Raw genomic sequence first — 115,343 nt, 5'->3', positions numbered from 1 at the left:
CAAGCTCAGGATGAGGGCTACTGGGAGGCTTTGGGCGGAGAAACTTCATCAGCTTCACCCTCTCCCTGACCATCGGCTTCACCTTTTCCCTCATCCTGAGCTTGTCGAAGGACGAGGATAAAGGTGACGCGCCGACGTGTGTGCCAAGCGCCCTCGTGCTTCGACAAGCTCAGCATGAGGGCTACGGGGAGGCTTTGGGCCGGGAAACGCCTTCATCAGCTTCACCCTTCCCCTTCCCCTCACCCTCACCCTCACCCTCACCCTGAGCTTGTCGAAGGGCGAGGGAAAGGGTGACGCACCAACGTCAGTGCCGAGCACCCCCGATCCTTCGACAAGCTCAGGATGAGGGTGCTGCGCCGTTTTAGCGGCTCGTTTCAGCCCGGCTGGGTCATGGTCGAGGGATCGACGATCCGCTCATAATCCTCTTCCGACACGAGACCCGTCGCCAAGGCTTCTTCCTTCAACGTCGTGCCGTTCTTGTGCGCGGTCTTGGCGATCTTGGCGGCGTTGTCGTAGCCGATGGTGGGGGCCAGCGCGGTGACGAGCATCAGGGAGCGGTTCAGGGCCGCCTTGATGTTGTCTTCGCGCGCTTCGATGCCGGTGACGCAGTTTTCCGTGAAGGAAACGGCGGCGTCGGAGATGAGACGCACCGACTGAAGGAAGTTGTAGGCCATCACCGGGTTGAAGACGTTCAGCTCGAAATGGCCCTGGCTTCCGGCGAAGGTGAGCGCCGCGTGGTTGCCGAAGACTTGGACGCAGACCTGCGTCAGCGCTTCGCACTGCGTCGGGTTCACCTTGCCTGGCATGATGGAGGAGCCGGGCTCGTTTTCGGGCAGTTGCAACTCGCCAAGCCCCGAGCGCGGACCGGAGCCGAGGAAGCGGATATCGTTGGCGATCTTGAACAAGGACGCCGCGACCGTGTTGATCGCGCCGTGGCTGAACACCATGGCGTCATGGGCGGCGAGCGCCTCGAACTTGTTCGGCGCGGAGGTGAAGGCGAGCCCGGTGATCGCGGCGATCTTCTCGGCGACCTTCTCGGCGAAACCCACCGGCGCGTTGAGCCCGGTGCCGACCGCCGTCCCCCCTTGCGCGAGTTGCATCAGGGCGGGCAGGGTCTGCTCGATGCGGGCGATGCCGTTGGCGACCTGCGTGGTGTAGCCCGAAAACTCCTGGCCGAGGGTCAGGGGTGTGGCGTCCTGCGTATGGGTGCGGCCGATCTTGATGATGTGGTCGAACGCCTTCGCCTTCTCGTCCAGCGCCTTGTGCAAAACCTTCAGCGCCGGGACCAGCCGGTGCACCAGTTCCTCGGCGCAGGCGATGTGCATGGCTGTCGGATAGGTGTCGTTGGACGACTGGCTCATGTTGACGTGGTCGTTCGGGTGAACGGGCTTCTTGGAGCCCATCTCGCCGCCGAGCATCTCGATGGCCCGATTCGAGATCACCTCGTTGGCGTTCATGTTGGACTGAGTGCCCGAACCCGTCTGCCAGACCACGAGCGGGAAATGCTCGTTCAGCTTGCCGTCGATCACTTCCTGCGCGGCGGCGACCACTGCGTCGCCCACCGTCGGGTCGAGACGGCCGAGTTCCATGTTGGTTTCGGCGGCGGCGCGCTTCACGACGCCAAGCGCCCGGACGATCGGCAGCGGCTGCTTTTCCCAGCCGATCTTGAAATTGCCGAGGGAGCGTTGCGCCTGCGCGCCCCAATACTTGTCGCTTTCGACCTCGATGGGGCCGAAAGTATCGGTTTCGCGCCGCGTATCGGTCATGATCGTTCCTGCCCGGCTCGGGTTTCGTTTGAAGCCGCTTTGGCATGGAGGCGCAGGCCTTCGCAAGGCGCGAACGAAAACGGCCGCCCCTTTTCGGGACGGCCGTTCTGTCTCCCTGTCGGAGATCGGCAGTCGGGCTTAGTTAAGCTGATCCTTAACCGCCCCTTTGACCTTGCCGTAGTTCTTCTCGGTCTTGCCTTCGGCCTGATCGAGCTTGCCTTCGGCTTCGAGGCGCTCGTTGCCGACCAACTTGCCCGCAGCTTCCTTGATCTTGCCGCCGACTTCCTTGAGACCGCCGGAAGCCTGTTCTTTCTCGACTGCCATCGCCTTAACCTCACTCGTGTCTTCCGCGTCGTCTTCGAGCGGATATGGCAGGTGAACGTTGGCCGGCTCCGTTCGTTCCGGACCCGGCGAACCTTACGATTATTTCATGAGGCCGAAGACCTGCGTGGCGCACAGCGCGAGGATCAGGATGGAGACAACGCGCAGCAGCGTGGTTTCGGGGATGATCCGCACGAGATAGCCGGCGATCGGCGCGACCACGAGGCCGCCGATGATCAGGCCGCTCACCGCGACGAGATTCGACATGAGATCGGGCGCGTCTTCCCAATGCCCGGTGACAATCGCGAAGATGAACGACAGGGAAACGGTGAGCGCGATCAGGAACTCCGCCGTGTTGACGGTGCCGATGACGTAGCGCGGCTGCCCGCCCGCCCCCAGAAGGCCGGAGGTGACGATCGGTCCCCAACCGCCCCCGCCGATGGCATCCAGAAACCCGCCCGTCAGCGCCACCGGAGGCACCACGGCTGCGGGAACCCTTTTCCTCGGAACCCGCCGAAACGAGCGGAACATCAGGAAGGCGCCGATCAGGCCGAGATAGAAGGCCACGAAGGGCTTCAGCACGTCGCCGTCGATGCCGGTGAGAACATATGTGCCCAGAATGCCGCCAAGGACGCCGAAGGGCACCAGCCGCGCGAAAAGCTTCCAGTCGATGTTGCGGTTGACGATATGGCCGGTGCCGGACGCGGCGGTGGTGAAGACCTCCGCCGCGTGGACGGAGGCCGAGGCATGGGCCGGGGGAACGCCGAAGGCCATCAGAACGGTCGAGGAGATCACGCCATAGGCCATGCCGAGAGCGCCATCGACGAGTTGCGCCAGGGCGCCGACAAAGAAGAAGATCAGGAAATCCGACATGAAGCCCTCGGGACGGAACGCGCGCTAATTGCGTCGCGCGCAACCAATTGCCAGTCCGAGAGCCGAAATCGGCTCAATTCTGGATCGAGATCACCGAGCCGGCATCGACGCGGTAGTTCGCGCCGTTGACGAAGGACCCACGCTCGGACACCAGAAGCGCGATCACCGCCGCGACCTCTTCCGCCTTGCCGCGCCGCTTCAGCGTCAGACCCGGACGCTCTTCCTCGAGGAAGGTGCGGATCGCTTCGTCGAAGGAAACACCCATCTCCTTCGCCCGCTTCTTCATCATTTCGTCCGTCATCGGGGTTTCGATGAATGCCGGCGCGACGGTGTTGCAGAGGATGCCGTCCTCGGCCGACTTGTAGGACAGGTTCTTCACGAAAGCGGCGAGCGAGGCCTTGGCGGCATTATAGGTCGCCTCCTCCCAATAAGGCTGGACGGCGTTCTCGGAGGTGATGCAGACGAACCGGCCCCAGCCGTTCTTCTTCATATGCGGGAAGGTGGCGCGGGCGACATGGACTGCCGACAAAAAGTCGGTGCGCCAGGCGTCGAGATAATCTTGGTCGGTCATGGCGAGAGGATCGCCCTTGGCCCCGGTCACGCCGGCCGTATGAACGACGATGTCAATCCGGCCGAAGCGCTCGATGGCAACCTTGGCAAGGGCATCGACGGCGCTCTGATCGGTCACGTCGGCGGGAAAAGCGAAGGCCTGCGCCCCGAGCCTCACCACTTCCTCTTCCAGTTCGGCGACTTTGATGTCGGACAGAACGAGCTTCACGCCTTCATCGGCCAGGAGCTTGGCCGTCGCAAACCCCATGCCGAGGCTCGCGCCGGTGATGATCGCGACGCGATCTTTGATCCCGAGATCCATGTTCGCTCCCACTCTCGCGCTCGGTGCTTGGCGCTTGCGCGTGACAACGGACACGGCTGGCTTAGGTTTCTCCTCCCAATTCCCGCGACGACCGATCGATGCCCGACCACGACTTCAAGAGCCCTCGCCTTTTCGTGGACGCCGCGCTCGGGCCCGATGCGCCCGTGGAGGCCGATCCGGCCCAAGTGAACTATCTTCTCAACGTCATGCGTCTCGAAGGGGGAGCCAACGTGCTTCTCTTCAACGGGCGGGACGGCGAATGGCGCGCGCGGCTCGACCGGCAGAGCAAGAAGCGGCTTTTCCTCGTGCCGGAAACGCGCACCCGGCCGCAGCCGGCGACTCCGTCCTTGCGCTACCTTTTCGCGCCGCTGAAATCGGCCCGCCTCGATTACATGGTGCAAAAGGCCGTGGAGATGGGCGCGGGCGTGCTTCAGCCGGTCATCACGCAGCACGTCCAGGCCCCGCGCCTCAACGTCGATCGGATGCACGCCAACGCGGTGGAAGCGGCCGAGCAATGCGGCATCCTCAACGTCCCCGAATGCCGCGAGCCGATGAAGCTCGCCGACGCTCTGGAGACGATGCCACCCGGCCGACGCCTCGTCTTCTGCGACGAGCGCGAGGATGCGGCGAGCCCGATCGAAACCCTGCGGGAACTCGGCGGCGTGCCGGTCGACCTCCTGATCGGGCCGGAAGGCGGTTTCTCGTCGGAAGAAAGACAGCGCCTTCGCGGGCTGGATTTCGTGACGGCGATTTCCCTCGGACCGCGCATCCTGCGGGCCGACACGGCAGCCGTCGCGGCGCTCGCGGTGGTGCAGGCCGCGATCGGCGATTGGACGCCGGACACCGATTGAAGCGGGGACGGCATCGCGCCGCCTTGCGCGGCAAGGTGAAAAGCCGCAGACAGCATTCCCAAGAGATGAAACCTTGGCGGCGGAAGGCCGGTCGGGGAGAGGCATGGCGCGCGACACAACGGATCTGACACCGATCTCCTCCATGGACGATCTGGTGGACCACCTTCGGTCCGGGGAAAAGCCGGAAGCGGCTTTTCGAATCGGCACGGAACACGAGAAGTTCGGCTTCTACCGCGATACGCTCGCGCCGGTGCCCTACGAGGGCGAGCGCGGCATCGAGGCCGTTCTGAAGGGAATGCAGGCGCGTTCCGGCTGGGAGCCGATCCTCGACGAGGGCCGGTTGATCGGCCTTGCCGGCACCGCCGGCGGGGGCGCGATCTCGCTGGAGCCGGGCGGGCAGTTCGAGCTTTCGGGCGCGCCGTTGGAGACGATCTTCGAGACCTGCGCAGAATCGAACCGGCATCTGGCGGAAGTGAAGGCCGTCGCCTCGCCGCTCGGCGTGGAGTTCCTCGGGATCGGGTCGAGCCCGCTCTGGCGGCTGGACGACACGCCGCGGATGCCGAAGTCGCGCTACGACATCATGCGCCGCTATATGCCGAAAGTCGGCACGCGCGGCCTCGACATGATGTTCCGCACCTCCACGATCCAGGTCAATCTCGACTTCTCCACCGAAGCCGACATGGCCCGCAAGATGCGCGTCGGCATGCGCCTCCAGCCGGTCGCCTCCGCGCTTTTCGCCAATTCGCCTTTCACGGAAGGACAGCCGAACGGCATGGTGTCCTGGCGCTGCGGCGTGTGGGAGGATGTCGACAACCAGCGCTCCGGCCTTCTGCCTTTCGTGTTCGAGGAGGGCTTCGGCTATCGCGACTACGCGGAATGGGCGCTGGACGTGCCGATGTATTTCGTGATTCGCGACGGGCGCTATATCGACGCCACCGCCATCACCTTCCGCCAGTTCCTCGACGGCGCCTATGCCGACAGGCTCGGCGGCCAGCCCCCGTCCATGGGCGACTGGACCAACCATCTGTCGACCCTCTTCCCCGACGTGCGTCTAAAGCGTTTCATCGAGATGCGCGGGGCCGATGGCGGTCCGTGGCGGGAAATCTGCGCCCTGCCCGCCTTCTGGGTCGGCCTTCTCTACGACGCCGACACCTTGGCCGCGGTCGATTCGCTGACGAAGGACTGGACCTTCGAAGAGGTCTCGATCCTTCGCGCCGCCGTGCCGCGCACAGGCTTTGCGACGCCTTTCCGCGACGGCACGGTGCTGGATCTCGCCCGCGAGGCGGTGCGCCTGTCGCGCGAGGGCCTCGCCAAGCGGGCACGCCTCAACGAGGAAGGTTTCGACGAAACCGTGTTCCTCAGCCCGCTGGAAGAAGCGCTGGCGCGGGGCCGCACGCCGGCCGAGGAGCTCCTGCGCCTTCATTCCGAGCGCTGGAACGGCGAGATCGCCCCCCTCTTCCGCCATCTGGCCTATTGAAGCCCACCTCCCGAACCGTCATTCTCTCGGCCAAGTGACGGAACGGGAGCAGCGCATGGCGGATCACGACGACCGGTGGCGAGCGCCCGATCCGAACGCCCTCGCCGACCGTCTGGCGCAGGAAATGCGCCTCAGCCACGCGGACATGGAAAAGGCGAGAGCGGCGCTGGAGCCCGTTTTCGCGCTCGGTCTTCGCCAGGCGATGGAAAGCCCGGCGCGCTGGGCGCGGCTCGCCGAAGCCTTCACCGCGATGACGCCGCAAGGCGGGGCCCCCGCCCGAGGGCCCGCCGGCGAAAGTTTCCTCGACGCCATTCTCGGCTCCGGTCCCTTGCGGGAGGCCGTGTCCCGGCAGGCCTCGGTTCTCACCGGCATCTCGCAGGACGCGCTCGCGCGGATGATGCCGCAGCTTGCCGCCATCGGCATGGAAGCGATGATGCGCAACGCCTTCTCGACCTGGAGTCGCGGGCAGCCCGTGGGTCTTGCTTCCGGCGATTTCGGCGCGGCCACCGCCGAGATGATGCGGCGCGGCGCCAACGCGGTGGAAGCCATGACGCGCCCTTCCGATGCCGGCCGCCCGGCGCGCTTTGCCGCCGCGTCCACGCCCGCCGACTTCTTCGCCGACGCCTTCGGGCAGGCGTTCCAGGCGGGTCTCGGCCTTTGGTCGCGAAGCGCCCCCGCCCCGGTTCCGGCTCGTCACGATTCTGCTTCCGCTTTCGACCCCGTGGCTCCCTTCGCCGTGATGTTCGAGGCCTTCGCCAAGGGGATGCAGTCGGCCGCCGACACGATGCGGGTGCCCGAGCGTGCGGCTCCCCCGCCGCCTTCCCCCGCGCCGCGAAAGCCCGCACCGCAGCTCTTCGACGCCTTCATGCAGTCCGGGCAGAAGATGCGCGAGGACTACGCGCGCGAGATGACGGCGGTCTTCGATCGCTTCGCCGAGAAAGGCAAATCGGCCGAGTGACGATCGCACCCTGTCGAAATATGCCCCGGCTGTGCTATCTCGGCGGACGAAGGTTGTCGTGAGACAGCCGCCACCGGTGGATCGATGCTTCTTCTCAACGCGCTGATCGTCTTTCTTCTCGTTCTCCTGAACGGGTTCTTTGCGATGTCCGAACTGGCGCTGGTTTCCGCCAAGCGCTCGCGGCTCCAGCAACTGGCGGATGACGGAAGCAAAAGGGCCAAGAGCGCCCTGAAGCTCACCGAGGACCCGACCGCCTTTCTGTCCACCGTCCAGGTCGGCATCACGCTCGTCGGCATCATCGCCGGCGCCTACGGTGGCTCCGTGTTTTCCGGCCCGCTGGCCGAGCAGTTGCGGGATGTTCCGGGCGTCGGCACCTATGCCGACGCCGTGGCCTTCACGCTGGTCATCATCGTCATCACCTACCTGTCGCTGATCTTCGGCGAGTTGGTGCCCAAACGCTTCGCCCTGAAGCGCTCGGAAGCCATCGCCGTCTTCGTCGCGCCCTTCATGAGCGGCATCGCCAAGATCGGCGCGCCCATCGTCTGGCTGCTGTCGGTGTCCACGGTCGCCGTGTCCAAGCTCTTCGGTGCCTCCACCGAGGAAACGAACATGGTCACGGAAGAGGACGTGAAGGCCATGATCGCCGAGGGCACGCAAAGCGGCGTCTTCGAGGAAAAAGAGCGCGAGATGCTGGAAGGGGTGCTGCGCATCGCCGACCGCAACGTGCGCTCCATCATGGTGCCCCGCCCCGATGCCGACTGGCTGGCGGGCGGCGACGACGCCGACACGATCCTCGACGAGATCCGCAATGCCGGCCATTCGCGCTTCCCCGTGATGGGCGAGGATTCCGACGACATCATCGGCGTCGTGCAGGCCAAGGACCTTCTGGAGCAGGTTCGCCGCAACGGAACGGTGGATCTCGCCGCCGCCCTTCGCGAGCCGCTCTTCGTCAACGAGACGATGCCGATCCTGAAGCTTTTGGAACGCTTCCGGGCAGCCAATATCCACATGGCCATCGTTCTCGACGAGTACGGCTCCTTCGAAGGCATCGTCACGCCGACCGACATCCTGGCTGCCATCGGCGGCTCCCTGCCCGAGGGTGAGAACGAGGACTACGCCTTCGCCCAGCGCGCCGACGGCTCCTGGCTCATCGACGCCGGCATCCCGATCGATCAGGTGGAGCGCACGCTGGCGCCCTTGAAGCTGCCGCGCGAGCGCGACTACGAAACGCTGGCCGGCTTCATGCTGGACCGCTTCGGCCATATCCCCGATGTCGGCGAGATCGTGGAATGGGCGGACTGGAAGTTCGAGGTCGTGGATCTCGACGGCCGGCGCATCGACAAGATCCTGGCCTCGCGCGCTTCGGCGGCGACGGAGGACGAGGACGGCGGCACGGCTTTCTGAGGCTCCGCATCCCCCGAACGAAAACGGCCCGCCGAAGGTGGCGGGCCGCTCAGTTTCCAGTTCTGATATCGACAATCATTTTGCCCGGCGTCGCTCCGCCGCGCGCATGGCGAGCCGGAACGTCGGATCGTCCCGCCAATTGGCCGACAGGGCTTCCGACACATCGTCGCGCTTCAACCCGATATCGGTCAGGAGATAATCGGGCAGGTCGCCGACATGGCGGGCCGCACGATGGTTGCGGAACGAACGGGCCATGGCGGCCACGGCCGCGAAAGCCACATGCACGCTCGGCAGGCCATCGGACAGGCCGCCGGACAAGGTTCTCGGCAATATGGACATCGTGATCTCTCCTTGAGTTCTCGTTTCCGGACAAAGCTTCGCCCTTCGCCGGAAAGGGTCGCTTCCGGCGGCGTTCAGGCATCGGCTCGTTCCGATGCAAACGAGATAGGACCGATGGATTGATCAAGCCAACGAATGTTGCTTATACTGTCCATCAGGCTGAATGATGGATCGCTGCCATGGCCGCTCCTCTCGATCTCGACCAGGTCCGCACTTTTCTCGCCATCGTGGATACGGGCAGTTTCACCCGTGCCGCCGACGAGGTGTTCAAGACGCAGAGCGCCGTTTCCATGCAGATGCGGAAGCTGGAAGAACGGCTGGACACCGTGCTTTTCGAGCGCAACGGCCGCAGCGTGAAGCTCACGGAAGACGGCGACCGGCTGCTCGGTTACGCCCGCAAGCTTCTCAGCCTCAGCATCGAAACGCTGACGGCCTTCGACGAGGAATCGATCGAGGGCCATGTGCGCATCGGCCTGCCGGACGATTATGCCGAACGTCTTCTCCCCGAGATCATGGCGCGCTTCTCGCGCTCCAATCCGCGCGTCGAGTTGCAGATCGCCTGTGAGCCTTCGCAAAACCTCACCGATCATATCGAAAAAGGCCTCCTGGACGTCGCTCTCGTTTGTCCGAGCCGGATCGCCCATGCGGAAGTCGTCCGTCGCGAACCCCTGCACTTCGTCACCTCCGCCGCTCATTGCGTTCACGAGGAGAAGGTCCTTCCGCTGGCGATCGGGCGCGCCGACTGCACATGGCGCAAGCAAGGCATCGAAGCCTTGAAGGCAATCGACCGAGACCATCGGGTACTTTTCACCTCCTGGTCGGCGACGATCGTCGCGTCCGCCGTTCTGGCGGGTCTGGCCGTCAGCGTTCTGCCGGAATGCGCCCTGCGATCGGGAATGCGGGTTCTGACCGAAGCGGACGGCTTCCCGAAACTGGAGGACGCCGAGATCGGCATGATCCGCGGCCGTAATTCCGATCGCCCGGTGGTGGAAGCCTTGATCGCCCATATCCGCGACAGCTTGCAGAACATGAGCCCTGCCCCGGCCATCGAGGTGGCGGCCTATCAAACCGAGCAGGCGCGGCTCGCCCGCGTGGGCCGAGGGCGCAGCAACCTTCTGGCTGCCGGATGGTGAGCCGTTGAGCGCGCTTCCCGACCTTGCCGCGACCGAAACCAACGCGGCCGAATATACCGTTTCGGAGCTTTCCGGCGCGCTGAAGCGCACGGTGGAAAGCGCCTTCGACCACGTGCGCGTGCGCGGCGAGATTTCCGGCTATCGCGGGCCGCATTCCTCCGGCCACGCTTATTTCGCCTTGAAGGACGACCGCTCGCGCCTGGAAGCCGTGGTTTGGCGCACGGCCATGGCGAAGCTTCCCTTCAAGCCCGAGGAAGGGCTGGAGGTGATCGCCACCGGCAAGCTCACCACCTATCCCGGCTCCTCGAAGTACCAGATCGTCATCGAGCATCTGGAGCCCGCCGGCGCGGGCGCGCTGATGGCGCTTCTGGACGAGCGGCGGCGCAAGCTGGAGGCCGAGGGCCTGTTCGCGCCCGAGCGCAAGCGACCGCTGCCCTTCCTGCCGCGCGTCGTCGGCGTCGTGACCTCGCCGACCGGCGCGGTGATCCGCGACATCCGCCACCGCATCACCGACCGCTTCCCCCTGCATCTCCTCGTTTGGCCGGTGCGCGTCCAGGGCGAAACCTGCGGGGCCGAGGTCGCGGCGGCCATCGAGGGCTTCAACGCCCTTGAGGCGGGCGGCGCGATCCCCCGGCCCGATCTCCTGATCGTGGCGCGCGGCGGCGGCAGCCTCGAAGACCTTTGGGGCTTCAACGACGAGGCCGTGGTGCGGGCGGCGGCGGGCTCCGCGATCCCGCTGATCTCGGCCATCGGCCACGAAACCGACTGGACCTTGATCGACCACGCCGCCGACCGGCGCGCGCCAACGCCGACCGGCGCGGCGGAAATCGCGGTTCCGGTGCGGGCCGATCTCGATGCCGGCATTGCCGGCCTCAACGCGCGACTGTCCACCGGCATTTCGCGCCGTTTGGCCGATGGCGGGCGCTCCGTCGCCGGTCTGTCGCGCGCTCTGCCTTCCATCGACATGCTGCTCGCCATGCCGCGCCGCCGGCTCGACGACGCGTCGAGCCATCTCGGCCGCAGCCTTCAGGTGACGGTCGGCGAAAAGCGCCGCACTTTCGGCGAATCGGGCGCGCGCCTGTCGCCGGCTCGGCTCGACGGACTCGTGAAGGAAAAGCGCGGGGACCTCCGCCACGTCGAAACGCGCGGCCGGCATAGCCTCGACAACTTCCTCGCGCGCCGACGCCAGCGTTTCGAGCGCGTGGTCTCGGAACTGCGCCCCCATGCCATCGCGACGCGCAGCCAGGAAGGCCGCACAAAGCTGGAAGCCCTGGGAGCCCGTCTGGAACGCGCCTTCGGCTACACGCAGCAGCGGCGCACGGACGCGCTCGGCGCGGTGTCGCGCGTCGCCGCCAGCCTCGATCCCCGCCAGGTGCTGCAGCGCGGCTATGCGATCATCCGCGACCCGAACAACGCCGACACGCCGATCACCAGCGCGGCCAAGCTGAAATCCGGCACGATCTTCGAGGTCGAGCTCGCCGACGGCCGTCGCCGGGCCATCGCCACGAGGGCCTCCAAGACGGAACCTAAAGCGACGAAAACGAAGACCGCCGCGCCGGAAAAGCCGCCCAAGGAAGGCCAGGGCACGCTGTTCTGACCATGGCGAGCGATACGGATGCGGGAGCCGGGCGGGCGAAGCGGCGCAGGCCGATCTCGGCGGCCGAGATCGAAGCGGCGAAGACGCTGGATGGCGACTTCACGCGCGAGCGCCTGCGCGCCTGGGGCCTTTCATGGCCGCCGAAAGCCGGGTGGCGGCAAAGGCTCGTGCAAACGGGCGTGCCCTTCGCCTGCCCGCGTCCCGAAGGCTTCGACGCGCTGGAACGGGAAGCCGGCTTCCCGGCGACCAGCCCCCTCCTCGCTCCTGCCGGCCCCGGTGCATCGGTTCTGCCGGACGATGCGCTGCAGATCTTCACGGACGGCTCCTGCACGCCGGGCTTCTCGCCGGGAGGCTGGAGCTTCACGGTTTATCGGGAGGGCCGGGAAATCCATGCCTCGCTCGGCGGCGAGGCCGCCACCACCAACAACCGCATGGAACTGACGGCATTGCTTGGCGCGCTGTCCTGGCTGGGTGAGAAGGAGCCGGCAAGAATCTGGACGGACAGCCACTACGTTTATCGCGGGTTTCTGGAACGCCGCGAAGGCTGGCGACGGCAGAGCTGGACTCGAGGCCCGGAAGGCGGCACGGCCAATGCCGACCTTTGGCGGCAGTTCGACGCGCTTCTCCCATCCCGCATTGTGGAGATTCACTGGACCAAGGGACATGCCGGCACGCCCGGAAACGAGCGCGCCGACGCGCTCGCCGTTCTCGGCCGAGGCATCGCCGAGAAGAAGGCAGGCATGCGGCGGTGAGAACCTCCGCCGCTCAAAGATCGGCGCGGAGTGCCTAGAGCATCGTCCGAAATATCGAACGCAAATCTACCTTGTGCCTTCGGCCCAAATCCATCGGGTTTCGCCTGCGGCCGTAGCCCCGCTACGACCTTGTCGAACCCCTCGACCTTGGACCAAAAGCCCGGCGGCATACCCGCGTCCGATATCCCGGACGACGCTCTAGAGCGCGGCTGTCGGCTGGTTGAACAGGAGCCCGGCAAGGAGGCTCATATCCACCGGCTTCATCACCCGAGGCACGTTGTCGTAGGCCGCCGGAATGGCGCCCGCCTCGTAACCGGTGGCGAAGATGAAGGGTACGCTGCGCTGCCGCAGTCGGTCGGCGATGGGATAGGCTTTCTCGTCGCCGAGATTCACATCCAGGATCGCGCCGTCGAGCGCCTTCGTTTCGATGAGGCCGAGCGCTTCCTCGACGCTCGGCACGGGACCGACCGCGAATCCGCCGACGCGCGTCAGCTCGTTGCCGAGTTCCTGCGCCAGCATGTATTCGTCCTCGACCACGAGAATGGATCGGCCGGCGAAGCTTGGCTGCGCTGCCTTCGCAGCGTGAAAGTTATCCGCCCGCAAGGCCGTTCGCTGCGGCTCACCGATGGCGCTCCGCTTGGCTTCTTCCGACCATTTTCCCGGATCGTGTCGCACAGGCCTGCCCCTTGCCTTCGCAGGGAGACAATAAACGGGAGAAGCCGTGACACCCGCAAGAGTCGCCCCGTTAGCCGCCTCAACTCACGCAGCGTCGAATTAACGAAACGAACCGCTGGAATTCAAAGGGAAAAGCGGAAGCAAGAACGACCGCACAGCCATCACAGGGGCAGGAAGCTGCATCTCGAAAACGATAATGTGAAAAGAGATGGTACGGTTGAGTGGGTTCGAACCACCGACCTTCGGAGCCACAATCCGACGCTCTAACCAACTGAGCTACAACCGCATGCCGCCGAGGCGATCTGCCTTGGCGCGTCAAATAGATGGTTTTGCCTTGAGAGGCAAGGCCGATGCGGCAATGAACGCACCGGCCTTGGGCGACGATCACATTCCCTTGGCCGCTTCGCTCGCCCGCTGGAACGCTTCGCGGCCGGGTTTCAGCAAGTCCTGCGCGATCGACTGCGTCAGCGACTGCATTTCCTTGGCCTGATCGGTGGAGGTCTCGATCTGCTGGCGCACGTAGCGCGTTTGCAGCTCGATCACCTCGGCGAAGGACTTCGCCGCCATCAGGCGTTCCAGATGCGAGAAGCCGAGATCGGCGTTGCGCCGCATCGCGTCGATGGCGCGCTTCGACAGTTGCAGGGAATTGTTGTGGGCGCTTTCCATCGTGTTTTCCAGCGTCCGCGTGGCTTCCTCGGCCGCCGTCTTCATGCGCCCATAGGCCTCGCGCGACTGCTCCATGGAGCGCTGCGTCATGGTGCGGAAGGCCTCGTTCATCTTGGCGGGGTCCATGCCGATGGCGCTTTGCGCGTTGCGCATCGCCTCTTCCGAAGCGCGCCGCATTTCGTCCATCGGGTTGCCGTCGCCATTGCCAGTATCCGACATCTCATCTCTCCCAGATAGCCTGCGATCGCGGGGGTGTGACCCGCCCTCGAACTCACCGAAAGCAACGACCGCGAATCGCACTTCGTTGCACCCTGCGATTAACCTTTACTCAAGCATTTGCTTCCGCGACATCATAGTTTCTGGAACGGCCCTTTCTCTGCCGTTATTAAGCTTTCGTTAATTGCGGTGGCATGTTTCGAGTCGCTGTCCTTCGGCGGTATGGTGTGATGAGTTCTGCGCCCGGCGCGATCCTTCCCGAGCTTCTGGCGCTTGCGCAGGTCCGTGCGGCGCGGCGCGGATGCGCGAGCCTCGTTCTGAACGCTTCGCTGAGCGACGTCCTCTTCGCCGATCCGGCGGGGCGGGACCTTTTCGGCCTCAGCGCCGGCGCGGCCCTGCCGCCGCTTCTCACACGCCAGCTTCGCTCCGGCCTTCGCCGCGCCCTCGAAGGAACGAGTGTGCGCGTCCTTCTGCGCCTCGCCTCCGGGCCGAGCGCGCAGCCCGTATCGGCCGAGATGCTCGGCCTCCCCGCCGCCGGCGAGAAGGTGATTCTGCTCGTCACCGAAGCCGCCAGACGCGCCGCGCTTAACCTTGATCCTGCCACGCTTCTTGCCGATCTCGGCGAGGCCGAGGGCGCCGCGGGTCTTTTCGGTGCCGATGGCATGGTTGTCTCGGGCCGGGCCTTCCCGGACGGTCTTTCGGCGGACCAGAACCTGTCGCGAGCGGTCCAGTCCTTGCTGGCGGATGATACGAACCAGTCGGACATCATCGTGGGAAATGTCGCGATCCGCCTTCTCCGGGTCGAGGACGACCTCGTTCTGGCTCTCGCGTCGCAAGCCGCCAAAGCGCCCGAAGCCCCGGTCTCGGCCGGAATGAACATCGCCGCGATTGTCGGGCGCTGGCATGTGCGGCGCAGCGAAGGCGGCGAGGACGACGCGTCCGCGACGCAACCGCCGCTGCGCGCCATCTGGGGAGCGCCCACTTTTTCCGAGCCGCAAGCGCCTGTTCTCGCCGCCTCCCCCGTGCCCGAACATCAACCGGCCGTGCCTTCCGACGAGCCGCCGGCAACGGCGGACGACCAGCCCATCGACCGGCCGAGCGTCGTGACCCTGCCGGACATGCCGGAAGAAGAAGCCGGCGATCTGGATCTCCCTTTCGAGGCCGACGAAGAACAACCGGAAGAAGGCGACCTTCCGCCGCCGCCGCATGAATTGCCGCCGGAAAGCGCTCCCGCGTCAGTGGAAGGGCCGACGTCCGCTGGAGCGGACATCGCCGCCTCCCCCTTCGTGCCGCGTTTCGACCGGCCGCCGGCGCGCTTCGTTTGGCAGATCGACCGCAACGGAGCGTTCCGCTCTCTTTCGCCTGAATTTGCCGATGCGGTGGGTCCGCGATCCGCCGACGTGATCGGCCGCTCCTTCGCCGACGTCGCGGCCAGCTACGGCTTCGACGGGAGTGGCGAAATCCGCCGCCTCCTGGAGCGTCGCGACACGTGGTCGGGGCGCACCGTGTTCTGGCCCCTGGAAAACACCGACCGCCGCGTGCCGATCGACCTCGCGGCCCTGCCGACCTATGGCCGCGACCGCACCTTCGACGGCTTTCGCGGCTTCGGCATCGTGCGCGGCGCGGAAGCGCAGGAAGATCCCCGCGCGATCGGCATGAGCTTCGCCCGCGCGCCGGCCTCGCCCGCGCCGTCCGAGGTTGAAGCGCCTGCCGCAACGCCAACCGAGCCGGCCGCGCCGAATGCGTTGTTCCGCCGGATCGAGACCGATCTGCCGGCCGCGTCCTTCGGCCGTCGCCCGACGCCGCCAGCCGTATCGGCGCCCGCCGAGCCGAGCGAGGATGCGCAAGCGCCGAAAGTGATCCGCCTTGGCGAGCGCCGCCGGGCGCGCGAAGGCAGCCTGTCGGAAACCGAGGAAGCCGCGTTTCGCGCCATCGGCGCCAAGCTCGGCAAGCGATCCGAAGCAGAAACGCCGGGCGCGCTGCGCTTCGAGGAACCGGCAACCGCACCGACCGCCGAGGAGCCCGTTTCGGCCCCGCAAGCCCCGACCGACAGCGCCGTGCCCGCAGCCGACGATAGGGCGGACTCGACCCCGGATGAGAGGCAAGCGCTTCTCGACACGGGCGTGGAAGACGCGCCGCTTTCCGCTGAGACGGCGCAGGACGAAGCGCGCGAGGCTCTCGCGGCCCTCCCCTTGCCCATTCTCGTTCAGGCCCGCGACACGGTCGTCTTCGCCAACGAGCCCTTCTTCGCGCTTGTCGGCCACCGCGACATCGAGGCCCTGAACGAAGCTGGCGGGCTCGATACGCTGTTTGCCGATACGCCCGATGGCGCGGCCCCGGGCGAGATGGTTTTGTGCCGGGCGGACGGGAATACGGTGCCCGCCAAGGTGCGAATGCAGCGCATCCCCTTCGCCGGTCGCTCGTCGCTGTTGATGACCTTCGAGACGGTCGAGATGCCGGTGGCCGAATCGCCGGAACTCGACGATCTGCGCCGCGAGGTCGGCGAGTTGAAGACGGTTCTCGACATCGCGACGGACGGCGTCGTCCTCACCGACATGGACACCGCGGTGCGGGCCGTGAACGGTTCGGCGCAGGCCCTGTTCGGCTTGAGTGCCGAGGAGTTCCAGGGCCGCGCCCTGTCCAGCCTCTTCGCGCACGAATCGCAGCGCGCCGTTTCCGAATATGTGGAGACCTTGAAGAACACGGGGCTCGCCGGCGTCCTGAACGACGGGCGCGAGGTGATCGGCCGCGTGGCGCAGGGCGGCTTCATTCCGCTCTTCATCACCATCGGCCGCTTGTCGGACGATCGCGGCTGGTGCGTCGTGATCCGCGACATCGCCCATTGGAAGCGCAACGAGGAGGAACTCGTGAACGCGCGCCGGGCGGCGGAAGCGGCGAGCCTTCACAAGAGCCGGTTCCTCGCCAACATCACGCACGAGCTTCGTACGCCGCTGAACGCCATCATCGGCTTTGCCGACGTCATGGCGTCGGAATGCTTCGGCCCGATCGGCAACGAGCGCTACATCGAGTATCTCGGCGACATCAAGCGCTCGGGCCATCACGTCCTCGATCTCGTGAACGATCTTCTCGACATCGCCAAGATCGAGGCGGGCAAGCTGGAACTGACCTTCGAGTCGGTGTCCCTCAACGAGGTTCTCGCCGAGGTCGTGTCCGTGATGCAGCCGCAGGCGAACCGCGAGCGGGTGATCGTGCGCTCGAACCTGCCGCCTTCCGTGCCTCCGGTGGTCGCCGACCGCCGCACCATCCGGCAGATCGCACTGAACCTTCTGTCGAATTCGGTGCGTTTCACGCCGGCCGGAGGCCAGATCATCGCCTCCACCACCTATACGGCGGAAGGCGACGTGCTTCTTCGGGTGCGCGACAGCGGCATCGGCATGACGGAGCGCGAGATCGAGATCGCCCTGACGCCCTTCCAGCAGGTGCATCACAACTCCGAAGAGCGTGGCCAGGGAACGGGGCTCGGCCTGCCGCTAACCAAGGCCATGGCGGAAGCCAATCGCGCCAGTTTCGCGATTCGCTCCAAGCCTGGCGAAGGCACGCTTGTGGAGATCGCCTTTCCCTCGCAGCGCGTTCTGGCGGACTGATCTGGATCACGCGGAATAACGTTTAGGTGATCGCGCGGCTGGCTCGTAGCTGCCTGTTTCCGCAGCGGTATGGAAAAACATGAGCTTGGAAGGAATGTTTAAAACCACTCCAGATTGAGCATTCGCCGGGGCGGGCCGGATCGGGAAGTTCGGCCTTGTGCAATCCGGCTCGGTGCGGCGAAGGGAAGCACGTCGTCCCCTTCGTTCACCGGAGCGCCCGAGCCCATGCAGACCCTGCCTTTCGCCATCCGCGTTGCCGCCGCTGCGGCAACCCTGACAATCGCGAGCCTGCCAGCGGCCCATGCCGCGGACGTCAACATCTATTCCTCGCGCCAGCCCGCCCTGCTGCAGCCCTTGCTGGATGCCTTCAAAACGGAAACCGGCCTCACCGCCACCGCCGTCTTCATCGAGAAGGGCATGGAAGAGCGCATCAAGGCCGAAGGCGCGAACTCGCCCGCCGACCTCGTGATGACCATCGACATCGGCCGTCTCGACGCGGCCAAGCAGGCCGGCATCCTTCAGCCGGTGAAGAGCGACGTCCTGGAAAAGAACATCCCGGCCACCTTCCGCGATCCGGCCGGCGAATGGTTCGGCCTCACCTCGCGCGGCCGCGTCGCCTATGTCTCGGCCGAGCGGGTGAAGGATACGGCCCTCACTTACGAGGGCCTCGCCGATCCGAAATGGAAGGGCAAGCTCTGCATTCGCTCCGCCCAGCATCAATACAACGTCGCGCTCGTGGCCGCCTTCATCGCCCATCACGGCGAAGCGGACACCAGGAAGTGGCTGGAAGGCTTCCGCGACAACCTCGCCACCAAGCCGGAAGGCGGCGACCGCGACCAGGCCAAGGCCATCGCGGCGGGTGAATGCGATATCGGCCTCGGCAACACCTATTATGTCGGGCTGATGCAGACCAACGAGAAGGAACCGGCGCAGAAGGAATGGGCCAAAGCCATCCGCGTCGTGATGCCGACCTTCGAGAACGGCGGAACGCATGTGAACATTTCCGGCGTCGGTCTCGCCAAGAATTCGCCGAACAAGGCGAATGCGGTGAAGCTGATGGAATGGCTGTCGAGCGACGAAGCCCAGCGGATCTATGCCGACGCGAACTACGAATATCCGGTGGAGCCGGGCATCGCGGTTTCCGAAACGGTGAAGGCCTTCGGCACGCTGAAGCCCGACACGATCTCCTTGTCCGACATCGCCAAGAACCGGCCGGCCGCCGCCAAGCTGATCAACGAAGTCGAGTTCGACGCCGGTCCGCGAAGCTGATCGCCGCTCTTCTCGGCCGGCGCCAGGATATCGGCGTCGGCCGTTTTCTCGTTTTCTCCGTGGTGGCGGCCTTGGCGGCCGCCGTTCCGCTCGTCGCGCTCGTCGCCATCGCCTTCTCGGGCGGTGGCGATTCGCGTTGGGGTATCGTCGGCGATACGGCAGGGCGGACCGGCGGCACGACGCTCATCCTCATGCTCGGCGTCGCGGTCTCGACCGCCGCCATCGGCACGGTGACGGCCTGGCTGACGACGAGCTTCGACTTTCCCGGCCGGCGCGTCCTGTCTTCCGCGCTCGTCCTGCCGCTCGCCGTGCCGACCTATATCGCCGCATATTGCTTCACGGAGTTCCTGCATGCCACCGGGCCGGTGCAGACCGCGATCCGTGACCTCTTCGGCTTCCGCACGTCCCGCGAATACTGGTTTCCCGACATCCGCTCGCTCGGGGGCGCGATCGCGATCCTGTCGCTGGTGCTCTACCCATACGTCTTTCTCACCGTCCGGGCGCTCCTAGCGGTTCAGGGCCGCTCGATCCGCGAGGCCGCCGCGATCCTGGGCGCCGGCGAGTTCCAGTCCTTCTGGCGCGTGCTTGTGCCCCTCGCCCGCCCGGCGGTCGCCACCGGGGTCGCGCTGGTTCTCATGGAAACCGTCAACGATATCGGCGCGGTGGAAGCGCTCGGCGTTCGCACGACGACTTTCGCGATCTATTCCACCTGGCTGAACGGCAACGACCTGCAGGGCGCGACGCGGATCGCCATGGCGATGCTGGTCTTCGTGCTGCTTCTGGTCTTCGTGGAGCGCTTCGCTCGTCGCAAACAAGCCTTCGCCAGTTCGGGAAGCGACCGGCAGGGCGCAAGCCCGGTTCAATTGCGCGGGGCCAAGGCCGCCGGCGCAGCGCTTCTCTGCACCCTCCCCGTTCTGGGCGGCTTCGGCATCCCCTTCTATGTTCTGGCCGATTATTCCTCGCGCCGCCTTTCCCTTCTTCTGGAGCCGGCGCTTTGGGATGCGCTGCGCAACACGGTCATGGTGGCAGGGGCCGCGGGCGTCGTTGCGGTCATCATCGCTCTTTGCACGATCTTTGCCGTGCGGCTGACGGGGTCTGGTCCTTTGCGATTTCTGTCGCGCATGGCGAGCGTCGGCTATGCGATCCCCGGAACCGTGCTCGCCATCGGCCTCCTCGTGCCGCTCGCCGCCTTCGACAACGCGCTGGATGCCTGGATGCGGGCCAATCTCGGCACCTCCACCGGCCTTCTCCTGTCGGGTTCGGGCTTCGCGGTGGTTTATGCGGCGTCGGCGCGCTTTGCCGCCATGAGCCAGGGGGCCGTCGAGAACGGCTTCGCCAGCCTGCCGCCGAGCCTCGACATGGCGGCGCGCGGCTTCGGCTGTTCGGCGACGCGGATGCTGCGCGAGATCTTCCTGCCGCTTCTGCGCCCCGCCCTCGTCACGGCCTTTCTTCTCGTCTTCGTGGAAACCGCCAAGGAACTTTCGGCGACGATCCTCCTGCGCCCCTTCGGCTTCGAGACGCTGGCGACCTATGTCTATGCGCAGGCCTCGCGCGCCGCCTTCGAGGACGGTGCGCTGGCCGCGCTCCTGATCGTTCTGGCCGGCATCCTGCCCGTCGCGCTCCTGCGCCGGACCGTCGATCCTCCATCCCGGCTTTAGGAAGCGAGCTCGACACGGTTCCCGACGTCCGGATTGGCCAACGCCTTACCGTTCATCACGACCCTGCCATGGATCACCTCGCGCACCGCAAGCTTCACGATCTTGCCGGACTTGGTGCGGAAGATATCGGCGACTTGCAGCTCCAGCGCCGGTACGGCGGCGAACGGCGATCAATGCGCGAGCACTCGTCTCCAGCCAGGAACAACCCGTCGCCATCATCATGGGGAAGAGTTCGCTCGTCGCCGCTTCCCGTCCACATGAGCTTCGATCCATCATGGCCAAAGCCGTCCTCGCCCTCGCCGCCGTTCTTTCAGCTTCTTTCGCCTCCGCCACTTGGGCAGCCGGGGAAGCCAAGCCGTCCGGCGGGGAGATGGGCGTCAAGACGCAAAGCGCGCTCGGGGAATGCGCGCTTCGCTACGGGCAATCGCTGAAGCGGATCGGCGACGAGAACCTGCCCAACCTCACCGCCCTGACGCGCCGCCCGGCAGTCGCGGGTGATCAACCGGCGGGGACGCCAGCCACCGCCGGCGATCCGACGCTGCCCGGAACGCTCCTTTTCGTGTCGCGCCCGCGCCCGCGCTCGCCCGCCGAGATCGGCGCGCTGACGGCGGCCGTGGCGCTGGCGCGCTCCAAGGGCGCGACGTCGGCCGTGGTCAGCGACGACAATGCCTGGATCGCCGCGCGCCTTCGCGAGGACCTGAGCGATTATCTTCGCCAGAAACCGACCCCGTTCATCTGCAACGGGGTGAAGGACTACCTGCGAACGCTGCGAAGCTACGCCGTCAGGCTCGGCCCGGTTGCCGGTCAGCGCGAAGCGCGACTGGCGACGCAGAAAGCGGCGACGGAGCGCGCGGTCCGAGCGGCTCTCGAGGCGATCCGCCTGACCCATCCCGCCTCCGTCGCATCGGTGAAGCCCACCCCGTCCACTATGGCTGAGGTGACGAATACCGCCCCCACCCCGGTCGCAAGCGATGCATCACCGGCGAAACCTGAGGAAGCCGCGAGTGAAACCGCTCTTCGGCTGGATCGGCCGGAGGATCTCATCGCCACCGTCGACCGGCTCGTGTCGGACGTCACGGCGGCCGAGCTGGTGATCGAGTCCGCTCCCGCTCCCGCTCCGGCGCCGAACGGGGCGCCGGTGCCGCCCCCGCTGGACCTGTCCGCCCATCCGGTTCTGGCCAAGCTCGCGGCGGCGAAACCCCTCGTCACCTCGGCCAAGCCCACCATCCGCGACCAGCCGGTGCGCCTGAAAGTGCTGGCGGCCTTCGCCGATCTGGAAATGCTCGACTATCTTCTGGAAGCGAAAGCCGAGGTGGAGAATCCCGTCGCCGGAGCGCTCGCCAAGGCGATGGACGAGATCGAGAAGGCGCAAAGCGAGGACTGCACCTGCCTCCGCTGAGCCGTCAGTTCGAAGCCGCCGCCGCCATGCGCTCGTCGCGCTCGCGGCGGACGAGCTGGCGCTTGGTCAGAATGCCGGAAATGATCACGCCGACCGAGACGATCGCGATGAGGATCGTGCAGATGGCGTTGATTTCCGGCGTCACGCCAAGGCGCACCTGGCTGTAGATCCGCATCGGCAAGGTCGTCGCGCCCGGTCCCGTGGTGAAGGACGAGATCACCAGATCGTCGATGGACAGGGTCAGCGCCAGCATCCAGCCGCTCGCCACCGCCGTCCAAATCACCGGCAGGGTGATGAGGAAGAAGGTCTTCCACGGCGGGCATCCGAGATCCTGCGCCGCTTCTTCCAGGCTCCGGTCGACAGTCACGAGCCGCGACTGCACCACCACCGCGACGAAGCACATGGTGAAGGTGACATGCGCGATGGTGAGGGTCCAGAAGCCGCGATCGAAGCCGATCGCGACGAAGAGCAGCAGAAGCGACAGGCCGGTGATGACTTCCGGCATGACGAGAGGCGCATAAACGAAGCCGGAAAACAGGAGCCGGCCCCGGAAGCGGGCGAAGCGCACGAGGGCCAAGGCGGCCAGCGTGCCGAGAACGGTGGCGATCGTCGCCGACAGAAGGCCGACGCGGATCGTGACCCAGGCCGCTTCCAGCATCTGCGTATTGTGCCAGAGCGCCGTGTACCACTCAGTCGAGAACCCGCCCCAAACCGTGACGAGGCGCGAGGCGTTGAAGGAATAGATCACCAGAATGATGATCGGCACGTAGAGAAACGCGAAGCCGAGAAACACGCAGGCGATGTTGAAGGCGCTCCAGCGGGTTTTCATCGATCCACCTTGGCTTGCGCGCGCTGGAAGAACACGATCGGGATCACGAGCACGAGAAGGAGGATCACCGCCACGGCGGAGGCCACCGGCCAGTCGCGGTTGGAGAAGAACTCGTCCCACAAGGTCTTGCCGATCATCAGCGTTTCGGACCCGCCGAGGAGATCGGGGATCACGAACTCGCCGACCGCCGGAATGAAGACGAGGAAGGCGCCGGCGAGAACGCCCGGCAGGGACAGAGGAAAGGTGATCTTCCAGAAGGCCTTCACCGGCGGGCAGCCGAGATCGTTCGCCGCCTCGATCAGCCGACCGTCCATCCGCTCGAGGCTCGCATAGATCGGCAGCACCATGAAGGGCAGGTACGAATAAACGATGCCGATATAGATCGCCGTTTCGGTGTTGAGGATCGTCAGCGGCGCGGAAATCAAGCCCGTCCAAAGCAGAAACTGGTTGAGAAGGCCCTCGTTCTTCAGGATGCCTATCCAGGCATAAACGCGGATCAGGAAGCTCGTCCAGAAGGGCAGGATCGTCATCATCAGGAGGATGGGGCGAAGGCCGGCCGGTGCCTTGGCCATGCCATAGGCGAAGGGATAGCCGACGAGAAGCGCCAGAAGCGTCGAGACGAAGGCGATCCTGAGGCTCGACAGGTAGGCGTCGATGTAAAGCGGATCATCGAGCAGGAAGCCGTAATTGTCCGGCACGAACTCCTTCACGCCGTCCACGATCGAGGACCACGCGAAGTCGAAGACCGGCAGATAAGGCGGCTGCGCGATGGCCGTCGTCGAGAAGGAAATCTTCAGGACGATCAGGAAGGGCACGAGAAAGAAAACAAGGAGCCAGAGATAGGGCACCCCGATCACGGTGGACTTGTAAAGCCGTCCGACGTTGCTGCGCTCGGCCATCGGGTCAGGCCGTCAGAACGACGCCGGCATCCGGCGAGAAGGAGAGCCAAGCTTCCTCGTCCCAGGTGAGCGGCTGCTCGACCCCGCGCGAAGCGTTGATCACGGTGGCGCGCACGAGTTCGCCGCCGGGAAGCTTCACGAGATAAAGCGTCACGTCGCCGAGATAGGCGATGTCGTAGACTTCGCCGCGAAAGGCGTTGATGCCGTAGGTCTCGGGCCGTGTGCGCCCGATCCGCATCTTTTCGGGGCGGATGGCGAAGGCGGCCTTGTCGCCGGCCTTCAAGGCTACCGGCGTTTCGGTCTCGATCGTGCCGCCCGCCGCCGCCATGCGCAAACGGCTTCCCTGCCGCTCTTCCACCGTGCCTTCGAGGATGTTCACGTTGCCGATGAAGTCGGCGACATAACGGCTCGACGGCGCTTCATAAATCACGGCGGGGGTCGCGACCTGTGCGATGCGCCCTTCGCGCATCAGCGCGATGCGGTCGGCCATCACCATCGCTTCTTCCTGGTCGTGGGTGACGATCACGAAGGTGAGGCCGAGTTCGACCTGGAGATCCATCAGTTCGAACTGCGTTTCCTCGCGCAGCTTCTTGTCGAGCGCGCCGAGCGGCTCGTCGAGAAGCAGGACCTTCGGCCGCTTGGCGAGCGAGCGGGCGAGCGCCACGCGCTGCTGCTGGCCGCCGGAAAGCTGCTGGGGCTTGCGTTTGGCGAAGGGCGTCAGCTTCACGAGGCGCAGCATTTCGGCGACGCGGTCCGCGATCTCCGATTTGGCCATGCCGTCCTGCTTCAGGCCGAAGGCGATGTTCTTTTCCACGCTCATATGCGGGAAAAGCGCGTAGGACTGGAACATCATGTTCACCGGCCGCTTGTGCGGCGGCACGCCGACGAGGCTCTCCCCTTCGAGCCGAAGATCGCCGCTCGTCGGCTCCTCGAAGCCCGCGAGCATGCGAAGAAGCGTCGACTTCCCGCAGCCGGATGGCCCGAGAAGCGCGAAGAACTCGCGGCGATAGATGTTGAGAGAGAGATCGTCCACCGCGACGAAGTCGCCGCCGAAGCGCTTGGTGACGCCCGCGATCTCGATCAGCGGCTTCTGGGCCGGATCGTCCCAGGGCGCGAAGGCGCGGCGGATATTGCCGAGCGATTTGGTTGAGGCTTGCGTCGAGGCGGTCGCTGCCATCTGGTACTCACGAAAAAGGCCGGCGAATGCCGTAGCGGCCGTCCATGACGGCCGCGCGACGGTTTGGGAAGTGGCTTTTAGCGGCCGGTCTTCACCGTGGTGAAGGCCCGCGTGACGAGGCGCTGCGTCTTGGCGTCGTAGGGCTGCTTGGTGAAGAGGTTCTTCAACACCGCTTCATCCGGATAAACCGCCTTGTCCTCGAAGACCGCCTTGTCGATCAGGGGCTGCGAGGCCTTGTTGCCGTTTGCGTAATGAACCACGTCCGACGCCTTGGCGATGACCTCCGGCTTCATCATGTAGTTGATGAAGGCAAGCGCGTTGTCGACGTTGGGCGCGTCGGCGGGCATGGCGAGCTGGTCGAAGAACAGGAGCGCACCTTCCTTCGGGATGGAATAGGCGATCTCGACGCCTTGCCCCGCTTCCACCGCGCGGTCGCGCGCCTGGAACACGTCGCCCGAGAAGCCGACCGCCACGCAGATATCGCCGTTGGCGAGGCCGTTCACATATTCGGAGGAATGGAACTTGCGCACGAAGGGGCGCACCTTCTGGAGAAGCTCGCCGGCCTTCTTGATGTCTTCCGGGTCCTTGGTGTTCGGATCGATCTTGAGATAGCGGAGCGCCGCCGTGATCATCTCGTAGCCCGAATCCAGCATGTCGATGCCGCAGCCCTTCAGCTTCTCGGCATATTGCGGATCGAAGACGAGGGCCCAGGAATCCGTCGGCGCGTTCGGCAGAAGCTCGGCGACCTTCTTCTTGTTGTAGCCGATGCCCGTCGTGCCCCACATGTAGTTCACGGAATATTCGTTGCCGGGGTCGTAGGCCGAAACCTCCTTCTGCACGAAGTCCCACATATTCGAGATGTTCGGCAGCTTGGACTTGTCGAGCTTCTGGAACACGCCGGCCTGGATCTGCCGCGACATGAACTCGGCCGATGGCACGACGACGTCGTAGCCGGTGCCGCCGGCGAGCAGCTTGGTTTCCAGGATCTCGTTGGAATCGTAGGTGTCGTAGACGACCTGGATGCCGGTTTCCTTGGTGAAATCCTCCAGGATCGAGTTGTCGATATAGTCCGACCAGTTGAAGACGCGGACCACCTTTTCCTGCGCTGAAGCGCCAAGCGTCGAGAGTCCGAGCGTCAGGAAAGCGGCGCTGACCAGGAGGCGTTTTTTCATGGAGGGAATCCGGCTTTCGCTCAATCCGACCCGATAGGGCACGGCTCGACTATTAAGCATTCGGTAACCGCTGCCTAGCCCTTTTGCACTACTCAGAAGGTATCGCGCGCAAGGAGACCTCAGCCGGCGCGCGGCGTGAACTCGATGGCGCTCTTGCGTCGCACCATGTAGCGGGCGTCGGGGCCGTAGAGCCGGAGCTTCTCCGGACGGACGGACTTCGTACGGTCCGCAAAGCCGAATCGCTCCCAGAAGGGCGTCGTGCCGTAGACGGCGATGAGACCGGTTTCGGTGAACGCCGCCCCGGCATCCAGCGCGTGGTAGACGCCGATGCGGGCGTGACCTGCCCCGCGAAGGCGTGGGCTCACCACGACATCGTGAATATAGTAGCCATCGGTGCCCGGCGGCAAAGCGCCGAGAACCTCGTCGAGAGGCGGCGGCTCGAAGAGTTTGGCCGGATGGGAAACGGCGTAGCCCTCGATGCCGGCCTGCGACGACAGAACCTGGCAACCGGCCGGAAAGATGGCGAGGCGGTCGGCGAAGACGTCGATCCGCTCGGGGAGGCCTGGATGAACCTCGGCCGCCAAGGCCATCACCCCTTCCAGATCACCCTCGCGCATCTCGCGCCAGACCGGCTCCTCCATCCTCGCCTCCTCCTGTCGCCTCAGCGATGCTTCTGGCCTGCCCCGTAGAACATCTTTTCCCACGACTTGTGCGCCTTGTAACCCTCGCGAATAAAGGGCGTGAACATCGCGAGGTTGAGGATCGCCTTGTTCGTGAGATTGGCGGGGAAGGTCAGCGGCTTCTCGAAATCCACGAACAGAACGACGCGCACCTTGTCCGAATGGTTCCAGGCCTCGTGCTCGTAGGCGTCGTCGAAGATCAGCGCCTTGCCTTCTTCCCAGTGGCAAAGCTCGTTTTCGACGCGGATGCCGATCTTGTCGGGCTCCGGCGGCACGACGAGGCCGAGATGGAAGCGCAGGACGCCGTTATAAGGGCCGCGATGGGGCGGCAGGTGCTTGCCCGGCTCGAAGATGGAGAACATCGCCGATTTCAGGCCCGGAATCTTCTGGAGGATGCGCCAGGTCTCCGGGCACTGGCGGATCGCTTCTTCCGACTTGATGCCGTAGCCGCACAGAAAGAAGGTCTTCCAGTTCTGGTCCGACGAGATGGAGCGCACTTCCGAGGAAATCTCGTGGAAGGCGGGAAGCTCGCCCTTTCGCACCAGGATCTTGTCGAGTTCAGCACGAATCAGGCGCCACTCGTTCTCGATCTCGCGCGCCCAGGGGAAGGTATCGGTCGGATAGACCGGCGGGTTGCCGATCGCCGAATGTTTCAGATTCAGCCGCTCCGCCCCTTCCACGAGCTTCATCACGGCGCGCGCCGCCGGGCTCGTGGCCATGGTGTTCTCGATGCCTTGGGTCGTCGCCTTCTGGTGAACCTTCGCGTCCATATTCGCCTCTTGTGCTCAACTTCAGCGAAACGGCCTGCGCTTCCAGCGCCCCGTCGTCAAGCCGAAGGCGGCCTGGCCCGGCGCTGCGAGGCGCTTTCCTCGGCTGAAGGCCTCGGATATGCTCAGGCATCGTTCAACCCCCGCAGGATCGCATGTCCGAGACCTCAAGGCCGAAATCGTCTCGTCCTCAGTCGCCTGGAAGGATCGAGCGGCCGAAGCCCTCGGGACAGGTGGGGCCGAACGAGCCGACCCCCGTCGGCGCGACGCCTCCCCGTCCGGTTAACGCGGTGCTGCCGGCGGCCGCCGACGAGCGGCGCGGCTTTCTGGAATCGCGCCGGGGCGTGCGCTCCATGGACGAGGCGGCCGATTGGCTGCGGGTGCGCGGTATCGAGGATATCGAGTGCATCACGCCGGACCTCGCGGGCGTGCCGCGTGGCAAGATGATGCCGGCGAAGAAGTTCACCGGCAACACCTCGCTGGCTTTGCCCTCGGCGCTCTTCATGCACACGATCTCGGGCGAATACCCGGAGGAAACGGGTGAGTTCCGCTATTCGCCGAACGACGGCGACCTGAAGCTGATGCCCGATCTCTCCACGCTCTCGGCGGTGCCCTGGGAAACCGACCCGACGGCGCAGGTGATCTGCGATCTCGTGGACACGGCGGGGCAAGCCGTCGCCTATACGCCGCGCAACGTTCTCAAGCGCGTCCTCGGCCTCTACGAAGCCAAGGGCTGGACGCCGATCGTCGCGCCCGAGATCGAGTTCTATCTCGTGTCGAAGAACGTCGACCCGGACTATCCCCTGGTGCCGCCGATCGGCCGTTCGGGCCGCCAGATCCAGGGCGGACAGGCCTATTCCATCGGCGGCGTCAACGAGTTCGACGAACTCATCGACGACATCTACCACTTCTCCGACGCGCAGGGGCTGGAGATCGACACGCTGATCCACGAGGACGGCGCGGCGCAGCTCGAGATCAACCTGCGTCACGGCAATCCGGTGGAGCTTGCCGATCAGGTCTTCATGTTCAAGCGCACCATCCGCGAAGCGGCGATGGGGCAGAACATCTATGCGACCTTCATGGCCAAGCCCATTCAGGGCCAGCCCGGCTCGGCCATGCACATCCACCAGTCCGTGGTGGAGATCGACGGCGGGCAGAACATCTTTTCGGAAGCCGACGGCTCGCCCTCGCAGGCCTTCTACCACTTCCTCGGCGGCATGCAGCGCTACGTGCCGGCAGCGCTCGTGATGATGGCGCCCTACGTCAATTCCTATCGCCGCCTGACCTACGGCATGTCGGCCCCCACCAACAACGCCTGGGGCTACGACAACCGCACCACCGCCTTCCGCGTGCCCGCTTCCGATCCCGCCGCGCGGCGCGTGGAGAACCGCCTCCCTTCCTCCGACGCCAACCCCTATCTGGCGCTCGCCGCCTCGCTCGCCTGCGGTTATCTCGGCATCGTCAACGCGATCGAGCCCGACCAGCCGACCGACCGCACCGTCAACGAAAGCGGCGAGATTTCCCTGCCGCGTGGTCTTCTGGAAGCCGTCGCCGCCTTCGAGGCCGAGCCCGCCTTCCACGACGTCTTCACCCGCGAGTTCGTGGGCACCTATGCCGGCATCAAGCGGGGCGAGTTCGAGACCTTCATGCAGGTCATCAGCCCCTGGGAGCGGGAGTTCCTGCTGCTGCAGGTGTGATGGCACCCTATCAGTCGCCGATCTCGCCCGGCCGGTCCTGGTACGAGGATTCGGTGCCGGACCGCCCGACCTATCCAGCGCTCAACGGCGACCGTTCCGTCGACGTTCTCATTGTCGGCGGGGGCTTCACGGGCCTGTCGGCCGCCGTGCATCTGGCGGAGCGGGGCGTCAGCGTCGCGGTTCTGGAAGCCCATCGCTTCGGCGACGGGGCTTCGGGGCGCAATGGCGGGCAGCTCGGCACCGGCCAGCGGCAATGGCCGGAAGAGCTGGAAAAGCAATACGGCTTCGCGCGGGCCAAAGCCCTGTTCGACCTGGCTGAAGACGCCAAGGCGCATCTTCTGGAATTTGCGAGCGCCAACGCCATCGAGATCGACTACCGGCCCGGCCAGCTCTCCGTCGCGCACAAGAAGCGCTACGTCGCCGACTATCGCGCCCATGTCGAGACGATGCGCGAGCGCTACGACTATCCGCACCTTTCCTTCATGGACGCCGACGAGACGGCGGAGCGGCTGGGCTCCCGCCGCTACCACGGCGGCGCGCGGGACACCGGCACCGGCCACATCCACCCCTTGAAGCTCATCGTCGGCGCGGCGAAGGCGGCGGCGCGTGCCGGCGCGCTTCTTTTCGAGAAAACGCCGGTTCTGTCCCTTTCGAACGAAGGCGGCCTCGTGGTCGCCAAGACGGCCAACGGCACGGTGCGGGCGGAACGGGCGCTGGTCGCCACCAACGCCCACGGGGCCAACCTCGAAAGGCAAGCGGCGCGGCACATCATGCCGATCCGCTCCTATATCGGCGCGACGGAGCCGTTGCCGGAAGGAGCGAACGTCGTTCCCGGCGGCGAGGCGGTGGACGATTCCCGGTTCGTGGTGCGCTATTTCCGTAAAGCCCCCGACAACCGGCTGCTTTTCGGCGGGCGCGAAACCTACACGTCCGAGCCCGGCGATATCGCCCGAGACATTTCCCGCCAGATCGCGGAAATCTTTCCGCAGATCGCCAACGTGCCGCTGACCCATGCCTGGGGCGGCTCGGTCGGCATCACGATGGAGCGGATGCCCTTCGTGCGCACCGTCGCGCCCGGCGTCACCGCCATCGGCGGCTATTCCGGCCATGGCGTGATGATGGCGAACTTCACCGGGCGCCTTTACGCCGAACGCGTGACCGGCAATCGCGACCGGCTGAAACTTCTCGAAGACCTGAAGATCACGCCTTTCCCGGGTGGCGGAGCCCTCCGCGCGCCGCTGCTTTTCCTCGCGATGAGCTGGTTCGCGCTGCGGGACAGGTTCTGACCGGGCAGAGCCAAGCACTGGCAGGGGTTGTATTTTTTGCGGCGATTCAGCACGAGCCGGCATTCCGCTTGGAAGGCCCGCCGCAAAGCTGCTAGGGGCTTCATCAAAGCACGTCCTTCAGCCTCAACGTCCCGAAATGATCGCATCCCCTTCTTCCCCCCCGCCGGTCGCGACGGATGCCGAGCCACGCGCGGCGGCGTCCCTGCGCCGACGCCTGCGCGAGGAAACGCGCGCCTCGCACGAGCGGCTGGATGGAAGCTTCGGCGGCCTCGAACGAAACGGCGATCTTCGCGACTATGGCCGGTTTCTGCGCGTCAACGAGGCCTGCCTTGCGGGTGCCGGCGCGGCTTTGGAGGCAAGCGGCCTTCTCCTGCGCCTTCCCGAAGTTTCCACATCGGCGCGGCAGGCGGCGGCGAGCGCCGATCTGAAGGCGATGGATCTGCGACCGATAGCCCCGCCGCTCTTTCCCCTGCCCCGCCCCAACCTCGCCGAAGCGATCGGCATCGCCTATGTCCTGGAAGGCTCGCGGCTCGGCGCGCGGCAGATCCTGAAGCGCCTGCGCAACAGGGAACAACTGGAAAGCGGCGGGAAGTTCACCACATTGTTTCTGGAAGCGGCCGGCGAACCGGATCGTTTTCGCAGCTTCATGGAGGCTGCCGAAGCGATCGCGACGACGACCCATGCGCGCGACCTCGCGGTCTCGGCGGCGGATCGGACGTTCCAGTATTTCATCGGCGCCGTGCGGATCACGGAAAACGCCTCTTCCAACGGCGAGTAAATTGGCGGCAGAAACGCTTTCTCCGGACGAGCCGGTCGATCTCTCGAACTGCGATCGCGAGCCGATCCACCTTCTGGGCGGCATCCAGCCCTTCGGCTTCCTTGTCGCCGTTTCCATGGACTGGATGGTTCAGCACGTCTCGTCCAACATCGGCGAGTATCTGGACGTCGATCCCGACAACGTTCTGGGCGAGCCGTTGTCGGCGGTGTTTCCTGCCTCCGCCATTCATTCCATCCGCGGCCGGCTTCAGGTGCTCGCCTCGCATGACGGCTCCGAACGCTTGTTCGGCTGCGATCTTCTGGGCCAGAACAGCTTCTTCGACGTGGCGGTCCACGTATCGGGCTCCTCGATCATCATCGAGGCGGAGCCTGCCGAAGCGGAAAAGGCGATCAATCCGAACGCGCTCGTCAAGAGCATGGTCGCCCGCATCCAGAAGACCGAAACGCTCGACCAGATCTTCCGCGAAAGCGTGCGCCAGTTGCGGGGCATCACCGGCTTCGACCGCGTCATGCTCTACCGCTTCGCCGACGGCGGCGCGGGCGAGGTCATCGCCGAATCCGTCCGCACGGGCCGCGAGCCCTTCCTCGGGTTGAACTATCCCGCGACCGATATTCCGGCGCAGGCCCGCAGCCTTTATATCCGCAACCAGACGCGCATCATCGCCGACGTCCACGCCGTTCCCGTGCCGGTTCTGCCGCAGCTCGACCCCTACGGGCAGCCCTTGGATCTGTCGCTCTCGCTTCTGCGTAGCGTGTCGCCGATCCACATCGAATACCTGAAGAACATGGGCGTCGCGGCGTCTTTCTCGATCTCCATCGTGATCGACGGCAAGCTGTGGGGCCTCTTCGCGCTCCACCACTACGCCTCGCGCCACCTGTCCATGGAACTGAGGGCCGCCACCGAACTCTTCGGCCAGATGGTGTCCTTCATCATCGAAGGGCGCATCTACAAGGAGCGGCGCATGGCGGAGGAATCCGTGCGCGAACTCCACGACCGGCTGATCGGCAAGATCGTCGCGACCACCAACAGCATGGAAGCGCTCGCCGATTTTGCCGACGAGCTGCGCCAGATCATCGCCTGCGACGGCCTCGTGGTCTGGTCGAAGGGCGAAGCGCATGTGTCGGGCCGCGTGCCGACGGCGGACGAGCTACCGGGCATCGCGCGCTTCCTCAACCGGGCGGCGGCGAGCCGCGTCTACGCGTCGAGCGAGCTCTCGGCCGTCTACGACAAGGCCGTGGATTTCGCCGACCGGGGCGCCGGCGTCCTCGCCATCCCGATCTCGCGTTCCCCGCGCGACTATATCCTCTTCTTCCGTCGCGAACTGGTGCAGACGGTGAACTGGGCCGGCGATCCGAAAGCCGCCAAGGAGGTCGTGCAAGGCCCGAACGGCGCGCGGTTGACGCCCCGCAAGAGCTTCGAGGCGTGGCAGGAAACGGTGCGCGGCAAGAGCCGCCCGTGGACCGAGACGGACCTCAAGGCCGCGGAAGCCCTGCGCGTTTCGATCCTCGAAATTCTCCTGCGCTTCAACGAGGAGTCCGAGCGCCAGCAAAGCCTTGCCACGCAGCGCCAGGAACTCCTGATCGCCGAGCTGAACCACCGCGTCCGCAACATCCTGAGCCTGATGCGCGCCATCGTCGCGCAGTCGAAGCCCGGGGCCAACACGGTGGACGGCTTCGCGCGAATCATCGGCGGGCGCATCCAGGCGCTCGCCCGCGCGCACGACCAGATCACCAGCGACAACGCGTCCGCGACCCTCCTCGCCGACATCATCGAAACCGAGGTCTCGGCCTATATCGCGGCGAAAGCCAGCCGCGTGCGCTTGTCCGGCCCCAAGGTCTTCGTGGAAGCCAAGGCCTTCTCCACCCTCGCCCTCGTGTTCCACGAGATGGTGACGAACTCCGCCAAATACGGCGCCCTGTCCGATTCCACCGGCTCGATCGACGTCACCTGGGAGATCGACGAGAACGAGGCTTGCGCGATCTCCTGGCGCGAGCATGGCGGCCCGCCGGTGCAGCCGCCGACGCGGCGCGGCTTCGGTTCCACCATCATCCAACGCTCGATCCCGCACGACCTCCATGGCGAGGCCAATGTGCGCTATGCGTTGCGCGGTCTCGAAGCGGACTTCCTCCTGCCGCCGCAGGTGTTCCATCTGGACCGCACGAGCAAACGGCGGACCCAGGACACGGCGTTCGACGTTGCCGAAGCGCTTCCCGTCGCGGAAGCTCCGTCCCTTTCCGGCCTCAACGCCCTCGTGGTCGAGGACAACATGCTGATCTCGCTGGACGCCGAACAGATGCTGGTGTCGGGCGGCGTCGCCAACGTGTTTCTGGTCGGCAGCGTGGCGGAAGCCCGCAAGACGCTGGCGGAGGAGCATGTCGACTTCGCGCTTCTCGACGTGAATCTCGGCACCGAAACGAGCTTCCCGCTTCTCGGCAATCTGATCGAGCGGCGCATCCCCTTCGTTTTCGCCACCGGCTACGGCGAGCAGATCGACCTTCCGCCGGAAGCTGGAACGGCGCGCGCGATCAAGAAGCCGTTTTCCGCCGAGGCGCTTCTCGGCGCGGTTCAGGAAGCGCTTGCGCGATAGGCACCTGCGAGTTCAAAAGAGCGCGTGTGAAGGCCGATAACTAACCTCTGGCCTTTTTCAATCGATTAGATTACAGGGTCCGCGAGGCGTCGCGGCACGGTCTCCGCAGGAAAGGTTTCGATGTCCAGCCAGATCATTCCGGTCGAACCCTTCGACTACGTCGTGTTCGGCGGCAGTGGCGATCTCGCAGAGCGCAAGCTGCTTCCGGCCCTTTACCACCGCGACCGCGATGGGCAGCTTCCCCTCGAGTCCCGCATCATCGGCGCTTCGCGCACCCAGATCACCGACGAGGACTACCGCGCCTTCGCCCGCCAGGCCCTCACCGATCACGTCGGCGCCGCGGCGCTGGAAGACGAAGCGGTGGAGCGCTTTCTCGGGCGCCTTCACTACCGCGACGTGGATGCGCGCTCCGACCACGGCTGGAACGAGCTTCGCGGCCTTCTGGACGATGGCGGCCAGGATCGCATCCGCGCCTTTTATCTCGCCGTCAGCCCGGCGATCTTCGGCGACATCGCGACCCGCATCTCGGAAATGGGCCTCGCCAACTCCAAGACGCGGCTCGTGGTGGAAAAGCCGGTCGGCCGTGATCTCGCGTCCGCCAACGACCTGAACGACGTTCTCGGCCGCCATTTCCGCGAAGACCAGATCTTCCGCATCGACCATTATCTCGGCAAGGAAACGGTGCAGAACCTGATGGCGCTGCGTTTTGCCAACGCCCTCTACGAGCCGATCTGGAACTCCACCCATATCGACCACGTGCAGATTACGGTCGCCGAATCCGTCGGCCTCGAAGGGCGCGTCACCTATTACGACAAGGCCGGCGCGCTGCGCGACATGGTGCAGAACCATATCCTCCAGCTTCTCTGCCTCGTGGCGCTGGAGCCCCCGTCTTCCATGACGGCGGACGCGCTGCGCGACGAGAAGCTGAAGGTTCTGCGCGCGCTGGAGCCGATCACGGCCGGCAATGTCGAACAGACCACCGTGCGCGGCCAGTATCGCGCCGGCGCGTCCTCCGGCGGCGCGGTAAAGGGCTATGTGGACGATCTGGAGGGTTCGAGCGACACCGAGACCTTCGTCGCCATCAAGGCCGAGATCGGCAACTGGCGCTGGGCCGGCGTTCCCTTTTATCTGCGCACGGGCAAGCGCCTGACGCAGCGGATGTCCGAGATCGTCGTGACCTTCCGCTCGATCCCGCATTCGATCTTCGATGCCTCCGCCGGGGCGGTCGCGCAGAACCAGCTTGTGATCCGCCTCCAGCCGGACGAGGGCATCCGCCAATGGCTGATGATCAAGGACCCGGGTCCGGGCGGCATGCGCCTTCGCCATGTGCCGCTGGACATGACCTTCGCGTCCTCCTTCCGCACCCGCAACCCGGACGCTTACGAGCGTCTTCTGATGGACGTGATCCGGGGCAACCAGACCCTGTTCATGCGGCGCGACGAGGTGGAAGCGGCGTGGCGTTGGGTCGATCCGATCCTGAAGGCCTGGGAAGAGCGCGCCGTGAAGCCGCAAGGCTATACGTCGGGCACCTGGGGGCCGTCCGGCTCCATCGCCTTGATCGAGCGCGACGGCCGCACCTGGCACGAGCCGGAATAACCGATCGCCGGTGCGTCCCTCTGCAAAGGGACGCATCGGCCGTCAGCGAGCTTCGGAAGACGGGGAAACGGGATGCTGCACCGCTACAGAACGAGGGACGAGCTTGCCGAAGCCTTGGCGACGGGCGTCGCGGCGGTTCTGGCCGGCGGCATCGCCACGCGCGGATCGGCGACGCTCGCCGTGTCGGGCGGCTCGACGCCCAAGCTCTTCTTCGAACGGCTCTCGATGGCCGAGATCGACTGGGGGCACGTCACGGTGATGCTCGTCGACGAGCGCTGGGTCCCGGCCGACAGCGAGCGCTCCAACACGTCTCTTCTTCGCCGCCATCTCCTGCAGGGACCGGCGGCGCTCGCCCGGTTCGAGCCCTTCTACGAGCCCGCCGACGAGCCGGAAGACGTTCTGCCGGAGATCGAGGCGCGCTTTTCCGGCCTGCCGCGCCCGCTCGACGTCGCCGTCCTCGGTATGGGCAATGACGGCCATACGGCCTCGTTCTTTCCCGGCGGCGACCGTTTGGGGCAAGCGCTGGACCCGCAAGGCCATTCCACTGTCATCCCGATGCGCGCGCCGGGCGCCGGCGAGCCGCGCATCACGCTGACCCTGCCCCGGCTTCTCGAAGCGCGCTTCCTGGCGCTGCATATCGAGGGCAAGGCCAAGATCGAGGCGCTGGAAAAAGCCGAAGCGCCCGGCCCCGAGACGCAATATCCGGTGCGCGCCGTCTTACGCGCGCCGCGCGCCGAACCCCTTCAGATCTTCTGGGCTCCCCTGCCCTCCGACGAGAGCTGACGCCATGACCGCCGACCGTCGCATCGAAGCCATCACCAGCCGCATCCGCGAGCGCTCCAAGCCGACCCGCGAAGCCTATCTGGAGCGCATCCTCGCCAAGGGCGCGGCCGGGCCGAAGCGCTCGCGCCTCAACTGCGGCAACCTCGCCCACGGTTTCGCGGCCTGCGGCCCGGACGACAAGGCCAAGATCGCGGCGGGACATACGCCCAATCTCGGCATCATCTCCGCCTATAACGACATGCTGTCGGCCCATCAGCCCTACGAGACCTATCCCGAGCTGATCCGGCAGGTGGCGCGTGAAGTCGGCGGCACGGCGCAGGTGGCCGGCTGCGTGCCCGCCATGTGCGACGGCGTCACGCAAGGGCAGATCGGCATGGAGCTGAGCCTCTTCTCGCGCGACGCCATCGCGATGTCGGCGGCGATCGGCCTCAGCCACGATATGTTCGACGCGGCCGTTTATCTCGGCATCTGCGACAAGATCGTGCCCGGCCTCGTGATCGCCGCCCTGTCCTTCGGCCATCTGCCGGCGATCTTCGTGCCGGCGGGCCCGATGACGTCGGGCATCCCGAACGACGAGAAGGCGCGCGTGCGCCAGCTCTATGCGGAAGGCAAGGTCGACCGGGCGACGCTTCTGGAAGCCGAGTCCAAGTCCTATCACGGGCCGGGCACCTGCACCTTCTACGGCACGGCCAATTCCAACCAGATGCTGATGGAGATCATGGGCCTCCACACGCCGGGCTCGTCCTTCGTCAATCCCGGCACGCCCCTGCGCGAGGCGCTAACGCGCGAAGCGGCCAAGCGCGCGCTGTCCATCACCGCGCTCGGCAACGAATACACGCCCGCCGGCCTCGTGGTGGACGAGCGCGCCGTGGTGAACGGCGTCGTCGGCCTCCATGCCACGGGCGGCTCCACCAACCACACCATGCACATCGTCGCCATGGCGGCGGCCGCCGGCATCAAGCTCACATGGCAGGACATTTCCGACCTGTCGGAAGCCACGCCCCTTCTCGCCCGCGTTTACCCGAATGGCCTCGCCGACGTGAACCATTTCCAGGCGGCGGGCGGCATGGGCTTCCTGATCCGCGAGCTTCTGTCGGTCGGTCTCCTTCACGACGACGTTCGCACCGCCTGGGGCCATGGCCTTTCGAACTACACGGTGGAAGCGCGGCTGACCGCCGACGGCCAGTCGGTGGAGCGCGTTCCCGCGCCCGCCGAAAGCCACGACCCGAAGGTGCTGACGAGCGTTACGAAGCCCTTCTCGGCCGATGGCGGCTTGAAGATCATGACCGGCAACATGGGTCAGGCGGTGATCAAGGTCTCGGCGGTGAAGCCCGAGCGCCGCGTGATCGAAGCGCCCGCCAAGGTATTCCACGATCAGGACGGGTTGAAGCACGCCTTCGAGGCGGGGCAGCTCACGGGCGACTTCGTGGCCGTGGTGCGCTTCCAGGGGCCGAAATCGAACGGCATGCCGGAGCTTCACAAGCTGACGCCGCTTCTCGGCGTTTTGCAGGATCGCGGGCAGAAGGTGGCGCTCGTCACCGACGGGCGCATGTCCGGCGCATCGGGCAAGATCCCGGCGGCGATCCACGTGACGCCGGAAGCCAAGGCCGGCGGCACCATCGCCAAAGTGCGCGACGGCGACATGATCCGCGTCGACGGCGAAACCGGGCGGCTGGAAATCCTCGTCGATCCGGCCGTTCTCGCCAGCCGCGACAATGCCGAAGCGGACCTTTCCGGCAACGAGTTCGGCCTCGGTCGCGAGCTTTTCGCCCCGTTCCGGGCGGCGGTCGGCGATGCGGGCGCGGGCGCCAGCGTCTTCGCCTTCTGATCCGACCCGAAGATCAGCCCGCCTGTCGGCGGCCGCGCCGGATCTCATCCAGCGCGCCGCGCACGGCCTGAAGCTCGCGATGGATGACTTCCGCTTCGCCCGAAGCCGGCGACGCGATGTCGTTCGTTCTCGATGACAATTCGCGGATGCGCTCGCGCAGAGCCGAGCGCTCGCCGAGCGCGCCGTGCCGATGGTCGTAGCCCGGCAGCGGGACGGCGGCGGGCGTCGCAGGCGCAACCGGTTCCTCGACGGGTTCGGCGGGAGCTTCGGCGACAACAACCGCCGACGGCGGGGCTTCAGTGGAAACGACGGGCGCGTCCGCTTGCGCGCGATGGGCGGCCCGCTCTTCTTCCGTCCAGCGGATGCGCACCGGCCCACCGCCCGCCCTGCGGCGGTCCTGACGCAGGAAGCCGATCACGAGGCGCAGCATGGCGAGCGCCATCGCAATGCCGAAGCCGATCGCGAAGCCGCCGATCGCCCCTCCCACCACCATCAGCTTGCGGGACGGCCCGGCGGAGCGCAGCGGGGGCACGGCCTCGCTGATCACCCGGATATTGGCCGTGTTCAGGCTTTCCTGCTCGCTCGTTTCGCGGGCACGCAGGAGAAAGGCCTCGTAAACGGCGCGCGAGGCATCCACCTCTCGCTGAAGCTCGCGCAGGCGCACGAAGGCGCCGCTCGTTTCGGACTGCTTGGACTTGAGGTTGGCGACTTCGCGCGTCAGGTCGCTTTCCGTGGTTTCGGCGCGCGAAAGTTCCGTTTGCCCTGCCGCGACGATGCGGGAGAGTTCGCGCCGGATCGAATCGCGCATGGAGGCCAGCGAGCCTTCCACCGCGACGCGCTGCGGATGGCGCGGTCCGAGGCGGGTCGCGAGGCCGGCCTGCTGCTGCTGCAGTTCGGAATAGTTCTGGCGAAGGCGCGTCAGGGCTTCCGAGCCGATCTCTTCCGGCAAGCCGCCCTTCACCACGTCCTCGACGCCGGCGCCGCTGAGCGACTGCGCCTTCACGCGCAGCGAGGTGATGCTCGCCCTCGTGCGCGCCAGTTCGTCGTTGATGCGGGTGATGTATTCGTCGTCCACCAGCCGGCCGTTCACGCCGATCAGGGAGTTCTGGTTCTTGTAGGACTCGACCTTTTCCTCGGCATCCACCACGCTGCGGCGGAGCTCGTTGAGGCGCGAGGACAAGGCGACGGTCGCGCGGCGGGCGGTGTCGGACTGGATGCGGCCGAGCTCATTAATGAAGGCGTCGGCCAGCGCATTGGCGATCCGCGCGGATTTCTCGGCGTCCTGCGTCGTCAGCGACAGGTTGACTATGAAGCTCTTGGGCTCGCGCGCCACCGTGATCGCCTTGCGCAGCGCCTCGTTCACATGGGCATCGGTTTCGCGCGGATCGGCGGGCGGCCCGGCGGTCAAAGCCTTGCGCATTCCCTCCGGCAGAAGCGTCAGGAGCCCCTGCTTTCCTTCGCCGTTGAATTCGGGATCGGCGACGAGCCTCGCCGACGCGATGACCTGCGACAGGACGCGGTCGGAAGTCGCGATCGCCGTCTGGCTTTCGATCAAGGCAAGCGTCGCGTCGGATGGCAGCGCGTTCGGCGCGACCTCGTTCTGCACCACCTTCAGATCACGCGGGTCGACCAGAATCTGCGTGCCCGACAGCCACGTCTTGGGGGTCGTGACCGCCAGCGTCGCGGCGAAGGCGAGGCCGGCCAGCGTCGTGGAGGCGACGAGCCAGCGGCAGCGCCACACGAAGCGGCCGACGAAGACCGGATCGAAACCCGCTGCCACGTTCCGCCGCCGGTCCGGACCGGCATAGGCCGGTGCGGCGCTCGGCTGCGCCCGCTCCTTGCCACCCGTTTCCCGGAGATCCTGATCGATGGACGTGAACATGCGCGAAAAGCGGAGCCTGACCGGTTGGGACGATCCTGCCGTTCACAAGAAGGCAACATACTTAACGAAAGCTTAACGACACCCGTCCGGCCTTGCCTCAGCCTTCCCTCAAGCGTTTCTCCAGCGGCCCGAACCAGGATTTCGCGCGGTAATCGGCATCGAAGGGTAAGGGGCGAGACGGCGTACCATCGCTATGGGGCATGACATCGGGAATCCAGCTATAGCGGTCCGACAGGCCCCAGGCGATCACGGCGAGCGGCGGACCGGCCGCGAACACGCCGTCCATGAGATCGCCGACGATGCGGCTCGCGGCCTCGTCCTGGCGCTCCGGGCCGCCCTCGATCTTCCAGTCGATCACGTCGAGTTCGGTCACGAGAAGCGACACACCCATGCGCTTCAACTCCTCGCCGAACCGCGCCAGCGCCGGCACGTCGATTCGCTGCTCGGCGTAGAGATGGCCCTGGATGCCGACGGCGTCGATCCGGATGCCGGCATCCTGAAGCTGGCGCACGATCTCGATCGCCACCGCGCGCCGGCGGTCGAAGCGCTCGCCCCGAAACTCCAGATCGTAGTCGTTGAGAACGAGCCGGGCTTTCGGGTCGGCCTTTGCCACGGCCTCGAAGGCGACCGGGATATGGCGCGGCCCCATCGCGCGCTGCCAGTAGGTGTCGCGCAAGGGCGCGTCGGGCGGGGCCTCGTGCGCAATCACCTCGTTCACGACGTCCCAGCTTTGGAGGCGTCCGCGATACCGCCCGACGACGGTTTCGACATGGGCCCGAAGCGCCCGCTCGGCGAAGCCCGCTTCCTCGTCGGCAGCCAGCCAGTTCGGCACCTCGTTCCACCAGATCACCGCATGGCCGCGCGAGCGCATCCGGCCCGCCTCGGTGAAATCGAGGACGGCGTCGGCGGGGCCGAAGTCGTAGCGTGCGGCCTCGGGATGGACGAGGCCGAATTTCAGCTCGTTCATCGGCAGGGCGATGTCGCAATGCTTCGAGAAAAGGTCGAGATAGCGCTTGTCGCCGAGATGCTGCGAGGCGAGCGCCGCGCCGAACGGCACCCGACGATGTGGACGGATCTCGGTGGCGCCAAGGGGACGGGTGCCAAGCGCGAAGGCCGCCGATGCGCCGCCAGCCAACAACGAACGGCGCGTTAAGCTTCCCCCGATAGCCTCGGTCGCACTATATGGCCAGAATGTCGCACCGTGCGGCAAAACGCCGTTCTCCTATGAGCGCCGCGTGCCCCAAGGGATTTGGAAATCATGCAGCGCCTTCGGGCACTCTTTGCCGGAAATCTTAAGTTCGAGCTAAGCCAAGCGCGCGCCTTCGGCCACTTGGTGGGCGGATCGGCCGGCCGTCTGGTGATCTCGCTCGCCTATTTCGTGTCGATCGCCAATAGCCTGACCGTGGCCGATTTCGGCTTGTTCGCCACGGCGTCGGCGGTGGGCGTCCTTCTGTCGCGCATCGCGGGCTTCGGCTTCGTGTCGCCGCTTTACCGCGCCGCGACCGTCAAGCCGCGCCTCATCGGGGTTCATACGGCGGGGCTCGGCGTCGCCTTTCTTTGCTCGCTTCCCCTGGTGGCGCTCGTTGGCGGCGGCTTCTATCTGGCGGTCTTCCGGCCGGACATGGCGCTCGCCGCCTTTGCGGCGGTGATCGCGGCCGAGGTTCTGTTCTGGCGGCCCCTGGAGGTCGTCTGCATCGTCAATAACGGGCTCGGCCGCTTCGGCCGCGCGGCGATGCTGGTGATTCTCGGTACGGCGATCCGCGCGTTGGGCGCGGTCGGCTTCGCGCTGGCCGGAAGCGGCTCGCTTCTCGAATGGTCGCTCGTCTACATGGGCGCCAATGCCGTGGCGGCGGTTGCGGCCTATGCCTTCTTCTACCCGCGCGTCCGGCTGCGCCTCGTGCCGCGCCTCAGCCTGTCGCGCTGGCGCGACGCCCTGTCCGTCGCCGTGGCGGAGGTCGTGTTCTATCTCCAGTCCGAGCTCGACAAGCTCCTCGTCCTGTCGATCGGCGGGCCGCATATCGCGGGTCTCTACGCCATCCTGATGCGGCTCGTGGACCTCACCGCCCTGCCCGTGCGCGCCTTCAACACGATGGCCGTGCAACGCCTGATGCGGGTGCCCGACTGGCTGGCGCATTGGGGGCGGCGCTGGCTGGTGGAAGGCGGCATCGCGTTCGTGTCGATCGCGGGCCTTGCCGCCATCGCGCTTCTTCTCCACGTCGCGCCGAACGCGCTCGGGCGCAACGTCGCCGATGCCGCGCCGCTCGTCGCCATCGCGCTTCTGGTGCCGGCTTTCCGCAACATCGTGGAATACCATAGCGAGCTTCTTTACGCGCGCGGCAAGACGGCGATGCGCGCCTTGATCCTCGCTCTGGTCGGCCTGGTGAAGGCCGGTCTCCTGTCCGTGCTTTTGATCCATGCGGATGCCGCGAGCACGAACTGGATCATCGGATTGAACGGGCTGTTCTTCACGCTCTGGCTGGTGTCGGCCTCCGCGACCTACACGACCTTCGATTGGCGCGAACGCAAAGGCAAACGCGTTCGGTCCACGGTCACGCCAATTCCGCAACCCGTCGAATAACGGCGGGATCGGTGTCGGTGAAGGACTGGACGCCGATCGCGACCTCTTGCGGGTCGAGCGCTTCCACGAAACGGCGAAGCGCTTCCTCCGTCATCGCCTCGCCTTCCCAGTAAACGCGGCAAAGGGAGCGCGACACGGCGCGGTGATGCGCCGGGGCCTTCTCCACTTCGTCCACGAAGCGGCCGTAGATCGTGCATTCTGACAAGGCACGGTCGCCGGCGAGCGCCGCCATGACGGAGCGTCCGGTGGTCTTCTCGATCCGCGCGGCCATGGCGCGCACCGTGTCCGTGCGCCAGGCGATGCAGGTCGCGATATAGCCGATATCGGTTTCGACCGGGGCTTTGATGCCGAGAAGCGCGCCGGCCCGGCGCGACCAGCGGCGGTGATCCTCGGCGAAGGCCGGAATAACGTCGTGCGCTTCGCCCGGCACGCGGTGGAAGCGCACCGCCGCGCCGGTTCGAAGCCGGGCGACGTCGAAGGGCTTCACGAACACCGTGTCGGAATCGCAGGACAACATCACCTCTTCAGGCATCTGAAGAGCCGCCGCGATGCGGCGAAGCTGCTGCACGTGCCAGCCGCGCAGAGGCGGTCCCAGCGGTGACAGCCAGACGCGCCGCCGAAGGGGCCGGACGGGATCGGGAAAGGCGCGCAGCCAGAAGGGCAGAAGCGCCCGCTCGCCGATCACCTCGCGCTTTGGCCCCCGCAACGGGGCGAAAAGCGGGAGGTCCCGCTCCTCGACGAGGATCAGGTGGCGGCTGTGGCCGGAAACGTGGCGGTCGATGCTTTCGCAAAGAAGGCGGCAGCGCTCAAAATCGCCGCGATAGCTCGCCGTCACGATAGCGGTGCGCATGGCGTCAGCCGGTGGCGCGGGGGCTGGGGCGGCGCATCAGCGCCCGCCCGCCATCGCCGCCACGGCCGGCACTTCGAAGGTCTCGGGGCTGTCGGTGCGGTTGCGCACGCGTCGATCCTGCCGGTCGCCACGATCGAGGATCGCGGCAAGGTTGCCGATCGTCGTTTCGATGGCGGCCGACAAGGAATGTCGGCGCGCCAGCGCGAAGGTCAGGCCGTTGGCGCGCCCGATCATGCCCATGCGGACGCCCGCCACCATATCCGCAAGGGCTCCCGCGAAGTCCGGCGCTTCGTCGGCGACCGCGACATTGCCGGGCACGCTATCGATGCCGCGAAGGGAGGAACGCGTCGCGACGGCCGGCATCCCCTCTTCCAGAGCCTCGATGGTCTTGAGCTGAACGCCGGTTCCGCCCTTGGAAGCGAGCGCCAGAACGCGGGAGGATTGAACGAAGCGCTGCGCATCGGGAACGCGGCCGAGAAAGCGCACGTTCGGCGGGGCCTTGGGCGGGCGTCCCTCGAAGGCGCCGGCGATGGCGATCGTGATGTCGCTCGGCAGAAGCGGCACGATCTGCGACAGGAACCAGTCGAGGCCGATGCGGTTCGGCGCCCAGCTCCAGGTGCCGATGAGGCCGATATCGTGGGTACGCTCGCCGGTGTCGGGCAACATCGGCCGCGCCACCGTCAAAGGCAGGCTGAAGGCCGCCGGGTTGCCGACGAGGCCGAGCCCCGGCAGATCCTCGGCGCTCAGTGTATGGACCATGCGCGCTTCGCGGCAGACGCGGTCCTCGGCACGTTTCAGAAGCCGCGCCTCGCGCTCGTAAAGGCGGCGGCGAAAGGCGGTCGGCGCGTGAAGGGCGTTCTCGGCCGCCGAGCGATGTTCGACATTGTGCGCCACGAAGATCGAGGGCTTGGCGCTCGACAGAAACGGAAAGGCCGTCGGCATCTGGATGGAGTTCAGGATGAAGGCATCCACCGGCCCGGAAGCCGACAAACGAAGATCGAGGGCGTCGTCGTCCATGGTGGCGAGCTTGGCGGCCGACACGGGCAGGCCGGACCAGAAGGCCCGCATGAGCCATTCCATTTTCTGGCGGCGGCCGACCGCCGCGTTTTCCGGCACGAGATCGCCGAGCGAGATTTCGCCCGGCCGCGGGATGCGACTTTCGGGACGGCGGAAGCCGGCGAAGCTGAGACGCACGCCCTGACGACGATACTCGTCGGCGATGACACGCGTCGCGATGTCGAAACCAGAACGTGGTTCGTCTTCCGGCAGCATAGAGCTGATGAAAAGAAGGTGCATGGAAAAGCCTTTCTTGATCTGGGCTTATGCTGCACGGTTATGACAGAGAGTTCTTTCGCCCCAGCTAAGCGGAATGGTTGCTGTTCGCTAACGGACTTTCGGCTTTGTTCATTCTTTCGTGGCTTCATCCCTCAAAAGCGATGCTGAAAGGAAAGCCGCGTGGGGGAAGGCGTCACGATCGAAGCGAGATCGCCGGCTGGCCACGGCGACGCGGCGCAAAGCGTGGACGCCGTGGTCGTGCTTCCGACCTTTCGCCGGCCGGAGCATCTGTCCCGCACCCTCGCCTCCATCGCCGCGCAAAGCGTCGCGCGCCGTCTCGCCGTCGTGGTGGTGGAAAACCATGCCGAAGGGCGCGAGGGCCTCGCGGTTGCCGCCCAAGCGCTTGAGCAGGGCCAAATCCGGGGCCTCGGCATCGTCGCCCATGCGCGCGGCAACTGCCATGCCTATAATGCCGGCTGGGCGGTGGCTCTCGCCGAGTTTCCAAGCGCGCGGTTCATCCTGTCGATCGACGACGACGAATGCGCCTCGCCGACCTGGGCGGAACGGCTGATGGAAACGGCGGAAATCACCGCCGCGGATTTCGTCGGCGGGCCGCAGGTTCCCGTGTTCGAGGGGACCGGCAAGGGCGAGGCCTGTTCCCGCCATCCGGTCTTCACGCCCCATTACGACCGGACCGGCCCGGTGCCGATCCTTTATTCGTCCGGCAACGTCCTGATCCGCCGCGAGGTTCTGCAGGCGATGGAGCGCCCTTTTCTCGACCCCGTCTTCAACTTCACCGGCGGCGGCGACAGCGACTTTTATTCGCGCGCCAGGCGCAAGGGCTATCGCTTCGCCTGGTGCCAGGAAGCAGAGGCCTTCGAAACCGTGCCGGAACGGCGCACCGAATTTTCCTGGCTCCAGGCGCGCAGCCTTCGCAACGGTGCCCTGTCCTCCATCATCGAGCACCGGGCGCGCCCGGACTTCAAAGGGCGCGTCGGCACTCTTGCCAAGAGCATGGCGCTTCTGACCGCCGCCCCCTTGCGCTCGGCTTTGCTCGGCTGGCGCACCCGGTCGGCCGTGATCGGCCTTTACCCGTTGAATGTCGCGCTCGGCCGCCTCATGGCGGAATTCGGAATGGTGAATGAGCAGTATCGCCGCCCCGAAGAGAACTGACGGGCTCGCCCCCGACTGGAAGGCCGACCGGGTCGTTCTTTGGCTGCGCACCGCCGCCGCCACGCTGATCCTGACGCTGCTTCTCGTGTCCTTCACCCCCTTCGAGGTGGAAAGCGCGGCGACCGCTGAGGGCGGCAACGTCGTGAACCAGCTCGGCTATGGCGGTCTCGCGGCGCTGGCCATCGCGGGGCTCCTCACCTTCGCCGACCGGGGTGCGGCCTTCACGCTTCTGCGCCCGACTTGGGTGTTGTTCGGCGGCTGGATGGTGTTCTCGGCCACGCAGTCGCCTGTTCCCGACGCATCCATGCGCGCCGTCGTCTTCTCCATCCTGGCGATGATCACGGCGACGGGGGCCGTCTGCCTGCCGCCGAACGCGCGCTCCTTCCGCTTCGCCCTCTCCTTTGCCGCGCTCACCGTGCTCGGCCTGTCCTATCTCGGCCTCGTGGTCTTCCCGGCCGCGGCCATTCACGGCGCCAGCGGGGCCGAGCCCGAACATGCCGGCCTGTGGCGCGGCATCTACAGCCACAAGAACGTCGCGGCACCGGTGATGGCCGCCTTGTTCTTCGCCGGCCTTTATCTCCTGCGCTCGGGCGAGAAGTGGCGCGGCTGGGCGATCCTCGTTCTCAGCGCCGTGTTCATCGCCAAGACCGGCTCCAAGACCTCCGCCGGCCTCGTGCCTCTCGTCGCCATTCTGGTGATCGGCGGACGCACTGTGGGCGGCCGGGCCCTGCCCGCGTTGATGCTCGTCGCGACCGCCTGCATCATGGCGCTTCTGACACTCGGCGCGGCGATGTCGCCGCTTCTCGACGCCGTGCTTCAGACCATCCTGCCGGGCACGACCTTCACGGGCCGCATGGATCTTTGGCGGTTCGCTTTGGACGCCATGCAGGGGCAGCAATGGACCGGCTGGGGCTTCGAATCCTTCTGGGGCACCGGCGTCGTGCGAGGGATCGAGCGGCCGTTCGAACTGTCCTGGGACCCGCGCGGCATCGTCAACTCGCATAGCGGCTATCTGGAGATCGCCATCGCCATGGGCTGGCCGGCGCTGGGCCTCGCCTCCTTCCTTCTCCTGTTTCTGCCGGTCGCGGATTATCTGCGAAGCAAACCGGGCGCGGAAAACCAGTGTTTCGCCGATTTCTGCCTGATGGTTCTGTCCTTCGTTCTTCTGAACTCCTTTCTGGAAAGCTATCTCTTCGCGCGCGCCCATCCGACCTGGATGCTGGCCTTCATGTCCATCGTCGGATTGCGGCTCGGCGCACGGCTGAGGATGGTTCCTTAAATCCAAGGTCCGCCTAGATTCACCGGCGACAAGCCCGCCCAGACCTTGCCGAGAGGACGAATGACAGGCCTCAAGCTCGACGCCCTCGACCCCGACGATCTTCAGATCGTTTCCGCTTATTGCCAGGACGCGGTGACGCATGGCGGGGAATGCCGGTTCCTCGGCCGCTCCGGCCATTTCGTCGTGCCTGTCAGCCGATTCGTCTGGGAAAAGGCCAACCGCTCGCTGAAGCGCCGGCTGTTCGGCAAGCGGGAATACGAGCGGCGGCGATCGATCCTCGACTTCGCCCGCGTTTCCCATGCGCGCCAGAGCGGCATTGCGGCGGATGCCGTCCTGTCGCTTCTTGCCATCCGCTTCATCCCCGGCGATCTTCCCGCCGGCACGATCGAGCTTGTCTTCGCAGGCGACGCCACGATAAGGCTCGATGTGGAATGCGTGGAAGCGCGATTGACGGACGAGGACGCGGCCTGGTCGACCGAGAACCGGCCGGACCACGACCGTCCCGACCGCTGATCCGCGCCGAAGGAGAACTCATTTTGCCCGTCAGGCTCGACGCCGCCGCTGCCGATTTCGAACCGCGCTTTCGCGACTTGCTCGCGGCCAAGCGCGAATCGTCGCCGGACGTGGAAGCGGCCGTGCGCGCGATCGTGTCCGACGTGCGGGCGCGCGGCGACGCAGCGCTGATCGACTATACCGAGCGCTTCGACGCCCTTGTCCTCACGCCGGAAACGCTGCGCATCCAGCCGAGCGCCATCGAGACGGCTTTCGCCGAGACGGCGCCGGAAACGCGCGAAGCGCTGGAGCTTGCCCATGCGCGCATCCGCTCCCACCACGAGCGCCAGCGCCCGGCAGACGACACCTATGCGGATGCGCTGGGCGTCGTTCTCGGCAGCCGGTGGACGGCGGTGGAATCGGTCGGCCTCTACGTGCCCGGCGGCGCGGCGAGCTACCCGTCCTCGGTTCTGATGAACGCCGTGCCGGCCAAGGTGGCGGGTGTCGAGCGCATCGCCATGGTGGTGCCGGCGCGCGCGGGCGAGTTGAACCCCCTCGTTCTCGCCGCCGCCCATATCGCCGGCGTCGACGAGATCTACCGCGTCGGCGGGGCGCAGGCCGTCGCGGCTCTGGCCTACGGCACGGAAACGATCGCCCCCGTCGCCAAGATCGTCGGCCCCGGCAACGCCTTTGTCGCCGAAGCCAAGCGGCAGGTCTTCGGCGCGGTCGGCATCGACATGATCGCCGGACCGTCGGAAGTGCTGGTGATCGCGGACGGCGACAACGACCCCGCCTGGATCGCCGCCGATCTTCTGGCGCAGGCCGAGCACGATGCCAGCGCGCAATCCATCCTCATCACCGACGACCCGGACTTCGCCGATGCGGTGGAAAAGGCGGTGGACGCGCAGCTCCTTCGCTTGTCGCGCCGCGAAACGGCTGAGGCGAGCTGGCGCGACTTCGGGGCGATCATCCTCGTGCCCGATCTCTCCGCCGCGCCGGCTTTGGCCGACCGGATCGCCGCCGAGCATCTGGAGATCGCGGTCGCCGACCCGGACGCGCTTTTCGCCAAGATCCGCAATGCCGGCGCGGTGTTTCTCGGCCGGCATACGCCCGAAGTCATCGGCGATTATGTCGGCGGTTCGAACCACGTTCTGCCGACCGCCCGCTCGGCCCGTTTCTCGTCCGGCCTGTCGGTGCTCGACTTCGTGAAGCGCACCTCCATCCTGAAACTCGGCCCCGAGCAGCTTCGCGCCCTTGGCCCCGCCGCGATCGAGCTCGCCCGCGTCGAAGGGCTCGACGCGCATGGCCGCTCCGTCGCCATCCGTTTGAACCTATGACCGGCGCGACGCTCCCCGATCCCCAGGCTCGCTTGATCGCGGTGGAACTCGACCACACGATCGGCTCGGCCCCGCCCGATATCGAGCACGAGCGCACCGTCGCCATCGCCGACCTGATCGAGGACAACCTGTTCCGGCCGGTGGGCGTGGCGGAAGGGCCCTACCGGTTGCGGCTGTCCACCGACGCCGGCCGTCTCGTCTTCGAGATCGCGAGCACAGAAAACACGCCCCTCGTCACGCATATCCTGTCGCTCGCGCCGCTGAGGCGGGTGATGCGCGATTATTTCGTGATCTGCGACAGCTATTACGAGGCGATGCGCTCGGCGACGCCGTCGCAGATCGAGGCGATCGACATGGGCCGGCGCGGCATCCATAACGATGGCTCGCAGACCCTGCGCGAGCGGCTGGCCGGCAAGATCGAGGTCGATCTCGACACGGCGCGGCGGCTTTTCACCCTGATCGGCGTGCTTCAGAGGCGGAACTGAGGATGGAGGCCGGTCCCACCATGCCGAGTCGCGCATCGGGCCCCCCGCCTTCCTCGGTTCTGTTCGTTTGCGGCATGAACGCTATCCGCTCGCCCATGGCGGAAGCGGTGACGCGTGCCTTGTTTCCCCGGATCTACACGGTGTCGGCGGGCGTCCATAAAGGCAATGCGGACCCCATCGTGGCGGAGGTGTTGAAGGAAAAGGGCTTCGAGCCCCTGCCCCACCAGCCGCAATCCATGGAAGAACTCGCGGACAGCTATTTCGACCTGATCGTGACGCTGGCGCCCGAAGCCCACCACATCGCGCTGGACCTGACCGGCGCACAGGCGGTCGAGGTCGAATATTGGCCGATGCCGGACCCGTCCGCCGTTGAGGGTTCGCGCGCGCAGACGATCGACGCTTATCGCGATCTTCTGCGGCGCATCGAGGCGCGGATACGCGAGCGCCTCACCACCTGAGGCTCAGTGCGCGTCGGCCTTCACGCCGGAATTGGGCTTGGCGATCAGGGCGGACATGCCGACAAGGGCCAGGAACAGGACGGTCAGCACAAGGAACACGTCGCCGAAGGACATCACGGCGGCTTCCCGGCGCAAAAGGCCGGCCATCTGCGAGATCGCCGTCATGTCGCCGTTCAAGCCGTTGGCCGTCATGGAAGAGGCCATGTCGGCCATGCGCTCTTCGGCGATCTGGCTGCCCCAGCGCACATGCTCGGCCAAACGCTCGAAGTGCAGCGCCTTGCGGTCGGTGAGGATCGTGTTGATCAGCGCGAGACCGACCGCACCGCCGAGATTGCGCGTCAGGTTGTAAAGGCCGGACGCGCCCTTCATCTTCTGCGGCGACAACGTGCCGAGCGCGACGTTGTTGATCGGCACCATCGCCATCATCAGGCCGAAGCCGCGCAGGATCTGCGGCACGAGGAGTTCCTGAAAATCCCAGTCGTGGGTGAGGCTCGACATCAGCCACGTGCCGAGCGCGAAGGACGTGAAGCCGATCGACATCATCACGCGCGGATCGAGCTTCGTCGTCAGCTTGCCGGCGATCGGCGCGGTGACGAACATGGCGAGGCCCGACACGAACATCGTCTCGCCGATCATCAGGGAATCGTAGCCCCGGATCTGCCCGAGATAAACGGGGTAGAGGTAGGTCAGCCCGTAAAGGCCGATGCCCATCACGAAGGAGAAAAGGGAGCCGAAGGCGAAGTTGCGATTGGCGAAGGCGGTCAGGTCGACGATCGGCTCTTTGGCGGTGAAAGCCCGCCAGAAGAACAGGAACCCGCCGACCGCCGAGACCACGGCGCAGATCAGCACCGCCTCGTCCTCGAACCAGTCGTTCAACGGGCCTTCTTCCAGAACGTATTCGAGAGCGCCGAGAAAGGCGGCGAGACCGAGGAGACCGAACCAGTCGAAGCTGTCGAAGAGCTTGAGATTCGGCTTGTCGAAATCGACGAGATTCCAGACCGCGATCGTCACCAGGATGCCGGGCGGCACGTTGACGAGAAACAGCCAGTGCCAGGACAAGGCGTGGCTGAGATAGCCGCCGACGGTCGGGCCGATGGTGGGCGCGAGCGTCGCCACGAGGCCGATCATCGGCGAGACCATGGCGCGCTTGGATGGCGGGAAGATCGTGAAGGCCGCCGCGAAGACGCTCGGGATCATGCCGCCGCCGATGAAGCCCTGGATGGCGCGGTAGAGGATCATCTGGTCGATATTGGTGGCCGTCGCGCACAGCGCCGAGGAGATGGTGAAGCCCGCCGCCGCCACCGAGAACAGAACGCGCGTCGACAGCATCCGGGCCAGAAACCCGGACAAGGGAATCATGATGACCTCGGCGATCAGATACGAGGTCTGCACCCAGGAAATCTCGTCGCCCGACGCGGCAAGGCCCGCCTGGATTTCCGACAAGGAGGCCGAGACGATCTGGATGTCGAGGATCGCCATGAACATGCCGAAGACCATGGCCATGAAGGCCAGCATCCGGCGAAGGGGCACGGCGTCCGGGGCGGCCGGCATCGGCGCGGCCGCTGCAGCAGTGACGGCGGACATCGAGGAATCTTTCCGTTGAGCCGGGAGCTGCTCGTCAGCGTCCCGAGCCGGATTGGGTGGCAGTGATCACCGCCGCGTCGGGCTTCTGGCCGGTCACCGACAAGGCATGGGCGGCATCCGGCGTGGTGCGGATATCCACCGCCACCACCGAGGACAGGCCGGGACGAAGACGGCCGGCGAGTTCGCCCGCATCATTGATTTCGATCCGCACCGGAACGCGCTGGATGACCTTGGTGAAGTTGCCCGTGGCGTTGTCGGTCGGCAGAAGCGAGAAGACAGAGCCGGAAGCCGGCGACACGCTCTGCACCGTGCCCTCGAAATGGCGGCCCGGAATGGCGTCGATCTCGACATCCACCTTCTGGCCGGGGACGATCTCGGCGAGCTGCGTTTCCTTGAAGTTCGCGTCCACATAGACCTTGTCCACCGGCACGACGGCGGCGAGACGCCGGCCCGGCGCAACATAGTCGCCCGGCTGCACCGACTTGTTGCCGACGACGCCGTCATAGGGCGCGCGCAAGGTGGTGAAGGAGAGATCCCGCGCCGCCTGATCGCGATCGACCTGAAGCTCGCGAAGCTCCTGCGCGGCTTCCTTCTGTTGCGCATCGAAGATCAGGACATTGGCGCGCGCGGCATCCACTGCCGCGACCGCGCCGGCCAGCGAGGCGTTGGCGCTGTCGCGGGCGCTTTGCGCCGTGTCCTGCTGGGCCGTGGTGCCGGCGCCCGTGCGCGTCAGGTTGGAAGCGCGCGTCAGGTCCAGCACCGCCTTGGCGAGCGCCGTCGCGGCCGCATCCTTGGAGGCCTCAGCCTCGGCGACGGAGGCTTCCGAGGCCTTGCGCTGCGAGCCGATCCGCTCGATCGCGGCTTGTTTCGTCGCGATCTTGGCTTCCGCCGACTGGAGCGCCAGCCGGTAATCGCCGTCGTCGATCTCCACGAGGGGATCGCCGGCCTTCACCAACTGGTTCTCTTCAACCGGGACTGCGCGGACATAGCCCGAAATCTTCGGCGAAAGGATCGCCATGTCGGCGCCCACATAGGCGTCGTCCGTGGACACGAGGAACCGGCCCTCGACCCAGTAATAGTGCCCGTACCACGCCCCGCCACCAATGGCAGCAAGGGCCAAAAGTGGCACGACGAAGCGCTTGATGCCCTTCTTGCGCGGCGCGGCCGGCGCGCCGGTCGGAGGAGCCGAGGGGGCTGCGGTGACGGGCTGCGATGGGGTTTGCGGGGCTTCGGATGCGGGAACCGGCGCTTTCGCCTCGGCGGCGTTTCCGCCGGCCGTTCCCCCAAGCTCGCTCGAAGGCTTGTCGTACATCGCGTCCATGTCCATATTCGAACCGAACCGTTCAGTTCGATCTTGAAATAGCGAAGTGTTTATCGCATTGCAAGAAGGGGTGGGCGGACATTCCAGACTATTTCCGGCATATCCTTGAGGCATGGTTTTCGAGATCGGGCCGGCGCATGAAAGCGGAGCAGCATGAGTCAGACGCTTGAACGGAGCGAGCGAACCGCAGCGGGCGAGAACCCCGTCAAGCGCCGGCAAATCCTGTCTGGCGCGCAGAAGGTCTTCGTTTCGATGGGCTTCGACGCGGCTTCGATGGACGACGTGGTGCGGGCGGCCGGCGTTTCGAAATCCACCCTCTACGTTTATTTCCGCTCCAAGGAAGAGCTCTTCACCGCACTGATCGCCGAGGAACGCGAGCGCTACATGAACGAGGTCATCGGCATTCTGGCCGATCCCAGCCGGCCGGCCGAAACGCTGCGGATCTACGGCATCAAGCTCGCCACCAAAATGTCCTCCACGGAGGTCGTGCGCGCGCAACGCACCGTGATCAGCGTGGTGGAGCGGATGCCGGAACTCGGCGCTTCCTTCTACGAGAGCGGTCCCAAACGCGCGATCGGCCTTCTCTCAAGCTATTTTGACGCAGCGGTCGCGGTTGGAACGCTCGCGATGGAAGACACCGAGCTTGCCGCCAAGCAGTTCGTGGAGTTGGCGAGCGCCGGCATCCTTCGCTGCCGCTTGTTCGGATACGAAACCAATGGCCCCCTCCCCGCCGAGATCGAGCGCAACGTGGATTCGGCCGTCAAACTGTTCATGGCGGGCTACGGCCCGAAGCCATGAACCCTTGGCGCCCGCCCCCGGTGATCCAGCCCAAGGTCATCGGGCTTCTTTTTCAGGAGCGCCATCTCTTCGCATATGAGGTTCGGAGCGCGACGGGACAGCTCGATGGCGTGCGCCCGCTCGGCGGAACGATCCATTTCGGCGAAACGCGCGAAGCCGCGCTCCACCGCGAATTTGCCGAAGAACTCGGCGCCCGGATCGAGACCCTCGGGGGCTGGACCGCGTTCGAGAACATCTTCCTGTTCGAAGGCCAACCCGGCCACGAATATCTCTTCGCCGCCCCGATCCGTCTCCTCGACCGCGAGCTTCCTTTCCACGAAGCCGTCACCTTCACCGAATCCAACGGCGAGCACTGCCTCGCCCGCTGGTTCCCGCTCGACCGCCTCATCGCCGGCGAGCCCGCGCTCTATCCCAATGGTTTGCGCGATGCCCTGCTCGCTTCAGACCTGCTCGACGAAGCCTGAGATCGTCGCCTGGAGATCGGTGAGGCCGACGTGCTTCTCCGAGGACGTGGCGATGATTTCGGGAAAGGCCGCCGCGCGCTTGCGGATGGCCTCGTGCGTGGCGGCCAGGAGCTTCGGGACGGCCGCGGGCTTGATCTTGTCGGTCTTGGTCAGGACGATCTGGTAGGACACCGCCGCCTTATCGAGGAGGTCGAGCACCTCGGCGTCGTTCTTCTTGATGCCGTGGCGGGAATCGATCAGCACGAAAACGCGCTTCAGGGTCGAGCGGCCGCGAAGATAATCGAAGACGAGGCGCGTCCAGGCGTCCACCTGCTCCTTCGGCGCTTCGGCATAGCCGTAGCCCGGCATGTCCACCATGGCGATCGGCGGCAGGTCCGCTCCCTCACCCGAATAGCCGCCGGGAACGAAGTAGTTCAGTTCCTGCGTGCGGCCGGGCGTGTTGGAGGTTCGGGCCAGCCCTTTCTGCCCGACAAGCGCGTTGATCAGCGAGGACTTGCCGACATTCGAGCGGCCCGCGAAGGCGATTTCCGGCGGGCCCTCGGGCGGCAGGATATCCATCGAGGGCACGCCCCGGATGAAGACCCAGGGCCGCGCGAAGAACTTGTGCGTTTCGAAGGCCGTGCCTTCGCTCGCAACCGGCTCGGTCTCGCTCATTCGGCAGCCTCCAGAAGATCGATATCGGCGCCGCGCACCGCGTCGAGATTGCGACAAAGCTTGTGCGACGGCCAGTCCCACCACGCGAGGCGCAAAAGGCGCGCGATCGCGTCGTCGCCAAAGCGCATCCGGCGGACCGTCGCCGGGTTGCCCGCGACGATCGCGTAGGGCGGCACGTCCTTCGTCACGACCGACTCGGCCGCGACGATGGCCCCATGGCCGATCGAAACGCCCGGCATGATCGTCGCTCCGCCACCGATCCAGACATCGCTGCCGACCACCGTGTCGCCCTTGAATCCGGCGGAAACCGTGGCAAAGTCGAAGCCCTTTTCCCAGCCGCCACCGAAGATGTTGAAAGGATAGGTCGAGAAGCCCGTCATCGCGTGGTTGGCGCCGTTCATCACGAAGCGGACACCGGTGGCGAGGGCGCAGAACCGGCCGATCACCAGCCGGTCGCCGATGAAATCGTAGTGGTGAAGAACGTTCCGGGTTTCGAAGGATTCGGCGTCCTCCGGGTCGTCGTAATAGGTGTAGTCACCGACCTCGATCAGCGGATTGCGGATCAAAGGCTTGAGAAACACGATGCGGCGATGCGCGGGGACCGGATGAACGGCTGTCGGGTCCGGTCCCGTCATGTCGCTTGCCCTCGAGGAAAGCCCGTTCAGGCTTCCTTCTTGCTCCGGCGGAAGCTGTCGAAAATCTCGATCTTCACGCCGTTGCGCTTCATGATGATCGACTGCTGGATGATCGACAGGGTGTTGTTCCAGGCCCAGTAGATCACGAGGCCTGCCGGGAAAGCGGCCAGCATGAAGGTGAAGACCAGCGGCATCCAGGTGAAGATCATCTTCTGCGTCGGGTCCGGGGGCGTCGGGTTCAGCCGCATCTGGATGAACATCGTGATGCCCATGATGATCGGCCAGACGCCGACCATCAGCGCATGGGGAAGCGAATAAGGCAGAAGGCCGAAGAGGTTGAAAAGGCTCGTCGGATCGGGCGCGGCCAGATCCTGGATCCAGCCGAAGAACGGCGCGTGGCGCATCTCGATCGTGACGTAGAGCACCTTATAGAGCGCGAAGAAGACCGGGATCTGGACGAGCATCGGCCAGCAGCCCGCCGCAGGATTGATCTTCTCCTGCTTGTAGAGCTCCATCATCGCCTGCTGCTGCTTCATCCGGTCGTCGGCGAAGCGCTCGCGCATTTCCATGATCTTGGGCTGCACGTCCTTCATCTTCGCCATGGACTTGTAGGACTTGTTGGCGAGCGGGAAGAAGACGAGCTTCAGGGCCACGGTCACCAGAAGGATGGCGGCGCCGAAATTGCCGGTGAACTTGAACAGCCAGTCGATGGCGGTGAACATCGGGCGCGTGATGAAGAAGAACCAGCCCCAGTCGATGAGCTGGGTGAAGCGCGGGATCGACAGATCCTTCTCGTAGTGGTTCAGGAGTTCCACAACCTTAGGACCGGCGAAAACGCGCTGCGAAACGCTGGCGGCGGCGCCGGGCGCGACCGTCAGCGGGTCGGCCTGGAAATTGGTCTGGTAGAACGGGCGTCCGGCCGCCGAATAACGGAAGGTCGGCTGGAAGCCGCGACCGTTCTCGGGCACCAGCGCCGCAGCCCAGTACTTATCCGCGATGCCGAGCCAACCCGTCGTGGTCTTGGCGGGCGTCACGGTGCCGTCGCCTTCGATCGAATGATAGGTGGCCTCCTGCAGGCCCTCGTCGCCGAAGACACCGAGAAGGCCTTCGAACACCACCCAAGCGGAGGCGACGGCGGGCTTCGAGAAACGCGTAACGAGGCCATAGGGCTGGACGGACACCGCCGCCTCGCCGCCGTTGCGCACTTCGTCGCGAACCTCGAACATGTAATCGCTGTCGATCGAGATGGTGCGCGTGAAGGTGACGCCGCGCTCGTTCGTATAGGTCAAGGTGACCGGGGCTTCGGGCGTCAGCGTGCCGTTGCCGCTCACCTGCCAAAGGGTGTTGGAATCGGGAAGCGTGCCGGCATTCTGGCCGGAATAACCGAATTCGGCGAAATAGCCGACCGGGTTGTTGGCGGCGTCCGTCGCGTCATAGGGCGAAAGCAGGACGATGGTCGGCGAGGAATCGTCGACCGTCTCGTGGTATTTCTTCAACCGGAGATCGTCGAGCCTGCCGCCCTTGAGGTTGATCGAGCCGGAAACGGTGGGCGTGTCGATCGGCACGCGCGGGTCGCGGCCGATCGCGGCTTCGCGGGCCAGGGTTCCACCGACGCCCGGCGCCGGGATGACGCTTTCGCGGCCGGCCGGGATGGCGGCATTCTCCTGAGGCGTGCCGGCGGGGGTCTGCGGGGTCTGGAGCGAGCCTTGGGGCTGCTGGGTTCCTTGCGCCGCCACCTGCGCCTGGCGCTGGGCTTCGGTGCGCGGGCTGACCACCAGAAACTGCCATCCCACCAGGACGGCGATCGAAAGCGCCATCGCGCTCAGGAAGTTACGGTTGTTTTCCATCGATCAGTTCCCGGCGGAGCCCTTGGGCGGCCCCTTGTTCTGGGCATGGGAGGAAGGCCCGCGCTTCTGCGGCGACCTGCCCTCGTCGGCGCCGGTGCTTCTCGACAAGCGCCGGGACAATTCGCCCGTCAGCACGTCGAACGGCAGTTCGGCCACTTCCTTGCGCGCCACAATCACGTAGTCGAAGCCCGGCGCCATGTCGGCAGCGCAGACGGTGCGCACCGCTTCGCGCAGACGCCGCCTGATGCGATTGCGCAGAACGGCGTTGCCGACCTTGCGCGTCACCGTCAGGCCGAGGCGCGGCTCGCCGCCATCGCGCCGGTCGCGTGCCTCGATAAAGAAAAAGGGGCCGTTCAGTCGACGACCCCCGCGCGCGGCCAGAAAGTCGGGCCGCGTTCGAATGCGCCCGACCGCGGCCGGCAAGGCGCAGATCAGGCCGACAGGCGCTTGCGGCCGCGGGCGCGGCGAGCCGCGATCACCTTGCGGCCGCCCGGGGTTTCCATGCGGGTGCGGAAGCCATGGCGGCGCTTGCGGACGAGCTTGCTCGGCTGATAGGTGCGTTTCATCGTTCGTTCCCCCGCGAAGCTTCTCGCAGGCCTCGTTATACTGGATCTCTGCGGCCGGACAGGCGCGGAAAAACGCGCGACGGACCGGGCATCCGCTCGTGCGGCGGCTTATAGGAAGAAGGACGCCGTAAAGTCAATCGAAGAGACATATCTTCCCTCCTCTTGACGTTCCCGCCCTTGCCGCGAATGGACACGCGAAGCGCGACGCCTATGATTCCCTGCATGGCCTCGCACCCTATCGGGGCGGGAAAGCGTTCCGTCGCTCGTATGGGTCGAACAAAGGCGCAGCGGCAGGCGTGACCACGGAGCAGCGATTGAAAGGCACAGGCGGCACGGGACGGATGGGCGTAAACGGCACGCCGTTCAAGACCGCCGTGCGCAGGCCGCTTTCGACGAGCCTGCTTTGGCTGACGATTCTTGCGGTGATGCTGGCGGAAGTTCTGATCTTCGTGCCGTCCGTCGCCCATTTCCGCCTGGAATGGCTGCGCCAGAAGCTGGAAACGGCCGCTGCCGCCGGGCTGACGGCCGAGCAGCCGAAGGAGCCGGGCGAAGCCGCGCTCGGGCCGCGCCAACAGGCCGCGCTTCTGCGCGCCCTTGAAGCCGATCTCGTGGCCATCGCCAGCGGAGGCACGACCCGGCTTCTGGCCCGCAAGGAAACGATCCCCACCCTCGACCGGCAGATCGACATCGGCCGCAACCGTTGGCCGACCCAGATCGCCGGCGCGGTCGACACGCTGGTTTTCGGCGGCAATCGCACGATCCGGGTTCTCGGGCCCGTCGGCGACGAGGAAAGCCCGAGGCGGGCCGTGGCCGAAGTGGTGTTTCCCGAGCGCAAGTTGCGCGCCGCGATGCTCGCCTATGCGCGGAACGTCTTTCTCGTGTCCATTCTGATCGCGCTTTTCGCTGCCAGTCTGGTTTATGCGGCGATCACCCTCCTCCTGATCCGGCCGATCCGGGCGATGACCCAATCCATGCTGCGGTTCGGCGAATCACCGACGGACGCTTCGCGTCTTATCCAGCCGAGCGGGCGGCCGGACGAGATCGGCGCGGCCGAAGCGGAACTGGCCGGGATGCAGGCGACGCTCGCCGCGACGTTGCGCGAACAGCGCCACCTCGCCGATCTCGGGCTCGCGGTCTCCAAGATCAATCACGACCTCCGCAACATCCTCGCCTCGGCTCAAATGGTCTCGGACCGGCTGGCGGACATCCAGGAACCGCGCGTCCAGCGCGCCCTCCCCCTTCTCTTACGCAGCCTCGACCGCGCGCTCGTCTACACCCAGACGGTGATGTCCTACGGCAAGGCGGTGGAAGAAGCGCCGACGCGCCGGCATGTGCGTTTGCACCGCCTCGTCGCCGACGTGTTCGAGGTCGCGCCGGTCGGACCGGACAGCGGCATCGAGTTCGTGAACGGCGTGCCGGAGGACTTCGAGATCGAGGTCGACGCCGATCAGTTCTTCCGCGCGGTGAACAATCTCTGCCGCAATGCCGTCCAGGCGCTGGAAGGCGAAGCGGACGGCGTCCTCGTTCGGCGCGTCACCGTGGAAGCGTTTGCGGCCGAGGACGGGACAACCGTGATCCGCGTGGCCGATACGGGACCCGGCCTGCCGCCGCGGGCCCGCGAGAATCTGTTCAAGGCGTTCCGGGGTTCGGGCCGGGCGGGAGGAACGGGCCTCGGCCTCGCCATCGCCGCCGAGATCGTGGAAGCCCACGGCGGGCGCATCGACCTCGTGGACGAGCCGCGCGCCGGCGCCTGCTTCGAAATCCGCCTGCCGCTTCGCGGAACTCTCCCGACCTCCTGACAGGCTACTTCGGAGCATTGGTCGATTCAGACTTCGCATCCACCGACGCGATCTTTTCATACAAAGACACGCAAACCCGCTTGCCAAGCCGATCGGGAATGAGTACCAAGCGCTCATCCGAAGCCGAAGCGCTTCGATAGCGGCGCCCGTAGCTCAGCTGGATAGAGCACCAGACTACGAATCTGGGGGTCAGAGGTTCGAATCCTTTCGGGCGCGCCACTTTTACCATGTAAAAACAGATGGTTGACGGTGCAGCGGCCAGGCTGAGCCGAGGTGTTGTCCGCGAGAATCGCCACCGAGTCGCCACGGCAAAGGTGCCTTATCCATCTCGCTTGCGAAGATGCTGCCCCCACTGAGAAACGAACCAGCCGCGCGTGGCGCTGATGCGTTTCCGAACATGCCGGAAGCGAGGAGGTTAGACCGCTCCGATCTCGACTGCCAAATTTCATTGGGACCAACGAACAGCCCGTCCCATGCCGGTTCCCAATCGCCTCCCCATTGACGCCGCAGGTACTCACGGTTTGCCCGTAAAGCCGCAGGTTTACCGACCCCCTGATATGTCAAAAATCCGGCGTTGATGAAGTCGTGATATGTGCGCTGAAAATCTTCGGAGAACAAATCGCCGTAGGCGTGAAACGTTCTATCGATCTCCCGCTTGATTGCTATTATGCGCCTCAGCGGAATGTCGCGCCAGCTTCCACGCAAGTGAAACAACAGAGAAGATCGTGCACCTTCGGCACGATTGCATCGTAGATGGCGATCCGTTTCTTCATGAGTTCTTGATTGACGGCTTTCCTGCGATCCAAATGGACAGTGGCCCAAGCGACCGTCAGCGCAACAAAGTCGCTGAGAAGCGTTGTCCACCATGGCGAAGTCATGCGGCAGCCGTCCCTTTCACCGTTCGATACCCATGCCGCAAACTTGATCACCGCCCCAAAGAAAGAACGGCGCGAGCGATTCCGGGCGGGCCACGGCAAGCCGTTCCCACAAGCGAGATGACGGAATCATACGCGCTTCCCGAGAACGGGCATTCATTCTCCGGTCAAAGATCGACCACTTCATCCGTCGCTGAAGGCGTGTCGCTCTCCGGCAAGGCGAGACGGCTAGCCTCTGCGACTTCTGTCACGACTTGGCGTTGATGTGCGTGAGCTTGTCGAAGCCGATCACCTGAGGTTTTCTGCGCCGCCGTGGTAGGTGCTGGCGGGACCGGAAGGGACATTAGAGCCTCCGGGCTTTCGACGCGCGTACGATTTGACGTGCCCGTGACGAAACCTTCGATGATGCGCTTTACCAGCGGCGTTCGCAGCATCGCCACCAGCCAGTGAGGGTCTACACCCTTCTTGGCGGGAAGGATGCAGTACTCCTTCGAGACAACGGCAGCCTGACAGTCGTCACCGACAACCCCCACCGATCCATGCACGAGATCGATGCCGGACACGAGAATATCGCCGTCCTCCACCGCTTGCAGCGTCTCGGTCCCGTACTGCGTGTCCGTGAGAGCTTTGCGTCCGACGAAAGCCGTCCCGCGTGACACGAACGCGAAGGAATAGAAGTTGCTTTGTTTGGGCGTACGTCCGGTCGATACGAGGTCCGCAAGATCACTCAGAGACACGGTAGCTGGCAACTGCGCTACGGCTTCCTTCATCCGCCAGTGCGCCACGTCCAGCCGCTCCTGAGGACGTGCAGGGTTCAGGGGCCAGAGTGCGAAGGTCGCCTCCTCGCCTAGAGCGTCCAGCACCTTCTCAGTCTCCACGCGCGCCTCTGCTATTCTCAAGTCTCCCGGGACGGGCGAACTATCGGCACGGCAAGCCGCAAGCACCGTCGAACGCCACGCATCATAGGCATCACAAACCGGGTCAAGGTCGTTCGGCCGTAAAAGGTCATTGCCCGTTGGACCTGTACGGAGAGCTTGCGCGAAAAAGACGGGCTCACGCTGAGCAACATTCGGCGGCTTGCGCACAAGGGCGAGGATGGAAGTTTTCGCAGTGGTGCAAGCAAGGTCCTCGAAGGCGTCACGAGGAAGGGAGAGCACGGCCTTCAGGAAGAAGTTTCACCGGATGAACTCCCGAGCCCCCGCATACTCGCGCGTATTCGGCACGGCTTCGTCAATGACGAAGGCAAGTATGCCACCTTGCCATTCGGCCGGCATACTGGCGTCCCGAGACGCCTTCAATACTTGCACCAACGCGCCAATGAAGAGCGCGCCGCCCTTCGTCGTGCGTCCCGCTGGTATCCTGGTAACTTTGCCCGGCGCGATAGCCGAGACAGCGGCATCAACCTTTGCCCGCCACTCGCCCATTCGCTCCTTGGCGCGATCCGCCTTGCGATCCTCACCGGCCGCCTTCAGCGTGGCGGCCTTCAATGCGAACTCTTCGACCTTCGCCTTCGCGCGGTCTCGCTCCGTCTCTTCGCGAAGATGATGCGGCATTACGTCAAAGGCCTCGCTGGACCATTTCCGTGCCGCCGCTGCCTGGGCTTCCGGGGAGGCTCCGGGTGAACCGCGCCGGGTTTCCCGGAGGCCGTTTGGTTTGAGTTTTACGCGGCGATCGGCATGGTCTCAGAGCTGGGCGTAGTAGGCTTCTTCCGCTTCGACGGGCGGGATGTTGCCGATCGGCTCGAGCAATCGTCGGTTGTTGAACCAGTCGATCCATTCAAGCGTGGCGAACTCGACGGCCTCTGAGTGTTCAGTCCCGGCATTTGATGGATTGGATCGATCATGAATCTTTTGGGTTCGATTGTCCATTGTTTGCAGATGAACTCGCAGGGCGTGAACCTGGCCCATAGTGCCTCCTTCCACTCCCGTGAAAAACCTGCACCATCAAAGCCTGGGATCAAACACCACGACGGGAAGCGCGACAGCCGCCCTCACGGCACTCGTGGGAAGCGGGCTGGCATGGACATCGACCTGCTCACCTGGCAGGGCGAGGACATTGGTCGCCCCAGCGATATCGCTGCATGCAGCGTGACCGACGGGGACGTGATCAGGGCACGCATCAGTGGAAAGTACGTTGCCGTGTTCCGCGGCAGCTTCTGTCCTGCCCCGCCGGATAAACCGGTTCGGATCCGATGCTTGGAAGACTTGGTCCTGACCCGGATTTTGGCCCAGGTGTCATGGGAGTTCTCGGGCTTTCATGGGTTTTCCGCGAACTCGGCCGGGGACAAGTTTCTCAGGCTCGTCTGCGCACGATGGTGGTTGTCGGGGATTTAGATCGGCGACGCATCCCGCAGGTCAGTACTGATGACGCGGGGATGTCGCGGCGATCAAGGCTGCTCTTGCGGCTTTCACGTGACGGCGCATGGTGAACTCGGCGGAGTCTGGATCGCGCTCGGCCAGCGCCTCCATGATCCGTCCATGCTCTTTCCAGGCGGCGAGGCCCCGCCCCTTCACCGACCTATGCCGGGCGCGGCAGAGCTTGAGCCGAGGGTAGAACTGGTCGCAGAGGAGATCGGTCAGCACCGGATTGCCGCAGCCGCGGCCGACACGGACATGGAAGTCTGTGTCGAAATCCTGTTGCAGATACGGACCGGCCGGATCCGCCTCGAGGGCATGTCCGTGCATGGCCACGATCTCCTGCAGTTCGGTGATCGCACCATCGTTCATGTTCGTGGCTGCCAGTCGGCACGCCATCGCCTCCAGTGCCTCCCGCACGTCGAGGATCGCCAGGAACTCATCGAGGCTGGGCGATACGACGCGCACACCCTGGTTGGGCACATGCGTGACGATCCCCCGCTCCTGAAGACGGCGGATCGCCTCGCGCACCGGAGCGCGGCTGACCTGAAGTTGTTCGGCGAGCGCCGGCTCGCTCAATTTCGCACCCGGAGGGATGTCGCCCTGCAGGATCGCACGGCTGAGCTTCTCATAGATCGACGCGGACTGGTTCGAACGCATGCGCCCTCATGATCGGATGGCCAGGGGGAATAATAATCTGTCGACATATTTCCTAAAAACTAGATTTTATGGATGCATTTCCTTCCGTTCAAGGAAATTTTGTCGACACTTTTTCAGAGCATCGTTTGGGAGGACGGTTCGCAATGAGACATGTTCACTGGCTGACGGCAGCTACCCTTCTGGTTTCGGGCGCGGCCGTGGCGCAGGAGTTCCAGCCCCGCAACCCGGAATGCGTCGCCCCGGCGGCACCTGGCGGCGGCTTCGACCTGACCTGCCGCCTGACCTCGCAGAAGCTCAACGAGCTCGGCATCGTGGAGCCGACGATCCGCACCACCAACATGCCGGGCGGCATCGGCGCGGTCGCCTACAACATGATCCAGGCCCAGCGGCGCAATGACCCCAACGTGATCGTCGCCGTTTCCACGGGCTCCTGGGTGAACCTCGCGCAGGGCAAGTTCGGGCGCTTCTCCGAGAACGACGTCCGTTGGCTCGGCGCCGTAGGCGCCGACTACGGGGTCCTCGCCGTGCGCAAGGACAGCCGCTTCAAGACGATGGAGGACTTCGTCGCGGCCCTGAAGCAGAACGTCTCCTCGGTGGCGATCGGGGCCGGCGGCACGGTCGGCCGCCAGGACTGGATGAAGCCCGCGCTCGTCGCCAAGGCCGCCGGCGTCGATCCAAAGGGCATGCGCTACCTGTCCTACGAGGGCGGCGGCGAGGCCCTGGCGGCGCTGCTCGGCGGCACGATCGAGGCGCTGCCCGGCGACGCGTCGGAAATGCTCGGCCAGCTCGAGGCCGGCGAGATCCGTGTGCTCGCCACCTTCTCGGCCGAGCGCCTGCCGGGCGCCTATGCGGACGTGCCCACCGCCAAGGAGGCCGGCTACGACGTGGAATGGCCGATCGTGCGCGGCTTCTACGCGCCTCCGGGCATCAAGGATGCGGAATACGCCTATTGGACGGACGCCCTCACGAAGCTGAACGCCAACCCCGAATGGCAGAAGGCACGCACCGAGCAGGGCCTCTTCGAATACGACCTCGTCGGGCCCGAGTTCGACGCCTTCGCCAAGAAGCGTACCCAGGACTTCCGCACCCTCGCCACCGAGGTCGGCCTGCCCACGAGCGGGAAGTGAGCCGATGGCCGCGAGCGCGATCTTCGACCGCATCAGCGGGTTTGCCGTCCTTCTTCTCGGCATCGGGGCGGTCTGGCACGGCGTCAGCCTCAAGGTCGCCTTCGCGGCCGATCCGGTGGGACCCAAGGCCTTCCCCGTCATCGTCGGCCTGATCCTCCTCGTCTGCGGGGCCTCGATCGCTCTCAGGCCGACGGCGATGGCTTGGGAGGTCGGGGACTACGGCCGGATCCTTCTCGTGGCCGTCGCCTCCCTGATCTACCCCTTCATCCTGATTCCCCTCGGCTTCGTTCCGGCCACCGCCATCCTCGGCTTCCTCTGCGCGCTCGCGTTCAAGGGACGGCCGCTCCCTTCCCTCGTCGGCGCGGTGGCTCTGGCCTTGGTAATCTTCGCGCTGATCGACCTCGGGCTCGGCCTCGGCCTGCCGCGCGGCCCGCTGGGGATGTGAAACCATGGACGCTCTCGCCTCGCTCGCCTACGGCTTCTCCGTCGCGCTCACGCCCTTCAACCTCCTCCTTGCGCTCCTCGGCGCGGCGCTCGGCACCGCCGTCGGCGCGCTGCCGGGCATCGGCCCGATCAACTCGATCGTGCTTCTCCTGCCGCTCTGCTTCGCGCTCGGCCTGCCGCCGGAAAGCGCGCTGATCCTGCTCGCCGGCATCTACTACGGCTCGGGCTACGGCGGGCGAATCTCGTCGATCCTTCTCAACATCCCCGGCGACCCCGGCCTCGTGATGACGACGCTGGACGGGTTCCCGCTGGCGCAGAAGGGGCGCGGTGCCGCGGCGCTCGCCATCAGCGGTATCGGCAGTTTCGTCGGCGGCACGCTGACCGTCGTGCTCCTCAGCTTCCTGGCCGTCCCCCTCGCCCGCATCGCCGTGACCTTCGGCCCGGCCGAATACGTCGCTCTGATGACTCTGTCCTTCACGCTGCTCGCCACGATCGGCGAGGCGCGGCCAGCCAAGACCTGGGCCGCGATCGCCCTCGGCCTGCTTCTCGCGATCGTCGGCATCGATGGCGGATCGGGGATCGAGCGCTTCACCTTCGGCTCGCTGGAGCTTCTGGGCGGTGTCGACTTCACCACCTTGACCATCGGCCTCTTCGCGGTGAGCGAGATCCTGGTCGTGGCAGAGGGGCTGCGCTCGGGAACGGTGACGAACTATTCCGGCGGAGAGCGCCTGAAGTGGTCCGAGATCCGCGCCTGCATCCCGGCGATGCTGCGGGCGACCGGGCTCGGCTTCTTCCTCGGCATCCTGCCCGCCACGGGCGCCGCCGTCTCGTCCGCGCTGGCCTATACCGTGGAGAAGCGCATCTCGGACCGGGGCACGTTCGGCAAAGGCGACATGCGCGGGCTCGCCTCGCCCGAGACGGCCGACAACGCCGCGCAGACGGCCTCGATGGTGCCGATGCTTGCGCTCGGCATTCCCGGCTCGGGAACCACCGCCGTGCTGCTCGGCGCGCTGATGATGTACTCCGTGACGCCGGGCCCGCTGCTCTTCACCCAGCGACCCGAGATCGCCTGGGGCCTGATCGCGTCGATGTACATCGGCAACATCATGCTTCTCGTCCTGAACCTGCCGCTGGTCGGCCTCTTCGCCCGGCTGCTGCTGGTTCCCTACTGGATCCTCTTCCCCGGCATCCTTGGCCTCTCTTTTGCGGGTGTCTATGCCGCGACGAACTCGCCGTTCGAACTCGTGCTGACGGTGCTCCTGGGCATTCTCGCCTATGTCATGCGCAAGGTCGGCTTTCCGCTGATCCCGCTCCTCATCGCCTTCGTGCTGGCACGCCTGTTCGAGGACAACCTGCGCCAGGCCATGTCGCTGTCGGACGGAAACCCGGCCATCCTTTTTCAGTCGCCGGTCGCCGTCGCCATCTGGCTCGTGGCGCTGGCCGTGCTGCTCGTGCCCCTGATCGCGCCGCGCCTGCGCAAGCGTGTCGCGCATATGGCCGACAGCGAGACCTGACGTCCAAGGACCCGATCCCATGACCTATCTCGTCGCCGCCGACCTTCCCCGGCAGTCCGCAGGCTCGCGCTTCGGCGCGCTGATCGATCGCCCGGAGATCCTCGGCATCCCCGGCGCGCACAACGGGCTCGCGGCGATCCAGGCACGCGACGCCGGCTTCGAGGCGCTCTATCTCTCGGGCGCGGCGGTGAGCGCCTCCATGGGCCTGCCCGACCTCGGCATCCTCACCGTGGAGGACATGAGCTTCTTCATTCGTCAGATCGCCCGCGCCTCCGGCCTGCCGCTCCTGGCGGACGGCGACACGGGCTACGGCGAGGCGCTGAACGTCATGCACATGGTGCGATCCTTCGAGGACGCGGGCGCCGGCGCCGTGCAGATCGAGGACCAGTTGCTGCCGAAGAAATGCGGCCACCTCAACGACAAGCAGCTTGCCGCGCCGACGGACATGGCCGCGAAGGTCAACGCCGCCAAACGCGCATCGCGCGACCTCGTGGTCATCGCACGCACGGACGCCGCCGCGAGCGAGGGGATCGAAGGAGCGGTCGCGCGTGCGAAGCTCTATCTCGAGGCGGGCGCCGACGCGATCTTCCCGGAGGCGCTGACCTCGGTCGAGATGTTCCGCGAGGTCGCAAGCCGCCTGCCCGACGTGAAGCTGCTCGCCAACATGACGGAGTTCGGCCGCACGCCCGCCCTGACGGCACAAGAGTTCCAGGACCTCGGCTACGCCATGGTGATCTGGCCCGTCACCTCGCTGCGCGTCGCGGCCAAGGCGCAAGGCGAACTCTACGCCCGCTTGGCGGCCGAAGGCACCCCGGTCTCGCTGCTGGACCGGATGCAGACCCGCGCCGAACTCTACGAGACCATCCGCTACTACGACTACGAGGCGCTGGATCGCAGCATCGTCGCGACCGTGCTGCCCGCCTGAGGCAGGGACTCGCACGGCAAGCGTTCGTGCCCACAAGAAGGATCGACGATCATGCGCATCACCATCGCCTCGCTCGCCCTGGCAGCCGCCCTCGGTCTCTGCGCCGTGCCGGCCCTTGGCGAACAGACGGCGGCCCACTCAGCGGCCACGATCCCGGCGGACCTGAACTACCTGCTCTCCGTTCCGGCCGGCTACGAGACGTCGAACGAGACCTATCCGCTGATCGTCTGGCTGCACGGCGGCGACCAGGGCGGCAGCAACGTGGAGAAGGTGCGCGCCAGCGGCCTGCCCGCGCTGATCGAGACGGGGCGCGAGGTGCCCTACCTCGTGTTCTCACCGCAGAACCCGAGCGAGGAACTGCTCTATCCGATCGAGACGGTGAAGGCGGCGCTGGACGAGGTCGTGGCCGGCCACCGCGTCGATCGATCCCTCATTATCGTGATGGGCTACAGCCGAGGCGCCTTCGCGGCCTGGGCCATGGCCGAGCAGTATCCCGAGACCTTCGCTGCAGTGGTGCCGATCGCGGGCGGCGGCAATCGCCACTATCTCAACCGCGCGAACGAGAAGGCCGCCTTCTGGATCTTCCACGGGACCGACGACGAGGTCATTCCGCTATCGGACTCGGTCGTGCTCTACGAACGATTGAAGGCCTTGAAGCGCGACGCTCGTCTGACCGTCTTCGAGAACACGAGCCACGAGGCAGTCGAGGCGGCTGCGCTCAACGACCAGGGGCTATGGGACTGGATCGCCGAGCGGCGGCTGGAGGTTTCGCCAGCTGAGCCCGCGCCAGTTCAGTCCGCGCAGTAGCTCGCATCTGCCGGCGTCGCTCCCAACAATCAGGGGGCCTGACGATCTCTTCGCCTCTGTGCAGAATGGCGGCGTCGCTTCGTGAGACTAGGAGGTACGGGATGCGTCGAACTTCGGTAGCAGCGAGCCTGGCCGTACTGGCGGGCATTACGGGAGCGCAGGGAGCGCAGGGAGCGCCGGTCGTGAATCCGGGGACGCCCGCGCCCGACTGTACGGCTCACGTCAACTACGACCGCAACACCGATCTTCCCGGCTATCGCGACACAGCCGGCGTCTGCCAGCCCTTCATGTCGCTGAACCAACTCGTGCCGGACGACTACGCCGGTGACTTCTACGCCGCCGAGTTCACCGACGCGAAGATTCACGAGCGCTGGCAGGCGTGCAAGGCGGACGAGGCCTGCGCGGCGGCGGCCCGCAAGGGCGCCAAGGGCTTTGCCCGCGTCGAGACACGCGAAACGGGTACGGTCGGCACCAGGGGGAAGATCGATCCCGAGGGCGAGGTCGATCTCGCCGCCATCCGCCGCCCGGCGGACTTCGGCAAGGCGCCCTACGGCGAGCCGATCGCGAGCGCCGATGGCCAGACCTTCGTGGTCGAGTTCATCGCGCCGCGCGACGCCTATGAGCGGGTCCACCTCAAGACCAATGGCGAGATCAAGTTGCGTGGCTGGTACATCCGAGGCGACGGCATCGCGCCCGGCGAAGGTCAGCGGGAGCGCGCGCTCGTCGTGATGAACAACGGCGGCGGCAACGAGATCACCGCGCTGGACGACCCAAGTTCGGTGCCCGTCGCGCGCGACGAGGCGAGCGGCAAGTATGTTCTGAACGAGAAGCCGGACGGCCTGTCGGAGGAGCCCGGCATGCGCCATTGGCGCGGCTTCGCCCATGCGTTCCATAAGGCGGGTTTCGACATCCTCGTCACCGATCGGCGCGGCAACGGCCTCTCAGGCGGGCAGAACGGCTTCAACACGGCCGAGCAGGCCAAAGATATGGCGCGCGAGTTCGAGCAGTTGGCATCCGGCCAAGGGATGCGGGCGATGGGACCGGACGGGGTGACCCTGGAGGGCCCGCAGGCCGCCTCGACCGTCATGGACGGCGCCGATATCGCGGCGATGCCGATCGTCCTCATGGGCTACTCGCGCGGCTCTTACGCCGTCGCCTATGCCATGCACAAGAACTTCGTCGAGACTTGCGACCGCGATATGCCCGGCGGCACCTGTGGCCCGGCGCTCCGCCGCACCAACATCAAGGGAGCGATCCTCTACGGCCCGAACGCCGGCGGCCTCGGCACGCGCGTCAAAGGTCACGACATGATCGAGGCGGCGCTGCGCGAGGAGTTCTCGACGACTTACTATCCCGATGGCGACGTCGCAGCAGGCGTCACAAGCTGGCCGGCGCTGCAGATCGTCAAGGGTACCTGGGACTATGTGGAAGGGCTGGAAGGCAGCCTCGGCGCGCTGAACCGCACGAAGGGCCTGAAGGACATCTTCGTCTTCCACGGCCCCCATCAGCTCGCAACGCAATCGCCGGAGAACATGGCGCTTGCCGGTGAGCGCATGGCGAGGTTCGCGTTGGCTGCGGCGAAGGGCGAAACCCGGTTGGACGGCAGCGCCGTACCCATCGACCTGCGTGCACTTGTGTTTTCCGCTCCGTCGCATTGGGACAAGACTACCAATCCCGACAGCATGCATTAAGCCGCGCCACAGAACTGGCCGACCCGCGACTTCGGCTGGGAGGCCGTCACCGCGAATGCGATGAGGTGGCGGAGCAAATGACGAAGCTGTCCCGCGTGGGCGTTCGCGATACGCCAAGCGTCGCGGCGAGCTTGGCTTTCACAGTAAGGTCACTGCCGCGCAGGCGGCGGCTGCGGACTACTTTCAACACCAAGCGGCAGATGAAGTGACTACGCCTTTTTATACTAATTTCAATGATATAGATGTCCTCAGTTTCGTTCTGACCAGCGCGCCACTTCAACATATCGGACGTACGTGCTGCGCGTTTGCCGTCGCAACCAAAGTCCGATCGTGCAACTCTTGGCCATCGGCGACTTGCTGACGGGTCTTTCTGCGACGCTCCTTCAGATAACGCCAACGCCGATCTCCCGATATCTTTGGATCTGGAAGTCGTACGCGATCATGAGCGCGCGGCGCAGGCGAACTTTGCCTGGCGCGAAGTTCTGCTCCCATCTCGAAGAATACGCGTCAGGCGGCCTTTAAGACGGAACGCTGGGATGAGTTTCGCATGGGTGGGCGCTTGTCGCGATGCAACCGGCCTTTCTGCGCTGTTTTGACGGTATCACGTCTGCTTTTCGCAGCGGGCGTTGTGCCCAGCTGCCCGCTCGGCGCCATCCCGTGTTCAGAACATCGCGGACAGGCCGCTACTTCAGCTCAGGGGGTCGGTTCAGAAGGTCGAAAAGGGATGACGTGCCCGACGACGGGTTGATCCGCACCGGGGCGGGGCGGGCGAGATCGTATTGGTGCAGGGCGTAGTCGACATCCGCCACGCGCTTCGTGGAGGCTTTGCGGTAGAGCGCGGTGAGTTCCATTGAGACGGGTCGCGGGGCGTTGCGGATGACCGATGCCAGCATGGCGGGTCGGGCCTGGAGCACGAACAGGTCGATATCGCGGTTTCTCGCCTCCGTTGCCGGCGGATCGAGCGCGACGGCGGGCGGCAGGGCGAGCCACGCCGCCACGCGCGGGAGGATCGCCGTCGACATGCCGGGCGAGAGCCGGTGCGACAGTTCCAGGGTCCCAGTGATGGATGACGGGGCCACGGCGACTTCCCGCATCAGGAGCGCCCGCTCGGCCCAAAGCGCGCCATCCCCCGGCAGGCAGCCGAGCGCCCGTTCGAAACCCGCATTCGCCGCCTGCAGCTTCGCCAGCCAGTTGTCGTAATCGACGGCCGCATTGGCCTTGCCGAGGTCGTCGAGGGCGCGTTTCACCGCAACGCTCTCGCGGAACGCTCCGCAGCGGTTCGCTGCATGCAGAACGCCGCCGATCCCGCCCGTATCGCTTTCGATATCCGAACGAAGCTCGGCCGCGCTCCCGTTGCGTTCCAGGGCGACGACCTCCGCCAGGGACCGGGCGGACAAGGCCGCCGAGGCGACCGCCACCAAGAGACCGACCAGCGCGCCCAGAACGCGCAAGTCAGGCGTTCTCGGTGTAGTAGCTGTTGTAGCGGTTGCTGTAGAACTCGTGCGAACCGAACTCGCGGTAGAGCTTCATCTTGTCGTTGTCGACATTGTTGAGGATCACGCCGAAGCACTTCTCCATCACGAGCGGATGGGTCCGCAACGCGTCGCGAACGAGCCGCCGGCTCGTCGCGCCCCATTCGATCACCAGAACGAAGGCGTCGATGTTGTGGGCGATCGCGCGCACATCGACGATCGGTCCGAGCGGCGGGAGATCGACGATGACGTAGTCGAACCTCTTGGCGGCGTCCGAAAGCATCTGCGCCGTCGCATCCGAGCCCAGAAGCTCGGACGTATGGAGGATGCGCTGCTTGGCCGACACCGGAAGGAAGACCATCCCGGTTTCCCGGTCGGAAAGCACTGCCTCTTCCAACGGGCGCCGGTTCAGGATCATCTCCTGAAGACCGATTTCCGGCTGCACGGCGAGAGACTTCGTCAGGCCGGGATTGCGCAGGTCGGCGTCGATCAAAAGCGTACGGTTGCCTTGAACGGCCAGGAGCGAACCGAGATTGGCCGAGATCGTGGTCTTCCCCTCCCCCGGCAGCATGGAGATGACGCCGATGACCTTCGCCCCCTTGCGGTCGATGGTGAGATCGGCGGCGATCTTGGCGCTGCGCAGCGTTTCGGCGAAGGAGGAAAGCGGATTTTCCGTCGCGTAGCGCGGCAGGTTGGTGACCGGCGTGATGGCGCGCCAGCCGCTTGCCTGACGGATCTCCTCGCTCGACATCGGGTTCGGCTTCACGTTGCGCACGGCCGGAACCATGCCGAGAAGCTCGATGCCGAGTTCGTCGCGAACCTCGTCGCCGGTGCGGAAGAAGCGGTCGCGGAACTCGCGGTAACCACCGAGCGCGGCACCCACCGCAGCGCCCAGGAACACGGCAAGCGCCAGGATCAGCGACTTGTTCGGCTTGCTCGGCTTGTCCGCCGGGTAAGCGGCGGAAATGATCCGCGCTTCCGTGATCGGGAAGGATTGCTGCTGGATCGCCTGCTGATAACGCTGGAGGAAGGTCTGGTAGAGATTGCGGTAGGTCTCGGCTTCACGCTCGAGTTCGCGCAGTTCCACCTGAAGGTTGTTGGCATCGGCGCTGACGCCGAGCGCGGACTGAACCGCCGCCTGCGCCGACGCTTCCTTCGCCTTGGCGACCTGAAGATCGTTCTCGTAGCTGCCGGCCAGACGGCTGAGTTCGCCGAACATCAGGCGGGCATATTCCGCCATTTCGGCACGCAGCCGCACGGCCTGCTGATGGTTGGGGCCGAGCCGGTTGGAAATCTCGCCTTCGCGCTTGGAGGAATCGAGATACTTCGTGCGCAGCGCGCTGACCACGGTATTGCTGATGGACTCCGACACGACGGAATTGACGTCGCCGCTGTCGACGAGGCGCTTGATGCTGTCGTAGCGGGCCTGCGCGGCAGCGGCATCCGACTGCGCGCTGGTCAACTGGGTGTTGAGGGCGGTGAGCTGCTGCTCGCTGATCAGCTTCCCGTCCGTCGTGATGAGACCGTTGTCCGCCCGGAACTTCTGCACCGCCTGATCGGACGAGATGGAGCGCTGGCGCAGTTCCTCGATCCGGCCCTGCAGCCAGCCGCCGGCCCGGCGCGTCGCTTCGAACTTCGAGTCGAGCTGATCGACGATATAGGTTTCGGCATAGGTCTGCGCGATCTTGGCCGAAAGCTGCGGATCGGGCGAGGTATAGCCGATGGAAAGAACCGTGGTGCCGCCGACGCGGCTGACCGTCAGGTTCCGGATGAGGATGCTGGTGGCCTGACGCACCTTGTCTTCGGCCACCTCGGGCTTCTCGTCACTGGAGAACCAGCTCGAAACGTTCACGAGGGAAACGACAAAGCTCTTCGCCTTGCTCAGAAGCGAGCGTGACGGCGACAGGAAGGCCTCGTTCTCGGGCAAACCGAGAGCCTTCGCGACCTTGGCGGCGAGCTGCTCGGAGCGCATCACCTCGGCCTGGCTGGCGATGGCGATCTCGTCGGTCAGGCTCGACGTCTGTTCTTCGGACAGGGCGAGTTCGTTGACGATACGATTGCTGCTCTTATCGATCAGCACGCTGCCGGAGGAGGTGTAGAGAGGGGTAGCCGTCGACACATAGGCCGCGCCCAGGAGTCCGCCCAAAACGGCCAATGCGGCGACCAGACGCCATTGGCGGCGTGCCGCCGCCAATATCCGGTCGATATCGATCAGTTGCCCTTCGCCTGCTCCGTCCCCTTCCCCTGAATAGCGCATGTTGGGGGACTGAGGGCCGTGAAGCATAGTGGACTCCGATCAGATACGGCTCCCGATCGCACCCGTCGCTGCGGTCGAGTTACGACCCCAGCCGACCCGTCAGTTCACACAAAACGGGCTGATGCTGGCATCGCAGCCGTCGTCACCATCTCTGATGACAATGATGCGCACAGTATCATTATCTCCGTCGTTGTCGACAGAAATGGAACGCCCGCCGGAAAGCGAGTAGGTTTCGACCGTCGTCGGCACGACCTCGTCGCCGCCGAGACCCGCGCTGAACGGACCGGCATTTCCCGAGCCCGTCAGGCCCGCCGCGGCCGCTCCGCCGCCACCTCCGCCGGCGCCGAGCGCGGCCACCTGCATGTCGTTGGAAGCGGCGACAAAGGCCGTCATCAAGGGCGCCGTGGCAAGCTCGGCAACCTTGGCCTGGATCAGCGCGGCATATTCGGGGCTGGTCCGCACGCAGCCGAAAGCCGCCCGCCCGAGCCCTGCGCCGATGGCGCCCGCCCGATCCACGCTGACTTCCTTGGACAAGGCGATCAAGGCGTCGATGGCGCGCTTATCGCTGCCGGCAAGGGACCGAACCTTGTTCGACAGCGTCACATTGTCCGTGCCCCAGCGGGACACGAGATCCTGCGGGTTGGCGAGAAAGGCATCGACCTCCGCCATGGATGCACCGGCGGGGGGAAGGAAGCAGGACGCCATCACCTGCCCCTCGCCGTTGGGCGCGGCGGCGGTTGTGGCAGCGCCCTCCCCCTGCGGCGCGGCAGTCGCATCAGGCGTCGCGGAAACGGCCGGCGCTTGGCTGACCGGAGCGGCGGACGGGGCGGCAGGCGGAGCGGCGATCGCGGCCGGGGTCGCTTCCTGCGCCATGGCCGCGCCGGTCCAGCCCGCGCCGAGAATGGACGACACGGACAACGAAGCGACGGCGAGCAAGCCTGTATAGGACTTCAACGGCGAACCCTCCCAGAAGCGGTTTCCGTTTCGGAAAACGAAACCCGCAAATCCCGCAGTCCACCTCGCAGCGGCGCGGCCCTTCCAAAACAATAGTCGGCCACGTCCGCGTCCAAACGCGAAGCCGATCAGTCCGCAGCGATTTAAGTGAGCATACGAAGGATGTCCATTCACATCCCAATGCATCATTAACTCTTAAAATGCCGTTTTATACAAATGTGATCGGCTGACCGGCGAGGATCTTTACGCAACGTTCAACGCTTTCGGGCGGGCATCACCGGACACCGGATCGAGATGCTTTCCGCTGCCGGATCTGCTTTTCGTGCGCCTCATCGCTGTTCCGCAGGTGGCGGCCATCAGGATCGCCACCCAGATCGCGATGCCGGGGATCTGCAGCGAGAAATCCACGAGATCGTGCATGGTGAGGAGGAGGAGAAGCGACAAACCGATCGCCGGCACGAAGGCGAACCTTCGCCGCCGGACCAGGCCGCGAAGCAGGACCGTCACCAGAATGGCATAGACCACGGCGGCCGCCGCCACGAAGCCGATCCCGAGCGTCACGAGACCCTCGAGATAGAAGTTATGCGCCTTATCGAAAGCGCCGTAGATGCCGCAGGCGGGATCGCGGAACGGCAGAAAGGCGAGTTCGAATGTTCCGGCACCGGTGCCGAAAGGCCACGCCTCGACCGCCGCCCGCCAGATGCCCGGCAGAAAACAGAAGCGGGCGTCGTCCAAGCCGCGAAGCTCGGCGCGCCGCAGGGTCTGACCACCGAGCAGAAGCAGCGCGAACAGGCAGCCGATGGCCGCGAGTGCCAGCGCAAGGGAGGCCCGGCGCAGGCGCTGCCCCCAGGTTGCGGGTCCCCGCAAGGGCGCCAAGCCGTTCATGAGAAGGATCAGGAAGCAGAAGGCCGCGAGCGTCGAGCCGATGCCGGCTCTCGATGTCGTCAGGAAAAGCGCGAAGATCGTGACGGAGGCGGCCAGAACCAGGATCGCGAGGGACCAGTCTTCCGCGCTTTTCCGGCTCTTTAAGGGAAGCGCTGCCAATGTCTTGAAGACCGGCCGACCCTTGAGCAGGGAAATCGCGAACCCGATCAGAACCAGAAACGTGCAACCGAGAAAGGTCGCGGCGGAGTTCCGGTTGACGAAGATCGCCGTCAGGCTGTCCAGGTAAGCCTTCTTCTCGAAGATCAGCAGCGTATCGGGGAAGAGCGCGAACTGCGCGATCCCGAAGAAGGCGACGAGTGCCCCGACGAGCCCGCAGAAGCGCAGCATGCGCAAGCTCGCCTCGTCGCTGTCGAGAACATGCAGCGAGGCGGAAAACACCAGAAACGGCGACAGGATCACGGGAAGAGCCGCGAGGCTGAGGCCGGGCGCGATGGAGGTGCTCCCATTCAAGGACACGCCGAGGAGTTCCGAAGCAGCCCCCCATACCGGCGACGGCGGAAAAGGCGAGAGTTCGGGAAAAACCTGCAGGAAAACATAGATCGCCAGAAACGCGGCCACCGTCAGCCCGGCGGCCGAGACCCATCCGAAGCGCCCTGGCAGGAGAAAAGCGAAACCGCACCATAGCGCCACGATCAGCGTGGCGAAGGGCATGGCGAAGGACCCCGTCGAGCCGAGCGGCAGGAGAGCGATGAGCGCGACGACACGAAGACTCCAAACGGCAAGATTGCTTGTCCGCGGTCCCGCTTCCCCCCGATTCTCCACTGCCATGGCTCATCCACCGCATACGCTCGCGTCAAGACCGACGCGCTTTCCACCTGCCCCTTACGCCTTGCCACTCCCCAGCCAGCGCTTCGGCGTCGTCGCACGTCGAACACATCTTCCCCGATCCGAGGCGCATGCAGGGCGGATCGAAAGGAGACGCGGTGGGCGCATCTTCCGAAACGGTCAAGACCGGGTATGTTCCCGCCTAACGCGGCGGGGCGGTTCCACAACGGCCCGCTTCCGGTATGAACGATGGCAACGGTTACTGTTTAAAGGTGAATAATGAGCGGTAAGGTCGGCTTCGTCATCGTATCCCATGCGAATCCGGAACAAGCGCTTCGGCTGTCACGCATGATCAACCGGATGTACGACGATCCGCCCATCGTTTGCCATCACGATTTCAGTCAGTGCGCACTCAGCACCGATCTTTTCCCCGCCAATGTGCGCTTCGTGCAGCCCTCCATCGCCACGGGCTGGGGAAAGTGGAGCGTCGTCGAGTCCTTCCTCGCCGCCCTGAAACTCCTTTACGAGGATGGCGGTCCCGACTGGTTCTTTCTTCTCAGCGCGTCCGATTACCCGGTGAAGCCGGCGGCGGAGGTCTTGCGTGAACTGGAGGCGACCGATTGCGACGCCTTCATCGACATCCACCAATTGGGGAGTCACACGCCGGCCGCGACAATCGTCGGCGACTGGAACCCCAAGCTCGACTTTCTGGAGAACGACTTCTCGCGAAAGGAGAAGCGTAACTTCTACCTGAACTTCCAGATGTGGCTGCCGATCCTGCGCCGCAAGCCGAAGCTGCGCGTCGGTCGATACACCGCTTACTTCCCCTTCCAGGGCAAGACGCCGTTTCACGATCGGTTTCATCTGTTCTACGGCGAGCATTGGTTCGCCGCCAACCGCCGCGCGGCGCGCGCGCTTCTGGAGCCGACAGACGACCACCGCCGCCTGCAACAGCATCTGCGCCTGCGCTTCGGGCCGGACGAGTGTTATTACCAGACGATCCTCGCCAACACGGCCGGCCTGAAACTCTGCCGCGACAACAAGCGCTTCGTGGAATGGTCGGGCCTTGGCGCGCATCCAAAACCGCTCGTTTCCTCCGACCTGCCGGGGGCCTTCGCGTCGGGCGCGTTCTTCGCCCGCAAGTTCAAGCCGAACGCCCCCGTGCTCGACGAGATCGACGCGGCGATCGCCCCAGCCTGACCGTCGTGCGGGCAAGGCTGCCGGCGCCCGGTTTCGGCGCCAAGCTTGCATTCGCTTCCCGTATGGCCTTTATCCGGGCCTGCTGATCCAAGGGGTTATTCAAATGCGCGCCAGGGCGATCCCCGCCGTTCCCCGGTCACCTTGGGCCAAATGGGCAAATCTCTACATCACCCTTTGCCCGGCAATCATGCTGGCTTACCCGATGCTCGTCTACCCGATGATGACGAGCGCCTTTTCGGCTGCGACCGGCGTTTCCACGGCCGCTGCCAATGTCGAGGCGTCCGAAAGCAACCTCATCAACGTCCTTTATTTCCTCGGCTTCGGGGGACTGGCGGTTCTCACCGCGATGCCGCGCCTCGCCAACACGAACAAGATCTCGTGGTCGCTGGCGACCGGCGCCATCGTTCTCTATCTCGCCCTCGCCTTGTGCAGCGTGACATGGGCCCTGGCGCCGGCGATCTCCTTCCGCCGACTGGTGCAGCAGGGCCTCATCGTCTTCACGGCGCTGTTCGCCGGGATCGCCGAGCCCGATCCGCGAAAGATCGTCCGGCGGCTGGCCGATCTGATGATGATCGTGGTGGGCATCAACATCCTCTGGCTGGGGGTGAAACCGCCAAGTCCCATCGGTGTCGAGGGCATCTTCCCGCAGAAGAACCTGCTCGGGGCCGCCATGCTTGTCTGCCTGCCGGTGCTGATCTTCGAAGCCATCAACACCTCGTTCCGGCGGCGGCTCTTGTGCATCGTCTGTGTTCTCTGCGCCCTTCTGTTGCTGGTGGTCTCGCAATCCAAGACCTCGCTCGGCATCGCCTTTCTGGTGCCGACGATCGCGATCACCGCGGTGGTTATGGGCCGCATCCTGCGCATGACGCCGTCCTGGCCGTTCTTCTTCCTTCTTCTGGTGGGAACGGCGCTCAGCATGTTGATCGGCGAGATCATGGGCTTCTCGCTCGACATGCTGTCGATGCTTCTATTCAACGACACGACCTTCACCGGCCGGACCTTCATCTGGGACTTCGTTCTCAGCCAGGCGCAGCTGCGCCCGACATTCGGCTACGGCTTCAACAGCTTCTGGGCGATCGGCCTGAACACGCCGAGCCTGCAAAGCGCGCCGGGCTTCATCGTTTCCCTTCTCCAGGCGCATAACGGCTACATCGATATCCGCGCGGAAACGGGCTATGTCGGCCTGATGCTGATGGTCTTCATCATCATCGCCGCCATCCTGCAGGCGACCCGGCGCGGGCTGTGCAAGGACCCGACCTTGATGTGGATGGCGCTGACGCTGATCCTCACCGCCGTCGTCCATAACGGCCTCGAAAGCAGCTTCTTCCGCGGTTTCCAGCTCATGTGGATGTCGTTTTTGACGGCCGTCGGCCTCACCGCGCCGCGATACGTCATGGCGACGATCATGCCGAAGGTCAACGCCGGCCGGTCCAAAAGCGTCGCCGTGCCTGTCGGCCGGCAATGGGCGGCCGGCCATCGCGCCGCGCGGTCCTCGCGCTAGGCCAGCCTTGGCCGGCACAGCTTCGCCGGGAAGCGATGCCGCTCATGCGAAAAGATTTGCCCGCCTGCCCAGCATCGACGCGCCGGACATGGAAAAGCCCGTTTGATGGGACCGCTGGAGCGAACGGCGAACCGACCGTTCGCTTCGGAATAAACGTCCAACCAGGATCGCCATGAACGTCGTCAGAACCGTCCGCATCGCAGCCTTGATCGGCGCAGCCTCGGGCCTCGGCTTCGTGGCCTATGTCACCCTGTCGCCGATCGAGCAGCGGCCGGTGATCGCCGGGATCGGCATCGAGCATGTGGCGGCGTTCGGCGTGATCGGCGGTTTGTTCGGCCTCGCCTTTCCCAGGCGAGTTCTGCCGTCGTTCCTGTTCGTGATCGCCTGCGCGGCGTGCCTGGAAGCCGCCCAGCATCTCGTGCCGGGCCGTCACGGGCGCTGGGTCGATCTCGGCATGAAGGCGCTCGGGTCCTGCCTTGGCTTCGGCGGCGCGATGATCGTCAACGCGGTGGCCAGACGATTGCCGGGCGGCGATCTCTGGGTAGCGAAGAAATACGCACGCAAGACCGCCTGATCCCGTCAGGCGAATTCGCGCAGCAGTTCAAGTTGCGGGGCGGCGCGCAGATTGTCGTAATCGCGCGGCTCCACCGAGAACGGGTAAGGCGGCTGACGGCGGCCTTCCGCCCAGAACCACCCCCCGGCCCAGAATGTCGCGCCGACCCAGACATCGGCATTCGCGGCAAGATAGGACAAGCAAGCGCGGCCTTCCGCCATGTCCCCTTGGTCGGCCGTGAAGCCGAACTCGCCGAGATAAAGCCGCCGCCCGGTCGAGCGCGCCCAATCCGTGACCTCGGCGAAGGATGAGTCAGCGCTTCCCGCGATCGCGCGATGACCGTCCAAGGGCTTGCCGCCCTTGCCGTCGAAATATTCGTGGACTTCCACGATGACGTTCGGATCGACGATCTCTTCGAAGGCGTCGGCGTTCTGGTCGACGAAGCCGCCGGCCGTGCCCCAATAGGTGCCCATGATGGCGACGGGAATGGTAGGCGCGGCTTCGCGAATGCCTGCCAGACCCGCGACCGCGAGTTTGACCCATTCCGCCGGCTTCTGCTTGTTGGGCTCGTTCATCAGCCCGAGCCAGACATTGCCGCAGCCGCGATAGATCTCGGCGATCTGCCGCCAGGTGTTCTCGAACCAGGAAAGGTCCTTCGCGCTCGCCGTGAGCGGCGTGCCATCGGGCCATTTGGCATATTCGTGGAGATCGAGAACCACGACGATTCCGTGCCGCGCGGCGCGGCGGACGGCCGCCATCACGGCGTCGACATCCGGCCCGTAAGCTCCATTCTCCCGGATGAGGCGGGCCGACAGGAAGGGCACGCGCAGAATGCGCATTCTCATTGCCGCATACCAGTCGATCTGCTCGACGGAGGGGTAGAGATAGTCCTTCCCCAGGCGCCCCGGCAGCTTGTTGCCGCCAAATTCGCCACCGGCGAGGTTGACGCCGATCAGCGGTTTCATCGTTCTTGGAATCATCCGATCCCCTTCTTTCCACCAGCCTCCCGGCCGCACTTTCAGGACGCGACCGATGAGTGCCGAATAACGGAGAACCTTGGCGATTATGGTTCGGACCGAGCCGTCGCCGGGAAAGAAGGAGGATCGACGGTTCCGGCCCGAAAGCCGAACCTGCTTAAATGATGAACATATCCTCGCGCACCGCGTCGAGTTTCATGCCGGTCAGGTCGATGGTGGTCGTATCCGAAACGGTGAGCGTGACGCCCCCGGCATATTCCTTCAGCCCGGCCTGGATCTCAGCGAAGCTCAATCCCGTCGCGGACAAGTCGATCTTGTCGGCCGCAACATCGAAATCCTCGATCGTCGCGGCGCCGGGCTTGGTGGTGAACACGAAGATATCGGACCCTGCACCGCCCCGCAGCACGTCGTTGCCGCCGTTGCCGAAGATGATGTTGTCGTTGGCGTCACCGACGAGCTTGTCGTCGAAGGCCGAGCCGGTCAGGTTCTCGATGCCGCTCAGGCGGTCGCCCTCGGCATCGCCGCCGAAACCGAGGCCGTTGGAGAGTTCGACATGCACGCCCGTGGCCGAGCGACTGTAGCTCGCCGTGTCGATGCCGGCGCCCCCGGTCAGGGTGTCGGCACCGGCGCCGCCTTCCAGCGTGTCGTTGCCGGCTCCGCCGATGAGGATGTTGCGGCCGCTGTCGCCCGACAGGGCGTCGTCGAAGCGCGAACCGGTGATGTTCTCGATCGAGATCAGACGATCGCCTTCCGCGTCGCCGCCGAAGCCCTGCCCGGCCACGAGATCGACGCGAACGCCGGCCTGCGAGCCCTCGTAGCTGGCCGTATCGCGGTCGGCGCCGCCGTCGAGGAGATCGGCGCCCGCGCCGCCTTCCAGGATGTCGTTCGACGCACCACCATACAGCGCGTTGTCGTTGGCGTCGCCCTTCAGCGTATCGCTGGAGCTCGACCCGACGAGGTTCTCGATCCCGGTCAGCGTGTCGCCGCCAGCATCGCCGCCCGACGCCGTGCCGGTGGAAAGATCGATCTGCACGCCGCCGCGCGAAGCGGCATAGCTTGCCGTATCGATGCCCGCGCCGCCGATCAGCGTGTCGGAGCCGGTGCCGCCGATCAGCATGTCGTTGCCGTCGCCGCCGTCGATGACGTTGTTGCCGGTGCCGCCCACGAGAAGATCGTCATAGGCCGAGCCGATGAGGTTCTCGATGCCGCTCAGGCGATCGCCCTCGGCATCGCCGCCAAAACCGAGGCCCGTCGATAGTTCGACGTGAACGCCGGCCGACGAACGGCTGTAGCTCGCGGTGTCGTAGCCCGCGCCGCCGTTCAGCGTGTCCGCGCCCGCGCCGCCTTCCAACAGGTCGTTGCCGCCCGCTCCATCCAGAACGTTGCGGCCGGCATCGCCGATCAGCGTATCGTCGAAGCGCGAACCGACGAGGTTCTCGATCGAGATCAGGCGATCGCCTTCCGCGTCGCCGCCAAAGCCCTGCCCGGCCACGAGATCGACGCGAACGCCGGACTGCGAGCCGGCATAGCTCGCCGTGTCGCGACCCTCGCCGCCATCCAGAAGATCGGCCCCGACGCCGCCTTCCAGCGTGTCGTTCGACGCCCCGCCGTAAAGCGCGTTGTTGTTGGCGTCGCCTTCCAGGCTGTCGGCGAAGCTCGTGCCGATGAGATTTTCGATGCCGATCAGCGTGTCGCCGGCGGCATCGCCGCCGAGCGCCATTCCGGCCGACAGGTCGATCTGCACTCCGGCGCGCGACGCGGCGTAGCTCGCGGTATCGGAACCCGCGCCGCCGATCAGCATGTCGGAGCCCGCGCCGCCGATCAGTGTGTCGTTGCCGTCGCCGCCGTCCAGGGTATTGTTGCCGGCGCTTCCGATCAGCGTGTCGTCGAAGGCCGAGCCCGTCACGTTCTCGATGCCGGTCAGGCGGTCGCCTTCGGCATCGCCCCCGAAGCCGAGACCGGTCGAAAGCTCGACCCGCACCGCCGCCGCCGAGCGGCTGTAGCTCGCCGTGTCGTAGCCCGTCCCGCCGTTCAGCGTATCGGCGCCCGCACCGCCTTCCAGCGTGTCGTTACCCGCACCGCCGTCGATGACGTTGCGGCCGGCATCGCCGACGAGCGTGTCGTCGAAGCGCGAGCCGACGAGGTTCTCGATCGCGATCAGGCGGTCGCCCTCGGCATCGCCGCCGGACGCCGTTCCGGCTGCGAGATCGACGCTGACGCCAGCCAGCGACCCGGCATAACTCACCGTGTCGCGGTCCGCGCCGCCGTCGAGGACGTCGGCTCCAGCGCCGCCCTCCAGCGTGTCGTTGCCCGCGCCGCCCGAAAGGGTGTCGTCGCCGGCACCGCCGAGAAGCGTGTTGGCGAAGCGGTCGCCCGAAAGGGTGTCGTTCAGCGCGGAACCGGTCAGGTTCTCGATGCCGCTCAAGCGGTCGCCCGCAGCGTCGCCCCCGGAACCGAGACCGGTCGCCAGATTGACGGAAACGCCCGCCTGGGACCCGGCATAGCTCGCCGTATCCACCCCCGCGCCGCCGATCAGCGTATCGGCGCCCGCGCCGCCCGAAAGGAGATCGTTGCCGGCGCCGCCGTCGAGGACGTTCGCGCCCGCGTCGCCGGTCAAGGTGTCGTCGAAGGCCGAACCCGTGAGATTCTCGATCCCGACCAGCACATCCCCGAAGGCGTCGCCGCCGCTGAGGAGGCCCGTTGACAGGTCGATCATGACGGCGGCCTGCGAGCGGCTGTAGCTCGCCGTATCGAGGCCCGCGCCGCCGATCAGCGTATCGCTCCCCGCACCGCCTTCCAACGTGTCGTTGCCCGCACCGCCGTCGAGGGTGTTGGACAATCCATCGCCCGTCAGAACGTCGTCGAAGGCCGAGCCGGTCAGGTTCTCGATGCTGAACAGCGTATCGCCTTCGGCGTCGCCGCCGGTGCCCGTGCCCGCCGCGAGATCGACTTTGACGCCGCTTTGCGACCCGGCATAGCTCACGGTGTCGCGGTCTCCGCCACCATCGAGCCTGTCCGCGCCCGCGCCGCCTTCGAGCGTGTCGGCACCCGCGCCGCCGCTCAGCGAGTTGGCCCCCGCATCGCCGCGCAGCGTATCGGAGAAATTCGAACCGATGATGTTCTCGATGCCGGTGAGCTTGTCGCCTTCGGCGTCGCCCCCGGTTCCCGTGCCCGCAGTGAGATCGATCTGAATGCCGGCGCGCGAGTTGGTGTAGCTCGCCGTATCGACGCCCTCCCCACCGATCAGGGTATCGGCGCCCGCGCCGCCGATCAGGGTGTCGGCGCCCGCGCCGCCGTCGAGAACGTTGGCATTGCCGTCGCCCACCAAGGTGTCGTCGAAGGCCGAACCGGTGAGGTTCTCGATCGAGATCAAACGATCGCCCTCGGCGTCGCCGCCGAATCCGAGGCCCGTGGAAAGCTCGGCCCGCACGCCCGTTTCCGAGCGGCTGTAGCTCGCCGTGTCGGAACCCGTTCCGCCGTTCAGGGTATCGGCGGCGCCCCCGCCTTCCAGCGTGTCGTTGCCGTCGCCGCCGGTCAGGATGTTGCGGCCGGAATTGCCGTAAAGAACGTCGTCGAAATTCGACCCGAGGAGATCCTCGATATTGATCAGCTTGTCGCCTTCGGCATCGGCCCCGAAGCCCCTGCCGGACACGAGATCGACCCGGACGCCGCCGTTGGAACCGGCATAGCTCGCTGTGTCGCGGTCCGCGCCGCCGTCCAGCGTGTCGGCGCCCGCGCCGCCTTCCAGGACGTCGTTCGCCGCGCCACCCGACAGGGTGTTGGCATTGGCGTCGCCGCGCAGCGTATCGGCGAAGGTGGTGCCGATGACGTTCTCGATGCCGATCAGGACGTCGCCGGTGGCATCGCCGCCCTGCGCCGTGCCGGCGGCGAGATCGATCTGGACGGCCTTCGAACTGGCATAGCTGACCGTGTCGGAGCCCGCCCCGCCGATCAGCGTGTCGCCGCCACCGCCGCCGATCAGCGTGTCGTCACCGTCGCCGCCTTCGAGCCGGTTGATCCCGCCATCGCCGGTGAGATTGTCGTTGAAGCGCGAGCCGATGACGTTCTCGATCGACACGAACGTATCGGTGGCCGCGTAGCGGCCGTAGCCGATGCCGCGGTTGAGCTGCACCGTGACGCCGCCTTCGGCCTCGGCATAGGAAACGGTGTCGCTGCCGCGCCCGCCGTTCATGTAGTCCGCGCCGGCTCCAGCCACGAAGAGATCGTTTCCGTCCCGGCCATAGAAGGAACTGCCGTCGGCGGCGGCCACGAACTTGTCGTCATAGGCCGAGCCGATGACGGTCTTGAAGGAAGCGAGCTTGTCGCCTTCGGCCCAGCCGCCGGACCCCACGCCCTTGGCCAGATCCACGGTGACGCCGGCCGTGCTGTTGACGTAGCTGACGATATCGGCGCCGTCGCCGCCGTTGAGATCGTCGGCATTGGCGGAAGCGAGGAACATATCCGCCTTGTCGGTTCCCACGATCGGAGGAACCTGCGACGTTCCGTCGGGCGCCGGGCTCGACACCACCTTCGACGCATCGAGAAGGGTGCCGTCGAAATTCGGCACGCCGTCGTTCAGATGCTTCTGCAGAGTCGCCATCGTCGGGCGGTCGGTACCGTCCGCATAAGGCTCGGTCGTCAGCTTGTAGTAGCTCCAGAAGTCGCCGCCGGCCCAATAGCCGGACGACACCCCGTATTCGCCGAGCTTGCTGAGAAAGATGTCGGTGACGGTCTGCCAGCGCGGATCGTCGGACGGAACGCCGAACTCGCCGACGAAGCCCTTCAGATTGTTCGCGGTCAGCCAGTCCAGGAAGGGCTGGACGCGCTCGGCGCCGATATTGGGATAGATGTAATCGCGGTCGTAGGAGTTGTTGTACTTCCCGCCGCTCGTTCCATCGAAATAGATATGGGCCTGATAGATCAGGTTGTCGGCCGGATCGTTGAGAATCAGGTCCTTGTTGCTGGAGTTCAGCCAGCCCGACGCGCCGCTGTAATGATCGCCGCTGATATAGATCGCCTGGTCCATGTCGACGGCGCGGATGGCATCGACGGTCTTCTGGGCGACGCGGGGCCAGACGCTGTCATTGGCGAGCCCGAAGGGTTCGTTCATGAGGTCGTAGCCGGAAACGGCAACGTTGCCCTTCAGGGCGCCCGCCATCTTCACCCAGAAATCCGGCAGGGCCGTTTCCGGAACGGCCGCGCTTCCGATCCGCTGGCCGTCGTAGCGCGCATAGTTGTGCAGATCGACGATGACCTTCATGCCGAAGGATTCGGCATGGGCCAGAAACGTCGTCAGATGCTCCATCTCCGCCGGGTCGAGCTCGCCGAAAAGCGTCGGCTGCATTCGCTCCCAGGCAAGCGGCAGCCTGACCGTATCGAAGCCCTTGCTGTGGTAATATTCGAGGTCGGCGTCGGAGGGGTAAGCGTAGTCCTTACCGTAGACCCCGGTACGCGGTGCGAATTCGGCGCCAGCAAGGTTGATAGCGATCAATTCACTCACCTCTTTACACGTCAATGAAAAGGACCCGGAGGCTCAAAGCGCCTGACAGGTCCATCCGCATTTCCGGTCCGCACCCCGCTTGCGCCGGGAAAGACCTGACAAACCAGTACGCGCGATGCTTCGCCGGAATGAGGCGCGCTTAACTGAAATCCTCGTGAACTCTCGAAGTCTCTTCAGCCCTATACGTTTTCGCAGCGCAGCATGCAAGCTGCCGGAACGAAGTCTTACGATCCGGTTAAAGGTCGAAACAGTTCCGGCGAAGTAGCCCCACTGCACACGGACCCGTTATTTGCATGGCTAACACCCCGTTGCATTGTTCACGGAGCACTTTCGTCAAGCGCTGCGAGGGTTCACGATCCGTCATATTTTAAGCAACAGCTTGTTAAATTCTAAACGAAACCGCCTTGTCCCCCGGCAAATGCCGCGCAATGCCCGCGGCACCCTTCCGGCTTGCGGGGCCGGGATTTCAATTCGCGTCGGCGGCGCCGAAGCTGGTGCGCAGCCTGTTGCGCATGAAGCCTGCCCTTTGCGCCAGACGTTTGGCCGCCACCTTCTGAAGGCGCAGCCATGATGGACGCGGCCGAGACGCATAAACGCGCCGGGCGCGCTCGCGAACCGGCAGACCGGCGGTGGCGGCAAGAGCCTGCGGCACGCCGTCCTGGAATTGGCGGCGCATCCTGTCCACCCAATAATGAAACACGATGCCGTCGCTGCTCACCGCTTCGCGTTGGGCTTGAATGACGTGGCTGAGGGCCAGTTGCTCGGCGGTCGGCGCTTCGTCGAAGGTCGCCGTCATCTGATCGACGATCCGCAGCGCTTCGGCCATCAGGGGGCGGTCGTCCGATGTCAGGCCGACGACGCCGGAATTCCACATCACGATATCGCTCGGAATGGCGAACTTCGCCCCATTGGCGGCGTCGAACCTGTGTCCGAGAAGATAGCGATGCCAAGCCGCGAAACCCGGCGCCCGAACCGTGGCGATACTGCCTTCGGGCAGGTGCAGCGGCCGCTTTTCGCCCGTGACGGTGCGAAACAGCGCTTCCGGCGACCGCAGGAACCAGGTGTCGCTGTCCAGAAACACGACCTTGCCCGGAAAGCGCTCCAGCGAATCGGCCATGGCCATGATCTTGCGGCGGTGGCGGTAGCCGTGCGGCCCGTCCCACGCGGCAAGTTCTTCCTTCGACAGATCCCGGAACTCGACCGGCAGGCCTTCAAAGGGCGTGCGGTCGTCCGTGTAAACGACGATGCGCAGCCGTTTCAGTCCCGAACCCGCCTTATGCACTGCCGAAAGAACGGAGAACACCGCTTCCTGCTGATGCATCCCCGTGCCGTAGCAGAGATAAAGCAATGTGTTCGTCATAGGCAGCATCCCGATCGATCGCGAACGACGCCGAAGGGCGATCCGCGAAGTTTCGTTCGGCGGTGCTTTATCAACGAATCGCCGATCTGCCAAAGCTTAAGACGGAAGGCCGAAACTCATTCCTCCTGAAGTTGCATGAACTTAGGCGATATTGCGGCCAGCCTCGGTCGGCTCCGCATCGTCCGTTTGCGACCGGAACGGGGAACCTAAACGATCCTCCCGGTAGTCGTCATTCTTATGGATACCGTAAGCGCCCAGCATGAGGACGAATATCATGACGCAGAAAAAGAACATCGCTGCGATCATCCCATAATGCAGCATAGGGGAAAGCATGTAACTCGGCGGAAAACCGAGATAAAGATCGGCTAAGTATTCGAGCATCGTTGCGACCTGAATGACCTCGGCGGCTTCGCATCTGCGGACGATCGGAACGCGCCATCGGCCGCCTTCCCGACGATGGTGGAAACCCTCCTCACCTCCGGACGCAGGTTCGCTTTTCAACCGGCGCGGTTGATCGGACGAAACGGGTCTCAAAGTTCAACGGGTCGTCGCACCGCCTCCTCGCTCGATCGCTTTCCGAAACGAACGGGCTGATTGAACGGCACTTTTTCCGGCCTCAGCATCTACACAACTTTAAGCTTTATTTCAATTCTCAGTGCACGCATTAAGTTAGGATATCCGCGCGGTTCGCTCCCTTCCGGCAAGCCTGGCTTTCGCCAAAAGTCATGCTGCCGGAAGCTGCAAGCGATCTCGGAACGGAGACCGTCAGTCGCCGATCGGCAGAAATTCCGTCAGCATATTCAACTGCGGAAGATGGGGAGCCTCACGGTTCGCGTGTTGCGCGTCATTCTTCGCCCCTCCGTTCTCACTGCGCCCTTCGACGGGGAATAAGGCCCCGCGCCAAGCGAAGCCCTGCCAGATGTCGCGATTGTCGTGGCAGAAGCGCAACAGCCTTCTGGCCTCTTCTATCCGGGCCGGATCGGCGCTCGTGGCGGACCCGCCGAGGAACAGGGAATAACCGTTGCGGCGCGCATGGGCGGTCGCCGTTTCCATCCCAGCCGACCATTCGCCAGCCGTATCGTTTAGGGGCTGCGCAAGCTCGACCACGAAGGGGCGGGTTCGATGGGCAAGGCCGGCAACGTAAGCGTCGGCATCACCACTCGACACCCAGTTCCGCGCCGTTCCCCCTGTCCGCCCCTTGTCGTGGATCACGGCGCGGGCGTCCGCATCGCGGACACCCGCTCTTGCAAGGTCGGCCCGGCCTCCGCGCGGCAGGCAATATCGAACATTGTCGTTGCCGACGAATGCCTCCGCGATCTTGCGCCAGTGCTGCCGGATCGAATTTTCGCCGACTGGCGATTCATCCCCGTCGCCGGCCGGATCGTCCATCGCGAGGATCATGGTGCAGCCCACCTCGCGCGCCGCCAGAACGACGCGGCCGAGTGCATTCGCCCCGCCAGGACTGGCGATCCGGCCATCCCCGATGGAAACGCGAAAGGCGTTGAAGCCGATGTCGGCATGACGGCGCATGTCCGCAATCGTCGCAGAGTGCCTATCCAACGCCAAGGTCACACCCCGCAACGGCAGCGGCGCTTGCGGCAAGGCCTCGTACCAGTCGAGAAGCGTGCGCACCTCGACCAGCCCCGCCTCGTCCAGCTCGTCCAGATAGTCCACCATCTGCGCATAGATGGCGGCCGTCGTGCCGATGCCCGATCCATCGAGATCGTGGCAGAAGACGGGAAGCGTCGCGCCCTGGTGCACGGCGGCGTCGATGGCTGCCTTGATCTGCGGGAAGCCGCGCCGCGCCATGCTGAAACGGCCGAGCGAGAAGGCGCCGAGCACGCCGTCCTTCGTGGGGATCGCCGTGGACTGGACGCCGAAGCCCGTCAGCATTCCCTTCGCCCGCATCGCGGCATCGCTCGCCGGGCTGCTGCCTCCGCCGGGATAGCAGCAATGGTACTCCGACCCCTTGCAAGGGCGGCCGTTGCCGGTGACGGTCGTGGAAAGTCCGTTGTCGCGGATGAAGTCGATGCAGCCCTGGAGCTCGCGTTCGGCCGTGTCCCGCGTGACCGTGCCCCAATCGGGATGGGTGGTGGAATGGTTGATGATCGGCACGCCGGCCGCCTTCAAGGTGACGAGCTGTTTCATCGTGATGCGGGGCGCGCTCGCATTGGGTTTCCCGACGCTGTCGGCCTGAAGCGCGAGCGTCAGCCGCCAGCCCTTGTTCTTGGCGGCCAGCATGTCGTTCGCCGTGACCTGCGAGGCATAGCCGTCGTCGGCCATCGGGATCACGGTCGCCCGCCCCTTCGCGTTGAAGCGGATGGAATCGAAGCTGATCCGCGCGCCCCCATTCGGCCCGCCATAGACCGCGAGCGTGATCGCCGTGACGGGGCCGGCGAACCCTGCGCCCGCCGTTCCTTCCGCGATCGGCTTGGCATAAACCGAAGGCCCCCGCGCCAGGTTGTCGAAGGTGAGCTGCGTCGCCTTGTTGCCGGCCCCCTCCAGAATCAGGGCGAAGCTCTTCGTGGCGCGCGGGTCCGGCACGTTGACGGCGACCGACACGATATCGTCCTCGCGGATCGGCGCTTCGGTCGGCAAAGCCCTCCTGCCCCGCACCGTCGCCGTGATGCCGGGCGCCTGCGAAAGCCGGAGCGAACGGCGCCCGGTGACGAACCAGTCCGTGTCGGCCTCGTGCGTGGCGGGCTCCGGCGTCCATCGGCTCCAGCCGCTGGACAGGTCCTCGAAATCCTCGACCATGACGGATGTGCGCGGCGCCTTCAGCGTGAAGGTCGCCTCCCCCATGCCGTCGCCGCCATCCACCGTGACGTTGAAATATCCCGGCCGAACCGTTCCCCTGCCCTTCACGAGGGACGCGCCCGCCCCGAGCGTCACGAGATCGGCTCTTTCTCCGCGCGTCTCGATGGCGGCTCCTGGGATGAGGTTCTCGAACCGGCCAATGGGGGTTCCAGGCGGCGCTTCGGGTAAAACCGTGCGTCCCTGGAGCGACAGGGCCCCATCGGCGGCGGCCGCCAGTCGCAGCAGCGAACGGCGAAGGGGCGGCGTCGCTTCGGCATGCCATGTGTCGATCACGAGATCGATCTCGCCCGCGTCCAGCGGCGCATGACCGCGCCGGAGCGTCGGCCCTTCGGCGGAAAGAACGATCCGCCCGTCATTGGGAGAGAAATTGACGATCGCGGCGCGCGGATCGGCGAGCACGATCCGCGCGATCTCCTCGCCCGGCGAAAGCGCGGCCGGAAAGGACGTGGCGGAAAGCGTCACCGATGTGGGGGCGGCATCGTTGCCAATCTTGGTCCCGGTCAAGCCAGCCTCGCGCATTCGGATCGTCGGGACAGGGCTCCTGCGCCGTTGCGTTCAAAATAAGGAAGCCGCGCCGTCCCGGAAAGGAACGACGCGGCCGAGTGGTTGGGACGAGTGGGATCAGGCGAAGAGGATCGATCCCTCGACCTGCGCCCAGGTCGCGCCCTTCACGAGCACTTCCAGATGACCGGCGGCTCCCGCATCGGCGGTGATCAGAACGCCCTGCGCCGTGCTGGTGTGATGGAGCTGGTTCGCCGTGAAGCCTTCGAAGCGCAAGTTATCCTCGCCCCGCACGAAATCGTTCACGGTGTCGCGGGCGCCGTCCGCGTCATGGACGCCGAACACGAAGGTATCGCGCCCGGTGCCGCCCCAGATCTGGTCGGCCCCCTTGCCGCCGGCGATATAGTCGTTGCCGCTGTCGCCGTAGATCGTGTCGTTGCCGGCGCCGCCATAGAGCTTGTCGTCGCCGCCCATCAGCCGGATCGTATCGTTGCCCGAGCCGCCGATGATGATCTTGCCCTTCGTCGCAATGCCCGAGCCGATGATCGACAGATCGCTGGTCATGCCGGAGAAGTCGACGCGCGCCTCGTCGGCCACGGCGAACCGCTCGATATTGGTGAAGTTGGCCTCCGTGATCGTGTGCTGTCCCCAAAGGGTCACAAGATCGTTGCCCGCGCCGCCATCCACCTTGGCGGCTGGAGAATAAAGCATGATGTGATCGTTGCCGTCTCCCGCGAATATGGTGTCGCCCGTGCCGCGCACCATGATCTTGTCGTCGCCGCCTCCCGCCTTGACGATGCTGCCCCCGGTGGTGGTGATGCTGTCCGAGCCTTGCGTTCCCGTTACCGTCGCGCCGCTCTTGTCGAGAATGATGTCGAGGCCGGTCTTCAGCGCCGAAAAATCGACCGCGTGGCTGCCGGTGATCGACGCCCGTTCGACATTCACCACCGAGTCGGCCGCGAAGGTCACGCTGCCGTTCACCACGAGCCTGTCGTTGCCCGCCCCGCCGTCGATCAGCGTCGGTGCCTTGGACACGCTGATCGTGTCGTCGCCGCCACGGGCCAGGATCGTCGCGCCCGCCTCGGTCGCAGTCAGGTTGTCGCGTCCGTCCGTGCCGGTGATCTTCACCGGTTCGACCGGAACGGGCGCCGGCACTGTCGGGGTCGACACTTCGGGAACCGACAGGACCGGCGGCTTGATCGTCGGCATGAAGCTGTCCGACACCGAGAACTTGGTGATCGTGGTGCTGCTATAGGCGGTGGTGAAGGCCTTGGTGGAGCCCGCCGCCTCCGCTTCGTAGCGCACGCCGCCGAGCGTGATCGCATCCACATGCAGCGCTCGGCCGCCCGACGGGTTGAGGAAGTAGACCTCCACCGTATGCGCGGTTCCGTCGGCGTTCTTCACCATCGGGACCGACAGCTTATAGTCCTTGAAGTTGTCGCCCTTGTAGGATGTGGCGTTGCCCACCTCGATCGTGCCTACGAGCTGGCGGTCGACGATCACGGCCGCGATGGCCGGACCGCCCGCGACGTCGGCGGCAAGCTTCAAGGTCAGTTCGACCGTCTGCGTGCCGGCCTTCTGGATGACCGTGCCGCTGCCGTACCACTTCTTGACGATGTCTTCGGCCAGCTTGCCTTCGATGGAATAGCCCGACGCCCAGTTGGATTTGGTTTCCAGCGCGGCGCGGTCGGTGGACCAGCCCCAGATCAGGGTTCCCTTCATCCAGGACGACTGGGCGGAGAAGACCTCGAAGAGCGCATCGAAAAGAGCGGCCTGCTCCTTCTGGTCGACCGTGCCGCCGGAGGAGAAGTCCATCGGCTTGCCCGCGGTGCCGTCGAGGCTCCGGTAGCCGAGCTCGGTCATGATCATCGGCTTCTTGTAGGTCTCGGACAGCTTCTTGTAGTACTCGACCGGCGTCATGTTGTTGAAGAGCTTGGCGTAGAAGGGGTCCGAGGGAACCGAATTCCAAGCCTTCACGAAGTCCGCCTTGGTGGCGTTCTTGTCCGTGGACAAAGGCAAGTAGGGATTGACGCCGATATAGTCGACGAGATCCCAGATGCCCGTATTGGCGTCGGCATTGGCCGCATAGGTCAGCTTGCCGGAATAAACCGAGCGGATCGAGGAAACGATGTCGGCCCACTGGGCATGATATTCGGAGCCGGCCAACTGGTCGAGTTCGGTGCCGATCACCAGCATGTCGGCACCCTGCGCCTGGGCGACCTTGGCGTAATCCAGGATCCAGGCCTTGTAGTTCTTGAAGAAGTCGGCTTCGTTGGCCGGGTCCAGACGACCGCGCCAGTTGCCGTCGATCAAGTCGATATGCGGCTTCAGGATGGCCGTCAGACCGTTCGCCTTGGCATCGGCCACCGCCTTGGCAACATTGGCCAAGGATTCCGTCTGCTGCGTCGAGTAGATCGAGGACGAATACTTGTTGGAAAGGAAAGATGTGGAGGTGATGGCGATCGTGTTGGCGCCATCGGCCTTGGCGGCCTGCAGCGACTTCAACCACGGAACGGCACCATACTGGCCATTCCAATAAGATGCCTCGTTGAAACCGTTGAACTGGAATGCGCCGGACATTGCGACTTCACCCGCCAGATTTGATCTGACACCAACATACCAAGCGCTTGTTTTAATGAGGATAAAGCAACCGCGTTCGTTTGAATCGACTCTCGCACCCGCCGAAAAGCCCTCGTTAACCGATAGGCGTCGGTGGCCGGGCACCAAACGCGGCCCTTATTCGTGGTCAGGCTTTGGCATTGTTCGGGTGAAGACCAAATCCAGCCTCGCGCATTGCACGAGCTTGCGGAAACACGACCGACTCGTTTAAACAAACTTTACCGGTCGATGTCTGGGGGGACATCGACACACCGCTCGATCTGCGCCACATGACTTGCGCGCAGCGAGCGGTTTCTTTTGAAGGGGTCCGAAGATGCCGTTCCAGGGAACACCGCAGGACGATATCTACGTCATCGACGAGAACGCCGTTCCCGGCGTGCTGGACGGCGGCGACGGCATCGACCTCCTGGTGATCCACCGCACGACGTCGAAGACACCCTTTTTCCTCGATCTGACGGCTCTCGGGCCCCAGGATCTCGGCGGAGGTTCCTCGGTCGTCAATTTCGAGCGCGTCGAGTTCTATGGCGGCAGCGGCGACGACATCGTCGCGGCCAAGCGGATCGGCACGACGAACCATCTCGAAGGCAATGGCGGCAACGACTTCCTGCGCGGCAGCCAGGGGAACGACGTCATTCTCGGCGGCACCGGCGACGACACGCTTTACGGCTATGGCGGCGACGACAAGCTCGACGGCGGCGACGGCAACGATCTCCTGAAGGGCAATATCGGAGACGACCACATCTTCGGCGGACGCGGCAACGACACGCTCTACGGCTACTACGACAACGACCACTTGGACGGCGGCGAAGGCGACGACCAGCTCCACGGCGAGTTCGGCACCGACGTCCTGATCGGCGGACGCGGCAATGACGGCCTTTACGGGGGCGCCGACAACGACGACCTGTCCGGCGGCGACGGCAACGACACCCTGTTCGGCGAAGCGGGCGACGACACGCTCGAAGGCGGGGCGGGCGACGATTATCTTTCGGGTGGCGATGGCAACGACCGCTTCACCTCCTGGAGCAACAACGGCAAGGATTTCATCCACGGCGGCGCGGGCGACGACTTCCTTCTCCTTCACCGTTCGGCGACCTCTACGGCCCTGCGCATCGACCTCACCGACGCCACGCGCCTTCAGAAGCTCGCCGACGGCACGCAGATCGCCTCGATCGAGCAGTTGCGCTTCGTCGGCGGATCGGGCGACGATGTCGCGATCGGCGGCCGGCTGACGGACGAACTTTTCGGCGGGCGCGGCAACGATCGCATGGAAGGGGCCGGCGGCGACGATCTCCTGTCAGGCCAGGACGGCAACGACATCCTCATCGGCGGCGCGGGCCAGGACAAGCTCGTGGGCGGGGAAGGCAACGACACTCTGGCCGGCGGCGAAGGCAACGACGTCCTGCAGGGCGATGCCGGCGACGACATCTTCGTGTTCGGGGCCAACAACGGCTTCGATACGGTATCGGGCTTCGTCGCGGCCGGCGGCGACCTGATCCAACTGCGCGGGATCTACGCCAACTTCACCGAACTCTCCTCCCATATGCGCCAAGTCGGAACGAGCGTTCTGATCGACCTCGGCGAGGACGGATCGGTTTCCATCATGTCGACCAAGCTGGCCGACCTGTCTTCGAGCGACTTCCTCTTCGCTTGAGGTCCATTCCAGAAGGAACGCGCAGCTTTTGTTCAGTCATCTCGGCGAGGATTACCGCACCTATCGCGAAGGCCTCCTGGCGCAGGGTTTCTGGGCGTTGCAGATCCATCGCTTCGGCATGGCGCGCAAGCGCGTGCCTTGGCGGATCGTGCGCTACCCCTGGGCGGCGCTGCACGTCGTTCTGTCGAAGGTCTCGCAGATCCTGTTCGGTATCTATATTGGCCCGAACGCGGTAGTCGGACGGCGCTTCACCATCGAGCATTTCGGCGGCATCATCATCCATTCCAAGGTCACGATCGGCGACGACGTGACCGTCCGGCAGGGCGTGACGATCGGCAACCGGCATCTGGACCGCCCCAACGACGTGCCGGTGATCGGCAACCGCGTGAATGTCGGGGCCGGCGCGAAGGTCCTGGGCGGCATCGTGATCGGCGACGACGTGTCGATCGGGGCTAATGCGGTGGTTCTGAAGGACGTGCCGAGCGGCTGCGTGGCCATCGGCGTGCCGGCGGTGATCCGCCAGCGCACGCCCATCCCGGCCGCGGTTTTCGAGACCCCCGTCACCGTGACGGAAACGGGCATCGATGCGGCGTCTTGAGGACAACCGGGGGCCTGCGCCCGCGGGTCCCGGCCTCAAGCCCCTCCAACGGGTTCACCCGACGAAAGGTACCGAATGAAGTCGGTTCTCATCAAGGCCGCTCTCGCTTCCATCATGCCGACGAGCGGGTTGCGCCGCTGGGCCGCGTGCCGGTTGCTCGGCCATGAGATCGATCCTTCCGCCCGGATCGGCCCCCTCACCCTTTTGGCGGTGGACAGCATGAAGATCGGACGCAATGTCCGGATCGGAATGCTGAACATCTTCAAGGGCCCGATCGCGGTCACGATCGGGGCCGATACCCGCATCGGGCGCAACAACCGGTTCTCGTCTTCCTGGCATATCACGCAGGCGCGCTTCGCCGATCGCAACTACACGCCGCGCCTCGTGATCGGCGAGAAGGCGCTCGTCCTCAACGACCACTTCTTCGATGTCTTCGGCCTCGTGGAAATCGGCGACGGCTCGTGGATCGCCGGCTATGGCAGCCAGTTCTGGACCCATGGTCTGAGCGTCACCGACCGCGACATCGTCATCGGCCGCAACAACTATATCGGCTCGGCCGTGCGCTTTTCGCCGGGCGCCCGCATCGGCGACCGCAATATCGTCGCGCTCGGCTCCGTCGTGTTTTCCAAGATCGACGCGAACGAAAGCCTGATTTCCGGCTTCCCGGCCAAGCCCATCCGCTCGATCTCGGAGGATCTGGCGGCCGGGCGCTATCGCTTCTCCTTCGAGGACTGGTGATGCGGGAAGCCACCGTCACCGTCGCGATCGCCTCGGCGGGCCGCCCATCGCTGGCCGCGACGCTTCAGTCCATCGCCGCCCAGCACCTGCCGGACGGCGTGAAACTCGATGTCGTGATCGCCGACGACAGCCTGGACAAGGCCGTCGCGCCGATCGTTGAGGCTCGGGCCGACGCCGCGCTCCGCGTTGCCGTGGTGCCCGTCGGAGCGCGCAACATCGCCATCGCCCGCAATGCCGCCCTGACCCAAGCAAGCGGCGAGTTCGTGGCCTTCATCGACGACGACGAGATCGCCGATCCCGACTGGATCGCGGGGCTTCTAGATGCGGCCATGCGGCACGAGGCCGACGCCGTTTTCGGTCCCGTGCGGGCGATCTACCCGGTCGATGCGCCGTCCTGGATCGCCAAGGTCGGCGTTTTCCGCAAGACCCCCGGCACCGACGGACAGCGCGTCGAAACGGGCGCGACCTCGAACGCCCTGTTTCGCAGGGGAGCGGCTCCCGATCTCCTGTTTCGCGAGGAGTTCGGCCGCACCGGCGGCGAGGACACCGATTTCTTCCGCCGTCTGCACCGGCGCGGCAAGGTTCTGGTGGCGTCCGAGAAAGGCGCGGTCAGCGAGAACGTGCCGCCGGAACGTCTTCGCGTCGGCCATCTGCGCCGGCGCTATACCCGCGGCGGCCACACCTTCGCGGCCATCATGCTGGAAGGCCGCCCGGCCGGGGGGCGCGCGGCCTTCTACGCCTCCTCGGCCGCCAAACTCGCGGTCAGCGGCACCGCCGCCCTCGCCCTTGCCCCGTTCCGGCGGGACCTCGCCCTGTCCTCCGCGTTGAAGGCATGGCTGAACCTCGGCAAGCTGCTTCACGCCGCAGGACGCTCGCCCCCGCAACTCTACTGACGCCGGAGACACCCGTTTTGCACGATGGCCGACCGACCATCCTTCACCTTTCGATCGACTTCAACGACCCGCATCGCGCGTCCACGACCACGGCGATCGAATGGTTCGTGGCGGAACACGTGAAGGATTTCGACACGGTCGTCGTGTCCATGACGCGCCAAAGCGATCCGCGCCAAACCTATCTGCACGATTGCGGGGTGATGAACGGTTCGCGCGTCTTCGCCTTCGGCTATCACGGCCTGCCCTTCGGCATCGCGCTGTTCCCCTCCATGTGGCTGGCCGCGCGCCGCATCCGCAAGCTTCTGGATCAGGAGGGCATTCGGCCGGATCTGATCCACGCCCACAAGCTCGGCTTCGAGGGCATCTCGGCCTGGGTGCTGTCGCGCTGGTACAAGATCCCGTTCTTCGTGTCGCTGCGCGGCGAGGTGGAAACCAAGATCTTCCGCCGCAAGCCCGACTATCGCCCCTTGCTGCGCCGGATCGTTCGCGACGCCAAGCGCGTCTACCACGTTTCGGCGTGGTTCCGTGACGAGTTCCACCGCCACGTGCCCCCGATGCCGCACGAGCGGCTCCTTCCCAACATCGTGCGCAACATCAAGCCGGAGATCGCGACCGTTCCGGCCGGGAACCGTTTCGTCACGATCATGAATCTCGACATCTGGCGCAAGAAGGGCCTCCACACGTTGCTCGACGGCTTGGCGCTGGCGCTGCGCGAGCGGCCCGGCATCGCGCTCGACATCGTGGGAAGCGGCAAGGAGGAATCGAAGGCCGCAGCAAGCGCCCTCGTGAAGAAGGCCGGTGTCGAGGAGAACGTCCGCTTCCTCGGACGGCTGGACAACGCCGCGCTGATCGAGCGGCTTCCCACCTATCGCGGCCTTCTTCTTCCCAGCAGCAACGAGACCTTCGGCATGGTCTATGTCGAGGCCCTCTTCGCCGGTATTCCGGTGATGCATACGAAAGGCACCGGTATCGACGGCTATCTCGACAATCTCGATGTCAGCATCGGCGTGCCCGAAGGCGATGCGGCCGCGGTCGCGGCGGCGATCCTTCGCATGGACCGCGAAACCGAAGCCTACAGGGCCCGCCTCACCGCCTCGGCTTCGGAACTGTTCACCCGGTTCGACAAGGAGCGCATGGTCGCGAACTACCGTGCCGATGTCGCGGAAGCTTTGACGGCAAAATAAAATGTCGTGGCACCGAAGACCGATTCCGAGAGGTCGAATAGCTCAGGCATCACTTCCCGGCTAAATCCGCTCGCGATTGGAAAGCGCATGTATTACCGGCATCGTGCGATGCCGGAAGGGATCGGCGACGTTTCCTGGGCGGAGGCTTTGTGATCGTATCGAACGAGGGTGCGGAGGTTTCGGCCCACCGTCTGGCGCTCGCGCATTCCGAAGCCGTCAGCGCATGGCTGGATGCGATTCGCTGGCTGGCCGCGCTCGGCGTGCTTCTGACCCATGTTCAGAACCGATTGCTCCTGCGCGTGTCGGAAGTCCCCGACGCCAGCACCCTACATATCGCCTTCGCCTTTCTGTCCGGCTTCGGCCGGCAGGCGGTTCTCACCTTCTTCGTTCTCAGCGGCTATCTCGTCGGCGGCGGATGCATCCGGTCGCTGCGTCGCCAGAGCTTCGATCCGGAGGACTACGCCTTCAAGCGGCTGACACGATTGACGGTGGTCTTCGTGCCGGCACTTGTCGTCACCTTTCTGATCAATTCCTTCCTGATCCGGCATGGCGACGGCCTCATGGACCCCGACTTCCGCCAGAACATGCTGGAAGGGTCGGGCGCGGCGAACTTCGTCTGCAACCTCGTCTACATGCAGACGGCGCTTTGCCCGACCTATGGCGGCAACGGCTCGCTGTGGTCGCTTTTCAACGAGTTCTGGTATTATGCCGTGGCGGGGCTCCTGGCTTGCGCGGTGAAATTCTCCGACTACCGGCTCGCGATCCTCGGGGTCGGTCTTCTGGTCGGGCTCACCGCGATCCAGATCGAGCACAATCTCATCATCTTCTTTGTTCTGTGGGCGATGGGCGCGGGCGCGGCCGCCTGGCCGGACTTCAAGCGCCATGTGCCGAAGCGCCTTGCCTTCGTCGTTTATGCCGGCGCGTTTCTCAGCGACCGCGTTCTGTTCCGCGAAGCCTTCAACGCCGATCATCCCTATCTGCGGATAACGGCGGACTACGTGATCGCGCTGACGCTCTGCGTCTTCCTGATCTCGTTGCGCGATGGCCGGTCCGGGCGCTTCTTCCCGCCCGGCCGCCCGAAGACGCATCAGGAACTCGCGGCCTTCTCCTTCTCGCTCTACTGCCTGAACGTTCCTTTCATCAACCTTTTCGCGACCTTGTCCGAAAAGTGGTTTGGCATCGGCTGGCAGGAGAACCCGGCATTGACGCCGTCCGTCTGGATCTCCGTAGTCGCCTGCATCGTGGCGACGGTGGTGTTGAGTTTTGCATTCTCGCTTGTCACCGAACGGCAGATGCCGGCTCTTCGCCGGCATCTCGACCGCCGTCTGGCCTGAAGGCCGCGAGGCCATCAGCCGGCAACCGCCGCCGCCAGCCCCGCGCCGGCCGACGCCATCAGTGCCGAGTTGGGGTGGGTGCCGTCGCCTGTCGGGTGATTGGCGGCGCCGTTGACCAGCCACTTGGCGTTTCCTCCCCCTTCGCCCCAATGCGCGTTGACATCGAAAGCCGCGTCGATCGCGTTGGCTTTTCCGTTGAGGACGCGCGAAACGATCTCGGCGTTGACCGAGGCCACGAAGTCGGCCTGCCAGTTGGCCTGCGGCGACTGGTTGACCGACGTCGCCCATTGGTCGCTCGACGTGGTGCGCGGCCCCACATGCGCGACGCGGATATGGCGGATGCCCGCTCCCCGTAAAGCTGCGATCTCCGCATCGAGATCGGCGAGCCACGCAGCCTTCAATGCCGCTTGCCGGCTTGCCAGATTGGCATCGGCGAGCACGAAGAGATCGTTCGCCCCGAAGGCCAGCAGCGCATGGGTGGCGAAAGCCGCCATGCTGCGGCGCGCGGCGCCCCCGGCGCGATAATGGGCGAGCTTGCCACCGTGACGGCCGAGCTGCGCGAGCGGCAGATGGCGACCGCCGTTGTTCCAATGCGCCCGCGCCACATAGCCCCCGCCGCGCGCAACGGCCGGATAGGGCGAGGCGTCGGCCTGGCCCTCGCAGACCGAGTCGCCGATCACCAGCGTCGCCCGCCAGTTCGCCGCGGCGGCGGGCGTCGGGCGGCCGATCACGGCGATATGGCTCGGCGCGACGCCGTTATTGGCGCCGGCAAGCGGACCGGTCAGATGCACATGCGTCGCTGCGAGCGAGTAATGCCCGCGAGAGGCCGGCGCTTCCGACAGATACTGGCCGGAGCGCGGCAGTTTCTGCCCGACATCCGCCCACATGGAGGTGCGCGCGAAATGCGCCGCCGGGCCGAGCGGATCGGCGACCGGCCGGAACCTGTCGAGCCCGAAATCGCTGGCGCGAAACGGCCCGGCTAGAAAGGTCTCGCCGTCCTCCATCCGGCGTGGTGCGGCGCGGCTGGCATTCGGCGCTTCCACGGTGACGCCTTCCAGTTCCAGCGCCGCCGCGAGCATCACCGGATTGCCGGTCGGAACCTCGGCGCAGTTGCCGAGCGGCAGATGCCAGTTGGCATAAACGAGCCAGATCTCCGTCAGTTCGCCGCCGAGAAAGAACGGCGCCCTCGACTCGCGCCGGGAATTGCCTTCCGCCGAAATCGCATCCACCGCATAGGCGGCGCGCGTCAGGTTGGCGGCGAGATAAAGCGGCGGCACCGAGACCAGCGTCGGGCGCTGGCGTCGGAGTGCGGGGGAAAAGCCGATGCCGAGCATGGGTCAGCGCTGCAGGGCATGGATGACGAGGGCGGGCTCGGTGCCGGTTTGCAGCACTCGGCGCACCATCAAGGGCTCGACGGTCAGGCCGGGCGGCACCGTCAGCGCCAGCACGCCCATATCGGCGTCGAGCGGCAGGACGCGGATCACGGCCGCCCCGCTACCCGGATTCCAGATGCGCAGCGCCTTGGCCTCCTCGGCGAGGTCGTTGTTGTCTTCCGGCTTGACGAGAACGGCGGCGCGGGCGGGGTGGCTCGGCGACGTGGAGCGGTAGGACAGCGTTCTGCTCATGGGGAACCTCCGTGATCGGAGGCGCATGATGAAGGCGCCCGGAAAAGCGGGGGTAGATTTTTCCCCCGGACCGTCGTGCTTCTAGCTTTCCGCCTTTCCGGCGCGCACCACAATGAAGCTCGTCGCGGCGAGAAGGAGGATCTGGCTGACGAGCCGGGCGACGGCGGCTCCCGCGATGCCGAGATAGGTGGCTCCCACCCAGACCATCGGCAGATAGGTGACGGTGGAGAAGATCATGACGATCATGCGCGCCTTCTGCATACCGAGCGCACGCAATACGTCGCCACCCATCGCCGACACGCCGAGCGTGAAGGGATAAAGGCAAAGGATCTGGATGATCGGCACCGCCTCGCGATATTGCTCGCCGATCAGAAGCGGCACGAAAGGCGCGCCGACGAGAAGCCCGAGCCCGACCGCCAGCGACACGCCGCCCATCACCGGCAAGACCTTCCGGGCGAAGGCGAAGGCTTCCGACGTGCCCTTCCGGCTGTGGTGGAAGTAGCGGGTATAGGTGGCCGACAGAAGGGCGCGGATCGGCACGCAGGCCGTATCCACGATGCGGAACGCGGCGGTGTAATGGCCGCCCGCCGTCGCATCCAGCGTCTGCACCACGAGCGGCTTGTCGAGATCCCTCAAGCCCGCGATGGAAGCGAATTCCAGGGCGTAGATGAAGCCGTCGCCGAGATCGCAGGGCTTCAGCACGAGAACGGGCCGCCCAAGCTGGGTGAGCACCATGCCGAGCGCGAGGCACACCGCCACAACGGCGCCCGCCAGATACCAGGCCGACCAGATCTGGAGGGTCAGCGGATCGAAGAACTGCCAGGCCATGAAGGCCGCGATCAGCCGGATGATCAGCACCGACACGTTGATGACGAATTGCTGCCGCGCCTTCTCATGCGCCTGGAAACAGGCGTTGCAGAGCGACACGAGGCGGTAGAGCACGAGTTCGGCGACGGCCACCATCAGGATCGCATCGAGCGGCAGGCCCTCGAAATGCAGCATCAAGGTGGCGACCACGACGAGCGGCAGAAGCACCGGCAGGGAGATCAGCACCGATGTCAGCGCGTTGCCGAAGGCTTGGCCGAAAGGAATACCGTCGCGCGCCACGTGACGGATCAGCACCTGATCGCAGCCGATGCCGACAAAGGTCGACACGAAGGCGGTGATGGCGGTGAAGCCCGCGAAGGTTCCGTAACCCGCCGGCCCGAGCGACCGGGAGATGATCAGGAAGTAACCGAGCTGAACGACGATCCGCAGACCGTAATCCGTGGCGTAAACGAAGAAATTGCCGCCCAGATTGGACCGCTTGAGCCGAGCGAGGGCGGCGCGGTTCAGCATGGATTCATTCCGTGACTTCTCTCACCGCGAAAGGCGCCCGCTCGCTCACAGAACGGCGTGCTCGGGCTTTTGCACGGTCGGCCACCTCATGCAAGGACGCAATTGGTCTTGTCTTTTCCGTGGCATGGACCGAACGGGGGCGAGTGCGATGATGGACAAGCCCTGGCGGCGCCTGTAGCAAAGGGAGTTGAGGCCAAGCTCAGAAGGATTCCCATCGTGCTGCGCGCCATGCAGGTCAATATTCATCCCAATGATATCGGCCATCTTCCCGTTCTGTTGCCTCATCAGATCAAGGTCTGGGGTCCCCAGGTCGAACGAATTCATGTCACCGTCGATCTGCATCAAAGCAAAGGCGGGCATTATGCTTCGTCGGATTTCGACCGTAAGTTGACCAAGACCCGGACTCTCTTGAGAGAGATCGCGCTCCACCATCCCAAAGTGGTCGTCGACGAGGTCGACGCCTCACCCGCCGCACGCGCTGCCGTCGCGCGGTTCTTCTTCGATCTCGACGACGTTCCGATGAAGGCCTGGAACGGCAGCCCGCTTTATTCCTACCTCTACGGCATCTGGAAAACGCAAGCCGATTACGTCGTCCATTTCGACGGCGACATGTTCTTCGGCGGCGACAGCGCGACGTGGCTGGACGAGGCGGTCGCGCTTCTGGAAGGGAACGAGACCTACGCCTTCGCCGGTCCCCTGCCCGGTCCGCCCCGACCGGACGGCACGATCCACGGCCATGGCGACCATTGGAAGGGCGGCACGGCCCGGCGCGTCGAGGGCGAAACGCCGACACACGACTTCGACACCGTCAGCACGCGCATCTTCGTGGTGAACGTGAAGCTCCTGCGCCAGCGTCTCGGCGGACCGTTGCAGGCACGCCGGCCGAGCCTGAAGGAGCGCGCGCATGCCCTTCTTCTCGGCAACTCTCCGAAGATGATCGAGTTGGAGCGAATCCTCAGCGAGAGCATGGCCGAGCGCGGGTTGAAGCGCGTCGACTTCCTGGGGTCGGGCACGGGCCGCTGGAGCCTCCATCCGCCGCTGCGCTCGCCGGAATTCTTCAAACGCCTGCCGGAACTCGTGGACCGCGTGGAGCGCGGCGACCTGCCGGAAGCGCAGAAAGGCCATTACAACATGGTGGACGAGCTGATCGACTTCTCCGAAGCCCGTCGCCGGAACACGCGGCTTGCCCGTTGGCGTCGCCACGCGGCCAACATCGCCGGCCGCCTGCAGGCGGTTGTTGTTCCGAGCAAACGATAGGACCGAAACGGTGGCGGACGAGCATTTTCGGCAGGTTCGGGACGAGCGGCAGATGAACTCCGGCGAGAAAGACATCCTCGGCATCGCGATCACCGACAAGACGCAGGAGGAGGCTCTACATCTCCTCGACGGGTTCATCGAGAAGCGCCAAGCGGCCGGCATCGCCTTCGCCAACGCCAACCTTCTGAATCTCGCCTATCGGTCGGACTCGCTGCGCCAGAGCTTGAAGCGCCTCGTAATCTTCAACGACGGCATCGGCGTCGATATCGCGTCGCGCCTGCTTTACCGCTCCCGGTTCAAGACGAACATGAACGGCACGGATTTCGTGCCCTTCTTCGTCGCCAATTCGCGCCACCCCTTGCGCATCTTCCTGTTCGGCGGTCGCCCGGAAATCATCGAAAAGGCGGCTGGAGCCTTCGGCGCGATGTCGCCGAAAAACACCATCTGCGGCTTCCACCACGGCTATGTGGCGAGCGGCGGGGAGGAAGCGCTGCTTGCGCAGATCCAGGAAGCGCGGCCGGACGTCGTTCTCGTCGCCCTCGGCAATCCGCTTCAGGAACTCTGGATCGCCAGGAACCTCGATCGGTTGGCGCCCGCGCTTCTGATCGGCGTCGGGGCATTGTTCGACTTCGCCTCCGGCACGGTGCCGCGCGCGCCCGAATGGGTGCGGAACCTGCGCGCGGAATGGATGTATCGCCTCGCGATCGAGCCCAAGCGCCTCATGAAGCGCTACGTCATCGGCAACGCGACCTTCCTCGCCCGCGTCGGACGCCAGCGCTTCAAGCGCTGAGGAGACGCCGCCGCGAACCTCGGCGGCTCGCGGCAGCCGAGCCCTCTTCAGATGCCGACGCCCGGATAGTTCGGGCTTTCGCGCGTGATCGTCACGTCATGGGCATGGCTTTCGCGAAGACCGGCATTGGAAATCCGCACGAAGGTCGCCTTTTCGCGGAAGGCCTGAAGATCGGCCGCGCCGACATAGCCCATCGCGGCGCGAAGACCGCCGGCGAGCTGATGGAGCACCGCCGAGACCTGCCCCTTATAGGCCACCTGCCCCTCGATGCCTTCCGGCACGAGCTTCAGCGTGTCGCGCACCTCGGCCTGGAAGTAGCGGTCGGCGGACCCTCGCGCCATGGCGCCGACCGAACCCATGCCGCGATAGGATTTGAAGGAGCGGCCCTGGTGGAGATAGACCTCGCCGGGGCTTTCCTCCGTGCCCGCCAGAAGCGAGCCGACCATCGCGGCGGATGCGCCGGCCGCGAGAGCCTTGGCGAGATCGCCCGAATATTTGATGCCGCCATCGGCGATCACCGGAACGTCGGCGGCCGACGCCGCTTCGACCGCGCCGAGAATGGCCGAAAGCTGCGGAACGCCGACACCCGCCACGATGCGCGTCGTGCAGATGGAGCCCGGCCCGATGCCGACCTTCACGCCGTCCGCTCCCGCGTCGATAAGCGCGCGCGTGCCGTCCGGCGTCGCGACGTTGCCGGCGATTACCTGCACGTGGTTCGACAGGTGCTTCACCCGCGTCACGGCATCGAGCACGCGCTGCGAATGGCCGTGCGCGGTGTCCACGACGATGAGGTCGACCCCGGCATCGATCAGCCGCTCGGCGCGCTCGAAGCCGTCCTCGCCGACGCTGGTCGCGGCCGCTGCCAGAAGCCGCCCCTGCGCGTCCTTGGCGGCGTTCGGGTTGAGCTGCGACTTCTCGATGTCCTTCACCGTGATGAGACCGACGCAATGGCCGGCGGCATCCACCACGAGGAGTTTCTCGATACGGTTCGTATGGAGAAGGCGCTTGGCTTCGCCCTGGTCCACCGTGTCGCGCACGGTGACGAGGTTCTCGTGCGTCATCAGCTCGGAAATGCGCTGGCTGTCGTCGGAGGCGAAGCGCACGTCGCGGTTGGTGAGGATGCCGACGAGCCGCCCGCGGGTCTGCCCGCCGCGACCGGCATTCTCGACCACCGGAATGCCGGAGATCCGATGCTGGCTCATCAGGGCGCGGGCATCGCCGAGCGTCGCTTCCGGGCCGATGGTAACGGGGTTCACCACCATGCCGGATTCGAACTTCTTCACCTGCCGCACTTCCTCGGCCTGCCCCTCGGGGGAAAGGTTGCGGTGGATCACGCCGATGCCGCCGGCCTGCGCCATAGCGATGGCGAGCCGTGATTCCGTCACCGTGTCCATGGCGGCGGAGATGATCGGGATGTTTAGCTTCAGGGTGCGCGTGATGCGGGTGCGGACATCCACCTGCCCCGGCATCACGTCGGAATGGCCCGGCTGGAGAAGAACATCGTCGAAGGTCAGCGCAGTTGCGCCGGTGGCGGTCTCGATGATGCGTGCCATGGCCGTTCCTTGAAGAAAAGCCGCCGGAAAGCCTTGAGGAGCGATCGGCGGCGAAGGATTGGCACCGGCTGCTAGCACGCCATGGCGTTGTTGGAAAGCCGCCTCAGGTTTCGATGTCGAGCTGGTAGGTCAAGGGCACGAAACGATAACCGTCCCCTGTCTTCTCGACGAAGCCTATGCCGGGAAAGGGCATATGGTAGCCGATGAACGGCGCGCGCGCTTGCGCCACGCGGTCGAAGACACGCCGCCGGCTGGCTTCGGCCTTTGCGGAATCCTGATCGAACCGCACCTTCCAACCGGGCTTCTGTAGCGAGGCGACGTAGTGATTCGCCGAGTCCGCCGTCAGCCACAGCACCTTGTCCCCGGACTTCACCTCGAAGACCATGTGCCCCGGCGAGTGCCCGAAGGCCTCCTGCGCCGTGATGCCGGGCGCGACCTCGTCGCCCTCTTTCAGGAACGTCATCCGGTCCTTCAACGGCACCACGTTCTTGCCCACCAGCGCCGCGCCGTCCTTGCGCTCGCCGTTCTTCGCTTCGTCGGAGGTCCACCAGTCGTATTCCACCTGTCCGGCGGCATAGCGGGCCTTGCCGAAGGCCGGCTTTCCGTCCTCCATCAGGCCGCCGATATGGTCGCCGTGAAAATGCGTTAGGACCACGAGATCGACGTCGTCGGTCTCGTATCCCGCTTGGCTCATCCGCTCCCGCAGTTGGCCCATGCCGTTCTGCCGGCCCATGGCGCCCATGCCCGTATCGAAGAGAACGATCTGACCGCCGGTTTCCACGATCACGGGAAGAAAGCCGTTCACGAAACGTTTTTCGGGCAGGAAGTTCTCGCGCATCAACGCGGCAACGCTCGCCTCGTCCTGATCGGCGCCGAAGGTCGGATAAGGACCGTCGCCGGGGCGCAGACCGTCCAGCACCACCGTCACGACGGCGTCGCCGATCCTGTAGCGGCGCCATTTCGGCTCCGGTTCTCTTTCCATGGCTTCCTTCGCCTTTTCCTGCGCGATTGCGGAAGAGGTGGCCGACATTCCCGCCACCGCCGCTCCCAGACCCGCCGCGAGCTTCATTGCTCCGCGCCGATCGAGTGACGACTTGCCTTCTTGCGATCCCCTCACGGCCGCGCTCCCATCGATTCGTGATCCACCCTTCGCCATGATCTGGCAGCCGCCGCCCTTCCGGCAAGAATGGAACACGCCGAGTTGAGTCTGGATACAGAGTTTCATCGCTCCGCCCGTTGCGCCGTCGCGGGAAGGGTCTAGGTAAAGGCCATCCCGCCAGCGCCATGTCCCGTTCCTCCGTGGAACGGCTCACGACGTCGCTCCTCGTGAGGATTCAAGAACGCCCGTGAAACGCATCGTTCCGATCGTGCTTGCCGTCGCCTTGTTCATGGAGAACATGGATTCCACGGTGATCGCCACGTCGCTCGCCACCATCGCGCGCGATATCGGCACCAGCCCCATCGCCTTGAAGCTCGCGTTGACGAGCTACTATGTGGCGCTGGCGATCTTCATCCCGATCTCGGGCCGCATGGCAGACCGCTTCGGCGCCAAGGAAATCTTCCGCGCCGCCATCGGCATCTTCATGGCAGGCTCGCTCGCCTGCGCCTTCGCCAACTCGCTCGAAGGATTCGTCGTCGCGCGCTTCATCCAAGGCATGGGCGGGGCGATGATGACGCCGGTCGGCCGCCTTCTCCTCGTCCGGGCCGTGCCGAAAGGTGATCTCGTCGCCGCCATGGCTTGGTTTACCATTCCCGCCATGGTCGGCCCCCTTGTCGGCCCGCCCATCGGCGGCGCGATCGCGACCTATGCCGACTGGCGCTGGATCTTCCTCATCAACATGCCGATCGGTGTCGCCGGTATCTTCCTGGCCGCCCGTTACCTGCCGGAAGTGGAGCGGGTGCCGGGCATCACCTTTGATTGGCCGGGCTTCGTCCTGTCGGGTCTGGCCTGCGCCGGCATCGTCTTCGGCCTGTCGGTGGTGTCGCTGCCCGCCCTGCCGCCGCCTTTCGGCATGGCGATGGCGGCGCTCGGCCTCGTTTTCGCGGTGCTTTACGTGCGCTATGCGCGGCGGGTCGAAAATCCGGTGCTGAACCTCGACCTTCTCCAGATCCCCACCCTCCGGGCCGCGCTCGTCGGTGGCGCCCTGTTCCGAATCGGCACGGGTGCGGTGCCCTTCCTGTTTCCGCTGATGCTGCAGCTCGGCTTCAACTTCACGCCGCTCCAATCCGGCCTCATCAGCGCGGCTTCCATCGGCGGGGCGATGACGATGAAGTTCCTGGCGCGCCCCATCCTGAAGGCTTTCGGCTTTCGCACCACGCTGCTCGCCACCGGCGTCATCGGCGGCCTGTTCGTGATGCTGATCGGCTTCTACCGCACCGATATCGCGCTGCCGGTGCTGATCGCGCTTCTGCTTCTCGGCGGCTTCTTCCGCTCCTTGTTCTTCACCTCGATCAACACCCTGGCCTTCGCCGACGTGCCGCGCTCGAATGCCGGCGACGCCACCTCGATGCTCGCCGCCTTTCAGCAGATCGCCATCGCCACCGGCGTCGCGGCGGCCGGCGGCATTCTGGAAGCGGGCATCAAGCTGCACGGCACGGAACTGCCGACGATCGGCATCTTCTCGGTGGCGTTCTTCGTGGTGGGTGGTGTCGCGACCCTCGCCTCCCTGCCCTTCCTGTCCCTGCCGAAGGAAGCGGGCGCGGAAGTCGCCGGCCGCCGCGTGCCGGCGGAATAAGGCTGCCCGCTTATTCCTCGGCGGGCTCTTCCTCGTCGCTCCGCTTGCGGCCCTTGAAGCCTTTGGCGAGAAGATAAAGCTCCACCGAGTCCTCGCGGCTCGCCGGTGGCTTCACGTGGTGGACCGTGGCGAAATGCCGCTTCAGCATTCCGAGGAGTTCGTTCTCGGTGCCACCCTGGAAGGTCTTGGCGAGGAAGTGGCCGCCGGGCTTCAGAACGGTCACTGCGAAATCCGCCGCGACCTCGCAAAGATGCATGGTGCGCAGGTGATCCGTCCGGCGATGCCCGGTGGTCGGCGCGGCCATGTCGGACATCACCAGATCGGGGTCCGCGCCGAGCGTCGCGATCAGGCGCTCCGGCGCCGCGTCGTCGAGAAAATCCATCTGGAGGATTTCGGCCCCCGGCACCGCGTCCATTTCCAGATAGTCGATGCCGACCACGTGGAAGCCGCCCCCCGGCAGCGCGCCGCCGCAGCGCTCCACCGCGACCTGCGTCCAGCCGCCCGGAGCGGCACCGAGATCCACCACGCGCATTCCCTGCTTCAGGAGCTTGTAGCGCTCGTCCATCTCCAGAAGCTTGTAGGCCGCGCGCGAGCGATAGCCGTCGGCCCTCGCACGGCGCACGTAAGGGTCGTTCAACTGGCGCTCCAGCCACGCCCGCGACGAAGCCTTCAGCTTGCCCTTCTTCTTGACGCGGACGGTGAGCCCGCGATCGTCGCCGCGCCCCCCGCCGCTCATGCGAAGGCCGCCTGCGGCTGGCCCTGGCCGCTTCGCCGCCAAACGCCGTCAGCCGCCATCATTTCCGTCAGCAAGCCCTCGCGTAGGCCCCGGTCGGCGACGCGCAAGACGGGGGCCGGCCACACGCGCTTGATCGCCTCCAGAATGGCGCAGCCCGCGATCACCAGATCGGCGCGGTCGCTGCCGATGCAGGGATTGGCGACGCGCTCCTCGAAGCTCCAGCCTGCGATGCGCGAAATCAGGGTCTGCACTTCATCGTCCTTCAGCCAGAGCCCGTCGACCTGCCGGCGATCGTAGCGTTCGAGTTCGAGATGAATGCCGGCGAGCGTCGTCACCGTTCCCGATGTTCCCAGAAGATGGAAAGCCTCAGTCCCCACCAGCCGGTCGAGCCGGTCGCGCCCGCCGAAGGTGCGGATCTTGTACAGCACCTCCTCGACCATGGCTTCGAAAAGTTCGGGCGGCACGTTGCGCCCGCCATGGCGCTCGGCCAGCGTCACGACGCCGACCGGCAGCGATGTCCAGGCGACGATGGCGTTGGACAAACGGCGCGGATTGGTGTGGCGAAGGTCCAGAAGCGCGATCTCGGTGGAGCCGCCGCCGATATCGAACAGAACGGCCCCCTTGGCGCTGCGATCCACCAGCGAACCGCACCCGGACACGGCAAGCCGCGCTTCCGTTTCACGACTGACGATCTCCAGCCGCAACCCGGTTTCGCGCTCCACCCGCTCGATGAACTCTTCACCATTTGCGGCGGCGCGGCAGGCTTCCGTGGCGATCAGGCGCGCGCCGGCGATCTCGCGGGCGGCGAGCTTGTTGGCGCAGATCGACAAGGCGGCGACCGCGCGGTCCATCGCCCCCGTCGCCAGCCGCCCGGTGCGGCCGAGCCCTTCCCCGAGCCGCACGATGCGCGAGAAAGCGTCCACCACCCGGAACTGGCCGGGCCGCGTCGGCGTGGCGACGAGCAAACGGCAATTGTTGGTGCCGAGATCCAGCGCCGCATAGATGGGCGGGCGGGCGCGCTCTTCGTTCTCGCGAGCCCCGCCGCTTCGGACGCCCGCGCCATCGGCCGGCGCGCGAACTCGGGCAGCGGCCTCAGCCGGCGAACGCTGCGCCTGCCCCTTCTGGCCACGCTGGCCGCCCTCGGTTGCGGGCGCTGCGAATTTGGGCGCATGACGCCTGCGGTGTCCCTTGCGCGCCGGCTTGGGCAAGGCGGACGGCGGCACGGCCGCGACCTTCGCCGGAGCGGGACCCGCGCCCGAACCGGAGCCCGAACGCCGCCGACGCCGCTGACGCTTCGTCATAGCGGCCCCGCTGGCTTCATCCCCACCGGCAGAATGGTCCTGGCGCGGCAACGCGCCCTGCCGAGGCTGCTTCCTGTCTTTTCCCTGGCCGGGGCGCGCTATCTCCGCTTGGGAGGAACGTCTGGGATCTTCGTCATCGATGCTCAATTGACCTCTTCCGCCGGGGTCCTGGCCGGACCGCCACAGCGTGCTCGGGAGTGCTGATTTGCCCGAAATTTACCAGCACGCCCAACAAGCACAAGAGCATGTCGCCGATGGCGGCCCGGTCGACAATCCCGCCCACGCGAATTGCATGATTTCGGATGCCGATCGGGGGTTCCCTTCCGCGATCAATACGGCTATATGACGCCCGTCGGCCGACAAGAGCGGCACCGACCCTCTGCTGGGGAATAGTTTAAGGGTAGAACAGCGGACTCTGACTCCGCTAGTCTTGGTTCGAATCCAGGTTCCCCAGCCAGCACCCCTCATTCCATTGTAATCGCTGTTGTTTTTGGTGGCTGAGAATCTATCTCGGCTTTCGCTCGCCCCTTGGGCCCAAACCTGTAGCCCGGAGGTGATGGCCATCGCCGTCCTGCCGGGCTCGCGGCGCAAGGGATCCGGTCGGTGGCGACTCGGCATGACGTGGCGAACTTGGAACGGCGCGGGCACACCTTCTACTGGCGGGCCCGGGTGCCGGTGCGCTTTCGGCAGGTGCGCAGGCAAGCGCGTCTCTCGTTCTCCCTTCGGTTGTCCGATCATGGGAAGGCGGCCTACATGGCGCGGCGGCTGAACACGCTGCTTGCCGACCTGACCGTGAGACCCACCGCCGCAATGACCACGAAGGACCAGCTCGACCAGATCTTCCGGGCCGAGATCGAGCGCATGACGGCGCATCTCGAAGACGTCGCCTTCGCCGCGCGCCGGGCGGGACTGACCGACGACGTCCGCGAGATGGAAGTCGATATCGAGGTCGGCTGGGCGTACCGCCTGATTCAGCTGTTCGGCACGACGCGCGCCCTCAGCTTCGAGGGGGAATGTCCAGGCAGGTCCATGCTTCTGCGCCACGGTATCCCCGAGCCGCATGTCGCGACGATCGCCGAGACGTTCCGCGCCGAACAGGCGGAAGGTCGCAGCCCCGTTTTCGGCCGTGCGGTCCGTGAGCAAATGGCTGACATCGGCCTCGTCGACACGTTGGCCAACCGCGAGCGAAGATGGAGCTGTATCGCGCGAAAGCCGATGCGCTCCTCAACGTCGCCGAACGCTGGCCGATGATCGACCGCAAGCAGAATGCCCTCGTCGCGACGACGCTGCCCGAGGAAGAGCGCGCCAGCCTCGTCTTTCCAGCAGACAGCCCGGACGAAGCAGGATCTGACGATACGTCGGCAGGGACAGTCGTTCTGGATCAGCCTGAACCGGAACTCAGCGTCGCGGAGGATGAGGAGAAAAGCGCCCTTCCCGTTGAGCCGACGTCAGACGACGAAGTGGCAGAGGCGGTTCCACCGACAGTGCCTCCGATCGAGACGCGTACTGCTGGAAGTCCGGAGCCACAAGCTGCTCCTGCTGGCCGGGTCCTGCACCTTGATGCGTTCGAAGCGTCATATGAGGCGCTCGCCCGCAACAATCGTGACAACTGGACCCCTGCCACCGCCAGTGACGTGCGCATGCTCGTGCGGATGTTCCGTGACATCTTGGAAGAGAACGACGTCGCGCATTCCGGTGAGATCGGCCAGCAACACGTGGCGGCTCTCCGCCAGCATCTGAACCTCATTCCGACGCGCTACGGACAGAGCTCGCGGCTGCGCATCATGAAGCCCACAGCGCTTCGCGCCTTTGCGGCCGATGAGATCGCGCGTGCCGAACGGCGCGGCGAGGCACCACCCAAGGTCGGCCTTTCCGCGGCAACCATCCGCAAGCACCTGGGCAATCTCGACACGTTCCTCAACCATGTCAGGGCAAGCGGCTACGTTGTGGCAGATTGGTCGCTGAAAAGCCTCCGGCTCCGCAAGCCGAAGGCGGGCGCGATCCGGCTGGCCCAGGAAAAGCCTTCGCCCGATCAAGTGCGGCCGATCTTCGACCTTCCTATCTTCACGGGATGCCGAGACGCTACAAACCGCCATGTTCCGGGAGATGCGGTATTCCACGGCGGCGTCTACTACCTACCGATGTTGTTCGCCTATCTCGGCGCCCGTCGGAATGAGTTTGCCGGTCTGGAAACGAACGACGTACTCGATACGCTGCACGGTCCCGCCATTCACATCCGCGCCAACGTTCATCGCAGCATCAAGAACGCTCAGTCTGATCGTCTCCTGCCAGTGCCGCCAGAGCTGCTGCGCCTCGGCTTCCTCGATTACGTCGAGACGATCCGGAAGATGGGCTATCGGCAGCTCTTCCCTGAGCTGTTCTCGACGCTGCTAACGACGAACGATCCAGGCGACCGCTTCTACAAGGACTTCATTCCGATCGTGAAAGCCACACCTCACTTCTCGTCCGGGCTGTGGAAACGCTCGATCCATGCCCTTCGGCACGGATTCTCGGATACGATGAAGCAAGCGGGCGTCGACACTAGCATCATCAGCGATATCGCTGGGCGTCTCGGCGAGTCTGAAACAGCGCTGCGCTACACGAACGTCGCCGGACTTCCATTGATCACGAAGCAGCTCGAAAAGTACCCGATCATCACCGGGCACCTCGAGACGCGTCCGGTACGCTATCTGCCATGGGTGGAGAACAGGGAACTGCCGCCCTGGGCGGGCAAGAAGTCGGGAGCTCGGTTTCGGAAACGATTTCCGATCAAGCGGACTGAAAGTGGTCTGTCCGCCTTCGGAGCGATCTGGCAGATAGCTGCTATTCCGCTTTCGACCCCATTTTCTGCCGTTCGTGCCCCTAACCTAATATCTTCAAAACTGCCTCTTGTGGTTAGGCGGTGTCTGCATTAACGCAGCCAGATCATGGCGCATGCGAGATGGACGAAGCCCATGAAGGCGGAGATTGTCTTCTCGCAGCGCAGGGCGATGCGGCGGAAGCGTTTGAGTTTGTTGAAGAAGCATTCGACCTGATGGCGCTCCTTGTAGAGCCGCCAGTCGATGGCAGGCTTTGCCGTTCGGCTGGGATTGGCCTTGATATGGGCGGTCGCACCGAGGTCATCGGCAATGAAGGCGCGTAGTGGATCGGCGTCATAGGCGGCATCGGCGATGACATGGCCGACGCCCTTCAATCCTGCCAGCAGCGCCTCGGCTTGAGGACGATCACCCCATTGCCCGGGCGTCGGGTGGATGCGGATCGGCATGCCGATGGCGTCGACCGCCGCGTGCAGTTTGGTCGTCAGGCCACCTCGGGACCGGCCGATCGCGGCAGCTTCAACCCCCCTTTTGCGCCGCTTGCATCAGCGTGCGCCTTCGAGATGGTGCTATGGATCAGGACGTATTCGAAGTCCGGCGTGTCGGCCAGGCTCTGGAAAAGTTGTTCCCACACACCGGCATGCGACCAGCGCCGAAACCGCGCATGGACACCGGTCCACTTGCCGAACACCTCCGGCAGGTCACGCCACCGCGCCGCATTGCCAGCCATCCACAAGATCGCGTCCACGAACAGCCGGTTGTCTACGCCGCTACGCCCGCGCGTTCCCTCTCGACCCGGAAGATACCCCGCAATCCGCTCCCATTGCTCGTCCGTCAGCGTGCGTCTGCTCATCGACTGGCTCCTTCACCAGCCTTCAATCAGAACTCACCCGCATACGGAATCCCATAAATGCAGACACCGCCTAGTGCGTAGCTTGGAACCTTCTACTTTCCATGTACCTAGCTACCGATTAATCGAGCAGCGAACCTGATAAGCGAGTCTGGGCTTGCGACGACCGAAACACTTGATAGCGTGATGGTTTATGAAAGGATGGGCTCGCGCCAGTCAGATGCGGGGAGCCTCACATGCCGGCCAGTTTGTACCAAATTATTCTCATGGGAGGCAAAGACGCCAGGCTGGTAGCACTCAAGACGGCAGTTAAAGCGCGCGCAACGGACTTGGGCATTGATCCAAACGAAATCGTCTATCTGGACGAGAGTTCCTTTGCTGGTGGCTATGACCGGAAGAAGCCGACGTTCGGCATCTATTTTGGCAATCGAAACAAAACAGTGCCAGTACCGCTCGACCGATTGGAAGAGGACTCCATCGTTATCGCGCCTATTGTGACAGAAAAAACGTCAATCGGCGTCGAGATCCCAGAAGCACTTCAGCACATCAACGTGGTCGAAGTTGGAATGAACGGCGACAACATTCCGAGGCTTGGCCTGCCCCCATTAGGTGGCCCGGTTCAAATCTAATGCATGGTGGGCTTGCTGGCGACGTTTGAGGTGGCCGGCGAAGCGGGTTGGGGTGGCGCAGCCGGCCACGGCACGGCGGCAGGTGCCGGCGGACGGTAACCCAAGCTCGAG

At 65.4% G+C, this 115,343-nt stretch carries 96 protein-coding genes, 3 tRNA genes and 1 pseudogene; 52 read left to right on the top strand and 48 right to left on the bottom strand.

The window, feature by feature from the left end:
- Nucleotides 1–374 precede the first annotated feature (374 nt).
- From fumC to F9929_RS04265, 4 genes are all read right to left on the bottom strand, one after another.
- Nucleotides 375–1,766, bottom strand: coding sequence for a class II fumarate hydratase (gene fumC / locus F9929_RS04280; RefSeq protein ID WP_152045312.1), 1,392 nt, complete (start codon nt 1,764–1,766; stop codon nt 375–377).
- Between the two features lie 138 nt (nt 1,767–1,904).
- The gene (locus F9929_RS04275; RefSeq protein ID WP_152045311.1) at nt 1,905–2,090 is read right to left on the bottom strand and encodes a CsbD family protein; all 186 of its coding nucleotides are present in this window, start codon (nt 2,088–2,090) and stop codon (nt 1,905–1,907) included.
- Nucleotides 2,091–2,189: 99 nt separating this feature from the next.
- Entirely contained in the window at nt 2,190–2,960 is a 771-nt protein-coding gene (locus F9929_RS04270) for a sulfite exporter TauE/SafE family protein (RefSeq protein WP_152045310.1), read from the bottom strand.
- Between the two features lie 73 nt (nt 2,961–3,033).
- Nucleotides 3,034–3,831: an SDR family NAD(P)-dependent oxidoreductase gene (locus tag F9929_RS04265; RefSeq protein ID WP_152045309.1), complete on the bottom strand. Its 798-nt coding sequence runs from the start codon at nt 3,829–3,831 to the stop codon at nt 3,034–3,036.
- Nucleotides 3,832–3,929: 98 nt separating this feature from the next.
- Here F9929_RS04265 and F9929_RS04260 point away from each other — a divergent pair, with 98 nt between their 5' ends.
- The 4 genes from F9929_RS04260 to F9929_RS04245 all read left to right on the top strand — a co-directional run bounded on the left by F9929_RS04260 (nt 3,930) and on the right by F9929_RS04245 (nt 8,521).
- Nucleotides 3,930–4,682, top strand: a complete 753-nt coding sequence (locus F9929_RS04260; RefSeq protein WP_152045308.1) for a 16S rRNA (uracil(1498)-N(3))-methyltransferase — start codon at nt 3,930–3,932, stop codon at nt 4,680–4,682.
- A 103-nt stretch (nt 4,683–4,785) separates the two neighbouring features.
- Nucleotides 4,786–6,159 carry a glutamate--cysteine ligase gene (locus F9929_RS04255; RefSeq protein WP_152045307.1) on the top strand — a complete coding sequence of 458 codons (1,374 nt, stop codon included), beginning with the start codon at nt 4,786–4,788 and terminating at the stop codon, nt 6,157–6,159.
- Nucleotides 6,160–6,214: 55 nt separating this feature from the next.
- Entirely contained in the window at nt 6,215–7,117 is a 903-nt protein-coding gene (locus F9929_RS04250; RefSeq protein WP_152045306.1) for a hypothetical protein, read from the top strand.
- Between the two features lie 84 nt (nt 7,118–7,201).
- Nucleotides 7,202–8,521 (top strand): hemolysin family protein, encoded by a 1,320-nt coding sequence (locus F9929_RS04245; protein ID WP_152045305.1) that lies wholly within the window; start codon nt 7,202–7,204, stop codon nt 8,519–8,521.
- A gap of 75 nt (nt 8,522–8,596) precedes the next feature.
- On the opposite strand, the gene F9929_RS04240 is transcribed toward F9929_RS04245, so the two are convergent.
- Nucleotides 8,597–8,860 (bottom strand): DUF1127 domain-containing protein, encoded by a 264-nt coding sequence (locus F9929_RS04240; RefSeq protein ID WP_152045304.1) that lies wholly within the window; start codon nt 8,858–8,860, stop codon nt 8,597–8,599.
- A gap of 179 nt (nt 8,861–9,039) precedes the next feature.
- On the opposite strand from F9929_RS04240, the gene F9929_RS04235 reads away from it, so the two are divergent.
- From F9929_RS04235 to F9929_RS04225, 3 genes are read left to right on the top strand one after another with little or no spacing between them, the layout of a single operon-like run.
- A complete protein-coding gene (locus tag F9929_RS04235; protein WP_152045303.1) occupies nt 9,040–9,993 on the top strand; it encodes a LysR family transcriptional regulator in 954 nt (317 codons plus the stop codon).
- 4 nt (nt 9,994–9,997) lie between these two features.
- Nucleotides 9,998–11,590 carry an exodeoxyribonuclease VII large subunit gene (gene xseA / locus F9929_RS04230; protein WP_152045302.1) on the top strand — a complete coding sequence of 531 codons (1,593 nt, stop codon included), beginning with the start codon at nt 9,998–10,000 and terminating at the stop codon, nt 11,588–11,590.
- A 2-nt stretch (nt 11,591–11,592) separates the two neighbouring features.
- Nucleotides 11,593–12,342: a ribonuclease H family protein gene (locus tag F9929_RS04225; RefSeq protein WP_152045301.1), complete on the top strand. Its 750-nt coding sequence runs from the start codon at nt 11,593–11,595 to the stop codon at nt 12,340–12,342.
- 198 nt (nt 12,343–12,540) lie between these two features.
- On the opposite strand, the gene F9929_RS04220 is transcribed toward F9929_RS04225, so the two are convergent.
- From F9929_RS04220 to F9929_RS04210, 3 genes are all read right to left on the bottom strand, one after another.
- Complete coding sequence (locus tag F9929_RS04220; RefSeq protein ID WP_235919027.1) at nt 12,541–13,017, bottom strand: response regulator; 477 nt, start codon at nt 13,015–13,017, stop codon at nt 12,541–12,543.
- Nucleotides 13,018–13,226: 209 nt separating this feature from the next.
- Nucleotides 13,227–13,303 (bottom strand) — tRNA-His (locus F9929_RS04215).
- Nucleotides 13,304–13,401: 98 nt separating this feature from the next.
- Entirely contained in the window at nt 13,402–13,902 is a 501-nt protein-coding gene (locus tag F9929_RS04210; RefSeq protein ID WP_235919025.1) for a phasin, read from the bottom strand.
- Nucleotides 13,903–14,129: 227 nt separating this feature from the next.
- Here F9929_RS04210 and F9929_RS04205 point away from each other — a divergent pair, with 227 nt between their 5' ends.
- From F9929_RS04205 to F9929_RS04190, 4 genes are all read left to right on the top strand, one after another.
- A complete protein-coding gene (locus F9929_RS04205) occupies nt 14,130–17,504 on the top strand; it encodes an ATP-binding protein (protein ID WP_152045300.1) in 3,375 nt (1,124 codons plus the stop codon).
- A 225-nt stretch (nt 17,505–17,729) separates the two neighbouring features.
- Nucleotides 17,730–18,773 (top strand): Fe(3+) ABC transporter substrate-binding protein, encoded by a 1,044-nt coding sequence (locus tag F9929_RS04200; protein WP_152045299.1) that lies wholly within the window; start codon nt 17,730–17,732, stop codon nt 18,771–18,773.
- 62 nt (nt 18,774–18,835) lie between these two features.
- Entirely contained in the window at nt 18,836–20,431 is a 1,596-nt protein-coding gene (locus tag F9929_RS04195; protein WP_235919074.1) for an ABC transporter permease, read from the top strand.
- A gap of 274 nt (nt 20,432–20,705) precedes the next feature.
- Nucleotides 20,706–21,830: a hypothetical protein gene (locus F9929_RS04190; RefSeq protein ID WP_152045298.1), complete on the top strand. Its 1,125-nt coding sequence runs from the start codon at nt 20,706–20,708 to the stop codon at nt 21,828–21,830.
- A gap of 4 nt (nt 21,831–21,834) precedes the next feature.
- On the opposite strand, the gene F9929_RS04185 is transcribed toward F9929_RS04190, so the two are convergent.
- From F9929_RS04185 to F9929_RS04160, 6 genes are all read right to left on the bottom strand, one after another.
- On the bottom strand, nt 21,835–22,659 hold the full coding sequence (locus F9929_RS04185) for an ABC transporter permease (RefSeq protein ID WP_152045297.1): 825 nt from the start codon (nt 22,657–22,659) through the stop codon (nt 21,835–21,837).
- A complete protein-coding gene (locus tag F9929_RS04180) occupies nt 22,656–23,558 on the bottom strand; it encodes an ABC transporter permease subunit (protein ID WP_152045296.1) in 903 nt (300 codons plus the stop codon). The genes F9929_RS04185 and F9929_RS04180 overlap by 4 nt, the downstream gene beginning before the upstream one ends.
- Nucleotides 23,559–23,562: 4 nt before the next feature.
- Complete coding sequence (locus F9929_RS04175; RefSeq protein ID WP_152045295.1) at nt 23,563–24,735, bottom strand: ABC transporter ATP-binding protein; 1,173 nt, start codon at nt 24,733–24,735, stop codon at nt 23,563–23,565.
- Between the two features lie 77 nt (nt 24,736–24,812).
- Nucleotides 24,813–25,907, bottom strand: coding sequence for a polyamine ABC transporter substrate-binding protein (locus F9929_RS04170; RefSeq protein ID WP_152045294.1), 1,095 nt, complete (start codon nt 25,905–25,907; stop codon nt 24,813–24,815).
- A gap of 119 nt (nt 25,908–26,026) precedes the next feature.
- Entirely contained in the window at nt 26,027–26,548 is a 522-nt protein-coding gene (locus F9929_RS04165; RefSeq protein ID WP_152045293.1) for a GNAT family protein, read from the bottom strand.
- A 20-nt stretch (nt 26,549–26,568) separates the two neighbouring features.
- Nucleotides 26,569–27,357, bottom strand: a complete 789-nt coding sequence (locus F9929_RS04160) for an aspartyl/asparaginyl beta-hydroxylase domain-containing protein (RefSeq protein WP_152045292.1) — start codon at nt 27,355–27,357, stop codon at nt 26,569–26,571.
- Nucleotides 27,358–27,509: 152 nt separating this feature from the next.
- Between F9929_RS04160 and F9929_RS04155 the strand changes: the two genes are divergently transcribed.
- From F9929_RS04155 to edd, 7 genes are all read left to right on the top strand, one after another.
- Nucleotides 27,510–29,051, top strand: coding sequence for a glutamine synthetase family protein (locus F9929_RS04155; protein WP_152045291.1), 1,542 nt, complete (start codon nt 27,510–27,512; stop codon nt 29,049–29,051).
- Nucleotides 29,051–30,337, top strand: coding sequence for an NAD(P)/FAD-dependent oxidoreductase (locus F9929_RS04150; RefSeq protein WP_152045290.1), 1,287 nt, complete (start codon nt 29,051–29,053; stop codon nt 30,335–30,337). The genes F9929_RS04155 and F9929_RS04150 overlap by 1 nt, the downstream gene beginning before the upstream one ends.
- Nucleotides 30,338–30,473: 136 nt before the next feature.
- Complete coding sequence (locus tag F9929_RS04145) at nt 30,474–31,115, top strand: biliverdin-producing heme oxygenase (RefSeq protein ID WP_152045289.1); 642 nt, start codon at nt 30,474–30,476, stop codon at nt 31,113–31,115.
- Between the two features lies 1 nt (nt 31,116).
- Complete coding sequence (locus F9929_RS04140) at nt 31,117–33,702, top strand: HWE histidine kinase domain-containing protein (protein ID WP_235919024.1); 2,586 nt, start codon at nt 31,117–31,119, stop codon at nt 33,700–33,702.
- Nucleotides 33,703–33,822: 120 nt separating this feature from the next.
- Complete coding sequence (gene zwf, locus F9929_RS04135) at nt 33,823–35,298, top strand: glucose-6-phosphate dehydrogenase (RefSeq protein ID WP_152045287.1); 1,476 nt, start codon at nt 33,823–33,825, stop codon at nt 35,296–35,298.
- Between the two features lie 72 nt (nt 35,299–35,370).
- Nucleotides 35,371–36,081 (top strand): 6-phosphogluconolactonase, encoded by a 711-nt coding sequence (pgl, locus tag F9929_RS04130; RefSeq protein WP_152045286.1) that lies wholly within the window; start codon nt 35,371–35,373, stop codon nt 36,079–36,081.
- A gap of 4 nt (nt 36,082–36,085) precedes the next feature.
- Nucleotides 36,086–37,909 carry a phosphogluconate dehydratase gene (gene edd / locus F9929_RS04125; RefSeq protein WP_152045285.1) on the top strand — a complete coding sequence of 608 codons (1,824 nt, stop codon included), beginning with the start codon at nt 36,086–36,088 and terminating at the stop codon, nt 37,907–37,909.
- A 13-nt stretch (nt 37,910–37,922) separates the two neighbouring features.
- Here edd and F9929_RS04120 read toward each other — a convergent pair whose 3' ends face one another.
- Together F9929_RS04120 and F9929_RS04115 are read right to left on the bottom strand one after the other, a co-directional pair.
- Complete coding sequence (locus F9929_RS04120) at nt 37,923–39,791, bottom strand: GumC family protein (protein WP_152045284.1); 1,869 nt, start codon at nt 39,789–39,791, stop codon at nt 37,923–37,925.
- A gap of 97 nt (nt 39,792–39,888) precedes the next feature.
- Nucleotides 39,889–40,926 carry an endo-1,4-beta-xylanase gene (locus tag F9929_RS04115; RefSeq protein WP_235919022.1) on the bottom strand — a complete coding sequence of 346 codons (1,038 nt, stop codon included), beginning with the start codon at nt 40,924–40,926 and terminating at the stop codon, nt 39,889–39,891.
- A gap of 123 nt (nt 40,927–41,049) precedes the next feature.
- On the opposite strand from F9929_RS04115, the gene F9929_RS04110 reads away from it, so the two are divergent.
- Complete coding sequence (locus F9929_RS04110; protein WP_152045283.1) at nt 41,050–42,369, top strand: lipopolysaccharide biosynthesis protein; 1,320 nt, start codon at nt 41,050–41,052, stop codon at nt 42,367–42,369.
- On the opposite strand, the gene F9929_RS04105 is transcribed toward F9929_RS04110, so the two are convergent.
- On the bottom strand, nt 42,341–43,219 hold the full coding sequence (locus tag F9929_RS04105; protein WP_152045282.1) for a DUF6492 family protein: 879 nt from the start codon (nt 43,217–43,219) through the stop codon (nt 42,341–42,343). The two genes, F9929_RS04110 and F9929_RS04105, sit on opposite strands and share 29 nt — an antisense overlap.
- Before the next feature lie 36 nt (nt 43,220–43,255).
- Nucleotides 43,256–44,515 carry a glycosyltransferase gene (locus tag F9929_RS04100; RefSeq protein WP_152045281.1) on the bottom strand — a complete coding sequence of 420 codons (1,260 nt, stop codon included), beginning with the start codon at nt 44,513–44,515 and terminating at the stop codon, nt 43,256–43,258.
- A 159-nt stretch (nt 44,516–44,674) separates the two neighbouring features.
- Between F9929_RS04100 and F9929_RS04095 the strand changes: the two genes are divergently transcribed.
- Genes F9929_RS04095 through F9929_RS04070 form a run of 6 tightly spaced genes read left to right on the top strand, consistent with a single transcriptional unit; the run spans nt 44,675 to nt 49,718 of the window.
- Complete coding sequence (locus F9929_RS04095; RefSeq protein ID WP_152045280.1) at nt 44,675–45,667, top strand: glycosyltransferase family 2 protein; 993 nt, start codon at nt 44,675–44,677, stop codon at nt 45,665–45,667.
- Nucleotides 45,636–46,946, top strand: coding sequence for an O-antigen ligase family protein (locus F9929_RS04090; protein ID WP_152045279.1), 1,311 nt, complete (start codon nt 45,636–45,638; stop codon nt 46,944–46,946). Before F9929_RS04095 ends, F9929_RS04090 begins: the two co-directional genes overlap by 32 nt.
- A gap of 60 nt (nt 46,947–47,006) precedes the next feature.
- Entirely contained in the window at nt 47,007–47,459 is a 453-nt protein-coding gene (locus F9929_RS04085) for a DUF2948 family protein (RefSeq protein ID WP_152045278.1), read from the top strand.
- A 23-nt stretch (nt 47,460–47,482) separates the two neighbouring features.
- Complete coding sequence (hisD, locus tag F9929_RS04080; RefSeq protein WP_235919020.1) at nt 47,483–48,775, top strand: histidinol dehydrogenase; 1,293 nt, start codon at nt 47,483–47,485, stop codon at nt 48,773–48,775.
- On the top strand, nt 48,772–49,260 hold the full coding sequence (locus tag F9929_RS04075) for a UPF0262 family protein (protein ID WP_152045276.1): 489 nt from the start codon (nt 48,772–48,774) through the stop codon (nt 49,258–49,260). The genes hisD and F9929_RS04075 overlap by 4 nt, the downstream gene beginning before the upstream one ends.
- Before the next feature lie 20 nt (nt 49,261–49,280).
- The gene (locus F9929_RS04070; RefSeq protein WP_152045275.1) at nt 49,281–49,718 is read left to right on the top strand and encodes an arsenate-mycothiol transferase ArsC; all 438 of its coding nucleotides are present in this window, start codon (nt 49,281–49,283) and stop codon (nt 49,716–49,718) included.
- Between the two features lie 3 nt (nt 49,719–49,721).
- On the opposite strand, the gene F9929_RS04065 is transcribed toward F9929_RS04070, so the two are convergent.
- Nucleotides 49,722–51,302: a DHA2 family efflux MFS transporter permease subunit gene (locus F9929_RS04065; protein ID WP_152045274.1), complete on the bottom strand. Its 1,581-nt coding sequence runs from the start codon at nt 51,300–51,302 to the stop codon at nt 49,722–49,724.
- Nucleotides 51,303–51,336: 34 nt separating this feature from the next.
- Nucleotides 51,337–52,623, bottom strand: a complete 1,287-nt coding sequence (locus tag F9929_RS04060) for an HlyD family secretion protein (protein WP_235919017.1) — start codon at nt 52,621–52,623, stop codon at nt 51,337–51,339.
- Nucleotides 52,624–52,776: 153 nt separating this feature from the next.
- Here F9929_RS04060 and F9929_RS04055 point away from each other — a divergent pair, with 153 nt between their 5' ends.
- Together F9929_RS04055 and F9929_RS04050 are read left to right on the top strand one after the other, a co-directional pair.
- On the top strand, nt 52,777–53,421 hold the full coding sequence (locus F9929_RS04055) for a TetR/AcrR family transcriptional regulator (protein ID WP_152045273.1): 645 nt from the start codon (nt 52,777–52,779) through the stop codon (nt 53,419–53,421).
- Nucleotides 53,418–53,885 (top strand): NUDIX hydrolase, encoded by a 468-nt coding sequence (locus F9929_RS04050; protein ID WP_152045272.1) that lies wholly within the window; start codon nt 53,418–53,420, stop codon nt 53,883–53,885. The genes F9929_RS04055 and F9929_RS04050 overlap by 4 nt, the downstream gene beginning before the upstream one ends.
- Here the strand turns inward: F9929_RS04050 and yihA are convergent.
- The 5 genes from yihA to rpmH are packed head-to-tail and all read right to left on the bottom strand — an operon-like array spanning nt 53,862 to nt 57,587.
- A complete protein-coding gene (gene yihA / locus F9929_RS04045) occupies nt 53,862–54,539 on the bottom strand; it encodes a ribosome biogenesis GTP-binding protein YihA/YsxC (RefSeq protein ID WP_152045271.1) in 678 nt (225 codons plus the stop codon). The two genes, F9929_RS04050 and yihA, sit on opposite strands and share 24 nt — an antisense overlap.
- Complete coding sequence (locus tag F9929_RS04040) at nt 54,536–55,174, bottom strand: CatB-related O-acetyltransferase (protein WP_152045270.1); 639 nt, start codon at nt 55,172–55,174, stop codon at nt 54,536–54,538. The genes yihA and F9929_RS04040 overlap by 4 nt, the downstream gene beginning before the upstream one ends.
- A gap of 26 nt (nt 55,175–55,200) precedes the next feature.
- Nucleotides 55,201–57,021, bottom strand: coding sequence for a membrane protein insertase YidC (gene yidC, locus F9929_RS04035; RefSeq protein ID WP_152045269.1), 1,821 nt, complete (start codon nt 57,019–57,021; stop codon nt 55,201–55,203).
- Nucleotides 57,022–57,024: 3 nt separating this feature from the next.
- Entirely contained in the window at nt 57,025–57,444 is a 420-nt protein-coding gene (rnpA, locus tag F9929_RS04030; protein ID WP_407922200.1) for a ribonuclease P protein component, read from the bottom strand.
- A gap of 8 nt (nt 57,445–57,452) precedes the next feature.
- Complete coding sequence (gene rpmH, locus F9929_RS04025) at nt 57,453–57,587, bottom strand: 50S ribosomal protein L34 (RefSeq protein ID WP_152045268.1); 135 nt, start codon at nt 57,585–57,587, stop codon at nt 57,453–57,455.
- A 314-nt stretch (nt 57,588–57,901) separates the two neighbouring features.
- On the opposite strand from rpmH, the gene F9929_RS04020 reads away from it, so the two are divergent.
- Both F9929_RS04020 and F9929_RS04015 read left to right on the top strand, forming a co-directional pair.
- Complete coding sequence (locus F9929_RS04020) at nt 57,902–59,386, top strand: sensor histidine kinase (RefSeq protein ID WP_235919015.1); 1,485 nt, start codon at nt 57,902–57,904, stop codon at nt 59,384–59,386.
- Between the two features lie 142 nt (nt 59,387–59,528).
- Nucleotides 59,529–59,605 (top strand) — tRNA-Arg (locus F9929_RS04015).
- A gap of 455 nt (nt 59,606–60,060) precedes the next feature.
- Here the strand turns inward: F9929_RS04015 and F9929_RS04010 are convergent.
- The 4 genes and pseudogenes from F9929_RS04010 to F9929_RS24855 all read right to left on the bottom strand — a co-directional run.
- Complete coding sequence (locus F9929_RS04010; protein ID WP_152045267.1) at nt 60,061–60,264, bottom strand: hypothetical protein; 204 nt, start codon at nt 60,262–60,264, stop codon at nt 60,061–60,063.
- Nucleotides 60,265–60,428: 164 nt separating this feature from the next.
- On the bottom strand, nt 60,429–61,139 hold the full coding sequence (locus tag F9929_RS04005; RefSeq protein WP_152045266.1) for a restriction endonuclease subunit S domain-containing protein: 711 nt from the start codon (nt 61,137–61,139) through the stop codon (nt 60,429–60,431).
- A 297-nt stretch (nt 61,140–61,436) separates the two neighbouring features.
- A complete protein-coding gene (locus tag F9929_RS04000) occupies nt 61,437–61,814 on the bottom strand; it encodes a hypothetical protein (protein ID WP_152045265.1) in 378 nt (125 codons plus the stop codon).
- Nucleotides 61,815–61,943: 129 nt separating this feature from the next.
- Nucleotides 61,944–62,072: pseudogene (locus F9929_RS24855) on the bottom strand (IS3 family transposase); the annotation flags it as partial.
- 207 nt (nt 62,073–62,279) lie between these two features.
- Here F9929_RS24855 and F9929_RS03990 point away from each other — a divergent pair.
- Nucleotides 62,280–62,594, top strand: coding sequence for a hypothetical protein (locus tag F9929_RS03990; RefSeq protein ID WP_152045263.1), 315 nt, complete (start codon nt 62,280–62,282; stop codon nt 62,592–62,594).
- A 21-nt stretch (nt 62,595–62,615) separates the two neighbouring features.
- On the opposite strand, the gene F9929_RS03985 is transcribed toward F9929_RS03990, so the two are convergent.
- Nucleotides 62,616–63,275 carry a GntR family transcriptional regulator gene (locus F9929_RS03985; RefSeq protein WP_152045262.1) on the bottom strand — a complete coding sequence of 220 codons (660 nt, stop codon included), beginning with the start codon at nt 63,273–63,275 and terminating at the stop codon, nt 62,616–62,618.
- 143 nt (nt 63,276–63,418) lie between these two features.
- On the opposite strand from F9929_RS03985, the gene F9929_RS03980 reads away from it, so the two are divergent.
- The 6 genes from F9929_RS03980 (at nt 63,419) to F9929_RS03955 (ending at nt 69,783) form a co-directional block, all read left to right on the top strand.
- A complete protein-coding gene (locus F9929_RS03980; protein WP_152045261.1) occupies nt 63,419–64,402 on the top strand; it encodes a Bug family tripartite tricarboxylate transporter substrate binding protein in 984 nt (327 codons plus the stop codon).
- Between the two features lie 4 nt (nt 64,403–64,406).
- Nucleotides 64,407–64,847 carry a tripartite tricarboxylate transporter TctB family protein gene (locus tag F9929_RS03975; RefSeq protein WP_152045260.1) on the top strand — a complete coding sequence of 147 codons (441 nt, stop codon included), beginning with the start codon at nt 64,407–64,409 and terminating at the stop codon, nt 64,845–64,847.
- Nucleotides 64,848–64,851: 4 nt separating this feature from the next.
- Nucleotides 64,852–66,360, top strand: a complete 1,509-nt coding sequence (locus tag F9929_RS03970; RefSeq protein ID WP_152045259.1) for a tripartite tricarboxylate transporter permease — start codon at nt 64,852–64,854, stop codon at nt 66,358–66,360.
- Between the two features lie 19 nt (nt 66,361–66,379).
- Entirely contained in the window at nt 66,380–67,285 is a 906-nt protein-coding gene (prpB, locus tag F9929_RS03965) for a methylisocitrate lyase (RefSeq protein WP_152045258.1), read from the top strand.
- Nucleotides 67,286–67,336: 51 nt separating this feature from the next.
- Complete coding sequence (locus tag F9929_RS03960) at nt 67,337–68,092, top strand: carboxylesterase family protein (protein ID WP_152045257.1); 756 nt, start codon at nt 67,337–67,339, stop codon at nt 68,090–68,092.
- A 101-nt stretch (nt 68,093–68,193) separates the two neighbouring features.
- The gene (locus tag F9929_RS03955; RefSeq protein ID WP_152045256.1) at nt 68,194–69,783 is read left to right on the top strand and encodes an alpha/beta fold hydrolase; all 1,590 of its coding nucleotides are present in this window, start codon (nt 68,194–68,196) and stop codon (nt 69,781–69,783) included.
- A 683-nt stretch (nt 69,784–70,466) separates the two neighbouring features.
- On the opposite strand, the gene F9929_RS03950 is transcribed toward F9929_RS03955, so the two are convergent.
- From F9929_RS03950 to F9929_RS03935, 4 genes are all read right to left on the bottom strand, one after another.
- Entirely contained in the window at nt 70,467–71,234 is a 768-nt protein-coding gene (locus F9929_RS03950) for a hypothetical protein (RefSeq protein WP_152045255.1), read from the bottom strand.
- Nucleotide 71,235: 1 nt separating this feature from the next.
- Nucleotides 71,236–73,539 (bottom strand): polysaccharide biosynthesis tyrosine autokinase, encoded by a 2,304-nt coding sequence (locus F9929_RS03945; protein WP_235919013.1) that lies wholly within the window; start codon nt 73,537–73,539, stop codon nt 71,236–71,238.
- 72 nt (nt 73,540–73,611) lie between these two features.
- Nucleotides 73,612–74,466 (bottom strand): hypothetical protein, encoded by an 855-nt coding sequence (locus F9929_RS03940; protein ID WP_152045254.1) that lies wholly within the window; start codon nt 74,464–74,466, stop codon nt 73,612–73,614.
- A 243-nt stretch (nt 74,467–74,709) separates the two neighbouring features.
- A complete protein-coding gene (locus F9929_RS03935; protein WP_152045253.1) occupies nt 74,710–76,179 on the bottom strand; it encodes an O-antigen ligase family protein in 1,470 nt (489 codons plus the stop codon).
- Nucleotides 76,180–76,455: 276 nt separating this feature from the next.
- Here F9929_RS03935 and F9929_RS03930 point away from each other — a divergent pair, with 276 nt between their 5' ends.
- From F9929_RS03930 to F9929_RS03920, 3 genes are all read left to right on the top strand, one after another.
- The gene (locus F9929_RS03930) at nt 76,456–77,376 is read left to right on the top strand and encodes a beta-1,6-N-acetylglucosaminyltransferase (protein ID WP_152045252.1); all 921 of its coding nucleotides are present in this window, start codon (nt 76,456–76,458) and stop codon (nt 77,374–77,376) included.
- A 103-nt stretch (nt 77,377–77,479) separates the two neighbouring features.
- Complete coding sequence (locus F9929_RS03925; RefSeq protein ID WP_152045251.1) at nt 77,480–78,877, top strand: O-antigen ligase family protein; 1,398 nt, start codon at nt 77,480–77,482, stop codon at nt 78,875–78,877.
- Between the two features lie 172 nt (nt 78,878–79,049).
- Nucleotides 79,050–79,451 carry a VanZ family protein gene (locus F9929_RS03920; RefSeq protein ID WP_152045250.1) on the top strand — a complete coding sequence of 134 codons (402 nt, stop codon included), beginning with the start codon at nt 79,050–79,052 and terminating at the stop codon, nt 79,449–79,451.
- A 5-nt stretch (nt 79,452–79,456) separates the two neighbouring features.
- Here F9929_RS03920 and F9929_RS03915 read toward each other — a convergent pair whose 3' ends face one another.
- The 6 genes from F9929_RS03915 to F9929_RS03890 form a co-directional block, all read right to left on the bottom strand.
- On the bottom strand, nt 79,457–80,395 hold the full coding sequence (locus F9929_RS03915) for a glycoside hydrolase family 5 protein (RefSeq protein ID WP_193227609.1): 939 nt from the start codon (nt 80,393–80,395) through the stop codon (nt 79,457–79,459).
- Nucleotides 80,396–80,564: 169 nt separating this feature from the next.
- Nucleotides 80,565–85,898, bottom strand: coding sequence for a cellulase family glycosylhydrolase (locus F9929_RS03910; protein WP_193227608.1), 5,334 nt, complete (start codon nt 85,896–85,898; stop codon nt 80,565–80,567).
- A gap of 475 nt (nt 85,899–86,373) precedes the next feature.
- Nucleotides 86,374–87,267, bottom strand: a complete 894-nt coding sequence (locus F9929_RS03905) for a hypothetical protein (RefSeq protein WP_152045247.1) — start codon at nt 87,265–87,267, stop codon at nt 86,374–86,376.
- A 141-nt stretch (nt 87,268–87,408) separates the two neighbouring features.
- Nucleotides 87,409–87,768, bottom strand: coding sequence for a hypothetical protein (locus F9929_RS03900; RefSeq protein WP_152045246.1), 360 nt, complete (start codon nt 87,766–87,768; stop codon nt 87,409–87,411).
- 264 nt (nt 87,769–88,032) lie between these two features.
- Nucleotides 88,033–90,588: a polysaccharide deacetylase family protein gene (locus F9929_RS03895; protein ID WP_193227607.1), complete on the bottom strand. Its 2,556-nt coding sequence runs from the start codon at nt 90,586–90,588 to the stop codon at nt 88,033–88,035.
- A gap of 117 nt (nt 90,589–90,705) precedes the next feature.
- Nucleotides 90,706–93,165, bottom strand: a complete 2,460-nt coding sequence (locus F9929_RS03890; RefSeq protein ID WP_152045244.1) for a glycoside hydrolase family 113 — start codon at nt 93,163–93,165, stop codon at nt 90,706–90,708.
- A 352-nt stretch (nt 93,166–93,517) separates the two neighbouring features.
- Between F9929_RS03890 and F9929_RS03885 the strand changes: the two genes are divergently transcribed.
- The 6 genes from F9929_RS03885 (at nt 93,518) to F9929_RS03860 (ending at nt 99,602) form a co-directional block, all read left to right on the top strand.
- Entirely contained in the window at nt 93,518–94,855 is a 1,338-nt protein-coding gene (locus F9929_RS03885; RefSeq protein WP_152045243.1) for a calcium-binding protein, read from the top strand.
- A gap of 28 nt (nt 94,856–94,883) precedes the next feature.
- Complete coding sequence (locus tag F9929_RS03880) at nt 94,884–95,453, top strand: serine O-acetyltransferase (RefSeq protein ID WP_235919012.1); 570 nt, start codon at nt 94,884–94,886, stop codon at nt 95,451–95,453.
- 75 nt (nt 95,454–95,528) lie between these two features.
- Nucleotides 95,529–96,191 carry an acyltransferase gene (locus tag F9929_RS03875; RefSeq protein WP_152045242.1) on the top strand — a complete coding sequence of 221 codons (663 nt, stop codon included), beginning with the start codon at nt 95,529–95,531 and terminating at the stop codon, nt 96,189–96,191.
- Nucleotides 96,191–97,084 (top strand): glycosyltransferase family 2 protein, encoded by an 894-nt coding sequence (locus tag F9929_RS03870; RefSeq protein ID WP_152045241.1) that lies wholly within the window; start codon nt 96,191–96,193, stop codon nt 97,082–97,084. Before F9929_RS03875 ends, F9929_RS03870 begins: the two co-directional genes overlap by 1 nt.
- 17 nt (nt 97,085–97,101) lie before the next feature.
- Nucleotides 97,102–98,268 carry a glycosyltransferase gene (locus F9929_RS03865; RefSeq protein WP_193227606.1) on the top strand — a complete coding sequence of 389 codons (1,167 nt, stop codon included), beginning with the start codon at nt 97,102–97,104 and terminating at the stop codon, nt 98,266–98,268.
- A 149-nt stretch (nt 98,269–98,417) separates the two neighbouring features.
- Entirely contained in the window at nt 98,418–99,602 is a 1,185-nt protein-coding gene (locus F9929_RS03860; RefSeq protein WP_193227605.1) for an acyltransferase family protein, read from the top strand.
- 14 nt (nt 99,603–99,616) lie between these two features.
- On the opposite strand, the gene F9929_RS03855 is transcribed toward F9929_RS03860, so the two are convergent.
- From F9929_RS03855 to F9929_RS03845, 3 genes are all read right to left on the bottom strand, one after another.
- Nucleotides 99,617–100,936 (bottom strand): hypothetical protein, encoded by a 1,320-nt coding sequence (locus tag F9929_RS03855; protein WP_152045238.1) that lies wholly within the window; start codon nt 100,934–100,936, stop codon nt 99,617–99,619.
- A gap of 3 nt (nt 100,937–100,939) precedes the next feature.
- Complete coding sequence (locus F9929_RS03850; RefSeq protein WP_152045237.1) at nt 100,940–101,227, bottom strand: spike base protein, RCAP_Rcc01079 family; 288 nt, start codon at nt 101,225–101,227, stop codon at nt 100,940–100,942.
- An 81-nt stretch (nt 101,228–101,308) separates the two neighbouring features.
- The gene (locus tag F9929_RS03845; RefSeq protein ID WP_152045236.1) at nt 101,309–102,565 is read right to left on the bottom strand and encodes a lipopolysaccharide biosynthesis protein; all 1,257 of its coding nucleotides are present in this window, start codon (nt 102,563–102,565) and stop codon (nt 101,309–101,311) included.
- Between the two features lie 387 nt (nt 102,566–102,952).
- Here F9929_RS03845 and F9929_RS03840 point away from each other — a divergent pair, with 387 nt between their 5' ends.
- Both F9929_RS03840 and F9929_RS03835 read left to right on the top strand, forming a co-directional pair.
- Nucleotides 102,953–103,822 carry a capsular biosynthesis protein gene (locus F9929_RS03840; protein ID WP_152045235.1) on the top strand — a complete coding sequence of 290 codons (870 nt, stop codon included), beginning with the start codon at nt 102,953–102,955 and terminating at the stop codon, nt 103,820–103,822.
- Nucleotides 103,823–103,832: 10 nt separating this feature from the next.
- Nucleotides 103,833–104,612: a WecB/TagA/CpsF family glycosyltransferase gene (locus F9929_RS03835; protein WP_152045234.1), complete on the top strand. Its 780-nt coding sequence runs from the start codon at nt 103,833–103,835 to the stop codon at nt 104,610–104,612.
- Nucleotides 104,613–104,659: 47 nt separating this feature from the next.
- Here the strand turns inward: F9929_RS03835 and guaB are convergent, their stop codons facing one another.
- The gene (gene guaB / locus F9929_RS03830) at nt 104,660–106,165 is read right to left on the bottom strand and encodes an IMP dehydrogenase (protein ID WP_152045233.1); all 1,506 of its coding nucleotides are present in this window, start codon (nt 106,163–106,165) and stop codon (nt 104,660–104,662) included.
- Between the two features lie 103 nt (nt 106,166–106,268).
- Nucleotides 106,269–107,234, bottom strand: a complete 966-nt coding sequence (locus tag F9929_RS03825; protein ID WP_407922207.1) for an MBL fold metallo-hydrolase — start codon at nt 107,232–107,234, stop codon at nt 106,269–106,271.
- Between the two features lie 277 nt (nt 107,235–107,511).
- Here F9929_RS03825 and F9929_RS03820 point away from each other — a divergent pair, with 277 nt between their 5' ends.
- Complete coding sequence (locus F9929_RS03820; protein ID WP_152045232.1) at nt 107,512–108,900, top strand: MFS transporter; 1,389 nt, start codon at nt 107,512–107,514, stop codon at nt 108,898–108,900.
- Between the two features lie 10 nt (nt 108,901–108,910).
- On the opposite strand, the gene F9929_RS03815 is transcribed toward F9929_RS03820, so the two are convergent.
- Complete coding sequence (locus tag F9929_RS03815; RefSeq protein WP_152045231.1) at nt 108,911–109,636, bottom strand: RlmE family RNA methyltransferase; 726 nt, start codon at nt 109,634–109,636, stop codon at nt 108,911–108,913.
- Entirely contained in the window at nt 109,633–110,937 is a 1,305-nt protein-coding gene (locus F9929_RS03810; RefSeq protein ID WP_235919010.1) for a Ppx/GppA phosphatase family protein, read from the bottom strand. The genes F9929_RS03815 and F9929_RS03810 overlap by 4 nt, the downstream gene beginning before the upstream one ends.
- Before the next feature lie 383 nt (nt 110,938–111,320).
- On the opposite strand from F9929_RS03810, the gene F9929_RS03805 reads away from it, so the two are divergent.
- The 3 genes from F9929_RS03805 (at nt 111,321) to F9929_RS03795 (ending at nt 113,852) form a co-directional block, all read left to right on the top strand.
- Nucleotides 111,321–111,394 (top strand) — tRNA-Gln (locus F9929_RS03805).
- A 146-nt stretch (nt 111,395–111,540) separates the two neighbouring features.
- Entirely contained in the window at nt 111,541–112,188 is a 648-nt protein-coding gene (locus tag F9929_RS23895; RefSeq protein ID WP_328595979.1) for a DUF6538 domain-containing protein, read from the top strand.
- Nucleotides 112,128–113,852, top strand: coding sequence for a site-specific integrase (locus tag F9929_RS03795; RefSeq protein ID WP_152045229.1), 1,725 nt, complete (start codon nt 112,128–112,130; stop codon nt 113,850–113,852). The genes F9929_RS23895 and F9929_RS03795 overlap by 61 nt, the downstream gene beginning before the upstream one ends.
- Here the strand turns inward: F9929_RS03795 and F9929_RS03790 are convergent.
- Nucleotides 113,849–114,606, bottom strand: a protein-coding gene (locus F9929_RS03790; protein WP_193227603.1) for an IS5 family transposase whose coding sequence is annotated in 2 segments (ribosomal slippage) — nt 113,849–114,276 and nt 114,276–114,606 — 759 coding nt in all. Because the reading frame shifts where the segments join, the coding sequence is not laid out codon by codon here. The genes F9929_RS03795 and F9929_RS03790 overlap by 4 nt on opposite strands.
- A 233-nt stretch (nt 114,607–114,839) precedes the next feature.
- Here F9929_RS03790 and F9929_RS03785 point away from each other — a divergent pair.
- Nucleotides 114,840–115,232 (top strand): hypothetical protein, encoded by a 393-nt coding sequence (locus F9929_RS03785; RefSeq protein WP_152045227.1) that lies wholly within the window; start codon nt 114,840–114,842, stop codon nt 115,230–115,232.
- Nucleotides 115,233–115,343: the final 111 nt, after the last annotated feature.

Source organism: Aureimonas psammosilenae, assembly GCF_009176975.1.
Taxonomy (GTDB): Bacteria; Pseudomonadota; Alphaproteobacteria; order Rhizobiales; family Rhizobiaceae; genus Plantimonas; species Plantimonas psammosilenae.
This window is presented reverse-complemented; position numbering and strand designations above follow the sequence as displayed.

Bases quoted from the DNA above. Each gene is read 5' to 3' on its own strand.
- F9929_RS04100 (WP_152045281.1), bottom strand. From the start codon at position 44,515: ATGCACCTTCTTTTCATCAGCTCTATGCTGCCGGAAGACGAACCACGT.
- F9929_RS03810 (WP_235919010.1), bottom strand. From the start codon at position 110,937: ATGACGAAGCGTCAGCGGCGTCGGCGGCGTTCGGGCTCCGGTTCGGGC.
- F9929_RS04175 (WP_152045295.1), bottom strand. From the start codon at position 24,735: ATGGCAGCGACCGCCTCGACGCAAGCCTCAACCAAATCGCTCGGCAAT.
- guaB (WP_152045233.1), bottom strand. From the start codon at position 106,165: ATGGCACGCATCATCGAGACCGCCACCGGCGCAACTGCGCTGACCTTC.
- F9929_RS03815 (WP_152045231.1), bottom strand. From the start codon at position 109,636: ATGAGCGGCGGGGGGCGCGGCGACGATCGCGGGCTCACCGTCCGCGTC.
- F9929_RS04205 (WP_152045300.1), top strand. From the start codon at position 14,130: ATGAGTTCTGCGCCCGGCGCGATCCTTCCCGAGCTTCTGGCGCTTGCG.
- F9929_RS04145 (WP_152045289.1), top strand. From the start codon at position 30,474: ATGATCGCATCCCCTTCTTCCCCCCCGCCGGTCGCGACGGATGCCGAG.
- F9929_RS04075 (WP_152045276.1), top strand. From the start codon at position 48,772: ATGACCGGCGCGACGCTCCCCGATCCCCAGGCTCGCTTGATCGCGGTG.
- F9929_RS04160 (WP_152045292.1), bottom strand. From the start codon at position 27,357: ATGGACGCGAAGGTTCACCAGAAGGCGACGACCCAAGGCATCGAGAAC.
- yihA (WP_152045271.1), bottom strand. From the start codon at position 54,539: ATGAGCGAGACCGAGCCGGTTGCGAGCGAAGGCACGGCCTTCGAAACG.
- F9929_RS03990 (WP_152045263.1), top strand. From the start codon at position 62,280: ATGGACATCGACCTGCTCACCTGGCAGGGCGAGGACATTGGTCGCCCC.
- F9929_RS04085 (WP_152045278.1), top strand. From the start codon at position 47,007: ATGACAGGCCTCAAGCTCGACGCCCTCGACCCCGACGATCTTCAGATC.
- F9929_RS04050 (WP_152045272.1), top strand. From the start codon at position 53,418: ATGAACCCTTGGCGCCCGCCCCCGGTGATCCAGCCCAAGGTCATCGGG.
- F9929_RS04110 (WP_152045283.1), top strand. From the start codon at position 41,050: ATGCAGCGCCTTCGGGCACTCTTTGCCGGAAATCTTAAGTTCGAGCTA.
- F9929_RS04165 (WP_152045293.1), bottom strand. From the start codon at position 26,548: ATGGAGGAGCCGGTCTGGCGCGAGATGCGCGAGGGTGATCTGGAAGGG.
- F9929_RS04060 (WP_235919017.1), bottom strand. From the start codon at position 52,623: ATGGACGCGATGTACGACAAGCCTTCGAGCGAGCTTGGGGGAACGGCC.
- F9929_RS03870 (WP_152045241.1), top strand. From the start codon at position 96,191: ATGCGGGAAGCCACCGTCACCGTCGCGATCGCCTCGGCGGGCCGCCCA.
- F9929_RS03960 (WP_152045257.1), top strand. From the start codon at position 67,337: ATGCGCATCACCATCGCCTCGCTCGCCCTGGCAGCCGCCCTCGGTCTC.
- F9929_RS04010 (WP_152045267.1), bottom strand. From the start codon at position 60,264: ATGACTTCGCCATGGTGGACAACGCTTCTCAGCGACTTTGTTGCGCTG.
- F9929_RS03845 (WP_152045236.1), bottom strand. From the start codon at position 102,565: ATGCTGAACCGCGCCGCCCTCGCTCGGCTCAAGCGGTCCAATCTGGGC.
- F9929_RS04225 (WP_152045301.1), top strand. From the start codon at position 11,593: ATGGCGAGCGATACGGATGCGGGAGCCGGGCGGGCGAAGCGGCGCAGG.
- F9929_RS04275 (WP_152045311.1), bottom strand. From the start codon at position 2,090: ATGGCAGTCGAGAAAGAACAGGCTTCCGGCGGTCTCAAGGAAGTCGGC.
- F9929_RS03855 (WP_152045238.1), bottom strand. From the start codon at position 100,936: ATGCTCGGCATCGGCTTTTCCCCCGCACTCCGACGCCAGCGCCCGACG.
- F9929_RS04265 (WP_152045309.1), bottom strand. From the start codon at position 3,831: ATGGATCTCGGGATCAAAGATCGCGTCGCGATCATCACCGGCGCGAGC.
- F9929_RS04200 (WP_152045299.1), top strand. From the start codon at position 17,730: ATGCAGACCCTGCCTTTCGCCATCCGCGTTGCCGCCGCTGCGGCAACC.
- F9929_RS04070 (WP_152045275.1), top strand. From the start codon at position 49,281: ATGCCGAGTCGCGCATCGGGCCCCCCGCCTTCCTCGGTTCTGTTCGTT.
- F9929_RS03890 (WP_152045244.1), bottom strand. From the start codon at position 93,165: ATGTCCGGCGCATTCCAGTTCAACGGTTTCAACGAGGCATCTTATTGG.
- F9929_RS04270 (WP_152045310.1), bottom strand. From the start codon at position 2,960: ATGTCGGATTTCCTGATCTTCTTCTTTGTCGGCGCCCTGGCGCAACTC.
- F9929_RS04090 (WP_152045279.1), top strand. From the start codon at position 45,636: ATGAGCAGTATCGCCGCCCCGAAGAGAACTGACGGGCTCGCCCCCGAC.
- F9929_RS03975 (WP_152045260.1), top strand. From the start codon at position 64,407: ATGGCCGCGAGCGCGATCTTCGACCGCATCAGCGGGTTTGCCGTCCTT.
- F9929_RS03955 (WP_152045256.1), top strand. From the start codon at position 68,194: ATGCGTCGAACTTCGGTAGCAGCGAGCCTGGCCGTACTGGCGGGCATT.
- rpmH (WP_152045268.1), bottom strand. From the start codon at position 57,587: ATGAAACGCACCTATCAGCCGAGCAAGCTCGTCCGCAAGCGCCGCCAT.
- F9929_RS03970 (WP_152045259.1), top strand. From the start codon at position 64,852: ATGGACGCTCTCGCCTCGCTCGCCTACGGCTTCTCCGTCGCGCTCACG.
- zwf (WP_152045287.1), top strand. From the start codon at position 33,823: ATGTCCAGCCAGATCATTCCGGTCGAACCCTTCGACTACGTCGTGTTC.
- F9929_RS04040 (WP_152045270.1), bottom strand. From the start codon at position 55,174: ATGACGGGACCGGACCCGACAGCCGTTCATCCGGTCCCCGCGCATCGC.
- F9929_RS04260 (WP_152045308.1), top strand. From the start codon at position 3,930: ATGCCCGACCACGACTTCAAGAGCCCTCGCCTTTTCGTGGACGCCGCG.
- F9929_RS03930 (WP_152045252.1), top strand. From the start codon at position 76,456: ATGAGCGGTAAGGTCGGCTTCGTCATCGTATCCCATGCGAATCCGGAA.
- F9929_RS04255 (WP_152045307.1), top strand. From the start codon at position 4,786: ATGGCGCGCGACACAACGGATCTGACACCGATCTCCTCCATGGACGAT.
- F9929_RS04055 (WP_152045273.1), top strand. From the start codon at position 52,777: ATGAGTCAGACGCTTGAACGGAGCGAGCGAACCGCAGCGGGCGAGAAC.
- F9929_RS03980 (WP_152045261.1), top strand. From the start codon at position 63,419: ATGAGACATGTTCACTGGCTGACGGCAGCTACCCTTCTGGTTTCGGGC.
- yidC (WP_152045269.1), bottom strand. From the start codon at position 57,021: ATGGAAAACAACCGTAACTTCCTGAGCGCGATGGCGCTTTCGATCGCC.
- F9929_RS04170 (WP_152045294.1), bottom strand. From the start codon at position 25,907: ATGAAAAAACGCCTCCTGGTCAGCGCCGCTTTCCTGACGCTCGGACTC.
- F9929_RS04105 (WP_152045282.1), bottom strand. From the start codon at position 43,219: ATGCGCACCGCTATCGTGACGGCGAGCTATCGCGGCGATTTTGAGCGC.
- prpB (WP_152045258.1), top strand. From the start codon at position 66,380: ATGACCTATCTCGTCGCCGCCGACCTTCCCCGGCAGTCCGCAGGCTCG.
- F9929_RS03920 (WP_152045250.1), top strand. From the start codon at position 79,050: ATGAACGTCGTCAGAACCGTCCGCATCGCAGCCTTGATCGGCGCAGCC.
- pgl (WP_152045286.1), top strand. From the start codon at position 35,371: ATGCTGCACCGCTACAGAACGAGGGACGAGCTTGCCGAAGCCTTGGCG.
- F9929_RS04250 (WP_152045306.1), top strand. From the start codon at position 6,215: ATGGCGGATCACGACGACCGGTGGCGAGCGCCCGATCCGAACGCCCTC.
- F9929_RS04000 (WP_152045265.1), bottom strand. From the start codon at position 61,814: ATGCCGCATCATCTTCGCGAAGAGACGGAGCGAGACCGCGCGAAGGCG.
- F9929_RS03985 (WP_152045262.1), bottom strand. From the start codon at position 63,275: ATGCGTTCGAACCAGTCCGCGTCGATCTATGAGAAGCTCAGCCGTGCG.
- F9929_RS03925 (WP_152045251.1), top strand. From the start codon at position 77,480: ATGCGCGCCAGGGCGATCCCCGCCGTTCCCCGGTCACCTTGGGCCAAA.
- F9929_RS04065 (WP_152045274.1), bottom strand. From the start codon at position 51,302: ATGTCCGCCGTCACTGCTGCAGCGGCCGCGCCGATGCCGGCCGCCCCG.
- F9929_RS03905 (WP_152045247.1), bottom strand. From the start codon at position 87,267: ATGACGAACACATTGCTTTATCTCTGCTACGGCACGGGGATGCATCAG.
- F9929_RS04185 (WP_152045297.1), bottom strand. From the start codon at position 22,659: ATGAAAACCCGCTGGAGCGCCTTCAACATCGCCTGCGTGTTTCTCGGC.
- F9929_RS03795 (WP_152045229.1), top strand. From the start codon at position 112,128: ATGGAGCTGTATCGCGCGAAAGCCGATGCGCTCCTCAACGTCGCCGAA.
- F9929_RS04190 (WP_152045298.1), top strand. From the start codon at position 20,706: ATGGCCAAAGCCGTCCTCGCCCTCGCCGCCGTTCTTTCAGCTTCTTTC.
- edd (WP_152045285.1), top strand. From the start codon at position 36,086: ATGACCGCCGACCGTCGCATCGAAGCCATCACCAGCCGCATCCGCGAG.
- F9929_RS04180 (WP_152045296.1), bottom strand. From the start codon at position 23,558: ATGGCCGAGCGCAGCAACGTCGGACGGCTTTACAAGTCCACCGTGATC.
- F9929_RS04155 (WP_152045291.1), top strand. From the start codon at position 27,510: ATGTCCGAGACCTCAAGGCCGAAATCGTCTCGTCCTCAGTCGCCTGGA.
- F9929_RS04210 (WP_235919025.1), bottom strand. From the start codon at position 13,902: ATGTCGGATACTGGCAATGGCGACGGCAACCCGATGGACGAAATGCGG.
- F9929_RS03785 (WP_152045227.1), top strand. From the start codon at position 114,840: ATGCCGGCCAGTTTGTACCAAATTATTCTCATGGGAGGCAAAGACGCC.
- F9929_RS03915 (WP_193227609.1), bottom strand. From the start codon at position 80,395: ATGAAACCGCTGATCGGCGTCAACCTCGCCGGTGGCGAATTTGGCGGC.
- F9929_RS04120 (WP_152045284.1), bottom strand. From the start codon at position 39,791: ATGTTCACGTCCATCGATCAGGATCTCCGGGAAACGGGTGGCAAGGAG.
- F9929_RS04245 (WP_152045305.1), top strand. From the start codon at position 7,202: ATGCTTCTTCTCAACGCGCTGATCGTCTTTCTTCTCGTTCTCCTGAAC.
- fumC (WP_152045312.1), bottom strand. From the start codon at position 1,766: ATGACCGATACGCGGCGCGAAACCGATACTTTCGGCCCCATCGAGGTC.
- F9929_RS03945 (WP_235919013.1), bottom strand. From the start codon at position 73,539: ATGCTTCACGGCCCTCAGTCCCCCAACATGCGCTATTCAGGGGAAGGG.
- F9929_RS04240 (WP_152045304.1), bottom strand. From the start codon at position 8,860: ATGTCCATATTGCCGAGAACCTTGTCCGGCGGCCTGTCCGATGGCCTG.
- F9929_RS04235 (WP_152045303.1), top strand. From the start codon at position 9,040: ATGGCCGCTCCTCTCGATCTCGACCAGGTCCGCACTTTTCTCGCCATC.
- F9929_RS03875 (WP_152045242.1), top strand. From the start codon at position 95,529: ATGAAGTCGGTTCTCATCAAGGCCGCTCTCGCTTCCATCATGCCGACG.
- F9929_RS03850 (WP_152045237.1), bottom strand. From the start codon at position 101,227: ATGAGCAGAACGCTGTCCTACCGCTCCACGTCGCCGAGCCACCCCGCC.
- F9929_RS04150 (WP_152045290.1), top strand. From the start codon at position 29,051: ATGGCACCCTATCAGTCGCCGATCTCGCCCGGCCGGTCCTGGTACGAG.
- F9929_RS03935 (WP_152045253.1), bottom strand. From the start codon at position 76,179: ATGGCAGTGGAGAATCGGGGGGAAGCGGGACCGCGGACAAGCAATCTT.
- F9929_RS03885 (WP_152045243.1), top strand. From the start codon at position 93,518: ATGCCGTTCCAGGGAACACCGCAGGACGATATCTACGTCATCGACGAG.
- F9929_RS03825 (WP_407922207.1), bottom strand. From the start codon at position 107,234: ATGAAGCTCGCGGCGGGTCTGGGAGCGGCGGTGGCGGGAATGTCGGCC.